The organism is Chryseobacterium caseinilyticum (genome assembly GCF_014837145.1).
Taxonomy (GTDB): Bacteria; Bacteroidota; Bacteroidia; order Flavobacteriales; family Weeksellaceae; genus Chryseobacterium; species Chryseobacterium caseinilyticum.
Window position 1 is genome coordinate 230,686 of record NZ_JACYFS010000004.1, and the last position, 115,343, is coordinate 346,028.

Sequence of the window (115,343 nt, forward strand, 5' to 3'; positions counted from 1 at the left end):
TGCCTTTGTTAAAAGAGGCTCAACATATACTCTTAAAGCTTTCGCTTTAGCTACAGTAGTGTTGATTCTCTTATGCTCAATTAGAGAACAAGCCATATTAGAAAGTAAAGCGCTTCTGTGTGAAGACGTTCTTCCTAAGTGATTGAATTTTTTACCGTGTCTCATTATTATTTAATTATCAGCGTCTAATTTATATTTTGCAACGTCAAAACCGAAGTTAAGACCTTTTGAATGCACCAATTCTTCTAGTTCTGTCAAAGATTTTTTACCAAAATTTCTGAATTTCATCAAATCAGACTTACTGTAAGAAACCAATTCTCCAAGAGTTTCTACTTCAGCTGCTTTCAGACAGTTTAGGGCTCTTACAGAAAGATCCATATCTGCTAATTTAGACTTAAGTAACTGTCTTGTGTGAAGCGTTTCTTCATCGTATTGGATAGATGCTTTCACAGCTTCAGTCTCCAGAGTGATTCTCTCATCAGAGAACAACATGAAGTGATAAATTAATATCTTAGAAGCTTCAGTTAAAGCATTCTGAGGGCTGATAGAGCCATCAGTTTCTATATCTAATACAAGTTTTTCGTAGTCTGTTTTTTGCTCTACACGGTAATTTTCAATACTATACTGTACTTTCTTGATAGGTGTAAAGATTGAATCAATAGCAATGGTACCGATTGGTGCATTGTTTGATTTGTTTTGCTCTGAAGGAACATAACCTCTACCTTTATCAACATTGATAGTAATTTCGAAAGAAACATCAGAATTAAGGTTACAGATTACCAATTCCGGGTTTAAAACCTCGAAACCAGTCATTGATTTACCTAAATCTCCTGCTGTAATAACCGTTTGCCCCGAAACTTTAGCAACTACCTGCTCATTAGCCTGGTTTTCTGCTGAAGCTTTCAATCTCACCTGTTTAAGGTTAAGAATAATTTCGGTAACATCTTCGATTACTCCCGGAATAGTTGAAAATTCGTGCTCTACACCTTCTATTTTGATAGATGAAATAGCGTATCCTTCCAGAGAAGAAAGCAACACTCTTCTCAAAGCATTACCGATTGTAAGCCCGAAACCTGGTTCTAAAGGACGAAATTCGAATTGACCTTTAAATTCATCAGAGTTAAGTAGGATTACTTTATCGGGTTTTATGAATTGTAAAATTGCCATATTGTTGGGTTGAGCAAAAATTTGATTAAAAAATTATTTAGAGTAAAGTTCGACGATAAGCTGTTCCTTGATGTCTTCCGGAATCTGGATTCTTTCAGGAGCAGTGATGAAGGTACCTTCTTTCTTCTCATCGTTGAATTGTAACCACTCGTAGTTTGATTTAGCTGCCAAAGCGTCAGCTACAACTTCAAGAGATTTAGATTTTTCTCTAATAGCGATTACATCACCAGCTTTCACCAAATAAGATGGAATGTTCAGGATTTCACCATTCACAGTTACGTGTCTGTGTGAAGTCAACTGTCTAGCTCCTGATCTTGTTTTAGCAAAACCTAATCTGTAAACAACGTTATCAAGTCTTGATTCGCAAAGCTGCAACAGAACTTCACCTGTAACACCTTTACTTCTGTGTGCTTTTTCGAAAAGGTTAGCAAACTGTCTTTCTAAAATACCGTAAGTATATTTAGCTTTTTGCTTTTCCATTAACTGAACAGCATATTCAGATTTCTTTGCTCCTCTTCTTTTGTTAGGACCGTGTTGTCCTGGCGGTTGGTTTTTTCTTTTCTCGAAGTTTTTATCATCTCCGTAGATTGCAGCACCAAACTTTCTAGCAATCTTAGTTTTAGGTCCAATATATCTTGCCATAATGGGTAAATTCTAAAAATTAAACTCTTCTTCTTTTTGGTGGTCTGCATCCGTTGTGTGGCATAGGCGTCACATCAACGATTTCGCTTACTTCAATTCCTGAATTGTGAATAGATCTGATAGCAGATTCTCTACCTGCACCAGGACCTTTCACAAACACCTTTACTCTTCTTAAACCAGCTTCGTGAGCTACAGCAGAGCAATTTTCAGCTGCCATTTGAGCAGCAAAAGGAGTATTCTTTTTAGAACCTCTGAAACCCATTTTACCGGCAGAAGCCCAAGAGATCACCTCTCCGTTTTTATTTGTTAAAGAAATGATGATGTTATTGAAAGACGCCTGAATGTGCGCTTCACCAATAGCCTCAACTTTTACTTTTCTTTTTTTAACTACTTTAGTTTGTTTTGCCATAATTCCTAACGATTATTTACTAGCTTTTTTCTTGTTAGCAACAGTTTTTCTCTTTCCTTTACGTGTTCTAGAGTTGTTTTTCGTTCTCTGGCCTCTTAAAGGTAATCCAAGTCTGTGACGTATTCCTCGTTGGCATCCTATGTCCATTAATCGCTTAATGTTCAATTGCACTTCAGATCTAAGCTCTCCCTCCACTTTGATGTTTTCTGAGATATAATTTCTGATTGCAGCCAATTCATCGTCATTCCATTCGTTGACTTTTTTGTCTTCGCTGATACCGGCGTTCTTAAGGATTTCGGAAGATGTACTTCTTCCAACTCCGTAGATGTAAGTTAAACCGATAACTCCTCTTTTGTTTTTTGGTAAATCAATACCTGAAATTCTCGCCATAATTTAATGTTAACCTTGTCTTTGTTTAAATTTTGGGTTTTTCTTGTTGATTACAAACAGTACACCTTTTCTGCGTACGATTTTGCAATCAGCACTTCTTTTTTTAATTGATGCTCTAACTTTCATTTTGAAAATTTTTGTTTTTCTTTATTTACCAAATGGAATCTGCGATCTCATTTGAAATATTTATACTTTAACAATAGCCAAACGGAATTGCATCCATTTGGCATTTGTTTAATATCTAAATGTAATTCTCCCTTTTGAAAGATCATAAGGAGACATTTCCAGTTTTACCTTATCACCAGGTAAGAGTTTAATATAGTGCATTCTCATCTTCCCTGAAATATGAGCAATAAGAATATGCCCGTTTTCCAGTTCTACACGAAACTGTGCATTGGATAGCGCTTCTGTAATCACACCGTCCTGTTCAATATGTTTTTGTTTTGCCATAAATTAATATCCGGTTGTTCTTGACAATTTAGACTGCATCAAGCCATCATAATGATGATTTAGCAGATAAATATTGATCTGTTGAACAGTATCTAATATTACTCCCACCATGATCAACAGCGATGTACCACCGAAAAACAGGGCAAAAGCGTCTGTCTGAACAAAGCTTCCATGCACAATTGCCGGAAGGACTGCAAAGATAGCTAAAAATATTGAACCGGGCAAAGTAATTTTTGATAATATATCATCCAAATAATCAGCAGTCTCTTTCCCTGGTCTTACCTTTGGTACCAAACCACCCTGTCTCTTCAGATCATCGGCCATTTGGTTTACCGGAATTGTGATTGCTGTATAGAAAAATGAAAAGATAATAATCAATAACGCAAACAATACATTGTACTGCCAGCTGAATACATTTTTAAAACCTGCAAGGAAAGTATTAGACTCGTCTACTTTTGTAAGCAAACCAGGTACAAACATCAATGCCTGAGCAAAGATAATCGGCATTACACCGGCTGCGTTTACTTTCAACGGAATCCACTGTCTTGCACCCTGCATTAGATTTTTATTTACACCTCCTCTTGCCTGAGCTCTGCTTACATACTGAATAGGAATTTTTCTTACAGCCACCGATAATACAACAGCTAAAAGAACCACTATCATCCAGAATAGAACTTCAACCATGATCATGATAGAACCTAAACCTCCTTTACCGTTCTGAACTGCGATTTCCTGTACGAATGCTTCCGGTAATCTTGAAAGGATTCCCACCATAATAAGGATAGAAATACCGTTCCCGATACCTTTGTCGGTGATCTTCTCACCCAACCACATTGCAAATACCGAACCGCCTACCAAGATTACAATACTTGGTAACCAGAACATAATTGAATTAGGATCTACGAAATACGCAGACTGGAACTGAGCGTAAGGTAAGAACAACTGAGTGATCGAAGTTAAATAAGAAGGCGCCTGTACAAGACAAACTCCGATAGTTAACCATCTGGTGATCTGATTCAGTGTGTTTCTGCCAGACTCTCCGTCTTTCTGTAGTTTCTGAAGATAAGGAATAGCCATCCCCATCAGCTGAACAATAATTGATGCAGAAATATAAGGCATGATACCTAACGCCATCACAGAAGCGTGGCTGAATGCCCCTCCTGTAAATGACGAAAGCAAGCCAAGGAGACCTGCTCCCTGCTTGTTTCCGCCTTGATTTTTATAATGCTCTAAGAGATCTCCCACTTCTGCAAGGTTGATCGCAGGTAAGGAGATGAAAGATGCGAATCTATACACAAGGATGATAAATAAAGTAAAGAGAATTTTTTCTCTTAACTCTTTTAAGCTCCAAATATTTTTGAGGGTCTGTATAAATTCTTTCATTAGTAATATTATAAGGTAATTGCTTTTCCTCCTGCTTTAGAGATCAACTCCTCAGCAGATTTAGTAAACTTATCAGCAGAGATTGAAACCGCTGATTTCAATTCTCCTCTACCCATAATTTTTACTAATTCGTTTTTAGTAATTAAACCGTTCTCAATCAATACTTCTCTCGTGATCTCTCCAGTGATAGATTTGTTCTCGATTAAAGTTTGGATAGTATCAAGGTTAATTCCTCTAAACTCTTTTCTGTTTACATTTTTGAAACCGAATTTCGGTAATCTTCTCTGCAAAGGCATCTGTCCACCTTCGAAACCGATTTTCTGAGAATAACCAGCTCTTGCTTTCTGACCTTTGTGACCTTTTGTAGAAGTACCTCCTTTACCGGTACCCTGACCTCTACCAATTCTTTTTGAATTGAAAGTAGATCCTGCAGCTGGTTTTATGTTGTTTAAATTCATTGTATTAAAATTTGATATTTGAAATTTGATATTTGAAATTTTACAATTTCAAGTGAAAATAAGAAATTTGAACAGAGATCTGCATCTCAAATTTCAAACTTCTAATTTCAAATCAATTTATTTTTGAACTTCAAGTAAGTGACTCACTGCAGCGATCATTCCTAAGATAGAAGGCGTAGCTTCGTGCTCTACAACTTGGTGAAGTTTCTTAAATCCTAATGCTTCAAGCGTTCTCTTTTGGGTTTTTGTTCTACCAATAGCGCTTCTTACTTGCTTTACTTTAATTGTTGCCATTGTTTATTTATTAACCGTTAAACACTTTAGTTAGAGAAACTCCTCTCATTCTTGCGATCTCTTCTGGTCTTCTGATGTCTAACAACGCTTTGAAAGTTGCCTTTACTACGTTGTGAGGGTTTGAAGACCCTTTAGATTTTGAAAGGATATCGTGAATACCAGCAGACTCCAATACCGCTCTTACCGCACCACCGGCGATAAGTCCTGTACCGTGAGAAGCAGGTCTCATGAAGATATCAGCACCACCGTATCTTGCAGAAGTCTGGTGAGGAATCGTATGGTTCATTACAGGAACTTTTACTAAGTTTTTCTTAGCATCTTCTACAGCCTTAGCGATAGCAGAAGCAACTTCCTTAGATTTTCCTAAACCAAAACCGATAGTTCCAGCTTCGTCACCTACTACAACAATTGCAGAAAATCCGAAAGCTCTACCTCCTTTGGTTACTTTTGTTACTCTATTTACAGCAACGAGACGATCTTTAAGTTCTAATCCTCCCGGTTTTACTCTTTCTATATTATCTAGTCCTAACATATTTCCGAAATTTAATGATTAGAATTTAAGTCCACCTTCTCTCGCACCGTCAGCAAGAGCTTTCACTCTACCGTGGTATACGAAACCGTTTCTATCAAATACAATATTTTCGATTCCTGCAGCGATTGCTTTAGCAGCGATAGCTTTACCTACTGCGGCAGAAATTTCACTTTTTGTTCCGGTAGCTGCACCCTTCTCTCTTGAAGAAGCTGATGCTAAAGTTTTACCGTCTTTATCGTCGATTAACTGAGCGTAAATTTCCTTATTACTCTTGTATACAGATAATCTTGGCAAATCAGCAGATCCAGAGATTTTTCCTCTTACTCTTCTTTTGATTCTTATTCTTTTTTCTAATTTACTTAGTGCCATTTTCTTAAAATTTATTAAGCAGATTTACCAGCTTTACGTCTAACAATTTCTCCTACGAATCTTACACCTTTTCCTTTGTACGGTTCAGGCTTTCTGAAAGATCTGATCTTTGCAGCAACCATTCCTAAAAGTTGGTTGTCGTGAGAAGTTAAAGTAATAATTGGGTTTTTACCTTTTTCAGTCAATGTATCGATGATTACTTCCTTTGGAACTTCTAAAACGATACCGTGAGAGAATCCTAAAGCTAACTCAAGTTTTTGACCTGCGTGTGAAGCTCTGTATCCTACCCCTACCAGTTCTAATTTTTTTGTGAAACCTTCTGTAGTTCCCAAAACCATGTTGTTGATCAACGCGCGGTACAAACCGTGCAATGCTCTGTGTTGTTTAGCGTCAGATGGTCTGCTTACAGTAAGCTGACCGTCGTTTTGCTCAATAGTAACTCCACCAGTAAGCTCCTGAGAAAGTTCTCCTTTTGGACCTTTTACAGTTACTACACCTTCTTTCTCAGTGATTGTAACTCCTGCTGGAACTGTTATAATTGCTTTACCAATTCTTGACATTTTCCTTTGATTAAAAATTAATAAACATAGCAGATTACCTCACCGCCTACTTTTTCTTCTCTAGCTTTCTTATCAGTCATTACTCCTTTAGAAGTAGAGATGATAGAAATACCCAAACCGTTTAGTACTCTTGGAAGTTCACCTGAACCTTTGTACTGTCTCAAACCTGGTCTTGAAGCTCTTTGAATGCTCTTGATTGCCGGTTTGCTGGTTTGCTTGTCGTACTTCAAAGCGATTTTGATCGTTCCCTGAACAGCGCTCTCCTCAAACTTGTAGTTTAAGATATAACCCTGATCAAATAAGATCTTAGTAATCTCCTTTTTGATTTTCGATGCAGGAATTTCCACCACTTTGTGGCCTGCGCTTTGTGCGTTCCTTACTCTAGTCAGGAAATCTGAAATTGGATCTGTTACCATTTCTTTGTTTTAAATTATTGGTTAATGACAGTCAGTATTGAAAAGACTTGAAGATTAAAGACTGTATGGCTCCGAAATTTCTTCGCCAAATCTCTTTACCCTCAGTATCTCAACAACTTAATTGTCACTTTGATTTTTTTAATTTCATTTTATTCTAATAAACATAGCCAAAACGAAGATTAGTCTCCCAGAGAAACAATAATTTCCCTGAGCGGGTGCAAAAGTACAAAAAAAAAATTAATACTATTTATTTTTTTCTCTGACTCTAAGCGACTTAATTCTGTGCTCTATTTATTAAAATACAGCTGACTTATAAAATATAGAAGTCAGCTGTAAAAATTTTTATTGCTTACCAACTAGCTTTCTTAACCCCTGGGATAAGACCGTTGTTTGCCATTTCTCTGAAAGTTACTCTGGAAATACCGAACGTTCTCATATATCCTCTTGGTCTGCCTGTCAGTTTACATCTGTTGTGTAATCTTACAGGAGAAGCATTTTTAGGCAATTTCTGAAGTCCTTCGTAATCACCAGCTTCTTTAAGAGCTTTTCTTTTCTCAGCGTATTTCGCTACAGTAGCTTCTCTTTTGCGCTCACGCGCTTTCATTGATTCTTTAGCCATTTCTTAGTTCTTTTTGAACGGTAAACCGAAGTGAGTTAATAATGCTTTAGCTTCTTTATCTGTTTTCGCTGTAGTAACGAAAGTGATGTCCATCCCCTGGATTTTTTTCACTTTGTCGATTACGATTTCAGGGAAAATGATTTGCTCAGTAATACCTAAGTTATAGTTTCCTCTACCATCGAAACCTTCAGCTTTGATACCAGAGAAATCTCTGATACGTGGTAAAGCAGAAGAAGTAAGTCTGTCTAAGAATTCGTACATTCTTGTAGCTCTAAGAGTAACCTTAGCACCTACAGGCATACCTTTTCTTAATTTGAAAGCAGCCTCATCTTTCTTAGAGATAGTACCAACAGCTTTCTGACCTGTGATGTTTGTAAGTTCTTCCACAGCATAATCGATGATTTTCTTATCTGCTGTAGCATCACCTAAACCTTGAGAGATAACAATTTTCTCTAATCTAGGTACCTGCATTACTGATTTGTAGCCAAATTCTTCCATCATTGCAGGAACAATTTTCTCTTTGTAAGCTACTATGGGTCTTGCTATATATTCCATGTGTTATTTAAAATTATAAAGTTTCACCCGTTTGCTTGTTGATTCTCACTTTCTTATCTCCGTCGATTTTGTAACCGATTTTGATAGCTTTACCGTCTTTACCAACTAAAGCTACGTTTGAGATATGAATTGAAGCTTCTTTTTCAGTAATTCCTCCTTGAGGATTAGAAGCTGAAGGCTTAACGTGTTTTTTAACGATGTTAAGACCTGCAACGATAACTCTAGGGTCTCTTCCTTCTTTTTTGATCACTTCAATAACTTCACCTGTTTTCCCTTTAAGATCTTTCTTTCCGGTAGTTACGATTACGTTATCTCCTCTTTTTATTTTTAACTTTGACATTTTTTTTAAAATTTTAAATATTAAAGTACTTCAGGAGCTAATGAAATGATTTTCATATATTCTTTGTCTCTCAACTCACGGGCAACGGGTCCGAAAACACGTGTACCTCTCATTTCTCCTGCTGCGTTTAGCAATACACAAGCGTTGTCGTCGAATTTGATGTATGAACCATCTTTTCTTCTTACTGCTTTTTTAGTTCTTACTACTACAGCTTTAGATACCTGACCTTTTTTAGCGTTTCCTGATGGTGTAGAATCTTTGATTGTAACAACGATTTTATCACCAACTGAAGCATATCTTCTTCTGGTTCCTCCCAGAACTCTGATAACGAGTACTTCTTTTGCACCTGTATTATCAGCAACTTTTAATCTTGATTCTGTTTGTAACATTATTACTTAGCTTTTTCAATGATTCTTACTAATCTCCATCTCTTGCTCTTGCTCAAAGGTCTTGTTTCAGAAATAAGAACTGTATCTCCTTCGTTGCATTCGTTGTTTTCGTCGTGTGCAGTATATTTTTTCGTTTTCAAAACGAATTTACCGTACATCGGGTGCTTTACTCTTGTAGTTTCGCTAACAACAATAGTTTTTTCCATTTTATTGCTGGAAACCACTCCGATTCTTTCTTTTCTTAAATTTCTATCCATTGTAAAAAGGATTATTGTTTGTTAGTTAACTCCGTGTTTAGTCTAGCGATTGTCTTTCTCAAATCTTTGATTTGAATCGGGTTTTCAATCGGGCTGATTGCGTGAGCCAATTTCAGTTTTGAATATTGAGCTTTTGCTTCAGTTAATTGATTTTGAATATCACCCGCGCTTAAATTTTTAATATCAGCTTTTTTCATTGTATACAAAGATTAAAGAGGTTTAACAAAATCGTTAGCAACGATAAATTTAGTAACGATAGGTAATTTCTGAGCTGCAAGTCTAAGAGCTTCCTTAGCGATATCGTAAGGTACACCTCCAACTTCGAACATGATTTTACCTGGTTTTACTACAGCTACCCAATATTCCACGGCACCTTTACCTTTACCCATACGTACTTCGGCTGGTTTTTTGGTAATTGGTTTATCCGGGAAGATTTTGATCCATAGTTGACCTTCTCTCTTCATATATCTTGTAGCAGCGATACGCGCAGCTTCAATCTGTCTTGCCGTGATCCAAGCGCCTTCTGTAGCTTTGATCCCGAAAGTTCCATAAGCAAGTTGATTACCTCTCTGAGCAATCCCCTTCATTTTCATCTTATGTACTCTACGGAACTTGGTTCTTTTTGGTTGTAACATAATTTCTAAATTTTAGATTTTAGATTTTAGATTTTAGATGTTTTTTATTTTAAAAAAGTAACGGTAATTTAAAATGCAAAATTTCTAATCTAAAATTTTAATTATTATTGTTATTGTTGTTGTTTCTTCTTGGTCTTCTGTTGTCTCTGTCTCCACCGTTTCCACGGTTTTCTCTTCTGTCTCCAGACTGACCTCCTTTTTTCTGTTGTCCCACTAGAGGAGAAAGTTCTCTTTTACCGTAAACTTCACCTTTCATGATCCAAACTTTCACACCTAATTTTCCGTACTGAGTCAATGCTTCACCGATGTGGTAATCGATATCTGCTCTGAAAGTAGACAATGGAATTCTTCCGTCTTTGAAAGATTCTGATCTTGCCATTTCAGCACCGTTCAATCTACCAGAGATCTGAACTTTGATACCTTCTGCACCCATTCTCATTGTACCTGCGATAGCCATCTTAACTGCTCTTCTGTAAGAGATTCTGTTTTCGATCTGCTTTGCAATGCTGTCTGCAACTAATACTGCATCAAGCTCAGGTCTTTTGATTTCGAAGATGTTGATCTGAATATCCTTTTTAGTCAATTTTTTCAACTCTTCTTTCAGTTTGTCAACCTCCTGTCCACCTTTCCCGATGATTAATCCCGGTCTGGCAGTAGTGATTGTAACTGTAACTAACTTTAATGTTCTTTCAATATAAATTCTTGAAATTCCACCTTTAGATAATCTAGCTTCAAGGTATCTTCTGATTTTGTAGTCTTCAGCGATTCTGTCTCCATAATTCTTTCCGCCAAACCAGTTAGAATCCCATCCTCTGATGATACCTAATCTGTTACCAATTGGATTTGTCTTCTGTCCCATACCTTGATTAATTTTCTTTTGTACCTAAGATTAGTGTAATGTGGTTTGATCTCTTTCTGATTCTGTACCCTCTACCTTGTGGAGCAGGTCTAAGTCTCTTCAATTGTCTTGCACTGTCTACAAAAATTTCTTTAACGATAAGGTTTGCCTCTTCAATATCAGCACCTTCGTTTTTAGACTGCCAGTTTGCCATTGCAGAAAGTAAAACTTTCTCCAATTTGTTTGACGCGTCCTTTTTAGAATATTTTAGAATGCTTAAAGCTTTTTCAACCTCTACTCCTCTGATGATATCAGCTACTAATCTCATTTTTCTTGGAGAAGAAGGGCAATCGTTGTGTAACGCTTTCGCTACATCCTGATTAGTTAATTTACGTGCTAATGCACTTTCTCTTTTTCTTGATCCCATGATTATCTGCTACCTTTGTTTTTGTTACCACCATGACCTCTGAAAGATCTTGTTGGAGAAAATTCGCCTAACTTGTGACCTACCATGTTTTCTGTAACATATACAGGGATAAATGCTTTCCCGTTGTGTACAGCAATAGTTTGCCCTACGAAGTCCGGAGAGATCATCGATGCTCTAGACCAAGTTTTGATAACTGTTTTCTTATTAGCTTCTATATTTGTCTGAACCTTCTTATCTAAAGTATGATGAATGAATGGTCCTTTTTTAAGTGATCTTGCCATAATTATTTACGTTTAGATATGATATGACGGTTAGACGCTTTGTTTTTCTTTCTGGTTTTGTAACCTTTAGCAGGCATACCGTTTCTAGATCTTGGGTGACCTCCTGAAGAACGACCTTCACCACCTCCCATTGGGTGATCTACAGGGTTCATTACAACCGGTCTTGTTCTTGGTCTTCTACCTAACCATCTGCTTCTACCAGCCTTACCTGATACAGTTAACTGATGATCTCCGTTTGAAACAGATCCAACCATTGCATAACATTCAGTAAGGATCATTCTTGATTCTCCTGAAGGCAATTTCACGATTGCATATTTACCGTCTCTTGAAGTTAATTGAGCTGAAGAACCAGCACTTCTTGCTAAGATTGCACCTTGACCAGGCTTCATCTCGATACAAGAAATCACAGTTCCCAAAGGAATGTTTTTCAGTTTCATTGCGTTACCGATGTTCGGTTCTACGCTTTCTCCTGAAATGATCTTCTGATCTACTTTGATCCCGTTTGGAGCGATGATGTATCTCTTCTCTCCGTCTGCATATTCCACCAAAGCGATGAAAGCAGTTCTGTTTGGATCGTACTCTACAGTTTTTACCGTTGCTTCAACATCATGCTTGTTTCTTTTGAAGTCGATAATTCTGTATTTCTTTTTGTGTCCACCTCCGGTGTAACGCATGGTCATTTTACCAGTTTGGTTACGTCCACCTGACTTACTAATACCAACTGTAAGAGATTTCTCCGGTTTGTTGGTAGTAATTTCCTCAAAATTGTTTACAACTCTGAATCTCTGTCCTGGGGTGATAGGTTTTAATTTTCTAACAGACATTACTATTATTTATAATTAATAATTAATTTACAGCGAAAATATCGATAACGTCACCTTCTACAAGCTTGATTACCGCTTTTTTCAATTTGTTTGTCTTTCCTACTTGAAGACCTTTCTTAGTGTATTTCGAAGAAACCTTCGGAGCATAAATCATTGTGTTAATGTCTGCTACTTTTACACCGTAAGCCGCTTCCACAGCTTTTTTTATCTGGATCTTATTAGCCTTTGGATTTACCAAGAAAGAATAAGTACCTCTTAAATCTGTAAGGTAATTAGCCTTTTCTGAGATAACTGGTTTAATAATTAGTGACATGATTTATTTCTTTAAATTTTCCTGGAATTTTTCTACTGCACCTTCTAAGAAAACGATCTCACCTGCATTGATAAGGTCATAAGAAGAAATTTCGTTGAATTTCATCACCTTAGTTTTAGGTAAGTTTCTTGAAGATAAATACACATTCTTGTTTGTATCAGGAAGAATGAATAAAGACTTCTTGTCGTTCAATGCCAAAGCATTTAATACTGTAACGAAATCTTTAGTTTTAGGAGCAGCAATGCTCAATCCTTCAACAATTCTGATGCTGTTGTCTCTCATTTTCTGAGAAAGAACAGATTTTTTAGCTAATCTCTTAAGAGCTTTGTTCAATTTGAATCTGTAGTCTCTTGGCTTAGGACCGAATACTCTACCTCCACCTCTGAAAGTAGGAGATTTAATATCACCGTATCTGGCAGAACCAGATCCTTTTTGCTTCTTAAGTTTCTTAGTAGAAGCGGTAATTTCGCTTCTTTCTTTTGATTTATGAGTACCTTGACGCTGTGCAGCAAGATATTGTTTTACTTCTAAGTAAACCGCGTGCTTATTTGGCTCAATTCCGAATACTGTTTCGTCTAGAGTTACTTTTTTTCCGGTTTCTTTTCCTGATGTATTTAATACTACTAGTTCCATTTTCTGATAATTACATAAGAATTTTTAGCTCCCGGAACAGCACCTTTTACTACTAAAAGATTTTGTTCTTGATCCACTTTTAATACCTGAAGGTTTTGTACAGTTACCTGCTTACCTCCCATTCTTCCAGCCATTCTCATCCCCTTGAATACTCTAGAAGGATCTGATCCAGCACCGATAGAACCTGGAGCTCTAAGTCTGTTGTGCTGACCGTGAGTTGCCTGCATTACACCTCCAAAGCCATGTCTTTTAACAACACCCTGGAAACCTTTACCTTTTGAAGTTCCTGTAACATCTACAAATTCACCTTCAGCGAATAAGTCTACCTTTACTTCATCTCCTACGCTTACAGTATCAACGAATTCTCTGTAGAATTCTACCAACTTAGCTTTAGGAGCAGAACCAGCCTTTTTAAAATGGCCGGCTAACGCTTTACCAACGTTCTTTTCACTCTTGTCATCGAAACCTAACTGAACAGATTTGTATCCGTCCTTTTCAATGGTTCTGACCTGTAAAACCGAGCAAGGACCAGCCTGAATAACGGTACACGGCATATTTTTGCCGTTTTCGTCAAACAGAGAAGTCATCCCGATTTTTTTTCCAATAATACCTGACATTATTTATATAATATGTTATAAAATTTTCTTGTATTTGCAATCATTTTTAGAGTTCTCAAATAATTTCCAAGTTTGAATTGGGCATATTCCTCCCCTAAAATGAGTGTGCAAATGTATGAATAAAATTTAATTTGACAAATATTTATTGTAAAATATTTTGATTTTTAATGATTTACGAATTTTAGACAAATCTTAAAAGAAAAGCAGGAACATCAATTATGTTTAATCCACTTCAGAACTGCCATAGAATAGAAAATAATCTTCCAACTTATTCGAAACACAAAGTAGTATTCCGTCCTAATTATATTTGTGATTTTCGATTACTTCTAAACAAAAAAAACACTTACCCGGGAACGAATAAGTGCTGCAATTTTCATCATTTGTATTAGTAGAATCTACATGCGTAAAAAATAAACGTGGTTATTAGTTCATTAATTTTAGCAGGATTAACATCTTTTATTAAATTAAATTTCGTAAAATTAAATTTTAAAAGAAAGATATTCTACTCCTTTAAGCTGTTCCCAAAATTATGTTAACTTTACTGGCAGGGCAAAACTATTGGGTGGACAAATGGGTGGACATTTAGTATAAATCTGATTTACAGAATATTACATACTTGAACTGTCAGTAATTGGTTTATATTAAAAACATCACTCAATATCAGAGAATGACTTTAGTTGATAAAATAAAGGTATGGTAAAACTTATGACTGTTTTGTTTTTCGTTTTTTCAGCAATTTTTGCCAGGGGCAGTTCAGCTGTGCGCCTCGACTATTCTCTTTCAGACAAAAAAGCAATAGAAAAAATTGCAGAAGACAAGTCAGCTTTTACAGACAAAAACACCAAAGAGTTTAAAATATATCTTAATTCAGCCATTTCCAATAACCGTTTTTCCAGTAGAAATACAGAAATTGTAGTAAGCAATGTTTTTTCTGCACTAAAATTTGCACATGAAAAGGACAAACTTAATGATACAAGCACTAACCTTTTTGAAAATGCATTGAAGATTTCCAAGGCCGAGAAAAGATCAGATCTTACGATTTGGGTTTCTCTCAACTATGCATTTTACTTTTATACTTACCGGAGATATGAGAAATGCTTTCCCTTATTTATGTACTGTATTGCAGCACTGGATGAAAATAATGATGAGCAAATTATTCAGATCAGCGAAACTTACAAAAAGATTGCCTATTTTCTTACTACTACAAATGATCACGACAAAGCTGAAGAATTTCTGAAAAAAGCGCTTCAATATGCAAAACCAGAGACAAATGATGTTGCCGGCATTCTCAATAATCTCGGATTTTGCAGCCTGGAAAAGAAAAACTACGCAGAAGCTGAATACTATTTCAAAAAAGCACTCTCCACCGCACAGAAAACAGCAGACCACGTGCGCTACGCCAAGGCACTGGGAAGTCTTGCCGACCTCGAATTGAAGAGGCAGAATTATGATAAAGCAATCGATCTACTTCAAAAGGATATTTCAATTTCTAAAAAACACGAGAGCGACCAAAATACGATGTTTGCCCTTAATTTATTGAGTAATGTCTATTTTGAAAAAGGCGATATCAAAAATGCGGAAAGGTATCTTGACGAAGCAAAGAAATATGCAACGTCAAAATCTCATTTCAGGAGTTTCGAATATCAGATTAATGAAACGATATTGAAAATCGCCAAAATGAAAGGTGACGATCAGCAGGAACTGATTGCAAGGAGAAGACTTGAAAAACTGAAAGATTCTCTGATGGATTTTGATGCGAAAGAAACTGTTTTGCGTGTCGGCTGGGAATCTCAGAAAAAACAGCTTCAGCTGAAACTTGCCAAAGACAAAGCTGAGCTTGAAAAAGAATCTTACTTAAAAATATCCGCCATCACCGTCGCGTGCATTCTTCTTATTCTGATGGTTTTCATCATCCGGTCTTACCGCCATAAAATGCGGAGTAAAAAAGGCGAGTACGACAAAAAAGTACTTACCCTGATGATTGACAAAATAAAATCTGAAAGCAAACTTAATAATACACATAAAACACTGCAATCTTATCAAACTTATCTTTCGGAAAAAAATAAACAGATTGAAGAACTTGAGAAGGAAATGCAAAAAGTGAAAAACTCATCCTTTTCAGAATTGGAAGAAAGATCCGGTGACCTGCAGAAACTTTTAGAATCCCATCTGATGACAGATGAAAACTGGAAAAACTTCAGAAATGCTTTCATCCAAAAATATCCTACGCATTATAAGGAGCTTACCAATCAGTTTCCCGACCTTACAGATTCGAACCTCAGAATTATTATTCTTACTAAATTAAATATGAATAACACCGAAATTTCACGCCTTCTCGGTGTAACGATTGATGCGGTGAAAAAGGCCAAGCACAGGCTGAGAAAGAAATACGAAAATGACCACGAAAGTCTTTTTGAGCAGATCTAAACTTCATTCATAAAAAAAACTCAAAGAAAATTCTTTGAGTCTGATTTTATCTTTGAGTATAAATGGATCTTAAAAAATCTCCATAGGAACTTTCAAGACCTACAATATCTCCCGATTTTAAATTGAGACCACCCACTCCCGATTCATCAGCTTTCACTTTTGAGGATGATGCCTGAAAATAATAAGAAGAACTTTGATCTTTCACCTGAAATTTCAATGTGGAACCTAATAATTTTTTAGTAGAGATCGTGTAGACTTCAGAAGCTATTACAGGAATTGTAAGGTATGACCTCGGCTCTAAAATATAATCTTTTCGGTTAACACTTATTTTTTGATCATTTTCCGAGGACGCAAAGATGTAGATTGACCCATCCTTTTTCGGAAGATTATCTTTATTGATGTAGTACAAATTTAATCTATAATGTGCCGCATCAAATTTTGAAGGAGATCCGTCGATGGTTTCGAAAGGTTGTAGCGAATAACTGTTAGCTCCGATTTCCTTTGCTTTTTTGTAGATGGCAGAAAAAACGGCAGCGTCATCATTAGAAAACCCACGAACTTCCACTTCACCTAAATATTCTGCCTGCTCTGTTTTTACAGGTAACAGGATCAAAAACTTGTCTTTATTGTCATTGATTTTTTCAACTTTGTTCAGAAGAACATTTTGTGAAAAAACTATTTGTGAAATCAGTACGAAAAGTATGATTTGAAATTTATTCATTTACTTAAAAATTAATTTTGAAGAATTGCAACTGCTTCCTGCAGGCTGTTTTCCCAATGCTTAGGTTCGATTTGATACACTTTTTCAATCTTATCTAAATTCATCGTACTTCTTTTTGGCCTTTTTGCCGGCGTTGGGTATTGCTCAGTTGTCAATGGGTTTAATTTTATTGAAGATCCTGAAAACTCAGCGATTTTTTTTGCAAACTCAAACCAAGTCGTTTCGGGATAATTTGAAAAATGGAAAATTCCATAAGTTTTTGGTTCGGTATCAATGATTTTTAAAATGGCTTCTGCCAAATCATTTGCGTTGGTAGGTTGCCCAAACTGATCACCGACAATTCCCAATTCATCTTTTTGCGAAAATAAGTTGAGCATCGTTTTTACAAAATTCTTGCTGAACTCTGAATATAACCAAGAAGTCCGAAGAATAACTGTTTTAGGATTGTTCTCTAAAGCCAGCTCCTCACCTTCTCTTTTAGATGCACCATAAACACCTATTGGACTTGTAAAATCCTCTTCAGAATAATCCAAATTCGTTTCGCCATCAAAAACATAATCCGTAGAAACGTGAATGAGTGTCGTTTTGTATTCTTTACAAACTTCTGCTAAATTCCCTACCGCGACCGCATTTACAGCGTAAGCTTTTTCTTCCTCCTGTTCAGCTAAATCTACTGCAGTGTATGCCGAAGCGTTGATGCAGAATTCAGGTTTATTATCATAGAAAAAATCGTCGATCTGATCTTTATCTGTAATATCTAAAGCTTTTGAGTCTGTAAAAATAAATTCATACTTACTTTCAAAATCGAAAGCGAGTTTTCTGATACAGCTTCCTAATTGTCCGTTTCCGCCAATGACTGCGATTTTTTTCATACTAAGAATTTTTTGCGTTTTGTGATCTTAAAAATTTTACTCTCGCCTGGAAATCTTTCTGCTCAAGATCAACAAAGAATTTACCGAATGTTTCGATGATTTCCGGAGGATGTGTTTCTGATCTTCTGGTTTTCATATTAAAATAAATCACCGTGACCCACATCACTGCGTGAATAGTTTTCTCATCAGGACTTTTCATCAGAATCTCAACTTTTGCCGTACGCTCATTGATTTCTATGGTTTTACTGCTGATCACCACCTGATGATTGTAACGGACTTCTCTGAGATAAGCAATTTCGTTCTGAACCGTAATCCATGTACAGCCTGTTTTTTTGGTGTATTCTTCATAGGTAAAGCCATAGTAAGTTTCTACATGATCTTCTCTGGCATTAAACATATAATCCAGATATTTCACGTTATTCAGATGACCTATCGGATCACAGTCGCTGAATCTGACTTTTACCGTTGTTGTGACTTCTTTTTCCATGGTACAAAAATAAAAAAACCACCTTTAATAAAGAATAAAGGTGGTGATTATTATTTGGAATTAAAATTATTTAATCGCCAATTCTTTTTTTACAGCATCTGTAATGTCTGCACCGTTTTTGTAAACCAATGAAGTAGAGTTACCGTCTAATACAAACTCGTAACCTCCAGCTTTAGATACTTTCTCGATCGCAGTGTTTAATTTTGCCTCGATTGGGTTGAAAGCTGCGTCCTGCTTAGCCTGAAGATCTTTCTGAGCTTTTTGCTGCATTCCAGTGATCTCGTCCTGAAGTTTCTTCATTTCGTCACCTCTCAATTTGTTTTCAGCTTCAGTTTTAGTCTGAGCTTCTTTCATATAAAGATCATACTTAGTCTGAGCTGCTTCCATTTTTTTCTTGATTTCAGCTTCTTTGGTATCTGCAAAAGCTTTAAGATCTGTATCCGCTTTCTTTTTTTCCGGCATTGCATTAAGCACTCCGAATACATCTAAAGTAGCAACTTTTTGCGCTTTAGCCATTCCGAAAGAGGCCATCATCAATATCGCTGCAAATAATACACTTAATTTTTTCATAATAGGTAAATAGATAATTTTTGTTTTTTCTTTGATTGCAAAAATAGTAAAAAGTTAATTACCGCAATCAGAATTTATTTTTTGCTCTTTTTTTCTTTGTCTGATCCTTTTAAAAGTATATCTAAAACTTTATCAGTGTAGTCATATCTCTTCTGCAGGAAAATAACATTGTTGTCTGTTTTATCAAGAACCATGCCCAGTCCGTTTTTTTCAGACATTCTCTGGATTGCCGCCCAGATCTGATCCTGAAAAGGTGTCATCAAATTGGCTCTCAACTTACTTATTTCACCAGTAGAACCAAATCTTAAACTTGTAGTGGTCTTAATATTTTTTTCTAAATCTAAAACTTCCTTTTCACGAAGTCTCAGCTGATCACCAATCAATAAAACTTTTTCGTTTTCAAAAGCTGATCTTTTCTTTTCATATTCAGACTGCTGACTTTGCAGTTCGTTCTGCCAGGTATCAATCTGGGAATTTAATCTTGCTTCAGCTTCTTTGTATTGAGGAAGCATACCCAAGATATATTCAGTATCTACAACACCTATTTTCTGAGCATTCACAAATGAAAATGCAGAAAAAACGAAAAGAAAAATAAAAGCTTTTAAAGTTTTCATAATTATAAAGATTGGTTCATTAAGAAGTGTGTTTTCCAACCTGCAGGCTCTGTTCCTAATACTGTTCTGTCGAAACCGTATGCGAAGTCAAAACCAATTAAACCAAAGGCTCCCATGTACACTCTTACCCCTACACCAACTGATCTTTTCAGCTGAAAAGGGTTGTAGCCCTGCCAAGAGTTCCAAACGTTACCACCTTCAGCAAAAGTCAATGCATAGATTTTCGCTGTCTGGCTCATTGAGATTGGATATCTTAACTCTAACGTAAATCTGTTGTAAATAGTACCTCCACCTGTCGGCGTAATATCATCTAATGTTCCACCATAAGTAGAAGCATTTTCATAACCTCTCAATGGAATAAGCTCTCTACCATCGAATCTACCTCCGAAAAGACCGGTTCCACCTACATAGAATCTTTCAAACGGCGGCGCTCCCAATGCTTTGTCGTATCCATCCATAAAGCCCATTTCTGCAGAAGATCTCAAGACAAGTTTGCCAAGAACTTCGTTGTAAACATCAGCTTTGAATTTAATTTTATAAAACTCCATCCACTTATACTTTTCCACAGGCGACATTGAAGAGTAATTCCTGTCTCTGAAAAGTGAATATGGCGGTGTAAATTTTCCAGACAATTCAATATTTGAACCCGTTGTTGGGAAAATCGGATCTATACCTGCCGAGTTTCTGCTTAACCCAACATTTACGCTTAAGTTATTTGCATTACCGTATAATTCTGTAGATGTACCGAATTCAAAAGGATAATTGCTGAAATTATACTTCTGGAACTGAAGACCTGTGTACAGTGAGAAATAATCATCCGGCCATCTTAGAAGTCTGTTTAGACCTACTGATGCCGAGAAAATATTTAATCTCTGATCCGGACCGTTGTATTGGCTGTAATTTACTCGCGAGTTATTTAAGCTTACAGAAAGTGCTGTTGGTTTTGTCCCGAACAACCATGGCTCTGTAAATGAAATACCGTAATTCTGGAAATACTGACCAGCCTGAGCCTGAATAGACAATGTTTGTCCATCACCCTGAGGTACCGGTCTGAAGTCTTTAAATTTAAGAAAATTTCTCAGTGAGAAGTTATTAAATGTAAGACCTAAAGTACCGATGAAACTGTTACCACCGTAACCGGCCTGAAGCTGAACCTGTGATGATCCTTTTTCAACCAATTTCCAGTTTAAGTCAACAGTATTGTCCTGTTGGTTTGGGTTGATATCCTGACCGATCTGTTGAGGATCGAAAAATGACATCCCCGCCAAATCGAAATACGTTCTTTTAATTTCAGATTTTTTGAAAAGCTCACCCGGTTTAGTTCTTAGCGAACGAAGAATAACATGATCATGCGTGGTTACGTTTCCTTCCCAAGTCACACGGTTCCAGGTAGCCTGCTCACCTTCAGTGATACGGATTTCAAGATTTACAGAATCTCCATTCACCGATTTTTCTACCGGAGTAACGGTTGAGAAAAGGTAACCGTTGTTCATGTAATTCGACTTGATATCAGAATCATCTTCTTTACCACCGTCTTCACCAACTTTTTTGTTGAAACCTACTGCATCGTAGATATCACCTTTTTTGTACCCAAGAATTCTCTGAAGATATTCTGTAGGATACACTGTATTTCCGGTAAAAGTAATATCACCGATATAATATTTTTTACCTTCCGTAAGTTTTACGTTGATTTCGTAATTATTTTTTTTATTTCTCCAAACAGAATCTGAAACGATTTTTGCATCTCTGTATCCCAAAGAGTTGTAGTAATTCACAAGACTTTGTTTGTCTTCCTGATACTTTTCTTCGATGAATTTAGACGATTTCAGAATACCTCCGATACCGAATCTTTTTTGTTTGGTTTCTTTGAATGCTTTTTTTCTAAGTTTAGCATCGGTAACGTTTTCGTTCCCTTCAAACTCGATGTGACTGATCTTAATTCTCTTGCCTTTGTCGATATTGATCGTCCAGTCTACCATATTCGGGTCGTTGGCATTCACTTTATCCTGAATGCTAATGCTTGCGTCTGCAAAACCTTTCTTCACATAATCTTTAGGAATATTGGTTTTAAGACTTGAAACAAGGTTCTGGGTAATCTTCGTTCCCGGCTTCAGATTGTTGTCTTTTGCCAGTTTTTCGTTCTTGGATTTACCAATCCCTTTTCCTGTAAATTTAACTTCTCCAAGCTCTTTAAGATCCTGAAGATAAAATTTTAAAACTACAGTTTGTCCTTCAATGCTCTCTACATACACCTCCACTTCAGAAAAAGACTGTGTGTCCCAAAGCTTTTTGATCCCATTACTGATCTTTTGCCCCGGAATGTCTACAATCTCTCCTTTTGACAGACCTGTAAATCTCAGAATCTGAGCAGGTGTGTATTTTTTTACCCCATCCACAACAATATCTTTAAGAGTATAAGCTCCCTGCTGATTATCTGCCAGTATGCTTGTGTTTACAGCGGTACTGTCCTGTGGTGTTACTTGTCCATAAAAATGTGCAGAAGCCGCAAACATAATGATGGGTAATAATCTAAACTTCATTTTATCGTAGTCTTTCTTTTCTAAAAAATTTACTGGATTTTGATTTGTTCTCCCGTGAGACCATATCTTCTTTCTTTGTTTTGATAATTTACAATACACTGAAAGAATACATCTTTTGTAAAATCTGGCCAGAGAATATCGAGGAACTGTAGCTCTGCATAAGCGATTTGCCAAAGCAGGAAGTTGCTGATGCGCACTTCACCACTTGTTCTGATCAACAAATCTACAGGAGGGATATTTTTTGTATATAAGTAATTTTCGAATAGTTGCTCGTTGATATCTTCAACTTCAATTTTTCCTTCTTTTACGTCGTTACCGATTTTCTTTACGGCATTCAGAATTTCTTCCTGAGAGCCATAGCTGATTGCTAAAATCAGATTGCCTTTGGTATTATCTTTGGTAAGATCTATTACATGCATCAATTGATCTCTAACCAAAGAAGACAGCTTGTCTACATTACCAATAACGTGCAAACGCAGACCTTTGGTAAAAATCTCCTCAGCTTCCAAAAGCAGCGTTTCGGTAAGAAGATTCATCAGGGTACTGACTTCCTCTTCAGGACGGTTCCAGTTTTCTGATGAGAACGTGTACAGCGTGAGGTAAGGAATATGAACTTCATTACATGCGTTAATTGCATTTCTTACAGCATCGATGGCATTTTTATGGCCAAATGTTCTTTCTTCACCCCGGGATTTTGCCCATCTGCCGTTACCATCCATGATGATTGCAACGTGCTGTGGTAATTTTTCGGGGTCTATTTTATCTTTAATCAACGACATAATAATTAATCACAATAACAAGGAGGTCTTCCGAATGAGTAGGTAAGACCAAGGCTGAAGGTATTCAACCAATCTCTTGATTCACCGTCACCTACATTTCTGGTTCTGATGAATTCTGCTTCTCTTTCTTTGGAAACAATAAAATAATTCCCTGTCTCAAGCAATGATCCTCCTGTAGAAGGGCTCAAAATTTCTGCATTATAGCTTGAGTTCACATCTGTTCTGAGAACCTTACTGTGATCTAACTGATCTGTTACAGCAAGTCTGAAAGTTGCTTCTGCAAAAACTGCCCATCCGTGGTTGAATTTATATTTCAAACCAACACCAAACGGTACAATAGGTGCTATTTTTTTTCCTAAGGAATAATCTACGGTAGTTACAAAATCAAGCTCATCAATCGGCGCCTGAGCCACTCCGTTGGCATCTCTTCTGTAATCGTGTCTCACAGTGGCTTTAGGAGCATCAAACATAATCCCTCCGAAACCGGCAAAAACATATGGACTCAACATACTCATCTGCTCGTTGTTTACAGGGAAAAGGTTGTATTCAAAAAGCAAACTTGCTTCGTAGATATCATTCTTCCCAAAAGAATTACGGTTTCTTCTGTATTCTTCTTTTGCAGCCTTATCGCTGAACTGTACCTGGTTGTAACCAACGTCTAATCTTACAGTCTGATAAGGATTAAAATTAAATCTGTATAATAAACCACCATAAAAAGGAAATCCCCATTCAGAGGCTCTGTCTAAATCCAGAGGTTTTTGCAGGATATAATTTGTTTTGCCGATATCGCCAACAAGATTACTCATCCCCAATCGAATTCCCAATTCGTTTCTTTGAGCTTTCACTGATACCATTACGCTAAAAATGGCAAGGAAGCTAAACAATAATTTTTTATTCATAAAAGAATACGGATTTATGGTTATTTTAAAATTTAATTTTTGCAAATATAAAACATTTTTATATTAATGATAATCTTAATGATTAGTTAAAAATAAACAAAAAAACATAATTAATATGTAACTAAACGGCAAAATGTTAAAAATATTCTTTTTATGCTATTTTGCACACGTTTTTAGAAATTTTGAAGGCTCTTTATTTTTTTTATAAAATCATTAAAATATCAAAATTTTCGTGAACCTTTTTTTTCTGAAAAACTGAAAGAAGGTTCAATTTAAAAAAATAAAACCCTCAAAAAAGAGGGTCTTACTCTATTTTTTGTTGAAAAAATCACGCAGTTTATTTCTTACCCTGATTAACAGTGGCTCTTTGTAGTTTTTGTCTTCATCAAAATAGCCGTAACCATAGCCATAACCGTAGCCGTAACCATAGCCATAACCCTGCTTGGTATTGTAATCGTTGTAGACAATTCCCAAATGCTTGATCTCGTTATCGTGGTATTTTTCTGTAATCATTTTGAGCATATATTTCTCTGTATACTCATGTCTCACTACATAAAGATTGGCATCAGAATGCTTCATCAGTTCAAATGAATCAGCTACCAAACCTACAGGAGGAGAATCAATAACAATGAAATCATACATGGTGCGAAGTTCCTCAATAAACTGGATGTTTTTTTCGCTCATCAAAAGTTCAGAAGGATTCGGAGGTATAGGTCCGGAAGTTGCGACATCCAGATTCGGAATTCTTGTTTTGTTGATGATTTTTTCAATTCCCACTTCACCAGTCAGGTAATTTGAGATACCAAATTTATTATCAATATTAAAATCATTGAAAATTTTCGGCTTTCTAAGATCCATTCCTAACAAGATCGTTTTTTTGTCACTCAGTCCCAATACTGAAGAAAGGTTAATTGATACATAAGTCTTACCTTCTCCACCAACAGATGATGTTATAAGAATAACTTTGCTTTTGTCATTTTCGCCAGAGAGGAATCGCATATTCGCTCTGATTCCCCTAAAAGATTCTGACACTGAAGATTTTGGTTGCTCCAGAACAGTAAGCATCGTATCTCCGTTGCCATTGTTCCCAATAACACCCAAAAGTGGAATTTTGGTAACACTCAGAAGCTCTTTTATATTTCTGATCTTCGTATCTAAAAATGCTCCGACACCAATGAAAAATAATGGCAGTAACAACAGCCCTCCCATAATCATCGATTTGGTTCCTTTTACGTTTGGTCCGATTGGTCCTTGTCCAAGATTTTTTGCAGGGTCAATTACTGAAATATCCGATTTATTGGTGGCAAGTCTCAGCTGGCTTTCATTCTGTCTTGACAGAATACTGTTGTACGTAGCTTCAATCATATTGTATCCACGTTCAGCATCCAAATATCTTCTCTGCTTTTCTGGGTAAGTGTCTAGATCCATATTGGCAGTGCCGATCTGCTGGTCAATTTTTGATATCTCAGAGGTGTAAACTGTATGATAATTTCTCAGAGCACCGTTAGAATTTACTCTGGCCTCACTGATGAGTCTGTTGATCTCCTTCATAGGCTCTGAGTTGGGAGTATAAATTGCCGACATCTCCCTTCTTTTAGCATACAAAGCTTTCATTTCTGCCACAGATGCCTGGAAGAGACCATCTTCAAAACCTGCAGCGGAAGTACTGATCATTTTCTCAAAATTCTGTCCGTCAACACTGTTTCTAATGGTGTTGAGTGAGCTGAGTTTGCTTAAAAGATCGGCTTTTTTGGTTTCAAGTTCTTTTATTCTTTCTAAAGATTTTTCATCTCTGTTTTTGATATCATACAATTTTTCTGAAGTTTTCAGGTAGTTCATTACCTGAGCACTAGAATCTAACTTTTTTCTGATGGATTTTAGATTGTCTTCAAGATATTCTTTTGTATTTTCATCAAGAATATTTTTATCTGCAAATCGTTTCTTCTGAAGTTCAGCAACAGATTTATTCAGGAAATTAACGGTACTGTTCAGATTATATCCTGTTTTGGTAATAATCATAATGGTATTGATTTCCTTGTCAAAATCCACAGCCATGGTACCGATAATGCCGTTCACAGCATCATTTACGGTGGAAAGTTCTACAATTATATTATCAAGTTTTATCGACAGCGTTTTTGGGTTAGGCACCAATCTGAATCTGAGATTTGGTGTTGTATACCATTCATTTATTTTTACTGTTTTATTATCTGGTCTTGTGTATCCATCTACGTAATGATAGCCTTCATATTCATAATTATAAAGATTTGTAGATTCTCCTTCTTCAGGAAGCTGAACTTCGTAAGCTCCGTTACTTTTAGGAATAATTGTAATGGGATAATTTACCTGTTGAAGATGTTTTCTGTCTATTTCCACAAATACCGGCGAATCTTCCTTATCGAGGTAAGTCGCTTTAATAACACCTTTGGTTTTATAATTTACAAACAGTCCCAGCTCTTTCACCAAAAACTCATTGTGAGTACGTGAAAGTAACATTTTCTTTAAATAAATTCCATCCTGATTTCCGCCCTGTCCCCAAATGAAGTTGATGGATTGATTGGGCGTAAAATAACTTGCTGTATTATTTGAAACACTTAAAGAAAGATTTGATGCAAAAATATTCTGCGCATAGTATTTCCCGTAAACATAGGCAATTCCATAACCCATCATCAGCATCAGCACAAACCAATACCAGTTTCTGATTACTCTTCTTATGAAATGCTCAATATCAAAAATCGCAAATGAACCAGTCTTTTCTTTAGGCTGAATCTTATCTGTCTTATTTTCTCTTTCCGGAATCATACTATAGATTTTTGATAAGTAAATAAACTGATAAAGCCGTAGTAAACACAGAAACCCCGCTTATGATTGTCTGTACAGGATCTTTCCCGAATCCGTTAAGACTTCTTCCTCTTGTAGTTAGGAAAATTTCATCACCATTCTGTACATAATAATAAGGCGAATTCATTACATCTTCCCTTGTAAGATCTATTTTTGCTCTTTTAATTCCTTCAGGATACTTTCTGTGAATAACAATATTTTTTCTGTCGATTGTTCTGTTCAAACCTCCGTTGATTGAGATTGCTTCCGATAAAGTAAGTGTATTTTTCATTACGACTTTTTCACCTGTCATTCCGGTAGTTTCCACATCACCTAAAACGTAATAAGTAATTCCGGCAGTATTCAGACGAACCTCAGATTTGCCTTCCTGGAAATTTTCGTTCACTTTCTCCTGAATATCTTTAGAAATATCCTCCACAGTTCTACCTTCTGCTTTCACAAAACCAATTCCGAAAATATTTATATCTCCGTTGGAATCAACTTTCAGTCCGGTGAAATAAATCATAGCGTTTCCACCAGTACCGGAACCTCCGGCCACAGTGATATTGTTTACTGTAGAACCCGGTGCATACATTGTGCTGTAAAACTGAGCAGCATCACCTTTCGGTGTAGTTACAATATCCAGTTTTAAAATATCATTTTTAGTAACTCTGTATACAGGAATATTATATGGAATAAGCCCTTCTTCATTGATTACCAGACTTTCGCTGGGCTGCATATATTTTACATCTTTCGGTGCAATACAAGATGACAAAAAGAATGGCAACAATATTAACAGGTAATAATTCAAATTTTTCATTACTGAATAAAAATTAATTTGCAAAAATAGAAATTTAAAGTTAAGGTTGTGTTTTTAGTTTTTGAACCTTTGTGACGATGTCCGGAAGGTAAGCGCCCAAAAACCCAAGAGACAAAACAACAATCAGCAGAAGATTCACATCAATATGTCTCAGAAAGTACGCGACAATAATGATCATAAGATAATAACACATGATATAAAAGCTCGATCTTCGGTGAGTAAGATTCATCCTGATCAGTTTATGATGAATATGATTCTTATCTGCCTCAAACGGTGATTTTTTATTGATACATCTGATGATGATGACATTAAGCGTATCTACAATAGGTAATATCAAAATCGCTACAGCAATTGCCGGCGCAGATTTCAAATGATAGCGGGGCATATTGGGGATTTCCTTGTCTATAAAGATATCAATAAAACAAACCGCTGTAAACGCCAGTAAAAATCCTAAAAGCATTGAACCCGTATCGCCCATAAATATCTTGGTAGAGCGGTAATGCGAGAGATTATAATACAAAAACGCCAAAACAGACCCTATAATACATACCGACAGAATTACCAACGGATAATTATATTCCCCTAAACGGTAATAACTGATCCCGAAAAGTGCACTGCACAGCAGAGAATACCCTCCCGCCAAACCATCTATTCCGTCAATTAAATTGAAAGCATTGATTAAAATAATAAAGGTGACAACTGTAAAAATAACGCTGATAAAATAATTAAGCTCGTAAACGCCAAAAATCCCAAACAGACTTCTGATACGTACATCTGAGCCCATCACCAATACAACGGAGACCAAAATCTGAGCAATCAGTTTTTTGTAAGCTCTCATCACCATAATATCATCCATCACACCAACGTAAAGAAGAATGATCAACGATGCAAAAAGAAATTTGTAGAGATCAAAAATTTCGTGGGCAAAAATAGAAGCACAAATTCCTATTGAATAGAAAATAGCAATTCCGCCAAGATTGGGTATTTTTCTCAAATGTGAGCTTCTTTGTCCTGGCTCATCCATGAGATTTTTTCTGCGTGAAATTTTAATGATTGTAGGAACCGAAAAATAGGTAATGACAAATGAAAACACTAATGCCAAGCCTACTTTCAGATAAAAAAAGGGAAGTCCTGTTTGCAATAAGAATAATTCAAAATTCCTCATTCCGGTTGTGTACAGCTTTCAGATCAGCAGAAAATTTTTACATTATTTTTTTTAAAACTCCGTAAAAACCGCTAAAATAAAGCAGATAATAAATTTTTTTTTTCAACGGCAAAGATAACAGATAATTTCTATCAAAACGATTGTAAATCAATATATCTTTAAATTTAACATTCCTTTCCTGCATGAAAATACTGAGTTTATTACTCATATTTTTAAATGCATAATCGTCTTTCACAAAGGCGAGATAGGCTAAAAAAGTGTAAACGCCTTCAAGAATCTGAAAGTTTTTAAGCTCACTTCTCTTAGATGAATATTTAGATAATTGAAAAGCATCTTCAACATCCAGCACGGCATGTAGAATATCGAGCCCTTTTTCGGTATGTGTTTTTGAAATGGAATTGCTGCGTTCCAGATAATGATAATGATAATTCTGAGTCTGTGCCAGCGTTTTACATTGCAGTAAAAGTTGCGGGATAAGCTGAATATCTTCGAAATGAACTCCTTTTTTAAATCTTTTATTCTGAAAAAGTTCTTTTTTAAACAATTTATTACAAGCAAAATAACTCAGATCTGAAAAGACTGAAAAGTTGCTTTCCAGATCAATTTTTTCAGGCATATTCGGAATTTGAGTCAGTTTTTGGGTAATATTTCCGAATTCATCCACTTTCTGAATATTACAGATCACCATTTCTGCATCATGTTTTTCAGCAAGATTCAACATTTCCTCAAACATGGTTTCAGAAACATAGTCATCACTGTCTACGAAACCGATATAATCTCCGGAAGCACGGTCGATTCCAAAGTTTCTGGCATCGCTTAATCCTCCGTTTTCTTTAGTAAAAGCTTTTATTTTTGAAGGGAATTCAACAGAAAAGCGATCAATAATCAGCTGTGAACCATCGGTGCTTCCGTCGTTGACTACGACAATTTCAATATCCTGCAAAGTTTGGTTCACCAAAGACGTGAGGCATTTTTCCAGATATAATTCCACATTATAAACCGGAACAATTACCGAAACTCTGTTTGTTTTTGAATGATTTGTCATTATTAAATTTCTCTACCGATATTTCGCAGCTACGCAGCTTAAATGTTCAATTATAATGTCAATTGTTCTACCGACATCCCGCGACTTCGTCGCTTCGCATTAAGCTTTAAACTCTTGTAAACCTCGCATTCAACCAGCCTTTCTTAGCATCATCAAAATCTTTTCTCGAGCAGGGAATACAGTTTTCAATATTTTCATCATCACCAAAATACCATAAACTGCTGAAAGTATCGCGTTTAAACGCATACTGTCTGTCGTTGATCAAAACATAGAAAAGTTCGTACTGTCTTTCTTTAGGATGAGATTTCTGGATGTTGATTCCTTCAATTAAATACCAGATCATTTGCGCTAAAAGCTGATGGTTTAAATGATTTTCAGTATAAATATTATAGTTGAAAATGCCGACAGATTTTAAATTTTCGCTTAAGCCAATTTCTTTCATGTAGGCACAGATTTCTCTTCTGTTTAAACCGTTGACCTGTGGATTAACAGAGAATGCATCACTGAAACTTTCCACCGCATCACAATTAACCGTTACCAAATCTGCTTTTCTGAAAAAAGGTTCAGTTTTCTCAGTAGAATTCATCATTTCTGCCAAACGGACGATATCAAACTCCACTTCTTTAATAAGTTTTACAGAATCATTTTCATTGAGATGCTTCTGATATCCCAGATGATGGTAATTTTTAATCGAGAAGTTTTTAGATCCGAAAATTTTGCCTAAAAATGTATGTTCGTTAATCTCCTCAGCCTGCTTTAAGGAAATTATATTGCTGATCTGAGTATAATTAATATTCTGCTGATGAAAATTCAATCCTGAAAATAAGGAAAAAGCAAAGTCATTTGAACCACCAATAATCACCGGAATTGCTCTTTTCTGATGACAAGCTGATAAAACTTCCTGCAGAATATAATGAGAATCTTCCACAGATTTTCCCGAAACCAAATCACCCAAATCCACAACCGGAATATCAAAATCAAGTTGAGAAAGTTGGTAAAATTCCTTTCTGACAGCCGTAAAATCCTGCACTTCTGCTTCACCGCCCGCACCACGATAATCTGAAACAAAAAGCAAAACAATACTGTCTTCTTTTATTTCTTTGGTAATTCTGCTTCCAATCTGCCAGTTTTCTGTTCTGAAATTGCGTGGCGAAATGATAAAATCTTCAAAATTCATGCTTCAAGCTCCTTTAATAGCCTCAAAAATATTAAAATAAAATGATTTTTACGATTAAAAAACCATCAACAAAACTTCGTTGATGGTTCTACAGTAATAAATATTAAGAATTAAGTATGATAAAAATTAATGTTTCAATATCTCAAAAACAAAAGTGGTAGATGTTTCAAATTTCCCGCCTTGAGTAGCACCGAAAAGAAATTGTGGCCTTTCACCTTTTTTATCCATCAAAATCATCGGCCTTTCCAGTCTTCCGAATCTTTTGAGATGTTTCGGTGGTTCGGGTTCGGCAACGTACTTTTTTAAATCCAAATAAGCAATTTCAGGTTTTGTCCATTTAATACCATCTTTTGTGGTCAAATGCAAACCATATTCATGATTATAAAATCCCATATCTCTCGCCACCATGTGGAATTTGCCTTTCTGTTTCCATATAAAAGCATCTTCCAGCTGTGCATTATTGGGCATCGCAGAAAAATCAATCACCGGATTTTCTAAGACTTTCACATAAGGACCTTCAGGCTTTAGGGCTTTAGCCAAGCCATATTTCCGGTTTCCGCGGACGGTTCCTTTTTGGGTTTCATATTCTTTGGTGTTCCAGGATTTGTAAAACAGCCAGTATTTTCCGTCGCCTCCTTCTACAAAAGCCGGATTGGTAGTGCAATGATCATCCCATTCGCCTTCTTTTCCTGGTAAAAGCAATGGCTGGTCAGGTCTTGTCCATTCTCCGTCAAGACTTTTTGAGGTTGCCAAGCCTATTCTTTTCGTATTTGTTTTCCCGTTGGAATTCCCCATGAAAAACAAATAATACCGGTCATCGACTTTTTTAATTAGAGGATTATGACAGGTGGTCGCATCCCAGAAACCCTTCCCTCTCGGACTTAAAATCACTTCCTTATGTTCAAACTTTTCAAATGGAGAACTGGCTTCTGCCCTGCAGATTTCTGAACCGTTGAGCCAGCCGCCCATGCCTTTTTCTTTCTTCCATCGGGAGTAAAAAAGATGTACTTTTCCATCTTCACCCCAGATCGGAGACGAGCACCAAATGTAATAACCCTCGAGCTCGAGTGATCTGCCAATGGGTTTTAAATTAAAATAAGGTTTATCTTCAGAACGAAGCAAATCTGTAAATGACGAACCAAAAAACACAGCAGCCACACCTAAGCATGAAAGCTGTATAAATTCTTTACGTGAAAAGTTTTTCGGATCTTTCATATCATCAAATCTCTGCATTGCCAAATTACTCTGATTGGTTTGTCGGAGCATCCTGCACTTTAGGGGTGTTTGACATGATTAATTTTGAATAGTTTTGTTTAAGTTTAATATTTATAAATTAGTAATATGAAAACTGTAACAAAATCAATTGCTATAAGTCTTGTTTCTCTATTTACTTTAGCATTTTTTTTAATTGTCGGATTAGTTTTTTATGAAAGAAACTATTCAGCAAAATTTAAGAATACCTCTTTAAATATTACTCAAGATATATTTATAAAAACTTGGGGCAGACCCGATAAAATCAAGTATTGTAAAGATTGTAACGACAATCTGGTTTTATTTTATTACACACCGCTTACCTACTACGCCTTTAACTTTGATAAAAAAACGAAATTGCTAATCAATAAATATCAGGATTAAATACAGTTCATTCAACTTTTAAAGACTTACCTTCTCATCTGCGTCAAAGAATAAAAAAACCGCTCCACAGAATACATAGAAAGCTGACCGGCAGGACCATTCAGATTATATTCAAAACCATGCGTTCCCCAAGGAATTGTGAGCAAATAATTTTTTACATGATGTTTATCCAATTCTTTTTTCAGCATTTCACTTTGAATATGCCAAACGTGCGCATCTAGACAGCCGTGAGCAAGCAAAGTAGGCGTTGTATTGGCATTGACATGAAAAATTGGTGATTCGGCAATATATTTTTCAGGGACTTCTTCGGGTGTTCCTCCTAAAAAATCTCTCTGCACTTCTCTGGAATCCATGATCAAAGGATTATCCGGATTTTTATAGCTCCACGGCATATCGATGGCTCCATAAAATGCAGCAACCCCTTTTACGCCACTTTCATTTCCTGTGTAAGCCATCGTCAGAACAATGGATGCGCCTGCAGATCTTCCCATCAGAACAATGTTGGAGGTGTCAATTTTCAGTTCTTCAGCGTGTTGGCGAATCCATTTAAAAGCAGAATGCAAATCTTCCTGCTGAGCCGGACTTGGGAATTTCGGAGCCAACCGGTAATTAATCGTTGCTACCTGATAACCTGCATTGGCAAAATAATTATTGGCAGCTGCGATCTCACTGTTGTCTCCACGCTTCCACGAGCCGCCATGAACGACAATTAAACACGGTCGCACACCAGAAATTGCGGAAGGCGTGAAATTTAAAGTCAGATCAACACCATCGGTCTTTGCATAATGATAGGTTTTAAAAGGAATATCTTTCGCCCCGTTTCCTGTAAACATTTGTAAAAAGCTGTAGGGTTTTTTTTGATGAAAACCTTTCATATCTGCATCTTTTACACCAAATGATTGTTCAATATCTTCACTTAGATGACTTCCAACATTATAAGCCCGCACAATTGGCGAACTGAGTATCAAAAAAGTAATTCCGCCTAAAATAAGCGACAGTTTTCTGAATCTTTTGGAATACCAGCTCCAAACCAGCAATGCCAATGCAGCCATCATAAAAACCCATGGAAATTCGGGCACGGCAATACCGACATACCAAGTACTTTGGCTTGGTACCGGAAAAAAATTCACTAAAGAAAGGATGAATAGAATGATAATAAGGATGAGACGGATCATAGTTATGGTTTGGAATTACATACGATTTAAGTGGAAGAGCAGTTTTATACTGAATGGTAAAAGATTTAATAAAAATCTAAAAAACATCAATTTAAATAAAATTACATCAAAATGGGTAGGAGCAGGTAATGTTGATTATTAATAGAAGATTCTACATTATTGTCAACTTCCTAATCTCTCCGCTGGTGCGCACAAGATGCAAGTAACAAAAAAGCACAGACCAAAAATCTGTGCTTTTTCTTATGCCCAACCTTGTCAAGGTTATGAATCTTGACAAGGTTTAAATTTTAGTTACTTCTTCGCTGCCGGCTTCTTCACCGCAGGTTTCTTAGCAGCAGTCGTTGCCTTTTTCGCAGGAGCTTTCTTCGCTGCAGGTTTTTTCTTTTCTGCGAAAGCTTTAGGATCCTGAGCGGTAATCCATTTTTTAACCTCATCGATGGAGATTTCTTTCAGGTCGTCTGCCTCGTATTTGGTGTCGTCTTTTTTCTTTGGAATTTTGTAGATATTTTTTCCGTGTTTTACAATCGGGCCCCATCTCGCATTTTCAATGGAGATCTTTTCTGCTTCCCAATGCTGGATATAACGGTTGGCTTCTTTTTCCAACTTTGCTTCCACCAATTCGTTGATGTCGCTTTGAGAAAGATTTTCGAAATTATATCTCTTCGGAACATTGATGAAAATACTTTGGTATTTGATGAAAGGACCAAACCTTCCCGTTCCTTTTGTGATCGGCTCGCCTTTATAAGATGCAATCGGCGCATCTGCAAGTTTCTTTTCAGCAATAATCTCTTCTGCACGGGTCTGATCAATCGACAGCGGATCTTCTCCTTTCGGAATGCTGATGTACGTTTCGCCCCACTTCACATATGGTCCGAATCTTCCGACACCAATTGTAACGGTTTGTCCTTCGAATTCATTAAGATCGAAAGGAAGTTTAAACAGTTCCAATGCATCTTCCAGAGTGATGGTAGCGATGTTTTGTCCTGACAGAAGTGATGCAAAAACCGGTTTTTCTTCATCGTCCTGCTCCCCGATCTGAATCATAGGGCCGAATCTTCCGATTCTTGTCGTTACATTCTTGCCAGTTTTTGGATCTACACCCAAGAGACGTTCTCCGTTGGCACGGTCTGCATTTTCTTCAACATCTTCAATCCTCGGATGGAATTTTGAGTAGAAATCAGTCATCATTTCTTTCCATTTCTGACCGCCATGTGCGATTTCGTCGAAACTTTCTTCTACTCTTGCGGTAAATCCGAAGTCTAGAATTTCGCTGAAATTATCAGTAAGGAAGTCGTTTACCACTTCACCGATGTCTGTAGGAACGAATTTATTTTTGTCGCCCCCGAATTTTTCGTCGAGAACTTCTTTTTTGATTTTGTCTTTTACCAGAGACATTTTCACGATCTCACGGGTCTGAGGTTCGATCTCTCTTTTGTCAACATATTCACGGTTCTGAATCGTCTGAATCGTTGGTGCATAAGTAGACGGACGGCCGATTCCCAGTTCTTCAAGCTTTCTTACCAAACCGGCTTCAGTGTATCTCGCACTCGGTCTTGTGAATTTTTCTGTTGCGGTAATTTTTTTATAGTCTAAAACTTCGCCTACAGTAACTTTAGGCAATAGTTTTTCGTTGTTTTCTTCGTCGTCATCTTCTGTTTTTACGATACCGTAAGCTCTCAGGAAACCATCAAATATGATCACTTCTCCCTGTGCTTCGAAATGCTGGGGAAGTTTTGCGTTACCAATTTCGATCACGGTTTTCTCAATTTTAGCATTAGCCATTTGAGAAGCCAGTGTTCTTCTGTAAATTAACTGATATAATTTATTCAGCTGAACGTCACCAATCGTTTTTACAGAGAAATCTGTCGGGCGGATAGCTTCGTGAGCTTCCTGTGCAGAAGATGATTTGGTGGTATAGTTTCTTGGCGAAGAATATTCTTTGCCGTATTCTGATAAAATCTGAGTTTTTGCACCTTCAATGGCTTCCTGAGAAAGGTTGACAGAGTCTGTTCTCATGTAGGTAATATGACCTTCTTCATACAGTCTTTGCGCAAGACGCATGGTGTTGGTAACATTGTATCCCAATCTTGAAGATGCTTCCTGCTGAAGTGTTGAAGTGGTAAATGGCGCAGATGCAGAGCGGCTTCCAGGTTTTGTTTCAACGTTCAGAACTTTAAATTCAACTGTTTTTGCGAGTTCTAAAAACTTTTCTGCCTCTTCTTCTCTGTCGAAATCTTTTTTAAGCTTTGCAGCGATTTCCTGAGAGGTTTTATTTAAAAAGATTCCATCCAGTTTAAAGCTTGCTTTCGGAGTGAATGCGCGGATTTCTTTTTCTCTTTCCACTACCAGACGTACGGCTACCGATTGCACTCTTCCGGCAGACAATCCCGGTTTTACTTTTTTCCAAAGTACGGGAGACATTTCAAAACCAACGATTCTGTCGAGAACTCTTCTGGCCTGCTGAGCATTCACAAGATTCTGATTAATATCTCTCGGATTTTCGATTGCTTTAAGGATCGCATTTTTTGTAATCTCGTGGAAAACAATTCTCTTTCTGTTGTCTGGTTTCAGTTTTAATTCTTCAGCCAAATGCCATGCGATAGCTTCTCCTTCACGGTCTTCATCGGAAGCGAGCCAGACCATATCGGCTTTCTTCACAGCAGACTTCAGTTCTGTCACCAATTTCTTTTTGTCGGCAGAAACTTCGTAATCCGGACTGAATGTGGCCAAGTCTATTCCCATCCCTTTTTTAGGCAGATCACGGATATGTCCGAAGCTGGACTTCACCTCATAATCGCTACCTAAATATTTTTGAATAGTTTTTGCTTTAGCCGGAGACTCGACGATTACTAAATTTTTCGACATTCCTGAAATTTTTGCAAAAGTAAGCCTTTTTTTATTAAAGCAGATTTACAGCATTTTATTTAACAGTTCCACAGGCGTAATAAAGACTCTGTACAGCAAACCTTCCCATGTAAAACCCTTACCCGACATCTCAACTCTATACAGTAATGAAAAAAGGATAAAAAGAAGAATGATTCCATTTTTTAAATTTAAACCAAAACCTTTTGAAACCTCATCAGAATTGCGTTTGGGAAGATTTAAAGAAAAAAGAACGATCAGAAAAATCATGTGAATATAGAGCCATCTTCCCCAGTCGATTGCGAGATAAAACAGGGGCAAAGAGAAGAGAAATGCAGAAATTAATAAAATAGACAGAAACTTTCGTGTCTTTTGAAACTTTAAATAAATTCCGACATGTACTGCACTTATAAGGAAGCTGATCAGGTATAATCTGTAGTCATCGAAATGCTCTTCTATGTATTTCCGCTCATCAAAATTCCAGAAAAATATTCCTTTGGTTAAAATTACACCACGGTCTTTCAAAATTTCAAGAGACTGACCGTCGTTGATTTCTTTTCCGAGGAGAAGTATTAGTACTGCAGGAACGAGAGTTACGAGAATGTACTTAATGTATTTTTGAGTTTCAAATTTTCCACTTTTTAAATATAAGCCAATTAAAAAATAGGGAACAAAAAAGAGTGTGATCTCATGGAAAAACATGGCAGTCAGCAATCCTAAACAGATCAGATATTCCTTAAATCTGCTGAGTTTGTCCTGATCTAAAAGATTGATAAAAACAGCAAACAGGAAAAAGACTATAAATTCTTTTTTTCCGACATAGTCAACGCAATTAAAAATCCCGATAAAACCTAAGGACGACAGCAAAAGCGAGAGATACAGTAAGTCCGGCTGTTTTCTCTGAATAATTTTAAAATAAGTATAAAAAAATCCACAAATAATGATGACTTGGAAAAAGTAAACTGCAAGATTTAATTTTAAAGCTGTAAAATCCTGAATAAGAAAAAAGAAGCTTCCGGAAAGCCCTCTTCTTTTAAAACCGCCATCCTGATAATTGATGAGCCAGTCGCCAAGAATATACCCGTCGGAATTGCGGTTGTGTATAAAAGTAAAAACCAGCGCAAAGACTGCGGTTGCCAGAATCAATAAATTGATGAGCAATCTTACGGTAAAAATTTCTGCGGCTTTTTTCAAATATGTGGTTTTTGCAAAATAAAAGAACCGAAACCGTTTTGAATTTGCCCGTTCTTAAATTTGATTGTCAAAAATAGGAATTAAAGCGTATTCAAAAAACAATTTCGGTTCTGTTTTATGATGATTTAATTTAAAATTGAGCAAAATTATTACCCCAACCCTAAAGGACGTTTTTTTGCTCAATTTTAAAGAATTTTTTCACCCAATACGATTTGGGAAAGAAAAATTCTTGTTATATAAACTAAAACTTCTACTTCTTCATAATTTTTACTACAACTTCTGCGTCATTGATTCTTACCAGATAAAAACCCTGTGTTAAATCTGAAACATTGGTCTGATTATTCTCAAATTTACCTTTTCTCACCATTTGCCCTGAAGCATTGTAGATTTGGTAGTAATAATCTTTTCTCACATCAGCCTTGATATAAAGAATATCCTGCACAGGATTTGGAAACAGAGAAATTTGATTTTTAACCTCTTTTTCTTCGATTTGTTTCTGAGTGAAAACGTTGGTAGCCTTGAAAGCACCTGCCTGCGTCACAGGAATTGCAGGAATTGGCCCCGCCTGATCTCCTGATGCGTTGGTATTGACTTTCACACAACGGCAGTTCATTCCAAAATAAGGATCATTATTATCATGGAAAGCAATCATTCTGTTGGCACTTGAAGCAGCATCAAACAGAATATTGACAGGTCTGCCGATATAGTTTGAATTTAATGCTCCCGTCCAGACTCCCGGATACTGATAATTGTTAACATTAAAAGTTCCTGTCGCCGTTTGATTTGCCGCGACACTTCTGAAACCTCTCGATCCTGAATTCGGGAAATTACCGACATTGTAGGCAGGATTGTTGTAAATATAACCGATTGTTGTAGTTGTACTGTTTCTCACTCTTGTTCCCAGATAATCAGTAAGCACACTGTAACTTGTAGCTACTTTTTTGTCTTTTTTGTACCATGGCGAAATTCCAAAATCTCTGTTGGTGATAATTGCTGTGCCTGTTAAATCAGGGATTCTCCAACCTTCCGGACACGGATCGTAAACGGATTTTTCACCACCTCTTCCCCAGCGGTCTGCTGCTAAATTGGGCTCATCTGAGATCCAGTCTGACCCGTTTGTATAATTCGGAACAGCAGAATTGTAAGGTGCAAAAGTACTTGGAATCATGTACACCAATGGATTTCTTACAGAATAAGATAAAATTTTAGCTAATTTTTCCGGAACAGTATCCTGAGTAACGACATTCGCGTTGCTTGCGTTTGAATAAGTGTTGTAAGGAACGATATAATTTCCTGAAAGATTATTGTAGTTCGCATAGCTAAGCGCTGTGTAGGAAACGGTTCCGTTAGCAGCAACATTCCCCAGATAAATGCTGTAAGAAGCTCTGTTGTCAGCATGCTGGAACGGAGGAATGGGATCTTTTCTTCCCCACTGATACTGCATTCCGGTGGAAGCTCTGATTTGCGCAAGCTCAGTAGCGTTAGGCGTAAGCGGATTTGCCACGACAGGGAAAGCATCGGTAGCCCCAAGGTTTCTGTCCATAAACTCGGTTTTCAGAATATCGCCTTTTTGGACGTAGTTGATGTAATTCGGCGCATTGGAATTTGGCGTTTCCGTAGCATAAGTGAAAGAAGAAATCGCACTGTCAGTCACCCAAATATGCCATGACCAATACACTGGACTGGCAATACTTCCGTTGTGAAGCGTAATCACGGCATTTCCACTCTGGTTCGGATTGATATTAACCTGAATTTTTGTATTCGAAAGATCTGCTATACTTGACGGAGACGGATTTGAAAGCGCGACAGAACCAATCAGTGCTGTGTTGGTGGACCAGAGAACATTCGCTTTTAAACTGTTAAAACTTGCTGAATTCAGTATTGTCTTGTTATTCAACAACTGGCTTTGTACTGAAAACGCTTTAGATACAGGAATTTCAACCAAAGTTGAAGTGGTGTTTTTTACAATCTGATAAGTATTTGGATTTTTTAGACCTTCCATATAATCTGTCGGCTCATCATAATATTCCGTAGGATAATTGTAGTTATGAACAATATATCCCGGATCCTGAATGCATCTGCATGCGTTGGCATCAGAGGTTTTAGCGGTTGATGTCGGCATATACCAGTATCTTCCTTTCACGGTTGCATCGCCCGGATTGGGTGTGTCTGACTGATATTTATCCGGAACCATAAACAAAGCTCTCGCAGAAACCGCTGGTGTAGCATCGGAAAGTCTTGTCATGGTTGCCGTCCACAAACCTACCTGATGCTGATCGGTGTACTGACCTTGTTGTGAATTAATCGCCAACTGGCCAGTTCCCGGGAAAGTTCCCATATTAAAACCACCCACCGAAGTCATGTCAAAACCTACATTCGGATATACTTTAAAACCGGTCATAAATGCAGGAACTCCCGCATCCGATGGCTTTATAATATGATTTCCCGCACTTTCGAATGCTGTTTTACCTAAATTGGTACGAACGCCAAATGGGGAAAAATCTATTCTAACATCATCAACGTAGGTTGGAGATGCCAGATTGGCAACCAGCATCGATGGCAAACGCCATCCATTCGGGCAAGGATCGAAAGGAGATTTTCTTCTGTACGGCTGAGCCGCGTCGTCTGCATTGTAATTTGTGCTTACATTTCCTTCTGCATTGTCGGACCAAAGATTTAATTTCGGTAAATCCTGACCCAAAATATCTGAAGATGCACCGAACCAATTGTACATCAGGTTGGCATTGTTATTATAATACGCCGGCCCGGAAAGATCATCTTTATAAACATAAATTGGGCTTAAGGGATTATTGATCGAAAGCGCCATATTATTTTCCACAGTTGCTGTAGAAACAGGTGTGAAAAGTCTTAAATTATCAAAATTGATTGCATTGGTAAAGTTTTTCGCTCCTCTGTGACGCACTCTTCCGATGCTTCCTGAAACCTCATAAAAATCATCACCTTTTAAAACCAGTGGCGGAATAGGATCTTTTCTACCCCACTGATACAAAAGTCCACCGCTTCTGTTCCACTCTCCGGCGGTGTTTGATGATGAGATCGCACCTAGATTTCTGTCCATCCATTTCCATTCTCCTGCAGGGATTACTTCAGGGGCTCCGGTGGCAGTTTCTCTTTTAACATTATCAAAACTACGGTAAGTGGAACCGTCTGTAGGATCATCTGTCACCCAGATATGCCATGACCAGGCAATTTTACCATCTACTTTAAAGGCAATAACTGCATTTCCTTTTTTACCTTTATTTACAGGAACAACTATTTTTCCTTCTTCCTTGGTTCCAGACAAACGAAGTCTTGCACCACCGCTTGTTTTAATCAAACCATGATTGTCTTCCCAAAGCAATTCTGCTGTTGTCTTACCATCGTAATTGAAACTGTCTTTGTTGAGATATTTGTAGAAGGTCCACACTGCGTATGCTTTTTTCACAGGAATATAGATTCCGTCGTTCGTGGTGGAAGGATCGAAAATATAACTGTTTGGAGCTAAAAGCCATGGGTAGGTGTAGGCCCTGGCCGCATTCACATCGGGATCCATGGGGATTTTTGATGCGTTGACAAAATTATTTGCCGGCTGATCACTTTTTGCAAAATCCTGCTGCGCATACGTGTTGCAAAAACTTAATAGTACAAAACCTGCTGAGGTAAAGCTCTGAAAAATAGATTTTTGTTTCATAATAATACTTAGATACAAATTTTAGTCTTTAGTTTTAAAGTTTCAATTGATTATATCAAAATAAGTTATAATAATCGTTTATGAGTAAACACATAAACACAAATAACATTTATAACTGATGATAATTCAACGATGGCAAAAATATGTATTTAAATTCACAATTTGGAAAACTGAGAATTAATTTTTCATTATGAATCAAATATTTTTTTGAAACACGGAAGATTTATGGTAACAAATAGTTGTTATACAGCTCAATTGTGAAGTTTCCGTTAATAATATTTTTAAAGCTGGAGAATACAACAAAGTTGAAAATGAAAAGTGAAATGATAAAAGTGTAAATCAATCTCTTGGTCGCATCGCTTACCACATACATGGTATTAATAATGATGATATAGGAAAAACCAATAAATGCTCCCGCAAGACGCGACGAGAAAATAGGATTGTTTCTGAATATAAAATACGCGCAAATACCAATTACCGCATAGTTTCTGTGATACTCATAGTAAGGAAACTTTTCTTTCATCTCATTATCAAAAAAGAACAGAAAGAATGTGAGAACCGCCATCATTCCCTCAGGAACACCGATACCTCCGTTCAGACGGGTAACAGACTCATCGACGTAACCATTAAAACCTTCCACAAGCATATTGTCTGAAGCTACACCTTCCAGAAAACTTCCGAAAATACGGTAGACTTCAAACGGAGACAGAAAGATGGAAATAATAATTGAACCCAGCATCACTGCTTTATTAATCGGAATTCTTGCCACCCAGTACATTGGGAGAAAAACATAACATACATTGTGAATACCTGCACCCAAATAAATAAACAGCAGATACATAAAAAGCTGTCTGGACTTTATAAACCGTATTGAATAATATACTATAAATGACCCTAAACACTGTCGGATCTGTCCACTTTCCCCGATAAAAAACCCAGGTATAAAAATGAAGAGGATAAATGTGAAGGGATAAAATGTATTTTCTTCTATGTACTCAATCTTAAAATATATGGTTATTGCGGCAATAACAAGCGTCAACATATAAAAAGGCGCATTAAAAACATTCAGCAACACCTTGTTAATCAGAACAAAAATCCATTCAAGTTCAAACGGATTGGGTGGATCGAGATATAATGCTTTAAAAATAATACTCACATAATCGATCTGATCCGAAAATGCATAAATCCCCACATAACTTCCATAATCAGGCCCAACATACTTCCTCAGCCCTGCAATTAAAATCAGAAAAATCCCGAGATACCAGAGGTATTTTTTTTCAACCCTGCGGCCAAAAACTTCCTGCGCACTGAAAACCAACAGCACAACAAAAACAATCAGGTAGTAAGGGTGAAATAAACTCATTTAAGCTTTATGAAATTTATGTTTTGGGAAGAAATCACCAGTACTCCCAGCAAAAGAGGAAGCCAAAGTCTTGTTTCCCAAAACAGCCCGACAAAAGTAATCATTCCAAGATAAGGAACAGACAGGATGATAAAATTTTTGAAAGTATTCCGCTCTGCAACTCCGCAAAGTTGATAAATAAAGTATAAAACAACAGTACCGAAAACTAATCCTGCAAGATTAAACGGACTGCTGAAATTCTGAACGAGATAAAATCCCTCTGCAACCGCACCTTCCTGAGGGATGATCATTCTGAGCCCGATATAAGGAATTACAAAAGCTAAAATTACAGCGGTGATCTCTTTGTAAAAAGCAAAATTTTTAATACTGAACTTTCTGTAATCAAAAAATAAAGCCGCGAAAAACGCGATATTCAAACAGGCTGTTTCCCGTACAAATGTCGATATAAAGATAATTCCGACAAGAATAAATAAATCTCTACTCTGTCTCGATTTTGAATACTTTAAACTGAAAAAAATCCCTGCCAGGAAAAAGAATACAGCGATGGAATCACAGTTTGTCGGCACATACTGCACGATGACCATCAGAAATACACCCAAAAGATGAAGCAACTTTCTTAATCTCGGATCCGAGGCAAAAAGGTTGGGTTCAAACTTTAAAATTTTATTTAAAACCACAGACGAACCCAGAAAAAAAACAAGATTGATCAGAAAAATACTGTGGTAAAAAACCGTTCCGTTTTTTGCGATAAACGGTTTTAAAGAAATCAGATTTGAATTGATAAAATCTGTCAGAAAAGTTGTGATATGAACGGTAAGAAAATTAGGAATCACACGGTAAGCATACACCGACGAAAACATAAAATCTGGAGCTCTCTCCATCGTTTTCAGTTTTACGTACGACGATTCGAAACCGTAATATGCCATGAAAAACAGCAAAAAAGGAAGTATTGCTGTAAAGAGGACCGAACTTATTTTTTCATCGTTGTTTTGCAACATACGCCGCCGAATGTAATGTTTTTGCTTCTGCTGACCGCTCGAGCGTTGCAAAAGTAGAATATTTTACTGATTATCAGCAAAACTTCGCCTATAAAGTTTTGACCTTAAGCCTAAAAAATTAAATTTGCAACTTGATTTAACTGGGCAATGCATCGCTTTTTCATCCAATTATATTATCTGATTTCCAAAAACCGGATTGTTTCCATCGCTGTGGCTTTGGGAATTCTCATTGTCTGTGGATTTTTTGCTTCGAAAATAAATTTTGAAGAAGACATCAATCAGATTATTCCTAAAAATGAAAAATCGGATTTGACAGCTAAAGTTCTGAAGCAGCTCAACTTTTCAGACAAGATTATCGTCATTATCGAAAAAAAATCGAAGGACGAAAATTTTCAGCTTTCTGAAACAGCGGATGCTTTTTTAAATAAAATTGAACCTCTCCAAAAATATATCGGTTCGGTTCAGGGAAAAGTCAATGATAATGAAATCTCCGAAACTTTCGATTTTGTCAATCAGAATTTACCTTTGTTTTTAGATGAAAATGATTATTCTGAAATTGAAAGAAAAATCAATAAAGACAGCATTGCAAAACAGGTTGAGAACAATTATGTCTCTTTGGTTTCGCCTACAAGTCTTGTGACAAAAGAATTCATAAAAAAAGATCCTTTGGGAATCACTTTTCTCGGCATCAAAAAACTGAATGCTTTAAATATCAGCAAAGATTTTAAACTCGAAGATAACTACATCGTTTCAAAAGATGGCAAAAACCTACTTCTTTTCATCGATCCTAAAAACAAGAGCAACGACACCAAAAACAACGAAGTTTTCGTCGACAGTTTGAATAAAATTAAAGACGACATCAACAAAAATTTTAAAGGAAAAACCGAAATCAGCTACTTTGGATCGCCGGTAATTGCGGTTGCCAATGCACAGCAGATTAAAAAAGATATCCAGAATACGGTGATTATTTCAATGACAGTTCTGCTGATCTTGCTGATTTATTATTTCAGGAATTTCTTCACGCCACTCATCGTTTTTCTGCCGACCGTTTTTGCGGTTTTTATTTCACTGATGATTCTGTATTTCATTAAAGATAAAATCTCGGCGATTTCACTCAGCGTCGGAGCAATTCTGATTGGAATTACAATTGATTACGCCCTTCATATTCTCACACATTACAAGCACAACAATAATATTGAAGAGCTTTATAAAGAAATTACGCAACCAATCATTCTTAGTAGCGCAACAACAGCGGTTTCATTTTTATGTCTGGTTTTTGTGCGTTCTGAAGCATTGAGAGATCTCGGACTTTTTGCTGCGATTACGGTTTTTCTGTCTTCATTTGCGGCTCTAATCATTGTTCCGCAACTGTATCATCCGAAAGAAAAATCAGGAAAAGAAAGCACCAATTTCATCGATAAAATTGGAAATTACCCTTACGAGAAAAACAAACCTCTGATTATCGGATGTTCTGTTATGATTATTGCCTGTCTTTTCGGGTTTCGTCATGTTGGTTTTAATGAAAATATAGGTGATTTAAATTACATTCCTAAAGATTTAAAAATCAGCGAAGCCAAGCTTGAAAAACTGTCTGACATCACTTCAAAATCGATTTACACGATATCGTACGGCAATTCTGAAAGCGAAGCGTTAGCGAGAAATTCAAGATTGAGCAACTTTTTGGAAAAGGAAAAGCAGGAAGGAAAAATTTTAAGTTATAATTCGATTGGAAATGTTGTTTTGTCTGAAAAAGATCAGCAAAAAAAGGTAGATCAGTGGAACAGATTCTGGAATCAGGATAAAAAAAATCAGACGATTTCTGAATTGGTTAAAAACGGAAATGAATTTGGCTTTAATGCTTCTGCCTTTGATCAGTTTAATGAAAATTTAAATAAAACCTATTCCAGTTTAAGTTTAAAAGATTACCAAAAAATAAAGGCACTTCAAATCTCAGAGTTTCTGAGCAATGAGAACGGATTTTTCACGGTTTCGAATGTGGTAAAAGTGGATGAAACCAAAAGAGATGCATTCATCAAAGACGTTGAAAAAAGCCACGAATCTTTGGCAATCGACCGTCAGCAAATGAATGAGAACTTTTTAGGTTTATTGAAAAGAGATTTCAATACTTTGATTAATTATTCACTTCTGGCAATTATTTTGACCATCATTGTTTTCTTCAGAAATTTTGAACTGTCTTTACTGACGATGTTTCCGATTGTTTTAACGGGAGTTGTAACTGCCGGAATCCTCTACTTTTTAGGTTTAGAATTAAATATTTTCAGTACGGTTGTCTGCACTTTGGTTTTTGGCGTTGGCGATGATTTCAGTATTTTCCTGACGAAAGCGATGCAGAAAGAGCATACGACTGGGAAAAATGAACTTCCGACCTATCGGATTTCTATTATTTTGGCGGTTTTCACTACGATTTTATCCATCGGATCTTTGATTTTTGCCAAGCATCCGGCATTGCATTCATTAGCCTTGGTCGCTCTGATTGGAATGTTTTCTGTCATCGTCATCACCTCCACATTATATCCGTTCTGGTTCAGGTTTTTAATTATCAACAGAGCTAAAAAAGGCTTGTCGCCAATTACTTTGAGACTGTTTTTAAACTCAGTCATCTCTTTTATTTACTATGGTTTAGGCGGATTGATTTTCTCTGCCAACGGAAGTATTTTCGTGAAAAGATCGAAAGGAAAAACTTTGGAATTCATTAAATTAGTTTTAGCAAAATTTCTTGTTTCTGTTTTATACACCAATCCTTTTGTCAGAAAAAAAATCATTAGAAATCCTGATGAAAACTTCTCTGAGCCTGCCGTAATCATCGCCAATCACACTTCATTTCTCGATACACTGGTTATGGGAATGGTCAGCCACAAAATTGTTTATCTTGTGAACGACTGGGTGTATAATTCTCCGGTTTTTGGGAAAATTGTGCGGGCTTTAGGCTTCTATCCTGTTTCTCAGGGCATTGAAAACGGCATGGAGCAATTGAGAGAAAAGATTGCGCAGGGATATTCGCTGGTTGTATTTCCTGAATCTGAACGTTCATACAATAACGATGTCAAAAGATTTCACAAAGGTGCTTTTTACATTGCGGAACAGTTTAATTTGGATATCGTTCCGATTTACATTCACGGAAATTCTGAAGTACAGCCGAAAGGAGATTTTATTATTTTTGACGGAAGCATTACGGTAAAAGTAGGCGACAGAATCCGTAAAGAAGATTTGAGTTCTGGAAAAGATTATTCTGAGAGAACGAAAAAAATCAATGCGTATTTCAGAAATGAATTTGCGAAACTGAGAAATGAGCTTGAGGATGAGAATTATTTTAAAAAGAAATTACTTTTAAGCTTTTTATATAAAGAAAATGAAGTTGTAAAACCTGTAAAGGAAGATTTCGATAAAAACAAATCGGTCTATTTTGAACTGAACAAACACATTCCGAGGGACGCTACTGTTTTTCACATTGCTGATGATTTCGGGCAGAAAGATGCATTACTCACACTTCAGCAAGCCGGACGCAGAATTTTCAGTTTAATCAGTGATTCAGAAAAAAGAGCTGTAGCAAAAAACAGTTATCTTGTTCACAAAAGAAAATTGAATTACATTGATAATCAGACACAAATCAACAAAAATATTGATGTACTTTTAATTTCTGACGAAAAATATCATCTTACTGATATCAAAGATTTTCCGGAGACCATTATTCTGCTGAATATTAAAAATCAGACTTTTGAAAACGCAAATTATAAACAATTGTTTAATTCAGAAGCAATAAAAATTTTTAGGCACGAATAATAAATCTGAAAATCTTATTTTTGTAAACCATAAAATAGATTAATGCAAAAAAATATACTTGTCTTATATTACACTCAGACCGGACAGCTGGAAGATATTGTAAAAAATATTGCCCAACCCTTTGAAGATAAAAAAGACGAATATAAAGTAACTTACTACAACATTCAGCTTAAAAAAGATTTTCCTTTTCCGTGGCCGTCTGATGTTTTTTTCAACACCTTTCCGGAATCTTATCTTCAGATTCCAAGTGAAATTCTGCCACCGCCTGAGGAGGTTTTAAATACAAAATTTGATCTGATTCTTTTTGGCTATCAGGTTTGGTATTTAACGCCGTCTATTCCGGTAATATCATTTTTAAAAAGTGGATTTGCAGAAAATATCCTGAAAGGCACGCCAGTTGTTACCATCTCCGGAACCCGAAATATGTGGATGCTTTCTCAGGAAAAACTGAAGGTTTATCTGAAAAATTTAGACGCAAAATTAGTCGGAAACATTGCATTAGTCGACCGGAGAGATAATTATACAAGTGTTTTAACGATCCTTCGCTGGATGACCACCGGACAGAAAGAAAAATCCGGAGTCCTTCCTGCGGCAGGCGTTTCAGACGAAGAAATAAACGGAGCCGGGAAATACGGGAAGATTATTGAAAAGCATTTCCGCAACAGCGATTTCGTAAATCTGCAGCCCGAACTGGTAAAAAACGGAGCAGTAGAAATCAGAGCTTTCCTTGTGAGAGTTGAAAAGGTGGGGAACAAAATTTTCACGGTGTGGTCTAACCTTATCATGAAGAAAAAAGAAAAACGCCCGATGCTGATCAAGTTTTTTAAAGTATATTTAATGGCTGCAATCTGGATCATTTCACCCATTGTTTTGATTTTTCATATCTTGCTTGCACCTATTTTGTGGAACAAAAGACAAAAACAGAAAAAATATTTACAAGGAATTAATTTAAAATAGAAATGTACGACGTATTCATAACAAAAGCTTCAACATACTTGCCAAATGAGCCGGTTTCTAATGATGAAATGGAAAGCTATCTTGGCTTAGTCAACAATACTCCTTCTAAGGCGAGAGCTTTAATTCTGAGGAATAATAAAATTACAACCAGATACTATGCTTTAGACAAAAACGGAAAACCTACACATACCAATGCGCAAATTACTGCAAATGCTGTGGAGGGACTTTTTGACGAACATTTCAAGAAAGAAGACATGGAGCTTCTTTCATGCGGAACCACTTCAGCAGACCAGATTCAGCCTTCACACGCTTCTATGGTTCATGGTGAACTGAATATCGGTAAATCGGTTGAAATCAACACCTCTACGGGACTGTGTAATTCCGGAATGAATGCGTTCAACTACGCCTTTCTGAATGTTAAAGCCGGGGTGAAGAATAACGCCATCTGTGTAGGTTCAGAAAGATTTTCTGCATGGATGACAGCCGATAAGTTCAATCACGAAGCGGAAAACCTTAAACTTTTGGAGGAAAAACCTATTGTTGCTTTCAAAAGAGAATTTCTGAGATGGATGCTTTCGGACGGAGCCGGAGCTTTTCTGCTTGAAAACAAACCGAGAGAAAACGAAATTTCTTTAAAAGTAGAATGGATGGATTTCTATTCTTACGCGCACGAAATTGAAGCTTGTATGTATTCAGGATGCGAAAAGCAGGAAGACGGAAGCCTGAAATCATGGGCAGAATATCCTGCTGAAGAATGGCTGAATCAATCTATTTTTGCATTAAAACAGGATACAAAACTTTTAGATAAATATATTTTAGTAAAAGGAGCAGAAAGTTTAAGAGCATCTTTTACCAAACACGATCTTGACCCTGATTCTATCGATCATGTATTAGCACACATTTCTTCAGGTTACTTCAAAGAAGGATTAAAAGAAGAATTTGCCAATGTAGGACTTGATTTCCCTTGGGAAAAATGGTTTTACAATCTTTCTGAAGTTGGAAATATTGGTGCAGGATCTATCTTTATTGCTGTTGAGCAGCTGATGAATTCCGGTAAACTGAAAAAAGGAGAAAGAATCATGCTCTGCATCCCTGAAAGCGGAAGATTTGCTTATTCTTGTGCTTTATTAACGGTTTGCTAATGGGAATTTCTGTACCAACCAACGACAAAAATTTTGTTGAAAGTTTAATTCCGCAAAAATTTCCTTTTGTGATGGTGAGTGGAATTTCAGAATATTCAGACGAGAATCTGGTTTCAGGATTTGAAATTAAAGAAGACAATATTTTCGTTCACGAAGGTGTTTTCCAGGCTTCAGGATTAATCGAACATCAGGCTCAAAGCGTTGCTCTTCATACAGGATATAAATTTTATCTTCTCGGAAAAGAAGCACCTACAGGCTATATCGGAGCCATCAAAACATTTGAAGCTGAAACTTTACCGAAATTGGGTGACCATTTGGTTTCTGAAGTAAAGATTATCAATGAAATGATGGGCGTAACGTTGGTGGAAATCATTACTAAAATCAACGGTCAGATCATTGCAAAATCTGAGATGAAAACCGTAGTAAAATAGGTGTAAAGAGTCAGAGAAAAAGTAAAAAGAGACAGATGATCAGTCTGCTTTGTTTTAAAGAAGTTTTTAAAAAACTCGTAATATCCTAGGAATTGCAAAGATTTAAATTAGCACAATACAAACCTAACGGGCTTTTGAAACCTATTAGGTTTTAAACATAAAAAAATGGAGTTAAAGGAAGACAACCTCATCAACATTCATCATTTTCTGCCTCATCGCGCACCTATGCTGATGGCAGATTATATTCTGAAGCTTACTCCGGACAAGGTTGTGACTTCTTTTGATATCAAATCTGACAACATTTTTGTTCACAACAACCATTTTGTGGAAGCTGGACTGATCGAGCATTCTGCACAAACCTCCTCTTCAATTCTCGGACAGAGTTTTTTTAAAGGTCCGGATGTAGAAACGAAGGTGATCGGTTTCATTACTAATATCAAAAAAATTGAAATTTTTGATTTGCCTGAGGTTGGCGACACCATTATTTCCAAAGCAACCCTGATTTCACAATATGAAAACATCTGTCAGATTTTCTGTGAGACTTTTTTGGGTGAAAAGCTGTTGATCCGTACGGAGATCAGCTTGTTTATTCAGGAGTTGAAATCATAAAACATTTATTATAAAAAACAGAAGCCAACCTGATAGTTGGCTTCTGTTTTTCGTGATGTACTGTTACTTGGAAAGTTCCCGCAGTCTTTCAAGTAGTTTAGCAATAGCTTCATTATTTTTACTGTACAATGTGAGACTTTTCTTGGTTGGCGATGGCTGATAAATTCTTACCCTCATATTATCCAACTCTATGTTTGCATCTTTGAAACTGTACGTCTCTGTAAAACTTTTGTCTTCAAATGACATTGTAACATCCCCATTATCAGCAATACTTACATTTTTAAATGTGTATGATGGTGGATCATAGAGTCCTCTCAACGCATAGCTTCCCTCAAGATTTTTATTTAATGCGTCTTCGATTTTTTTTAATTCCGCATTTTGTGCAAAAGTGAATGTACACAATAATAGTAATAAAGCAGTTAGATAAGTTTTCATAGTTATTTATTTAAAATTCTAAGTCAAAAATACCAACTCATTCTAAATTCTGCAATCACACAAAAGGGTTATATTCTGTGTAATTTATTATTGATTTATCTTAAAATTAATCGTGATATATATTCTGATGATTCAATCTAATTAAAAGTTTTCTGCTTCTAAGACGTACTTTTTCCCACAAATCATCCTTTAAATGATAGGTGTAAAACAACTGTCTACGATCAATCTCGTCAATTACTTTTTTAAGCTCAAAAAACAAAGTCTTAATATCCTGATTTTTCAAATATTTTTCAATTAAAAATTCAGAATCTTCAAACTCTAAAAGAAGTTCTTCAGCATTATCATATTTCTCATCTTTAAACAAATTATGAATGTATTTTTCCTGGTCGGAAGCGTCCTGAGACAGGATTTTAAGTGACTGTATAAGTAAATTATCATTCATCAGTTATTAAATAAAATTCAAATTAAATAAAAAAAGTGAGACATTTCTGCCTCACTTCAAACAATTTATATTAATGAAAAATTAATATCCAAAGATTTCTTCCAGGGTAACTTCTTTGAACTCACCCATTTTGTTGATCGATTCCATATTCAGGTTTTCTTTTTTCCCGATGATGGCGGTGTTGTACTTCAACGGTTTAATTTCTTTGTTATAGAAACTTGTCAGTTGAGGCAACGTCAGATTTTGAATTTCAGTATAGTAATCTTTTCTGATATCGTAATCTACGCCAAGTTTTTTCAGTGCCAATTGGTTGTAGAAAATATTGGTTCTGTTGATTCTGTTTGATGCAATCTGCTTCAACGCTGAACCTTTAGAATTCTCAAACTGCGCCGGGATCTGAGGGAAATCTGCCATCAAATCATTCATTGCGTTTACTGCAAGAGGTAATTTGTTTGCCTGAGTTCCGATGTAGTTGGTCACATAGTTAGGATGATCTTTTTCAGAAGCCGTTCCATAAGAAACATAAGCAGAATAAGCTAAAGACTTACTCTCTCTGATTTCCTGGAAAACGATAGAAGACAGTCCGCGCCCGAAGTACTCATTAAATACATTTGATTTTCCGAAGTCTGCAAGGTTCACGTTACTGCCTTTTGCCACTTTCGCCATTTCCATTTGTACCATATCATAAGCTGTGAAATATACTTTGCCTTCGGTTGCCGGCTCTGCATATACCTTAGCTTTCGCAGGCTGCAGTTTGGTGTCTGCAATAAATGGTTTTACTGCTTTTTCAAGACCTTTCTGATCTTCTCCGTACAAGAAAACTTCGTAAGGATATTGGTTCAAAGTCTTGATTTTAGACATCAGATCGTTAACGTTGATGCTTTCCAGACGTTGTTTTGAGATAATATCAGTCATTCTGGAATCCTTTCCATACTTAGCATAATTGGAAAGTGCTGCCATAATTCTTGCTTTATCTTTTTTGGCCACTTCTCTGGATTCTAAGATTGTTTTTACCGTCTGATCATAAATTGCTTTGTCAGCTTTTACGTTGGTCATCCAGTGGTTCAACAGTTCTACTCCTTTCTTCATATTGCTTTCCAGTCCGCTCAGATAGATGATCGTCTGGTCATTTGAAGTTCTGAAACCGTTGGAGATTCCTAATTGATAGAATTCTTCTTTTAACTGTTCAGGAGTATATTTATCGGTTCCTAAATATTGTAAAACGCTTACGCCAAGGCTCAGTTCTTTATCATTATCTGTCCCGAAAGGAAAAATATAGTTGACCTGAGCTACTTTGTTGTATTTGTTTTCAACGAAACTTATTTTCTTGTCTTTGATCTGCGAAGTGGCGATAGCCGTTTTGTAATCAATAAACTGAGGTTTGATGTCTCCCGCTTTTGTTGCCAACAGATCTTTAAGGAAAGGCGACTGTGCTTCTCTGTTCAGTTTAATCGGTGTGATGGCAGGGTTCTGTACGCGAACCAATTTATCATTCACTCCTTTTTCTTTATAAACGACTACATAATTGTCTTTGAAAAACTCGTTGGCAAATTTTACAATATCTGCTTTGGTAATTTTTTCATAATCATTGATCTCGTCTAATTCCTGCTGCCAGGTTCTTTCGTTGATGTAAGCATTGTAAAGCGTCGTTGCCAAGCCGTCGGCAGTTTCCCAGCCTTTCATACGCTGTACTTTCATATCGTTGACGATGGCTTTCAGCATCCAATCCGGGAACTGCCCTTTTTTAACTAAATCTAACTGCCCAAGCAATAATTTTTTAGCCTCATCAAAGCTTTGCCCATCTTTCGGTACAACATACATTGTAAATGCACCATAAGTTTTGTAAGGTGATTCGTATGCTCCTGCGCTCAGCACTTTCTGTTTTTGGCTGATGTTTAGATCGATCAAACCAGCATCACCGCTGTTGCTCAGAATTTCAGCAACCATGCTTGCCATTCTTGCATCTTTGGTTCCATATGAATCAGATCTCCAGGCCATGGTCATTCTTGGCGCAGAAGGACTTTTTACAGTTCTGCTTACCACCTGTGTCATTGGCTCCTCAGAAACCATTTTCTTCATCGGAAGTTCCTTGTATTTGAAAGCTCCGAAGTATTGGTCAACTAATTTTATCGTTTTGTCGAAATCTAAATCTCCTACCAAAACTACCGCCATATTGTTAGGCACATAATACGTATCAAAATACTTATGAATAGCCACCATTGAAGGACTTTTCAAATGCTCTGACGTACCGATTGTCGTTTGCTGACCGTTCGGATGCTTAGGGAAAAGCGCCTCCATTAAAGTATAATTTACCAAACGGCTGTCGTTATCCTGAGCTCTGTTGAATTCCTCATAAACCGCTTCCAGTTCTGTATGGAAAAGTCTTAAAACCAATTCTGAGAAACGTTCTTTTTCAACTTTAAGCCACTTCTCCAACTCATTAGCCGGAATATTATTTTTGTAAACCGTTTCATCTAACCAGGTGTGAGCATTAGTTCCCGTTGCTCCCAAAGAAGAAATCGCTTTGTCATATTCATTGGCAATCGCAAATTTTGATGCTTCCTGAGAAACATCATCGATTTTCTTATAGAGTGCTTTTTTCTTTTCAGGATCTTTTTCTGCTTTATGCTGTTCGTAAAGGTCAGAAATCTGCTGCAGCAAAACCTTTTCCTTTGCCCAGTCCTGAGTTCCCAGGTGAGAAGTTCCTTTGAAAACCATGTGCTCAAGGTAGTGAGCCAATCCTGTATTATCGCCAGGATCGTTATTGGAACCTGTTCTTACCGGAACATAAGTCTGGATTCTCGGAGCATCGTCGTTTTTTGCGAGATAAACTTTTAATCCGTTTTTTAAAGTATAGACTCTCACTCCCGCCTGATCATTTTTCACAGTTTCGTACGTATAACCCTGACTGTCAGTCACTGTCTGCGTATCAAATTTCTGCGCCATTGCGTTGATCATGAAAAAGAATGAAAGAGAAATAAAAACTTTCTTCATAGTTGAATTTATTAAATCATTTTAATTGGTAAAATTAGTCCAAAAATTAAAGTTTTTGTTACAGTCTTTAATTTATATACATAAATAACGACAAACAGAAACAATCTTTATAAAATCCAGGACATTATGATCTGGACATTCCATTATCTTATGTCCTGCATTTTTATTATTTTAGCACATCGAAAAATCAGTACAACAGATGCTTGAAATATCATCTGAATTTAACATTAATCTTCCCGGATGAAAAAACAAGACATTCCACAAGACGAAAGTAATTTGCAGTCAGCAAATATGACCGAAATGTTATATGTGACTGATGAAAATAACAATTATACCACCGCGCAAAGCATCGGTTGGGAAGCCAAAAAAGCGGCTCTCGATGAATCTATGCAGCTCATCAATGAAAGAATTGAAGAAGCAAAACAAAACGTTGCGAATAATGTAGCAAGCCCAATCGTCTATTTTATGGAACTTAATAAAATGGATTTGCAGGTTCTTGCAGCATACGTCGGAAAGTGGCAATGGACAGTCAAACGACACGCAAAACCTAATATATTTAAAAAACTCAGCGATTCAACTTTGAAAAAATACGCCGACACGTTCGGAATTTCAGTAGATGAATTAAAAAACTTCAATGGTAAATAAACCTTTTAGGTTTCAAAAACTATAAGGTTTAATAAAATCCAGACTTATAATGAAGATCAATTTCGAACACCACCAGACAGCCCACTGCGAAAACGGTGTTGCCTCCAATCTATTACTCAACAAAGGATTAAAACTCAGCGAACCCATGATTTTCGGAATCGGTTCCGGATTGTTTTTCGTGTATCTTCCTTTTCTAAAAGTGAATTTTGCGCCGGGTTTCAGTTACCGTCCAATGCCGGGAGCTATCTTCAGTAAAGCGGCAAAAAGATTAGGAATTAAAATCAAGAGAATTAAGTTTTCAAATCCTAAGGAAGCTCAGGCTGCTTTGGAGAAGAATTTAGAACAAAATATACCGACAGGTTTGCAGGTAGGCGTTTTCAACCTTACTTACTTTCCAGAAGAATATAAATTTCACTTCAACGCCCACAACTTAGTTGTTTACGGAAAAGAAGACGGAAAATTCCTCATCAGCGATCCTGTGATGGATTTCGCAACAACGCTGACCGAAGCTGAACTTGAAAAAGTTCGTTATGCCAAAGGTGCACTCGCTCCAAAAGGTCATATGTATTTCCCGACACACATCCCTGAGAATGTTCATCTGGAAGAAGCTATCAAAAAAGGGATAAAGGACACCTGCAAAAATATGTTGGCTCCAGTTCCGATTATCGGAGTTAAAGCAATGCGTTGGGTGGCGAAAAGCATCCCGAAATGGGCTGAGAAAAAAGGCACGAAAGTAACCAACCATTATCTTGGACAACTCATCAGAATGCAGGAGGAAATCGGAACCGGCGGTGGCGGATTCAGGTTTATTTACGGTGCTTTTTTACAGGAGGCCTCAGTGATTCTTAAAAATGACGAGTTGAAAGAATTATCTAAAGAAATTACCGCAATCGGCGACCTGTGGAGAGACTTTGCCGTGGATATTGCAAGGGTTTACAAAAACAGAAACTCGAAAAGCGATATTTATAATCAGCTTTCAAAATCGATGTTGCATATTGCCGATTTGGAGGAAGCGTTTTATAAGAAATTGAGAAAAGCGATTTAACCGTCAGCAAATTAATTTATCTAAATTTGTATTAAATTACAATGACGTATGACGACATTCAGTTTCAAAATAGACTCTCGCGAGAGTAAAAAAATCAAAGCTATTTTAAAAGCATTGGGCGTGACTGATTTGAAAATCAAAGAAGAAGAAATTCCTTCTAAGAAGTTTACTGAAAAAGTTGAACGAGCCAGAAAGGACTATTCTGAGGGAAAAACGGTTGCTGTAAATACAAAAAACATATGGGAAGGTATCGAATAGTCCGCACCAAAGAAGCGGAAAAAGACCTTGCTAAAATTTTAAAATCCGGTAATAAATCTGATATTAAAAAGGTGGAAATATTCTTTAATGAAATTGAAGACCATCCCAGAACCGGCACAGGTGTACCTGAACAGTTAAAATACTTTGAAGGAGAAGTCTGGAGCAGACGCATCAATAAAAAAGACCGATTTGTTTATGAAATTTACGAAGAAGATAAAAATGTAATTGTAGTAAGTTCTCTGGGACATTACAATGACGATTAAGTCATCTTTTCGTTAGTTTTCATTCATAAATCCTCAAAAACAAACAATGTCAAACCCCATCATCGAAATAAAAAACCTCTATAAGAAATACAAAAATTCGGAAGATTTTTCGGTTAATGATATCTCTTTGAACATCGATAAAAACGAAATCTATGGAATTCTCGGTCCCAACGGAGCGGGGAAAACCACATTGATTTCTATGCTTTCAGGTTTGATTAAACCAACGTCAGGAAGTTTTACCATCAACGGTTTGTCGCCTAAAAAAGACAATTCGAAAATCAAACAAATCATCGGCGTAGTTCCACAGGAATATGCGCTCTACCCGACTTTAACAGCTAAAGAAAATCTTTTGTTCTTCGGAAGTCTGTATGGTTTGAAAAACGATTATCTTCACAAAGCGATCGATGAAGCTTTAGAATTGATGGGCTTAACGAAATTTGCCAATAAAAAAGTCGACCAGTTTTCAGGGGGAATGAAACGCCGTTGCAATCTGATTGCAGGAACGCTTCACAACCCCAAAGTTCTTTTTCTGGACGAGCCGACTGTTGGCGTTGATGTTCAATCCAAAAAAGCGATTATCGATTATCTTTTAGATTTAAATAAAAAAGGAACGTGCATTATTTACACCTCGCATCACTTATCTGAAGCCGAGGAATTCTGTACAAAAATCGCCATCATCGACCACGGCAAAATCCACGCGACTGGAACTCCTGAAGAATTGGTGGAAAGAGTTTCCAATGCTGAAAACCTGGAGGATGTTTTCATTTCATTAACCGGAAAAGAATTGAGAGATGTTGTATAAATTGTGGAGAAGTTTCATCAAGGAAATTCAGTTGTTGAAGCGAGATTCGGGCGGGATTGTAATCATCTTTCTGATGCCGTTGTTGTTGATTATTACGATTACTCTAATTCAGGATTCGACATTCAAAAATCTGGAAGGTTCAAAAATTCCGATTATTTTCATCGATAACGATAAATCTGAAGTTTCGAAAGTCATCAAAAAAGAACTGGAAACCAGCAAAACATTTGAACTCGTCACCGATTACAACGAAAAATCAGCTGAAAAAGCTGTTTTCACGGGAGATTATCAGATGGCCATCGTCATTCCAAAAAATCTGACAAAAGATTTAAATTCAAATATCGATTCTAAAGTTCAGACTGTTGTAAGTTCGTTTGGCCTGGAAACCGATTCTACTTCGACAAAAGCTGTAGCTTCAAAGGCAAAAGACATTCATCTCTATTTCGACCCCGCCACCAACGCAGGTTTCAAAAATTCTGTGATGAATGCCATCAACAAAATGGTTTTCGAAATTGAGAATAAAAAAATCTACAAAGCCTTCCAGGACCAACTCGGAACAACGGAAGACCTTGAAAATAAAAGTTTGATTACCTTCAAAGAAATCACACCAAACAAAGACAACGAAGAAGTAATGCCAAATTCCGTGCAACACAATGTTCCTGCGTGGGCGCTGTTTGCGATTTTCTTTATTGTGGTGCCGTTGTCGATTAACTTAGTCAAAGAAAAAAGTCAGGGAACGAGCGTGAGAGTTCGCGTGAGCCCGACGCCGTATTACATTCATATTTTAGGAAAAACATTCACCTATCTCATCATTTGCGTCATCCAGTTTTTGCTGATGGTTGCAGTGGGAATCTGGCTTTTCCCGCTGATGGATTTGCCTCAGTTTGATGTTTCAGGAAAAATGTTTCACCTTCTCATAGTCACTCTTTTTGCAGGATTGGCAGCGATTGGATTTGGAGTTTTGATTGGAACCGTTTCCGACACTCAGGAACAGTCAGCGCCGTTTGGAGCGACTTCTGTAGTAGTCTTGGCAGCAATTGGCGGAATCTGGGTTCCGGTTTTCCTGATGCCCGAATTTATGCAGAAAATTGCGCAGTTTTCCCCGATGAATTGGGGACTGAATGCCTATTATGATATTATTTTAAGAAACAGCGGCATTGGCGAAATTGCCAAAGAACTGATTTTCTTATTTTTATTTTATATTGCGATGGTCAGCATTTCTTTATTGTATGAGAGGAAACAAAATAGTGTTTGATTCAACACTGTAAAGATTTTTAGGAGCCGGGAACCTGCTGTCCACTATATCTTTTTTGTCATTGCGAACGAAGTGAAGTAATCTATAGAGCTTGTCAGCAATCGCAATGACAAAAAAGGATGCCGTTCCCATCAGGGCTAAGGATTTTGGGGGAAATTCACGTTTTGTCAACCCTAACCAAAAGTCAAAACATATTAAAAGGGTAATTAAAAATGAAGCATATTTTCATCATAATATTAGGTTTCGCAATAATTCAATGTTCGACCAGCAAAAAAGTAATTTCCTCTGGAAACGAAAAATTGGAATTTAAACTTGATACTTTATCTTTATTTGATAAAAGTAGAAACCGAAAAATTCCAATTGCGATTTATCAACCAAGTGACGAAAAGAAAGCGAATAAAATTCCAATTATTTTCAGTCACGGTTACGGAGAAAATAATGGTAGCGATTATTTGCAAGCTTATACCTATTTAACAGAGTTTTTAGCTTCACAAGGTTATTTTGTTGTCAGCATTCAACACGAGTTGAAAACTGACGAACTTTTGGCAATGACTGGTAAACTACAAGAAACCCGAAGGCCAAATTGGGAAAGAGGTTCTCAAAACATATTGTATGTCTTACAAAAAATCAAGCAAGATTATCCTCAATTAAAATATGATGAGCTCTCATTGATTGGACATTCGAATGGTGGAGATATGACAGTGTTATTTGCTCACAAATATCCAAACCTTATCAGTAAAATAATTTCAATGGACAATAGACGAATGGAATTGCCAAGAACTTTTAAACCAAAAATATTTACTTTGCGCTCCAAAGACTATCCAGCAGACGAAAATGTTTTGCCAACCAACGAAATATGATATAACCGTTCAGTTTACTGACATAAACCATAGCAGTATGGACAATGATGCTAACGGAACTGAAAGAGATTATTTAAGAAGAAAAATTTCAGAATATTTAAAAAAATAATTTTTTAAATATAATTAATGAAAAAAGCTGAAACAAAAATGCAGTCTAAAAATTTAACCTGTACCGAAGAAGTACGCGTCCGGTTCAACGAGACAGACCCGCTGGGAATCGTCTGGCACGGGCATTACATTGTGTATTTTGAGGACGGAAGAGAAGCTTTCGGAAGACAGCACGGTTTAACCTACCTCGACATTCAGAAAGCCGGATTTGTAACGCCGATTGTGAAAAGTACGTGCGAGCATTTTCTTCCCTTGAAATATGGAGAAACATTCAACATTGTAACGACTTTCATCAATTCTGTTTCGGCAAAACTAATTTATAAATACGAGATTTTTAATCAGCAGAATCTATTGGTTTGCAGTGGAGAAACCATTCAGGTTTTTCTGGATTCTGAAAATAATTTATGCCTGTACAATCCCGAGTTTTTTCAGGCTTGGAAAGATAAAATGGGATTATAGTCGGCTTTTGGCTTTTCAAAAAAGATTCAAAAATTTTAGTAATTAATGAACAAAGAAATTTACATTACAGATTATAACTGCGTCACGCCTTTAGGTTTTGATGTGGAAGCAAACTGGAACGCACTTTTGGAAGGAAAATCCGGCGTGGCTTTGCATAAAATTATCGATAATCACGAAGCTTTCTTTGTTTCTAAAATTGATTCTGAGAAACTAGAAGAGAAATTTAATAAACACTTCGACAATCAGAATTTCACAAGACTTGAAAAAATGTTTTTGCTCAGTCTGAAACCTTTGATAGAAAGACATTCGATTTCAGATGACACTGCTTTTATTCTTTCAACAACAAAAGGAAATATCAGTTTATTAAAAAAAGAAAACACTTTGCCGGAAGGTGTTTATCTTTCAAAATTAGCTCAAAAACTGGCAGTTTTTTTTGGATTTAAAACCAAACCGATTGTCGTTTCCAATGCTTGTGTTTCTGGTGTGATGGCGATTTCTGTGGCAAAAAATATGATTCAGGCAGAAAAATACAAAGACGCTTTTGTCGTTGCGGGTGATGAGATCTCTGAGTTTGTAATTTCTGGTTTCAATTCTTTTCAGGCGATTGGAAGCGAACCCTGCAAACCTTACGACAAAAACCGAAATGGAATTAATCTGGGCGAAGCAACTGCAAGTGTTTACATCACTTCAGAATTAAATCAGAAAGAAAAATTTAAGTTTAAAATTCTGGGCGACTCAGGCATTAACGATGCCAACCACATTTCCGGACCATCAAGAACCGGCGACGGATTGTTTGCCAGCGTACAAAATGCGATGAAAGAGGCGAAAGTTTCTTCAGACCAAATCGATTTTATTTCCGCTCACGGAACGGCAACCCTTTACAACGACGAAATGGAAGCCATCGCCTTCAACAGAATGAATTTGCAAAATGTTCCTCTTAACAGTATGAAAGGATATTACGGACATTGTCTGGGCGCATCAGGTTTATTGGAAAGCATTATTTCTATGGAATCGGCTCTGAAAAACACTTTAATTCCATCCAAAAATTTTGAAGAAATGGGCGTTTCTCAGGATTTGAATATTATAACAGAAAATCAGTCGGCAGAAATTAAATATATTTTGAAAACGGCTTCTGGTTTTGGTGGATGTAATGCGGCCATTGTTTTGGAGAAATGTTAAAACTATAATGATGAAGAAAACAGACATCTGCACCATAGAAAACTCAAAAATAATCCTCAATGACCAAATTATTTTTGAATCCGAAACCGAAAATTTCTCAGACTTTGCAAAAGAAGCTTACAAAACTTTAGAACTGAATTATCCTAAATTTCATAAAATGGATAATCTCAGCAAACTCGCTTTTCTTGCATCCGAAATGATTCTGAAAAACGATGACCACAGCAATACCGCATTGGTTTTTGCCAACAAATCCTCAAGCCTTGACACCGATTTTAAATATCAGGAAAGCATTAATTCTCAGGACAATTATTTCCCGAGTCCTGCAGTTTTTGTGTACACTTTACCTAATATTTGCGTCGGCGAAATCAGCATCAAACATAAAATGCAGACCGAAAATGCTTTTTTCGTCTTGGATAAATTTGATAAAGAATTTTTGAATTCATACGCGGCACAGATTCTGCAATCAGGGAAAGCTGAAAAAGTCTTGTGTGGCTGGGTCGAACTATATCAGGAAAGTTATAAAGCTTTTGTATATTTGCTGAGTTTGTAAAAAAAATTAGATTATTGAATACTTGGTAGTTTATCAAACAAATCTAAGTTTAAAGTAGTCGAATCTGACCACTTTAGAATGGAAGTAATTTGCCGAATTTATCACTTCAAATTTTTGAATTTTTCGTGAAATAATTAAAGTATGAATAGAGATTCTAAAATTTTATTGAAAAATAATTTAGTTAATTTTATCAAATTTTTTTTTGAAGTTGATATAAATCTATTTACAAAATTTTTGATTGAAGTTGACGAAAGCGAAAAAATAGATTGGTCAAAGCAACCATCAGGATTAATGCTTACTTTTTTAAGCGTAACAAATAATAAGAATAACAAATTAGAAATAGAATTAATAATTGAACTTTTAACAACTGATAGAAATGAAATCCCTATATGGATTAAGGTTATAGAAGTTGAAAAAGCTAAAATTTACAAATTAATAATTTGTAAAAGATTTAGAAAGAAAAAAGTTGTTGAAGAATGGCATAGAAACTCAGATTTTTATCCATTTATAATATAATTACAAACAGTATCAATTATTATTTAATACTGATAAATTAAAAATAAATTATGAGCGATTTAAAATTAGAATTAAAAAACAAAATCATAGAAGTTCTTAATCTTGAGGACGTTGCAGTAGAAGAAATCAAAGATACAGACCCACTTTTCGGTGGAGGTCTTGGTTTGGATTCTATCGACGCTTTGGAATTAATCGTACTTCTCGACAAAGACTACGGAATCAAATTGTCTGACCCGAAAAAAGGAAAAGAAATCTTCCAGTCTATCGAAGTGATGGCAAAATACATCGAAGAAAACAGAACAAAATAATTCAATCTAACAATGTATCAATCTAGCAATGTACCAATATTGTTACACTGTTAAATTGATGCATTGGTACATTATAAAAGGATGAGTCAAAAAATTGCCATTACAGGGATGGGCATCATTTCCTCCATTGGTAACAATGTCGGGGAAAATTTTATTTCGTTGACGACCGGTAAACACGGCATTTCAGACATCGAACTGTTTGAAACACGCCACGCCGGAAGCATCAAAACCGGCGAGATAAAATTGTCTAATGAAGAACTTGTGCAGAAACTTCAGTTGGATGAAGATAACAATGTTACAAGAACCGCTTTGTTGGGAATGGTGGCAGCAAAAGAAGCGGTAGAAAGCGCCGGAATTTCAGACATTAACGAATATAAAACCGGACTCATTTCCTCCACCAGCGTGGGCGGAATGGACATCACCGAAAAGTATTTCTACATCTACGAAGATTTCCCTGAAAAGCAAAAATATATCGACGCTCACGATGCCGGAAATTCATCTTTGGCAATTGCAGAATTGTTAGGTCTGAAAGGAATGGTTTCTACCATCAGCACGGCCTGTTCGTCTGCAGCAAATGCAATTATGATGGGCGCAAAACTCATCAAAAATGGCGTTCTTGACCGAGTGATTGTCGGCGGAACAGATTCACTTTCGAAGTTTACTTTGAATGGTTTTAATACGCTGATGATTCTCACAGATTCTTACAACACGCCTTTCGACAACGACAGAAAAGGTCTGAACTTGGGTGAAGCAGCCGCTTTCCTTGTTTTGGAATCTGATGAAGTTGTCAAAAAAGAAAATAAAAAAGTCCTCGCTTATCTTTCCGGTTATGGAAATGCCAACGATGCGCATCACCAGACCGCTTCTTCGGAAAACGGACAAGGTGCTTTTTTAGCAATGGAAAAAGCTTTGAAAGTTTCAGGTTTAGATAAAGAAAACATCGATTACATCAACGTTCACGGTACCGCAACTCCGAATAATGATTTGTCTGAAGGCATTGCAATGATTCGGATTTTTGGTAAGAATCAGGTTCCGGAATTCAGCTCTACGAAAGCATTTACCGGTCATACGTTGGCGGCGGCGGCGGGAATTGAAGCCGTTTATTCGATTTTGGCAATGCAGAACAATGTGATTTTTCCAAATTTAAATTTCAAAACAAAAATGGAAGAATTTGATTTGACGCCGGTTACCGAACTGAAAGAAAAAAATATCAACCACGTACTATCCAACTCATTTGGATTTGGCGGAAACTGTTCAACTTTAATTTTTTCTAAATAATGAGTGCGGTTTACATCAACAGTGTCGCCTGCATCTCGGTTCAGGACACTTTAAACGAAAATTTTTTCGACACTTTAAAACCTGAAAATTCAGTTCAGATTTTAAAAGCCATCGAGCCCAATTATAAAGAATTCATTCCGCCAGCGATGAGCCGGAGAATGTCTAAAATAGTAAAAATGAGCTCCGTAGCTTCTACAAAAGCGTTACAGGAAGCAGGAATTGAAAAACCCGATTCCATCATAGTTGGAACCGGAATGGGCTGTTCTCAGGATTCTGAAAAGTTCCTGAAAAATGTTTTGGAAAACAATGAAGAATTTCTGACGCCAACTTTTTTCATCCAATCTACACACAACACAGTTTCCGGGCAAATTGCTCTGGGATTGCAATGTCACGGCTATAATTTCACGTACGTCAACAGTTCATCTTCACTCGAATTTTCAATGCTGGATGCTAAACTTCAGATTTTGGATGGTGAGGCAGAAAATGTTTTAGTAGGTTCAACGGACGAACAAACGGAAAGAACGATGGAGCTCTATAAATTGAGTAATTCCATTAAAAAAGAAGAAAATCTTCCGGTTGATTATTTAAATTCAACGACGGAAGGTGTGATTTGGGGCGAAGGCTCAAGCTTTTTTGTTTTAGGAAAAGACAAAACTGAAGCTTCTTATGCACAATTAAAAGATATTCAAATTGTTAACTCATTAGAACTTAATGAAATTCAACCATTCATTGAAGATTTTTTAATTAAGAATAATTTGAAAAATGAAGAGATTGATGCTGTTATTTTAGGTTTCAGCGGAGATTCAGAATCGGATGTTTATTACAAAAATGCATCGGAATTATTTCCAAATTCTTTATTACTTTATTACAAGCATTTGAGTGGAGAATTCAATACTGCTAGTGGTTTTTCAACTTTTATGGCTTGTCAGATTTTAAAAAATCAGCAGATTCCCGCGGTGATGAAGATTAATGAAGTTGAAAAAGAAAGCATCAAAAATATTCTTCTCTACAATCATTTGGGAGGAATTGACCACAGTTTGGTTTTGCTGGAGAAAGCATAAAAAAACAACAGATAAAACTGTTCAAATAAAAAACACAAAAACAAAGGTGAAATGTCACACAGAATTTACATTTACAATGCATCAAACCCATCGGATGCCAGTGAAAGTGATGTAATGATGGTAGAATGGGGCTATGACGTCCCTCTGCTTCTTCAAAGTCTCTTCACGGATGAAGGTTTTGTTGCAGGAAATATTTACAATAACCACACAGAGCCTGATAATTTCGGGCTTTATTTTGATGCCCAAGCTGGTATTGAAAATTTTAAAAAGCTCTATCAGTTTTTAGAAAATTCAAATCTAATTGATGATTTCGAAAAATTTTCGGAGGCCAAAGAGAATTTATTCAATTATCTTGACAAGCTGAAGCAACCCTATTTTCATATCGATGCATGGGATGTTTTCAATATGAGCGATGTTTCGCATGAGGAACAGGCACAGCAGCTTTTAAAAGATATTCAACAGAATAATAACGTTTTTCATCAGGCTATCGAAGCTAATGATGCGACTTTGCTGGATGTAAAGCAATTTACCCGTGAATCAACTTTAGGATTTAGCAGTTTCAGGGAACTTTTGAATTATGTGGACTACGATTATGGTTGGGAACATATCTGGCAGGAAAATATCGAGCTTAATCAAGTGGAAATTTTCGAAGAAAATGAACTTTGGGGACTTAAAGATGAAAATGGAAATGTACTAATTCAGCCGATTTATAACGAATTTTATGCGTATGATTACTATTCAGACCTTGCCGTTGTTGTGAAAAACGAAAAGTATGGCTATGTAGATAAGCGAGGTGAAGAGATTACTCCCTTAATTTTTGATGATGCGTACGATTTCGAAATTTCTACAACAGCCATTGTAAAGACGGGCGAAAAATTTGGACTGATAAATTTGAAAGGTAAAGTTGTTCTCGAGCCTTTGTATGAAGAAATGATTTTTTTGGAAAATGACGGCAACAACGAAATTTTCACTGCAAAACTCAACGACAAATACGGCCTGATTACATCTAACGGCGAAGTGAAAATTGATTTTATATCCGACAATCCGTTTGAATCTAAAACGAGTTATTTCATCACAAAAGTAAATGGGCAAAAGGCGCACAAAATCTTCACCAGAAATTTTGTCTACGTTGGGGATTATCCAGAAAATGCACTTGAAGGATTGAGCCATAATCACATTTTGGTAAAGCCTCACAAAAACCAGCAGAAACACAAAATATTTGATGCTAAAGGAAATCTTTTGGTGGATGACTTTGATAAAATCGTTAGAACAGACTATCTTCCCGAAGCTTTGGTCATCCTTAAGAACAAAAAGAAAGCTCTTTTACATCTCGCAACAGGTGACTTGCGTTTAGATTTTGAATATGACCAGATTTCGGAGATGGTAATCCTGAGCAATAGTTTGGACTCAGATAAAATCCTTAAGGTAGAAAAAGATGGTTTGCTTGGTGTAATAGATTCTGGTGTTCCAGATGGATGGATTGTTGAAATGGGAAATTATAATGACGCCCTGTTTTTATCTAAAAATATTTATGCTTTACGAAGAGGCGATTTCTGGGCTCTAAAATATTTGAATGAAGATGAGCCATTAACTTTTGAATATGATTTAATTTGCAGAAAGCCTTTATATGATAGCGTTGCATACGCATTTTATGGCAATGATGTTTATGTTGTAAAAGAAGATGGTTTGGAGTTTGCAAATGCTTACGAGGTTTTGGAGGATGTTAAAGACGATTATTCAATATACTATTTTGATGCATTTGCAAAAAGGAAATTGTCTGAATACGTGAAAAGAGAAATTGGCGAACAGCCAGATTAACTGATAATTTAAAAATGAAGCACTACCCATTTATCATCTTCTATCTTTTCCTGAATGCCGTCGTTTACGCATTTCAGGGAACGATTTGGGTTTATATCTTCTGTTTCATCCTATTCTCTGCAATCGTAATCTATGGTTCGTTTGACATTCAGTTGGGATATTTTGTTAACAGTTTTACTCATAAACGAACAAAAATCAAAGAAGTTGCTTTGACTTTCGATGACGGACCGACAGAATTCACTCCGAAATTTTTAGATATTTTAAAAGAAAATAACGTCAAAGCCACCTTTTTCTGCATCGGAAAACAGATTGAAAAATATCCTGAAACTTTCCAGAGAATTATTGCGGAAGGTCATACAATTGGAAATCACACTTTTTCACATTCCAATAATACCGGATTTTTATCGACTTCAAAAATGATTGAGGAAATTGAAAAATGCGATGAAGTGATGTTGAAAATTGGCAGTTTTAAAACCGATTTGTACCGTCCACCTTTCGGCGTAACCAATCCGAATATCGCAAAAGCCATTAAGAAAACAAATAAAAAAAGCATCGGCTGGAATGTCCGTTCACTGGACACGGTGATTACGGATGAGAAGAAAATTTTAAAGAAAGTAAAAAGAAATTTACAAAAAGGAAGCATTATCCTGCTTCACGACACTTCTGAGAAAACGTACAATGTTTTGGTTGAATTATTGTTATTTTTGGAGCGTGAAAAATATTCAACTTTCACCATTGATTCAATCATTAAATCAGAAAAATAAATGTTTAAAAATATAGCTTTCTTCGCCTTTTTATTACTTTCAGGTTTTGTTTTTGCCCAAACTACAGCAATGACGAGTGCCGAATCCAAAGCATTTGTGACAAAAATTTCTGCCGAAACGAAGGAAATTAAAACTTTACAAAGCGATTTCGTTCAGACAAAAAAAATGGATTTTTTAGATAAAAACATTGTCACACAAGGGAAAATGTCTTTAAAATCACCAAATACACTGAGCTGGAAATACACAAAACCTTATCAGTACAGCATTATCTTTAAGGAAAACAAAATTTTCATCAACGACCAAGGGAAAAAATCTTCGGTTGATGCAAAGAGCAAAACTTTTGAAAAAATAAATAAACTGATTGTAGGAAGCTCAAACGGAAAAATGTTCAGCGACCCTGAATTTTCTGTGGTTTATATGAAAAATTCAAGTTCAAATATCGCGAAATTCACCCCGAAATCTGCGCAGTTGCTGAAATACATTAAGCAAATCGAACTTCATTTTCCTAAAAATCAGTCGACGGTTTCGCAGGTGAATATGACTGAGGCTTCAGGAGATACAACGAATATTGTTTTTAAAAACACCAAAATCAATGCGCCGATTCCTGCTTCTGAGTTTTCTTTATAGTTCATTTTTGTTGCTGATCTTTTCGTGCAGAACGTATCATCTTGCAGATGCAAAACCAATTGAAAATTCCGAAAAAGTAGTTGAAAATCTGTACTTTTCTTCAAACGAAGATTATGTTTACAAATGCCAAATGGAAGTTTACGGCAACGACATCAGTGGAATTCTTATCATTAAAAAAATCTCCGAAACCACGCACAGAGTTGTGATGACCTCAGATTTTGGCAATAAAATGATTGATTTTGAAATCTCTGAAAATGACTTCAAACTAAATTATGTCTTGGCAGATTTAGACAAAAAAATGGTAATCAATTTTCTAAAAAATGATTTTCAGGAATTATTAAGACAAAAATATCCTGTTGCCGAAAGTTTTAAAAATGACAACTCAAATATTTTCAGATCAGAATTAAACACGAAAAATTATTACCTGTATTTTAACAAAGAAAATTCTCTTCTCACGCAAATTGTTTATACTAAGAACAGAAAGGAAAAGATCAATTTTAGTTTTGAAGCTAAAAAACCTACTTTTGCAGAGGCGATTCATCTTGAACACAAAGATTTTAAGATCAATATCAAACTATTTCAAATAACCGAAACAGAATAAAATGCAGACCATACTTACAGATTTTTACACTCTCGAAAGCTCTGAAAAATTAGAAAACGGAAGTTTTTCAGCAAATATTACACTGAATAAAGATCACAATATTTTTAACGGTCACTTTCCCGGAAATCCCGTTACACCAGGCGTTTGTATGATGCAGATCGTAAAAGAGCTTACAGAAGAATTTACAGGAAAAAAATTATTCCTGAAATCTGCATCCAACGTGAAATTTATGGCCATTATCAATCCTTTTGAGACGCCGGATCTTACAATGCAGCTTGACATCAAGGAAATTGAAAACGAAGTGAAGGTAAAAAATACAACTGCTTTTGGCGAGACTATTGCATTAAAACTGTCTGTTAATTATACTAAAATTTAAGATATGAAATCGCTTATCCGGCGATTCAAATGACATTTAAACACAAAATTCCACATGAAACTTTTACTTTCTTTTATAACAGTACTGTTTTTATTTTTCCAGAGCGGTGATTTGGATGCCCTGAGAAATGCGTATTCAAAAGCCAATTCTTCAAACGAAGGCGCAAAAAACTTCATCGATTTAGCAGATAAAAGTTCATCTTCAGATGCATTAACGAAAGGCTACAAAGCTGCGGCAGAAATCCTGGAAGCTAAGGTGACGACCGAGAAAAACAAAAGAAAATCTTTCGTGAAATCCGGCGCTACGGAATTAGAAAGTGTGATAAAATCTAATCCAAATAACGTCGAATTGCGGTTAATCAGAATGAGTGTTCAGGAGAACATTCCAAAAATCGTGGGCTATTCAAAGAATTTAAAAGAAGATAAAGCATACATTCTAAGCAACTATTCAAAGCAGAATACTGCGCTGAAAACGTATATCAAAAAGTTCGCGATGCAGTCTAAAACGATGACCGCAACAGAAAAAAATTCATTGAAATAGATGACACTTTCTGAAGTACAGAATGCAATTGACGACAGGAAAATCTGCGTTTTAATTCCGACTTACAACAACGAAAAAACGCTGAGAAGAGTTATTGACGGCGTTTTGGAATATACTCAAAACATCATCGTTGTCAACGACGGTTCTACCGATTCCACTTCAGAAATTCTAAAAACATACCCTCAGATTACCGTTCTCCATCTTCCCCAAAATAAAGGCAAAGGAAACGGACTGAAAATTGGTTTCAGAAAAGCAAAAGATCTCGGTTTTCATCACGCCATCACGATTGATTCAGATGGGCAGCATTACCCAAACGATATTCCCGTTTTTGTGGAAGCTTTGCTTGCGGAAAACGAAGACGTTCTGCTTATAGGCAACCGGAACATGTCGCAGGACGGCATTCCCAAAAAAAGCAGTTTCGGAAACCGTTTTTCCAACTTCTGGTTTTGGTTTGAGACCGGCATTAAGCTGGAAGACACGCAATCTGGCTACCGTTTGTATCCTTTACACAAAATTCCGAAGAAATATTTCACTCCAAAATTTGAGTTCGAAATCGAAATCATTGTCCGAACGGCCTGGCGTCATGTTCCAGTAAAAAACGTTCCGATTAAAGTGCTTTATGACCCTGCAGAAAGGGTTTCACACTTCAGACCCTTCAAAGATTTCACGCGGATCAGTATTCTGAACACGGTGTTGGTCACCATCACGCTGTTTTACATTATTCCAAGAAATTTCATCCGTAATTTCAGAAAAAAAAGTTTTAAAAGATTTATTAAAGAAGACGTTTTGGAAAGCAACGGCAGCAACCGCACCAAGGCTTTTTCAATCGCTCTGGGCGTTTTTGTGGGCTTCTCACCATTCTGGGGATTTCACACTTTGCTGGTCATTTCCCTTTCCGTGCTTTTTAAACTCAATAAAGTTCTCGCATTCATCGCATCCAATGTTAGTTTGCCACCGTTTATTCCGTTTATTATTGTTGCTTCCCTGTTTTTGGGTTCGTCTTTCGTTGCGGGAGAAAGTGATATTTTCAATCAGGAATGGAATTTCGAACTGGTAAAAAATCACTTTTTACAGTATATCATCGGAAGCATGATTTTAGCAATTTCCATGTCAGCTATTTCGTGGATTGCCACGTTTCTGTTCTTAAATAAGGTCAGTCCAGAGAATAATTAAAATAATTTGGGCAGCTGTATCCGCCTTCCACTCCCAATCTTTTTTGCTTCACTTTTTTGCTAATTGAAATATACCACAAGCAAAAAAGGATTTCCGTTCAAGTCGGGCTGCAAAGACGTTTTGTCTTTTTTTTTAATATTTTGAACAACCAAAACTCAATAAAATATTTCAGTTTTATATCAATTTTTCTTCCCGTGCTCTTCCATCTAACACAGCCACGAAGTGGATAAAACCTTTAGAAACGAAGAATAAATGAATAGAACCACGAATTTTTAAATTTAAATAGCTCTTGGTGAAATCGAGCAACCGAATTAGGCGAAGACAATCCAAGGATTACAAATAAGACAACAACAGAACCACGAAGTGGTTCAATTTGAATAGCCGTGGGTGAAACCCATGGATGAAAACAACACAGAAAATGAACCACGAAGTGGTTCAACTAATCATTTCAATCTCCTCACCGTTTTCCTCAAAAATTCCTCAACATTCTCTCTGTCCGGAACCGTTGTGATCTCCTTCGTCAATGCTTTTTCAAATTCAGTTTTCGCTTTTGAATATTCTTTCTGTTTAAAATAATATTTCCCGGCCTGATAATAAACCAGCCAAAAATCAGGATTCAAAGACTGATAATTCGGAATAAAATCATCCGTTAAAACGACATCATCACCATCAATTGCATGCTGAACTTCACCGTTGGCAAACTTAAATTCTTCATAATCCTTAAATTCTTTAGACTCAATAAACGGATCTTTGGCAATATTCAATTCTGTTTTGGCAAAGTCGCCATCTTTCAATCTTTGATCAGAGAAAATCTCATTTAAATCATAACATACAAATTCCCCCAACTGATACGGACTGGAAGACACCCAAACCAATCTTTTCTCAGGCGAAAAAATCACAGCATGATGCGCCAGAAGCTGATTAATGGCTTTCTCATTTCCATAACCAATACTCTTGTCTTGTAAACCGGATTTGTCCCTTAAAATCGAAGCCATTGTCTCAGGATTAAGCTTTTTATTTGTCTGTAAAAGCTCATGAAGCTTTTCAAAACGGTATTCTGAATGGCTTTCTACAATATGTTTTTGATTTCTTTCATCATTTTTATAAGCATCAGACTGAAAATGATTAGTACAAAAAACCTTACTGGAATTCGCCATATCATAAACACCGAAATTCTTAGGTGAAACTTCAATAATGACTGCTTTTTTATCATTTGCACTTCCAACTAAGATAGATTCGGACACAAAAACCTTTCGTTTCTTGGCAATCGCAATCGCCTCTTCTATATTTTTAGCATACTGTAAAATCTCTCTAGTCACCAAAGAAATCGGTGTTTTTGCCGTCATGGGAATTTTAGATTTTCCTGCGTTGATCGTCACCGTAATTCCTTCCTTATTCATTCCGGAAACCACGCCAATCATCCCGGGCCAACTTACACTCATGTACGGAATTCCAATTTCCGGTTCTACAAATTCGATGAGTTTATTTTTAGCAAAATCATCACCGACATAGAAATCGAAGTTTCTTCCAATCAGCAAATCACCGTCTTCGGTCTTTTCATTCCAAACCGCAAGCGAAGTACAGCCAACGACCATCAAATCCTGCATGGCGTGGCCGATGTCGTGCGCACCATGCAGATACATTGCTCTACTGAATTTTGGTGCGATATAATCATATCTGTCTGATGAATATTGGGATAATCCGTACAATTCTGCCTGAAAATCATCTCTCACATTGAGATACATTTTTCGGTTATACCATTTCAGGAAACCGCGCAAAAGATTCTGTTTGAGTTTCGACGGAACAAAAGTTTCCACTTTCGAAAAGAAAATCTCTTCCTGCTTCTGCATAAGATTTTGCGTTAAAGCACCATTGTTATAGCCCAACTGTAAAGGATTTCCTTTGATATACAATTCCCAAAGCTGCAGTTTGTTTTTGGTCAAATAATTTTGATGAAATGAAAAAGTAGAATCGTTGATTTTCTCCACTTTTGGGATTTCCAACCCATATTGTTTAATTTCAGGAACATGTTTTACAGACTTTCTCGTTGCGCAGGAAATCAGATTTAAAACCAAAAAAATAAAAACCAAATACTTACTTTTCATCGGTTAGATTTAAAATTTTAGACAATCGTTCATCGATCAAATCCTTTCCCAAGATCTCAGCACAGGTGTTGAATGCGCCAATGGTACAGCCTAAAATTCCGTGCATGTTCACAGATTGTCCTGTCAGGAAAAGATTATCAATTTTAGTTCTTGGCGAAACCATTGTTTTCAATGGATTTTCAGAACTTTTGATGTAGCCGTACATATTTCCCTCAAAACTTCCGATATAATCGCGGTATGACAATGGAGAAGATGTGTAAATATTTTTAATCGCAGTTCTGAGATTGGGAATCTTCTTTTCCAAAGCCTGAATCATTTTTTCAGCTTTTTCACGTTTAAATTTTTCATACAGTTTAGCTCTTTCCTGTTGGTTGGCTATCGTATTGAACGTATTTTCCCATTCTTTCACCTCTGCAAAATCCATGTAGGAGATTGCCGTTAGGCTTTCTGCAAACTCTGGATGATGCTTTGAAGGCGTTGAAGAAAGCATATACGTTTCCGGCCAGTTTTCTTTTTTATATTGAAAAGCTTTCCAAACTAAATCTTTAGATGAAAAGTGATATACATTGTAATTGAAATTGGAAATAGTATTCGGTTTTAAAACAAGATACACACTGAAACATGATGAAACCGGCTCCCAACTTAAGATTCTGTTCAGAAAAGATTTTTTCAGTCTACTTTCTCCAATCAATCTTATGACAGAACGAATCTCAATATTTGATATAAACTGAGTGGCAGAATATTCTTTTCCCGCTGTTGTTTTTACGGATGTCAAAGTATTGTTTTCATTAAAGATAAATTCAGAAACCTCAGAATGTTTGTGAACTTCCGCTCCGTATTCCCGTAATTTTTTGATCAGCAGTTTTGAAATCTGGCTTCCGCCTTTTACGCATTTATAAGCACTTTGAATATAGGAATTGACCGTCAGCGCATGAACGTAAAATGGCGTATCCTCAGAATCTCCGGCATACAGAAAGTTGGAGCCGAGCAATACTGCCTGAAGTTTTTCATTGGAAGTGATTGACTCAATGAATCTTTTAGTGTTGAGATGCAAAATCTCTTCGTTGTAATTGTTTTGTCCGACCACATTGTATCGTGGAAAATAATTGCATACCCTCTGAATTTCCTCGCAATAATTCTCCAGATTTTCTTTCTCCTCAGGAAAATATTTTGAAAGCTGTTGTACAAAATTATCGTAACCCTGTGCATGTGGATATTCGATTTCATCACCTCCAAAAGTGATTTTATCGTAACCGTTTTCATCCATTTTCTGGAGTTGGAGGTCATCGATAATTTCTAAATACGAAAAAAATTGATGAAGGTTTTGCCCTTTTGATAAACCACCCAAATAGTGAACGCCGGTATCGAAAATGAGTTTATCCCTTGAAAACGTCTGAAGATTTCCGCCATATTGGTTGTTTTTTTCGAGCACGCAGACTTTTAAGCCTTCTTTCGCTAAAATAAGCGCCGAAACAAGACCGCCGAGACCGCTGCCGATGACCAATATGTCGTAGTTTTTTTTCAAATTTTGATTATTGTTTTTAACCGCAAAAGGTACAAAAGTTTATCAAACTTGTTAGAATAAAATGTGCTTATTTAATCGCTAAGCACGCTCATATTTTCTCTAAATCTGCCTGCATATTTCCGTTCGGAAGGACTTTCTACTCAGCAAAGTCATAGAATTTAACTGTTTATGATCAAACCTCATAGGTTTTGGAAACCTATGAGGTTTCAGGCGGTAAGTTTCAAAAACAACTCCTCAGAAACAAGATGCATTACACTTGCCTCTTTTAACTTTTTACTTGGCTCTTTTAAACACCGAATTGCCCGCAGCCCGACTTGAGTGGAGCTCTTTTTGTAAGCCTTGGGAAAGCTATGGCACAAAAAAGCGGGAACGGAAGGCGGAAAAGCTGCCCAAATAAAAGTTAGCAATTCGATATCAAATAAGAAATCAATCTACATCATCCCAGAAATCGAAGTAATTGAACCACTGCAATGGATATTTTTTGATCATCGATTCGAGATTTTGGGTGTAGGAGTTGAGAAGTCCCTGAGCATCGCGTTTTTTGACCTGCTGAGCCACTCTTGCATATAAATGGTAATGGAGATTTTTTTCTTTCATCACATATACATAAACCACGGGAACGCCCAAACGTGAGGCAATGAGAAACGGACCGGCCGGAAATTTTGCACTTTTTCCGAGTAAGTCTGCTTCAAGAAATTTTGAACCTTCAAAATAACGGTCGCCGGTAAAGCAAATGAGTTCGTTTTTTGACAATGCTTCGTTGATGTCGAAAATATGCGACATATCATCTTTAACATAGATAAATTTGATGTTGCTTTGCTTTATAGAAACGCTTTCGAGGTATTCTTTAATAACCGTAACTTCCTGATCGGTGGTGACTAAATTGATCTGACATTCAAAATCGATGTCGGCAAAAAAATGTTCGGCAATCTCGAAATTCCCGATGTGGGCACTGATGAGAACGCCGCCTTTTTTTTCGGCTAAAAGGTTTCTGAGGTTTTCAATTCCGTCGAATTCGTAGGTGTATTTTTCACGTAAGCCTGCTGAAATTGCGGTTTTGTCAATTAAGGTCTGACCGAATGTGAAGTAACTTTTATAAACTGAAATTTTTGATTTCCAAGAGCTGAAACTGAGGCGTTTTTTGAAGTAATATGAAATGTAAAGATTACTCTTTTTTTCGAACAGAAAATAGTACGAAGCCACAAAATAAAGCACAAAATATGAACTGCGGATTCCTATGTTTCTAATGCACCAGACGAAGATTCTGTATCCTAAGATGGTGCCTTTAGACTTGCCTTTCCACTTGTTCATAATACTAATTTAACAATGTAGCAGTGTAACAATGTAACAATACCTTACAAATTGGTAAACTGATACATTGGTAGATTATTACATTATTTTTATTGCTACATTTTTAAGGAGATTTTATTTTCGATTACCGAGTAGAAATCGTTGAAAGTGATAATGTCTTTGAAATCGGCTTCACCTAATTTCACACCAAAATTAGATTCGATGACCACCACCAAATCGATATAATCTAAACTGTCTAAACCCAAAGTTTTCTTGAAATGGGCATCATTGCTGATCTCATCGCCATCTACCTCAAACTCATTGATTAAAAAATCATTAGCAATGGCAACAATTTTTTCTCTTTCCATGTTTTTTTATTCAAATTTTTTAACGATCAATGCGGAATTGGTTCCCCCAAACCCGAAAGAATTCGACAAAAATACGTCAATTTTTTGATTTTTAGTTTCGGAGATTAAATTTATCCTTTTTGCATCTTCGTCAGGATTTTCCAGATTGATATTCGGAGCCACAAAACCGTTCTGCATCATCAGGATGGAGTAAATCACTTCACTCGCGCCTGCCATCCAGCATTCGTGCCCCGTCATCGATTTGGTCGAACTTACAGGAACTTCACTTCCGAAAATTTCGTGAATTGCTTTTGCTTCGTTGGAGTCGCCGATAGGTGTAGAAGTCGCATGGGCATTGATATAGTCGATATCTTTTACTTCCAGACCTGACTGTTTTAAAGCACGGTTCATAGCCAAAGCGGGACCGTCGATATTTGGGGTAGAAATATGTCCGCCGTTTGAAGAAAAGCCGTAACCAACAATTTCTGCGATGATGTTGGCACCTCTTTTTTGAGCTGATTCTAGACTTTCCACAATCAAAGAAGCTGCTCCGCCACTTGGAATTAAGCCATCTCTGTCTGAATCAAAAGGTCTTGAAGCTTTGGTTGGTTCATCTTCTCTCACTGAAAAAACGCCCAAACCATCGAAGCTCGCCATTGAATATTTATTGGTTTCCTGAGCACCGCCACAAACGATGATGTCCTGAAAACCGTTTTTGATCATCATATACGCCAATCCCAAAGAATGAGAACCGCTTGCACAGGCCGCGCTGATGGTTAAATTGATTCCTCTTAATTTAAAAATAGTAGAAAGGTTCATCGTCACGGTAGAGTTCATCGATTTGAAGATTGCTCCCGAACCCATCAAAGTGGTATCTTTTTTCTCTCTTGCGATGTCGATCGATTCTACGACGGCTTTAGAAACGCTGTCGTTTCCGTATAAAATTCCGACTTCGTTCTGGTCTAAAAAATCCTGATTGATATTCGCCTGTTGTAAAGCATCAAGTGTTGCAATGTAGGCATACTCGCTTTCTTCGCCCATGCTTACGCGCTGGCGTCGGTTGAGATGATTTTTAAGATCGGGCTTGGGAACCACGCCGCTAAGACCTGATCTGAAACCAAACTCCTTTCTCTCATCGACTAAAACAATTCCGGATTTACCTTGATACAGGGATTCTTTCACTTCTTCCAAAGAAGTTCCGATGCAAGAATAAATTCCCATTCCGGTAATGACTACCCTATTTTCCATTCTACAAATTCAAGATTTAAAATTCAAAATTTAAAATTGCAACTGTAAATTTTATGAATAAATTCCTCCGTTAATATTAATAATTTCTCCTGTGATGTATGAAGATTTTTTTGAGGCTAAAAACGCGACCAAATCTGCCACCTCTTCTGCTTCGCCGAAACGGTTGGCTGGTATCATCGCTTTCAGTTCATCTTCATTGAAATCCTGCGTCATATCGGTTTTAATGAAACCTGGCGCGACTGCATTTACTGTGATATTTCTTTTCGCAACTTCCTGAGCCAACGCTTTTGTAACACCAACCAAAGCGCCTTTGGCGGCTGAGTAATTGGTTTGTCCGGCCGTTCCTTTCACTCCGGATACGGAAACCATATTGATGATTCTGCCGTATTTGTTTCTCAATAATTTCTGAATGAAGAAATTAGTCACGTTGTAAAAACCATTTAAACTCGTGTTAATCACCGAGTTCCAGTCTTCACTTGGCATCCACATGAATAATCCGTCTCTTGTGATTCCAGCGTTGTTGATGATAACCTCAACGATAGATTTTGGATTATTTTCCTGCCATTCATTTAAAACTTTTTGAGTTTCTTCGGCATTTCCTACATCGAATTTAAGAATTTCTCCTGTAGAACCCAACTCTTCAACTTTGGCTAAAGTTTCCTTTGCTGCAACTTCATTGGAAGTGTAGTTGATAAGAATATGATAATTTTTTTCTTCTGCCAGTTTTATACAGATTGCTCTGCCGATACCCCGGGAACCACCTGTTATGATTGTACATTTCATGTATATGTCTTAGTTTGTGAATAATTTACAATAGGTTTTCGCCTATTTTTATTAAATCGCCCCTTTGGAAATTTAGAAATGTTATCTGTAATTTTTTTCCGTGGGTTTTATTTGATATTGAACCCCTTCAGGGTTCTGGTTTTATTACCGATTTCGTTTCCATAGGTTGCACCTATGGTTATTGATGTTGAACCCTTTCAGTGTTCTGATTCGTTAACGATTAGTTCCATAGGTTTCAGCTACGGCTATTGATATTGAAAACTTCGGGTTCGCAGTTTGCAATATTTAATTTGTGCGGACAGTCTCTATTTTTTAAGATAGTCTTTTACCTTTTGCAAATATGGATACATCACCATATCATCTGAAAATGCAGGAATCAATTGTCTGATATCATCGTAAAGTTCTTTCGTTTTCGATGAAACTTTATCCTGATAGCCACAATATTCAATTGCCTGAACAACTGTAATCGCTTCGATTGCCAACACTTCAAAAGCGTTTTCAATCACCTTTCTGCAAATCACCGCAGCATTTGTCCCCATGCTTACAATATCCTGATTATCATTATTATTAGGTATGCTGTGAACGTACATTGGGTTCGATAACATCTGGCTTTCCGCCGTTGTTGAAGTCGCCGTGAACTGAACGCCCTGCATCCCAAAATTGAAACCTAATTTACCCAAATTTACAAAAGGAGGCAAGATTTCGTTGATTTTTGAATTTAAAAGGTAATTCAGCTGTCTTTCTGCCAACATCGTCAGTTTTGTAACAACGATTTTAAGCTTATCCATTTCTAGAGAAATGTAATCTCCGTGGAAGTTTCCGCCGTGGTAAACGTGTTGGTCTGCTACGTTGATGATCGGGTTGTCGTTTGCGGAGTTAATTTCGTGTTCTAAAACTTTCTCTGTAAATTCCAGTGTATCTAAAACAGGTCCAAGAATTTGCGGAATACATCTCAAAGAATAATATTCCTGCACTTTTTCTTTGAAAACTTTTTCCTGCTCTTCAAAATGAGTGTATAAGTGGTCAGCTCTTTTTCTGATCAATTTGCTGTCAGACAAATGAGCACGCATTTTTTCTGCAATTTTCTGCTGTCCGGCATGAAGTTTCGTTCCATTCAATACCTCTGAAAAATGATCATCATATGCCTGAACAATTTCATTAATCGCACAGGATAATTTTAATGAAATTTCAGTTAACTGATTGGCTTTGTAAGCATTAACAATACCAATTCCAGACATCACGGAAGTTCCGTTCATTAAAGCTAAACCTTCGCGAATTTCAACCTGAATCGGCTCTAAACCTTCTGTTTCTAAAACCTCTTTGGTTGATTTTCTTTCGCCTTTATAAAAAACTTCGCCTTCACCGATTAATACTAAAGCTAAATGCGCCAGCTGAACCAAATCACCGCTTGCTCCTACTCCGCCATGTTCAAAAATCAACGGCGTAACATCTCTGTTTATTAATTCTTTAAGTAAATTAACAACAGATTCGTGAACACCAGAATTCCCTAATGATAAAGTGTTTAATCTTGCCAACATACAGGCTTTCACCTCATCTGCGGGAAGCGGATTCCCGATACCTGAAGAGTGACTTCTGATTAAATTATACTGTAACAGATGCGTATCTTCATCGCTGATTTTGAATTGTGCCATTGGCCCAAAACCGGTATTCACACCATAAATTACTTTATTTTTTGAAAATTCTTTAAGAAAAGAAAAACTTTCATTCACCCTCTGGAGAAGTGTTTGATCTAATTCTATGCTTTCGTTTTCAATTATAATTCTCTGAAAATCTCTCAGTTCTAAAAAGTTATTTATTTTCATCAATTAAAAGTAATAGATATAATTTTGTAAAATATAATTAATTGTCACTAATTTTGCGCAAAGATAAAAGTTTTATTAAACAAATGGACAAAGAAATTGTTGATGTTTTAGTAATTGGAGCTGGGCCTTCCGGATGCGTATCTTCTGCTTATCTGAAGAAGAATAACATCAATGTGAAGGTGGTCGAAAAGACAAAATTTCCGCGACTTGTGGTGGGTGAAAGCCTTATTCCGCGGGTGATGGATCATTTTGACGAGGCCGGATTGTTTCCTGCACTCGACAAAATGGGCTTCGAAAAAAAACTCGGCGCACGTTTTATGCGTGGCAATGAAGTCTGCATCTTTGATTTCAGTAACAAATTCGGGGAAGGCTGGGACTGGACCTGGCAGGTTCCGAGAGCTGATTTCGACAATACTTTAGCTCAGGAAGTCATCAATAAAGGAGTTGATCTTGAATTTGAAACAGAAGTGATTGGGATCGAATTTAACGGAAACGATTCTATTACCACCGTCAAAAACAAAGACGGAAAAACGAAAGAAATCCATGCAAAATTTGTGATCGATTCCAGCGGTTACGGAAGAGTTTTACCAAGACTTTTAGATTTAGAAAAACCTTCAAAACTATCTCCGCACTCAGCGATTTTTGCTCATGTGGAAGACATCAACAGAGAAGAAGGCGAAGAAGGAACTTTAATTTCTTTTGATATTATTGAAACGGAAGTCTGGCTTTGGGTAATTCCTTTTTCAAACGGAAATACGAGTGTCGGAATTGTCGGGCCCACTGAGTATATTGACAGATTATCTAAAAACGGCGATGCTGCGGAGGCTTTGAGAAAAGCAATTTCTCTGTCGGATTATTATGTAAAACGTTTCGGAGATGTGGAATTTTTATTTGAACCAAAACATCTGAAAGATTATTCATGTTCGGTAAAAAAACTCTACGGAGACGGATTTGCTTTGACGGGTAATGCTTCAGAATTTTTAGATCCTGTTTTCTCATCCGGAATGGCATTCGCTACCGAAGGTGGAATGACGGCGGCAAAATTGGCAATCCGACAATTAAACGGTGAAAAAGTCGACTGGCAGACAGAATTTGCGGATTATATTTTATACGGCGTCAACGTTTTTACAACATACGTGAAAGAATGGTATACCGGAAATCTTCAGGAATTATTTTTCCACCAACCTGAAAACCCTGATGTGAAAAGGAAAATCTGTGCAGTCCTCGCCGGATATGTTTGGAATAAGAAAAATACTTTTGTGAGGATACATGACACAGCGGTTGTCAACTTAGCCAATTTCATTAAAACAGAAAAAGAAAAAGCATAAAAAACGGTCTGAAAATTTTCAGACCGTTTTTTTATTTTAAAGCTTTCTTCAGTTCTTTCCCGAACTCTTTTCCCGTTTTTTCGTAGGCTGCTGAAATTCTTCCGTATTCCATTCCATAATCGACTTTGCTACCAGTACCTTCAATTTTATCTGTTTTTAATGTTGCTAAAACATTTGAAGGATTTGCTGTTTCAACAATTGTGATTTCTGCAGACAATTTTCCGGGTTGCGTGACGAAACCTTGCCATCCGGCATACATCCATTTTGGATGAATGATTAATGTGTATTTTGTTTCAACATTTTGGGCAAATTTAATCTTCTTTGATTTATTTAATCCTTCAATAAATTTTTCCGTCCAAATAGTTTCTACATGCTGTTCCCAAGTATCAATCCAGGTTTTCCATGCAGCTTCGCCTTTTTTGGCTACCGTTTCTTTATGTCTTCTGTCCAGATATTCAGTTTCTGTAAAATTTTCAGCCTGAAAAAGTGGACTCCCGTAATTACGTTCAACATTCACTTCGTTCTGACCTTTCAGAAAACTCAGGTTTCCTGATTCGATCGTTAATTTATCTTGAGCGAGAATTGTCGTGCTCACTGCAACGAAGAGAAAGAAAAATATTTTTTTCATAGTTTAAAATTAAGACTGCAAATATAGTATCAGAAAAGAAAATTCACTTTAACCAAACGATACTATTTCCAACTTATTTGAATAACATTTAAAATTTATCTTAAATCTAAAAATGTAATTGGCTTTCGGCTGTTAGGATTAAAAACCGTTTTAGACAAGACATCAAAATCAACTATTTCAATTTTTGGGCTTACTCTTAATTTTGCTCTGAAATGATCACGAACTTCGCCTTCAAAACTTTCGTCTTCTCTTTCTGTGCTGAGTTTAATGATAATTTCATCTAAACCAATTTCATTCGACTGAATTACAATCTGGTAACACAAAATTCCGTCAAAATCATTCAGAATATCATTCATTGCAGGCGGATACAAAGTTGTACCTTTATATTTAATCATCTGCTGTTTTCTGCCAACAACCGGACCGAGTCTCATCGTATTTCTGCCACATTCACAAGGTTCATAATGCGCTTTAACTAAATCTCCCGTTTTAAATCTTAACAGAGGCAAAGCTTCGACGCCTAAAGTAGTAATCGTCAGTTCGCCGCTTTCACCCTCTTTCACAGGATTTTCTTCTTCATCAAGAATTTCTGTTATAATCAATTCAGGATGCTGATGTCCGCCAATCTGAAATTCACATTCTGTAAAAGCGGTGCTCATTTCTGTAGATGCATAAGTGGAAAATAATTTAATATTCCACTTCTCTTTAATCTTCTGCGAAAGAATATTATCTGAAAAACCCTGATTTTTAATGCTTTCACCAATGCAGACCGCACCGGTAACGCTTGAATTTTTATAATCCATCCCGTGTTTTTCAGCGTAGTCAATCATTTTTAAAAGAAATGATGGAACTGTAATTAAATATTTTGGCATATATCTGAAAATCGAATCCCATTGCAGTTCCGGAATTCCGGGTCCCATTCTGATGACACTTGCTCCCATTTTCCGTAATCCTAAAAGATAGGCAAGACCAGCGATAAATCTTTTGTCAATGGTGGTGATCATCTGCACCACGTCACCTTTCTGAATTCCTGCGCAGGCAAGGGATATCGCTTCGTTGTAAGCAATTCTTTCCATATCATTTTCAGAAAGACCGAAAGTTACGGGATCACCCAACGTTCCTGAAGTTGTGCTGTAATCAACGATCTGACTTTGGGAAACACAGAAAAAATCATCATTATTCTGCTGAATATCATTCTTCGAAGTCGTCGGGATTTTCTGCAAATCTTCCAAAGTCTGAATATCAGAAATCTGAATATCATTTTCTTTGAACAGCTTCTGGTAAAATGGTGAATGCGCTTCAAGATATCGTAAAAGCTCCTGAAGTTTTTCTTCCTGAAATTTTTTGATGTCCTGAATGCTTGATTTCTCGATGAGAGGGAAGAGTTCCAATAGTTTAAATTTAGATGACAAATTTATTTAATTTAAAATTAAAAGTTGGATGGAAGTTTGTTCTCACAGATCGCACAGATTTTCACAGATTTTCATTTCGGAAATTTAATCTCAAAAATCTCCGTAATCCGCAAAATCTTCGAGAGTAAAAATAAGTTTTGGCTAAAGCCAATACGATTCGACGATATTGAAAGCGGGCTAAAGCCCGCTCCTATTGATATGCTAACAAGATGTTTAAATCATTACGTGCGAAAATTCACATTTAACCATTCACAATTCACTGCTTTCACCCTCACAATTTTCGCAAACTTTTCAATAACCCCAATCAAAATAAAACATATATTATAAACCGACAAAAATCACTAAATTTGCCAACTTGATTAATCAACGAAATTGAGAAATTACAATGAGCCAATTTAAAGAATATAAAAACCTCAACCTGATAGACGTAGCCGAGAATGTTGCGGAATTCTGGAAAGCCAATAAAACCTTTGAAAAAAGTGTTGAAACCCGTGAAGGAAATCCTGAATTTGTGTTTTACGAAGGTCCGCCTTCAGCGAACGGAATGCCCGGAATTCACCACGTGATGGCAAGAGCGTTGAAAGATATTTTCTGTCGTTATCAGACTCAGAATGGGAAGCAGGTTTTCCGTAAGGCTGGTTGGGACACGCACGGACTTCCAGTAGAATTAGGAGTTGAAAAAGAACTCGGAATCACAAAAGAAGATATTGGCAAAAAAATTTCGATTGAAGATTACAATCAAGCCTGTCGTGAAGCAGTAATGCGTTACACGGATGTCTGGAATCACCTGACCGAAAAAATCGGTTATTGGGTAGATTTGGAAGATCCGTACATCACGTACAAATCAAAATACATGGAAACCGTTTGGTGGTTGTTAAAGCAATTGTACAGCAAAGATTTGTTGTATAAAGGCTACACGATCCAGCCTTACTCTCCAAAAGCAGGTACCGGACTTTCTTCTCACGAAGTAAACCAGCCGGGAGCTTACCGCGACGTTACCGATACGACGATTGTTGCACAGTTCAAGACACTTCCGGAAACATTACCTTCATTTTTACAGGGTTTTGGAGATGTACATTTCTTAGCCTGGACGACAACGCCTTGGACCTTACCTTCAAACACTGCGTTGACAGTAGGACCGAAGATCGATTATGTTTTAGTAAAAACATTTAATCAATATACTTTTGAGCCGATCAATATTGTTTTGGCTAAAGCTCTAACCGGAAAACAGTTCGGTAAAAAATTCGTTGAGGGAACTGACGAAGATTTCGCCAATTACACTTCATCAAGCAAAACCATCCCTTTCCAAATTCTTGGAGAATTCAAAGGTGCTGATTTGGTTGGAATTAAATATGAGCAATTATTGCCGTATACTCTACCTTATCAAAACCCAGAAAATGCGTTCAGAGTAATTTCGGGAGACTTTGTTACTACTGAAGACGGTACAGGAATCGTTCACACGGCGCCAACTTTTGGTGCTGATGATGCGAAAGTTGCGAAAGAAGCAACGCCTGAAGTTCCGCCAATGTTGGTATTAAATGAATTCGGAAATCCGGTTCCGTTGGTTGATTTGCAGGGGAAATTTACTTCGCAAATGGGAGATTTTGCAGGTAAATATGTGAAAAACGAATATTACGATGCGGGAACAGCACCAGAAAAATCTGTTGATGTAGAAATAGCTATCCGTTTAAAAGAAGAAAACAAAGCTTTTAAAGTTGAAAAATATGTTCACAGTTATCCACACAGCTGGAGAACTGATGAGCCGCTTTTATATTATCCGTTAGATTCATGGTTTGTGAAAATGACGGCGGTAAAAGACCGTTTGGTAGATTTAAACAAAGAAATCAACTGGAAACCAAAAGCTACAGGAGAAGGACGTTTCGGAAATTGGCTTGAAAATGTCAACGACTGGAATCTTTCCCGTTCAAGATACTGGGGAATTCCGTTGCCGATCTGGAGAACAGATCCTTCCACAGGCTCAGCACAGGAAGAAATCATCATTGGTTCTGTTGAAGAATTGTACAACGAAATCGAGAAATCTATCGCAGCTGGATTCATGACAGAAAATCCGTTCAAAGGATTTGAAATCGGAAATATGTCTGAAGAAAACTATTCTTTGGTTGATCTTCACAAAAACATCGTTGACAAGATTGTTTTGGTTTCAGAATCAGGAAAAGCGATGAACCGTGAGAGCGACCTGATCGACGTTTGGTTTGACTCAGGTTCTATGCCTTACGCTCAGTTGCATTATCCGTTTGAGAATAAAGAATTAATTGACAACAATAAAGCATTTCCAGCAGATTTTATCGCAGAAGGTGTTGATCAGACCCGTGGATGGTTTTATACACTTCACGCAATCGGAACGGCAGTTTTTGACTCGGTTGCTTATAAAAATGTGATGAGTAACGGACTTGTTTTGGATAAAAACGGTCTGAAAATGTCAAAATCTAAAGGAAATGCGGTTGATCCGTTCGAGACTTTAGCGGTCTACGGACCGGATGCAACGCGTTGGTACATGGTTTCGAATGCCAACCCTTGGGAAAACCTAAAATTTGATATCGAAGGAATTGACGAAGTAAGAAGAAAATTCTTCGGAACGCTTTACAATACCTATTCATTCTTCACTTTATATGCAAATGTCGACGGCTTTAAATATTCCGAAAAAGATATTGAAAACCGTCCGGAAATCGACCGTTGGATTTTATCTGAATTAAATCTTTTGATTAAAGAAGTAAAAGCTTTCTACGAAGATTACGAGCCGACAAGAGTGGCAAGATCCATCAGCAATTTTGTGAATGATAACTTAAGTAACTGGTACGTAAGACTGTGCAGAAGACGTTTCTGGAAAGGAGATTATTCTGATGACAAAATCTCTGCTTACCAGACTTTATATACCTGTCTTGAAACTGTTGCCAAATTATCTGCACCAATCGCTCCGTTCTTTATGGATCAGCTGTATCAGGATTTAAACGCAGCTACCGGAAAAGAAACATTTGAATCAGTTCACCTGACAGATTTCCCTGTTGCTGATGAAAGTTTAATCGATCAGGATTTGGTTGAAAAGACGCATTTAGCACAGAATATTACGAGTATGGTTTTCTCTCTGAGAAAGAAGGAAAACATAAAAGTACGTCAGCCTTTACAGAAAGTTTTGATTCCTGTTTTGGATAAGAAAACTGAAGAGCAGATTTTAGCGGTTTCAGAATTAATTAAGCAGGAAGTTAATGTTAAAGAATTACAGTTAATCAATGCTGAAGAAGCATCTCATTTAATTGTAAAACAGATCAAACCGAACTTCAAAACTTTGGGTTCAAGACTTGGAAAAGACATGAAAGCAGTTGGTAATGAGATTTCTAATTTTACACCAGAGCAAATTTCATCTTTAGAAAAAGAAGGAAAAATTGAAATCCAGGGATATGAAATCACAACTGCTGATGTAGAAATTTCAACGAAAGATATTCCGGGATGGACAGTAACTTCTGATGGAAAAACCACTGTGGCATTAGATTTGACATTGACAGAAGAATTAAAATCTGAAGGTGTTGCAAGGGAACTGATCAACAGAATCCAGAACATCAGAAAAGAAAAAGATTTTGATCTTACAGACAGAATTAGAATTTCTGTTGAAGAAAGTTCGATATTTATCAGTGACATACGCAAAAATGAAGCTTATATTTCAGATGAAGTATTGTCGGATAAACTAGAAGTTGTATCTTCACTCTCAAATTTTAACGAAATCGAAATAGATGACGTTAAATTTAAGATAAATGTTGAAAAAATTTAACGTTTAGTTATTGTTTTTCAAATTCCATTTCATAATTTTATTAAAAAAGAAAAAGAACCATGTCAGACGAAAGAGTACGTTACAGCGATGCTGATTTACAGGAATTTAAGGCAATCATCAAAGATAAAATAGAGAAGGCTGAGAATGATTTAAAACTGATCAGAGAAAGTTTCATCAACGACCAGAATAATGGAACTGATGACACATCTCCTACTTTCAAGGCTTTTGAAGAAGGAGCAGAAACTCTGAGCAAAGAGCAGAACTCAATTTTAGCAGGAAGACAGGAGAAGTTTGTCCGTGACCTGAAGAATGCTCTTATAAGAATTGAAAACAAAACTTATGGTGTTTGCAGAGTAACAGGAAAACTGATTCCTAAGCCGAGACTTTTGGCTGTTCCGCACGCGACATTGAGCATTGAAGCTAAAAATATGCAGAAATAATATTTTTTATCTTATTTTTGTAAATAATTAATTGGGTTTATATGATGTTTTTAAAACATTATGTAAACCTATTTTTTAGTTATATCTATGAGTGAATATTTGATTTTAGGAATCATCCTTGTGGCAGCTTTATGGTTTTTTAACCGCGATCGGATCAAAAACAGATTCTATCCGGATAAGCCTAAAAATCTGACCATAGATCAGCAATTCAACTCAGATAAAAGAGATAGGGAAAAAGAAATCGACCGACTTCTCAGCAAAATGGGAAAGAATGGCATCAACGACCTGTCCGCAAAAGACAGAAAACGGTTAGACGAACTGTCGAAGCATTAATATTAAAACATAAACGTTGTAAAAGCTTTGATTTAAGCTGAAACCTCAACGCAAATAAAGTAAAATGGAAGCACTAATTGTACACCCAAAAAACCAGATGGAGCTGAATGCGCTGAAAAGCGTAATGAAAGACATGGGAATCCGATACGAAAAATTTCACACCAGAGGTGCAAAAACTCAGAATTTTGAGCCGAGAATCACCGTACCGAAAAAGGAAAAGCCTGCAAGAAATTTTAAAGATAAACCCAAGACTGACCAATAATGAAGAAGATAGCACTTATCACTTTTCTTATATTGTTGATTGATCAGGCATCAAAAATTTACATTAAAACCAACTTCAATCTTAACGACAGTGTTGCCGTTTTTCCGGGATTTAAATTAACCTTTGTTGAAAATCCGGGAATGGCTTATGGTTTTCATTTTGGCGGAATGCTCGGGAAATATTTTCTGGTAATCGTCCGCGTTTTCCTGATTGGCGGAATGATTTATCTGTTTAGCAAATGGCTTAAAAGAGGTGAATCAAACTATCTGATCATCCCAATGTCCATGATTTTTGCCGGTGCCATCGGAAACTTAATTGACGGTATGTTTTACGGATTAATTTTCGACAGCGGAATGGTTTACGACGAAAACATCAAACAATGGATTGGTTACGCAGGAGTTTCGAAACTCGTTCCTTTTGGTCAGGGCTACTCTACTTTTATGAAAGGTTGTGTGGTCGATATGCTACACTTCCCGTTGGTAGACTGGCATGTTCCTGAAAGCTGGCCTTTAATTGGCGGAAGACACCTTGAATTCTTTAAATATATTTTTAATGTTGCAGATTCTGCTATTACTGTTGGTGGTGCACTTTTAATAATTTTCAGAAAAAAAGCGTTCCCGAACGGGCTTGAGTTTTAAAATAATTCATACTTTTATGAAACCTACAAAAGGTTCAAACTGTATGAAAAAAATGATAAAAAATACAATCAAAATATTCCTGCTGCTTTTTGTAGTGGGAATTGTTTTTGTCATCTGGTCCAACTTTACCATTAAAGATCAGACGGAAAATTTCGTCACTTCAGATTTGTCAAAACTTCCATCCGAGAAAACCGGACTTCTTCTTGGAACCAGCAAAACACTTTCGAACGGAAATCCCAATGCATACTTTTTCAACAGAATAAAAGCTGCTGCAGACTTATATAAATCCGGGAAGGTTCAAAACATTATTGTAAGCGGAGATAATTCTAAGAAAGATTATAATGAACCGGAAGAGATGAAAAACGAACTCATCAAAGCCGGAGTTCCTGCAGAAAGAATCTTTGAGGATTTTGCCGGTTTCAGAACTTTGGATTCTGTACTGAGAGCGAAAGAAATTTTCGGACAGAGTTCTTACATCATCATTTCTCAGAAATTTCATAATGAAAGAGCTGTTTATTTAGGACGAAAAAACGGAATTAAAGCATTCGGCTACAACGCTGAAGACGTGAATAGATATGCCGGTTTTAAAACCAATGCACGAGAAAAACTGGCGCGGGCAAAAGTGTTCTGGGATTTTATGTTTGGGGTGGAACCGAAGTTTGGTGGAGAGAAAATTCTGATACCTTAGTTTTATAAATTTAATGTAGAACTGAAAAAATGGGCGTATTCACCTATCATTTAGTAAAAACAAACTACTTATCTGCACTGAAAATTCTTTTGTTTCCACCAAAACCAAAGCAGATTTCGGGGTTGATTCATGCAGAAATAATGACAGCGATGACGCTTGGCTCTCCTATTCTTTCACCTTCACGAATGCTGATCCGGCAGATCGCCGTTTTTGCTCAATGGGAAAATGAAAGTGATATTGAAAATTTTTTAACTGAAAATGAATTAGGAAAAATCCTTGCGAAAGGTTGGCATACGAGGCTAACTTTTATGCGAAAATGGGGCAAGTTTAATAAGTTTGAAATTCCGGACGAAACTTTAGAATTTGAAAATCCCGATTCACCAGTCGTAGCCGTTACAATAGCAAGAATGAAATTTCTGGAAATTCCAAGATTTATCCGCTGGGGAAGGCCGGTTGAGAAATTGGTTCGCGACCATCCCGCAACAACTCTTTCTTTAGCTTCCATAAAATTTCCAAACACCGTTTCCACTTTTTCAATTTGGAATACACAGAAAGAAATGACCGATATGGTTCACGGACACAGCAAAGTTCCAAAACCTGAAAGGCATGCCAATGCGATGAAAGAAAGAGACCGGAAAGATTTTCATTTCGAATTTACAACCCTTCGCTTCAAACCGATCTCCGAATTTGGTGAATGGAACGGACGGTGCAATATTATTCCCAATTTAAAAACGGTTAAATGAGATTTGCTTATCCGATGCAGAAATTCCAGGATTGGGTAACTCAGCAATGGGTGATCTTGCGTGGAAAGAAAATTAACCCCGAAGATTTTCTGTGGCTGATAGGTCCGTTTGGAAATCTCGATGCAATTGGTAAAGATTATATCCATCAGTTTGCGGAAAAGCAAAACTTAATTATTCAAAAAGACTCAGAATCAAAAGGCATTATTCCCTCAATGCAGAAACTGAATTTGTCTGAAACTGAGTTCGAAAATCTATCTGAAAGTGTCATTCAATTCTATGAAAACACAGACGGTCACCATTTACAATTTTCTGTACAGTGGAATCCTTTTTTCAAATTTTTCGGGATTTTACTTAATAAACTGTTCAGCAACAGAATCAATCAGCTGAATATTCCGACGAAAAATATTGATGACTCTGAAACTTTAAAAAGCGAGATCATCAATCTTGCCGATCCTGTAACCAATGAAGTCAAATACACATTTTGGTTCCGTTCGATTCAATCTACCGGACAGGTCATTTATTCCGGCGTTTATGGAATCAGCACTTTGCCTTCCGGAAAAACCTGTGTGAAAGCTGTTTTTCCTTTACCGAATGGGAACGCAACAGTGTTAATGATTCCCAGTGTTGGAGAAAATGGTGAATTGATCTTAGATTCTTCAGGGGAAAAATTTGGAGACGCCGGGTTTTATTTTTTACTGAAAGACTCTAAGGGAGAATACTGGTCGAAGTTTATTAAATCATTTCGAGACCGCCTGATTATTGGTTCAGAAAATGATATTATCTCAGCCGAACAAACTTTGATGCTTTGGAATTTGAAGGTTCTTACTTTCAAATATAAAATCCAGCAGAAAATTAATCAGCAGAATTCCAGTTGAACAAAGAATATTTGACATAACTAATTTAATGTTTGTTAAGCCGTTTTCTGAAGAATAGATTCTAAATTTTACCTATTTTTGCACAAACAATTTAAAATTAAATGTCAAGAATTCTTACCGGCATACAGGCCACCGGAACGCCGCACCTTGGAAACCTTTTGGGTGCAATTATTCCTGCAATTGAGCTTTCAAAGCAGGCAGGAAACGAATCATTTTTATTTATTGCGAATCTTCATTCGCTAACGCAGATTAAAGACGCAAAAGAATTAAAAAACAACACCTACGAAATTGCTGCAGCTTGGCTTGCCTGCGGACTGGATACTGAAAAAACATTCTTTTACAGACAGAGCGATATCCCTGAAACCTGTGAACTTTCCTGGCATTTATCATGTTTTTTTCCTTATCAGAGATTGACTTTAGCACATTCGTTTAAAGATAAAGCAGACCGTTTGCAGGACGTTAATGCAGGTCTGTTTACTTATCCGATTCTGATGGCTGCAGATATTTTACTGTATGACGCAGAAATCGTTCCTGTAGGAAAAGATCAGCTTCAGCATTTGGAGATTGCCCGTGATGTGGCTTCAAGATTTAATAATCAGATGGGTGAAGTTTTGGTTTTGCCTCAGGCTGAACTGCAGGAAGATACCAAATACGTTCCCGGTGTAGATGGACACAAAATGTCAAAATCGAGAGGAAACATTATCAATATTTTCTTACCTGAAAAAGGACTGAAAAAACAGGTGATGAGTATCGAAAGTGATTCAAAAACACTGGAAGAACCGAAAGATCCTTCGACTGATAAGACTTTTGCAATTTACGAACTGATTGCAACTCCTGAACAGACTGAAGAACTGAGAGCGAAATATTTAGCCGGAAATTTCGGTTACGGTCATGCTAAAAAAGAGCTTTTGGACTTAATTCTGGTTAGATTTGAAAAAGAGAGAGAATTGTTTTCTTACTACATGAACAATCTTGATGAGTTGGAAGCAAAACTTCAGGAAGGAGCTGTGAAAACGAGAGCAATTGCTACTGAAACCATTAGAAGAGTAAGAGAAAGTTTGGGAATTTAATTCAAGCAATTTCTATAGAGATACAATTTCGGCGACACCTCGATGTCGCCGAATTTTTTTTATAAATAATCCTTTATCTGCAGAAGATGTTTAATTACTTTTAAATTTTCCTGCTGTGGATTTTCATTTAAAACATCGAAGAAAATGCAGTCTATCCCAAACTGTTGCGATCCGATAATATCTGCGATCCAGTCATCACCAATCAGAATACTTTCTTCTTTTGCAGCTTTGGCTAAACCTAAAGAATACTCAAAAATCTCTGGATTTGGTTTTCTAACTCCCACAGAATCTGCGCTGGTAATGGTTTGAAAATAATGATCAATTCCTGAGAGAATACATTTTCTTTCCGTCACTTCCTGAAAGCCGTTTGAAATAATGTGAAGCGTGTAATTTTTAGCTTTTAAATATTCCAAGATGACATCAGCACTTTCTACCAGATGATTGTAGTTGAGAATCTTATCTAAAAAGTGTTCTTCAAAATACATTGACAATTCCAGGTCATCAATTCCGAAATGGTTGAAAGTATCATAAAATCTATGTTTTCTGAGATACTCTTTATTAATTTCACCGTCTCTAATCTGTTCCCAAAGTCTTTCGTTGACCTGATGATAAACAGAATGAAACGCTTCAAAATCAATGTCATATTTTAAAGCAATTTCTTCCTTTTCAAAAAGATCTTTAATGGTAAGATAGGCGTTTTTGCGGTGATCCCAAAGCGTATTGTCGAGGTCAAAAAAAATGTGCTGAATTTTCATACAGCACAAATTTACTAATTTTTAATTTTTTGAAAGATGAAAGTGCGAATCCTTCACTTTAATAACTTCAAGATTTTTTGAGAAACTAAGCAAAAAATCAATAGTTTGCTTTTTTGGTTTCAAACTTTTGGATTTTAAAGAATCGTTATTTTTCATAGGCGAAAATTATTATTTCTTTAAAAACGAAAATTGTTCCAAATTATTATCTTGTGAGAATAATATTCTTTTCTTCCATTATTTTTCTGAGATTAATCAATGCATAACGCACTCTTCCAAGCGTTGTGTTGATGCTCATGTTGGTATGCTCAGCAATTTCTTTGAAGCTTAAACCATCAAAAAACCTCAGTTTAATCACTTCCTGCTGATTTTCAGGCAGAAACTGTAGCATTTTAATCAAATCTTCCTGAATCTGAAGACTTACCAACTGGTCTTCAATATTTTCTGAAGGCTCTCTGATCAAATCAAATATTGAAAATTCGTCATTGTCAAAAGTAGTTTCAGAAACTTTCACATTCTTTGATTTTGCACGAAAATGATCAATAATTAAATTCTGAGCGATTCTTTTTGCCCAGAGAATGAACTTGCCTTCTTCATTATAACGTCCTTCTTTCAGCATCACGATGATTTTCATGAAGGTATCCTGAAAAATATCATTGGCAAGATCTTCATCATTAATCTTGTAAAGAATAAATGTGAAAAGATCACGCTGATGTCTGTAGATAAGGGTAGATAAGGCTTCTTCGTTTCCGGTCTGATATAGGGTAATCAGGTTGCTATCTGTAGGTTTCATAACTTTTCTCTTCTCTATAATTGTTATTTTGCAGATACCTTACACCAGAAAAATCTGGCTTATTTTTAGGGTTGCATGCAATTTTCAGAGTAAAGTCTTTTCTATAGCTTTGAATTATGCTGTAAATATAAATAAATTTTTAATAAATGTTAAACTTTTAACAATTAACATTAAAAAAAATTAAATATAATTACTTAAACATATCATAAATAGCCACTGTTGGGATATTTAATGTGAAATTAATATTTAAACCTTTCATTTCTTTACCGTTCAGCCTTGCATCTGCAACAGTAAATGCGTAGCCTCCGGTAAGGTCAACAATTCCGAACAAACTGAAACCAACCTTGGGAGCAACATATTTATTTGTGCCTTCAGCTCCTAAAATGAAGTAGTAAGAATGGTAAAAATCTACATCTTTCTGAAAGTTTAAAAGTACATCTGCCTGCAGTTTGGGCATAATTGCAAATTTAGAATTGGCTGATCCCATCAGTGCTGAAGCACCCAATCTGTAAATCACATCATCATTTTTTAGAAACATCAGCTTCCCTCCTACTTCACCAAAACTTTGATTTTGATAGACATATCCTACGTTGATCATTTTATGAACCGTGTACTGTGCCTGAGCAAAAATGCCAGTCATGAAAATAAAAAAGACAGTGATTGCAGATCGCATATTCATTATAAAATATTTAGATGTAAAAATAAAAAAAACTGCTTTAGCATTTTCATGTTAAAGCAGTTTCTATACCGAAAAGAAGATTTATAAACCGAAAGCTGATTTAATCTCCTCTACTTTGTCTAATTTTTCCCATGTGAAGAATTCCAGACCTTCAAGTGTAAGTTCATTTTTATGACCTTTGTTGAAAGTTTTATCAGCAACATAATGCTCTCTTCCCATGTGACCGTAAGAAGCAGTTTCCTGATAGATAGGGTTTCTCAGCTTCAGATTCTGCTCGATTGCGTAAGGTCTAAGGTCAAATACTGTAGACACCTTTTTAGCAATTTCACCGTCAGTCAAATTTACTTTTGATGTACCATAAGTTGTGATAAAAAGACCACAAGGTTCAGCAACACCGATTGCGTACGAAACCTGTACCAAAACCTCATCTGCAACACCTGCAGCTACCAAGTTTTTAGCGATATGTCTTGTAGCATAAGCAGCACTTCTGTCTACTTTTGAAGGATCTTTTCCTGAGAATGCACCACCACCGTGAGCACCTTTTCCACCGTAAGTATCAACGATGATTTTTCTTCCTGTCAAACCTGTATCTCCGTGAGGACCACCGATTACGAATTTTCCTGTTGGGTTGATGTGATATTTAATCTGCTCGTTGAATAAAGCTTTGATTTCCTCAGTCTGTAAAGCAACAACTCTTGGGATCAGAATATTTTTGATGTCTTCTCTGATTTTGTTCAGCATCTCTTCTTCAGCTCCGAAATCATCGTGTTGAGTAGAAACTACGATAGAATCTATTCTTACCGGCTTGTGATCGTCAGAATATTCAATGGTTACCTGAGATTTAGCATCAGGACGAAGGTATTTAATTTCAGAATCCTCTCTTCTTAGAGCAGAAAGTTCTTTTAGAATCGTGTGAGCTAAATCTAAAGCCAAAGGCATATAGTTCGCGGTTTCATTGGTAGCATAACCAAACATCATTCCCTGGTCACCAGCTCCCTGTGCATTTGCTTTTCCTTCAAAAGACTCATCATTTACCGCTCTGTCAACACCTTGGTTGATATCCGGCGACTGCTCATGGATTGCAGAAATAACTCCACAAGAATCTCCGTTGAACATGTATTCACCTTTTGTATAACCAATTCCGTTGATCACCTCTCTTGCGATAGTCTGTACATCAAGATAAGCATCAGATTTTACTTCTCCAGCCAAAACAACCTGTCCTGTTGTCACCAAAGTCTCACACGCAACCTTAGAGGTTTTGTCGTAAGCTAAAAAGTTGTCGATTAACGCGTCGGAAATCTGGTCTGCGATTTTGTCCGGATGGCCTTCTGAAACTGATTCAGATGTAAATAAATAAGACATATTATTCTTTTGTTTTTTAATTTAAAATTAAGAGGATAAAAAATGAATAATTGCCGGAAATAGCTTAAATAGAATACTGTTTTAGCATATTTTTAGAGAGGTTGCAATCAGGTCAAATTTTTCCTCGTTATCAAACGTCTGCAAATGTAAGCACTATTTTTTTAATACTCAAAACTTTTGACTTTGAAAATAAATGAAAAAAATCAGACTTTCATCTGATTTCTAATTCTATTGCGGTTTAATACTCACATAATCTTTAGGATTTTCGTAGTAATTAAGTTTATCTTTCAGTGATTTTTTAATTGAATTTCCCAACTCATCAATAATTTTTTGTTTGAAAGTCGGTTTGTAATAAATAATACTGATTTCACGGTAAGGGAAAGGTTTTTTGAACTTAAACACCTTCGTTTTCTGATCTTCAGACAGCTGATTCAATGCCAGCTCAGGCAAAATACTGATTCCTCCTACTTTGTCAACCATGTGCACCAAGGTCTGAATATTCGAAGCCAGGAAATCTAAATTCTTAGGCTTTAAAGTATTTTCCTTTAAATGACAGATGTTTTCAAACTGATTTCTCAGACAGTTTCCCTCCTCCAAAAGCCAAACTTTTTCAGTATTCATTTCTTCGGGAACGATGAATGTATTTTTCTTATTGGCTTCAGTATCTGAACTGTAAATCATCAGTTCTTCATTGAAGAGAAAATCTTTGTAAAATTCATTGGCATTATCATAAGGTGTAGAAATAATTCCTGCATCCAGTTCGCCAGATTTCAAAGCTTTAATGATGTTTTCGGTAGTCATTTCCTTTACATTCATCTGAATTTTAGGATTTTCCTGAAGAAAATGGAAAATTTCAGTCGGCAGAATGAACGAGGAAACGGTAGGAATAATTCCTAAATTTATCGTACCTCCTAAAATATTATTTAATAAATTAGCCTTGTTTTTAAGCTCATTTACACCTTCAATAATGACTTTGGCTTGGTCTATAATTTGCAGTCCAACGTCGGTTGTTCGGATCGGATGCGTGGTTCTGTCGAAAATTTTCACATCCAGCTCATCCTCAAACTTCTGAATCATGGCGCTTAAGGTCGGTTGGGTAATAAAGCAGGCCTGCGCAGCTTTACCAAAATGTTTGTACTTATCTACTGCGATAAGATATTCCAATTGCTGAATGTTCATTCGATTAATATTATCTATTACAAAGATATGACGTTTTTGGTTTAGTAAATTAAAAATTCATCTAAATTTGAATTTGAAAAATGAAATAATAACTACAAATCATAAATAAATGGATACCAAAAAGTTAACCACAGGAAACGGAGCCCCTTATTTTGAGCATCAGGACTCGCAGACTGTAGGAGCGAGAGGACCTGTTTTACTTCAGGATTTTATACTTCAGGAAAACCTTGCCCACTTCGTTAGAGAAAGAATTCCTGAAAGAATTGTACATGCCAAAGGCAGTGGTGCTTACGGGAAATTTACTGTGACACACGACATTTCAAAATATACCAAAGCGAAACTTTTTTCTCAGGTAGGAAACTCATGTAAAATGTTTGCCCGGTTTTCCACCGTGGGTGGCGAAAAAGGTAGTGCCGATACAGCAAGAGATCCAAGAGGTTTTGCCTTAAAATTTTATACTGAAGACGGAAACTGGGATTTGGTTGGAAACAACACGCCTGTATTTTTCATCAAAGACGCTAAAAAATTTCCGGACTTTATTCACACTCAAAAAAGAGTTCCTAAAACCAATCTTAAAAGTGCCACAATGATGTGGGATTTCTGGAGTCTAAACCCTGAATCTCTGCATCAGGTTCTTATTCTGATGTCAGACCGCGGAACACCTTACGGTTTCAGACATATGCACGGTTTCGGATCGCATACTTTTTCGATGATTAATGCAAATAATGAGAGAACCTGGGTAAAATTTCATCTTTTAACAAAACAGGGTATTAAAAATTTCTCTAATGAAGAAGCTGTAAAAATGGCAGGTGAAAATCCTGATTTTGCACAAGAAGACCTTTGCAACGCTATTGACAACGGAGATTTCCCAAAATGGACAATGTACATTCAAACCATGACGGAAGCTCAGGCCAACGAATTCCGCTGGAATCCTTTTGACATTACCAAAGTTTGGTCACATGACGATTTTCCTTTAATCGAAGTTGGGGAAATGGAACTGAACGAAATTCCGGTAAATTATTTTGCCCACGTTGAGCAGTCGACCTTTTCGCCGAGCAATCTGGTGAACGGCATCAGTTTCTCACCTGACAAAATGCTTCAGGGAAGACTATTCTCTTATCCCGATGCACACAGATACCGCGTTGGTGTAAACGCACATCATCTTGAAGTCAACCGCTGTCCTTTCGCAGTGAACAATTATCAGCGCGACGGATTTATGGCAGATTCAAGCCATTATCAGGATAAACCGAATTATCATCCCAACAGTTTTGATGACATCCAGCCGGATTCAGCTTATAAAAACTTTGAGTATGAACTGGACAGCAATCATGTAGCCAACTACAACCGCAACGAAAATGACGATGATCACTATACTCAGCCAGGACTTCTTTACACCAAAGCAATGAAGCAGGAAGACCGCGATAGGCTTGTTCACAACATTATCGAAAGTATGAAAGGTATTGACGGTCCTAAAAAAGACGAGATCATCAACCGACAGCTTTGTCACTTTTTCAGAGCCAATATCGAGCTCGGAATGAAGGTGGCTTCAGGCTTGCAAATCAGCATTGACGGCAACATGATGAATCACAATAAATAGTTTACGTTTCAAAATAAACTGTTAAAAGTGGAAAAAAATTACATTTTTCCACTTTTTTATTAAAAAAATTTATAATTTGCGTATTGCTAAATGATTAGAGTTAAAATGAAGTTCGAAAATATTATTGTAGAGAAAGAAGATAAAATTTCGGTAATTACGATCAACAGACCAACGAGTCTTAACGCACTGAATGCCAAAACAATTCGTGAACTGAGTGAGGCCTTTGAAAGCCTTGATAAAGATGAAGAAGTACGCGTAGTTATCATCACAGGAAGTGGCGAAAAGTCTTTCGTAGCAGGAGCAGACATTAAAGAATTCACAGATTTTGGACAAAAAGAGGCAGAAGAACTGGCAAGAAATGGTCATACTTCTCTTTTCAACAAAATAGAAAATCTTTCAAAGCCTGTAATTGCTGCAGTAAATGGTTTTGCATTAGGCGGTGGCCTGGAACTTGCAATGGCATGCCACATCAGATACGCATCAGAAAATGCAAAACTCGGACTGCCGGAGGTTACTTTGGGTTTAATTCCCGGTTACGGAGGCACACAGAGACTTCCGAAATTAGTGGGAAAAGGTTTGGCCAATGAAATGATCTTTTCAGCAAAGATGATCCCTGCAACAAGGGCAAAAGAAATAGGTCTTGTGAATGAGGTCTATCCTGTAGAAGAATTATTAACTAAAACGAAAGAACTTGCAACAACGATTGCCAACAACTCGCCAATGGCGATTGCAAAAGCAATAAGCGCTGTAAATCTTTCAGATACAGAGAGAGGATTTGATACCGAAATTCAATATTTCGGAGAAGTTTTTGAGTTGGATGACAAAAAAGAAGGAGTAGCTGCCTTTCTTGAGAAAAGAAAACCCAACTTTTAAACTTAGAATTACTTAATTTATTTCAAGAAACGATGCAGATGTACAGTAAGTTTGATAAAGCTTATCTAAAAATGGCTCAGGAATGGGCAAAACTTTCTTACTGTGAGAGAAAACAGGTAGGAGCAATAATTGTAAAAGACAGAATGATCATCTCTGATGGCTACAACGGTACGCCGTCCGGATTTGAAAACTGCTGTGAGGATGAGAACGGAAAAACACACTGGTATGTTTTGCATGCCGAAGCCAATGCCATCCTTAAGCTCGCGGGGTCTACACAATCAGCAAAAGGTTCTACACTTTATCTTACACTTTCGCCTTGTAAAGAATGCAGCAAGCTTATTTTACAGGCAGGAATAGAGAAACTGGTGTACATCAACGCATACTCAGATGATGAGGGAATTGCGTTTTTAAAAAATCATAATATTGAAATAATACAGGTAAGTGAGGATGATTTAAATTAAAAAAAAAAAAAAACAATTAAAAAACACACAAATGACTTGGGAAGAAAAAATTAAGGATTTTGAAATATTTCTTCGTTTTGAAAGAAATTTTTCAGAAAACACGCTCGACGCCTACGTGCGCGACATTAAAAAATTAAAAGATTATTCTGAAGAATCTTTGGAAAATACAGGCCCTGACAGAATCACCTATGAGAATCTGCAGGAATATATTTTCAGACTCAGCAAGCAGAAATTCAGTGAGAGATCACAGGCAAGATGGATTTCGTCTATCAAAGCTTTTTTCAGATATTTACTGGAAGATGAAGTAAGAGAAGACAATCCTTCTGCGTTACTGGAAGGTCCAAAACTGGGACTTTATCTGCCCGACACCTTAAGCCTTACAGACATCAACAAAATTATCGATGCTATAGAAATTTCGTCCAAAACAGGGAAAAGAAATCACTGCATTATTGAAGTATTGTACGGATGCGGACTACGTGTCTCTGAGCTGATTGATATTAAAATTTCGAATATTAATTTTAAGGAAAACTACATTAAAATAAATGGCAAAGGTGACAAAACGAGATTCGTTCCCCTGGCTCATTACACCGCAGATCTGATCAAAGATTATATCTACGAAGTACGATCTGAATATAAGGTAGCTAAAAAACATGAAGATACCCTATTTCTGAACAGTCGCGGCACTTCAATGTCAAGAGTGATCGTGTTCCTTATTATTAAAGAACTTACTGATAAGGCCGGAGTGAGCAAGAAAATTTCACCGCACACCTTCAGACATTCTTTTGCAACACATTTGCTTCAGAATGGAGCCGATCTCAGGTTTATCCAAGAAATGCTGGGTCATTCAAGCATTACATCAACCGAAGTTTACACTCATCTCAAAAATGAAGAATTACGCGATGTGATTTTGAATTATCATCCGAGAAATGCTAATATTGCACAATGAAAAATCTAACTTTCTGCCCAAACTGTGGCAATCAAACACTTCTATGGGATCAGGAAAAAAAATGGAGCTGCACACAATGCAGCTTCGTTCTTTACAATAATGTAGCAGGTGCAGTTGCCGTGGTTATTCGCTGTGGTGATGAGATATTTCTGACAAGAAGAAATCAGGATCCTAAAAAAGGAAAACTTGATATGGCGGGTGGATTTACTGACCCAAAAGAATCTGCAGAAAACACGTGTAAAAGAGAATTGTATGAGGAACTGAAACTCAATATTGATGTTTCAAACCTAAAGTATCTGGCGAGTCTTCCAAACGTTTATCAGTACAAAGAAATTGATTACAACACGATTGATCTTTTCTTTGAATACAATGTAGCAGAAAAGTTTGAAGTCGACCTGGAAATCTCTGAAATTTCTGATACTGTGTGGATTCCTTTAAATGAAATCAATCCCGATGATATTGCTTTTGATTCTCAGAAAAAATTCCTTGAAACGTATATCAGAAACTTTTAATTAAAACTTACCGGCTTTTAAAACAGACTCAAAATAATCGGTGAGTATTTTTTGCTGTGCCGCTGTGAGATTGGCTTCATCATGATAAACACTGTATCCCGGAAGGGGCATGGTTTTGTTTTGAATAGTCTGAACCGATTTTTCCAACATACTTTTTTTCAAATCAGCATTGTATGATTTCCAGACTGAAAAATTGAGATGTCTTCTGCCGTCGTTTACATGCGATTTTATTGACCATGAAATAGGTGCAATCTGAGCATATTTCGGATAAACGGTTTCGTCGGAATGGCAGTCGTAGCAGGCATTTTTAATCAATACAGCAACTTCAGCAGGAGTATTTTCAGTGGTTACAAAATTGAGCTTTTGATCGACTGGTTTATTAACTTTATCGACAGGAATAAACTGAATCAAAGCAAAACCTACCAAAACCCAGAAGAAAACTTTTTTGGCTGTTTTCATTATCTTCTGTTCTGAAGATTCATATTGTTGTCACTCCGCATCGTTCCTCCGGATTGCAAAGGATTTACCGGATTATTTTGCTGCTCTTTTTCAACAGGTGCTGCCGGTTTTATTGCTTCAAGATCCAGTGTTTTTGTGTCTTTCAAATCCCAGTTTTCAATAGAATCCCACAACGGGCGCGAAAGAGCCAGTTTGTAGTAAACAAAAGCATCTTCTGCAAAAGTTTCGTTACTGAAATCGGCAGGATCCCAGAATTTGTTTTCATTGTTGTCTACCAGAATTCTTACGATATATTCTGCGGGTTTTACGATGTCAAACTTAACCTCAGTGCCGGAAGTGTATTTCTGATAAATTACTTTTTCTCCCGAATCCATCAGCTGAATCCAGTATTTTGTTGCGGGAGCATTGGTAAGTTTAAAGGTCAGACTTCCGTAATTTTCTACTTTATCTGCTTCAAAATCAAATCTTTTTGAATCTGCATTTTTTTCATAATAGGATAAAACGGTCGTCTTGGGAACGGTGAGTGAATATTTTTTACCTTCTTTAAAATCAGACTTAATCAGAATTTCGTACGGGTTGGTTTCAGAGATTCTGGCCGTGAAATTTTGTGAAATACTATCCGTTTTCAAAGTCCATTTTTCTGGCTGAATTTTATCAATAATGTAATTGGATGTAATTTTAAAATCGGTCTTCGGAGCCAGAAGATTACCGCCAATCCCGTTTTCTACAGACATTTTATTTTTCGTGTTGTACTTATAAAACAGCGATGCATTAAAGAGTGAATCTTTGATAACTCCCGCATCGTAAGTAAACTTCAGATTTTCTGTAGTGCCCTGACCGATTTCATTTTTCACGGCATCAAACCAGATTTTAAGCGTATCAGATTTAGGTTTATGAGTAACTTTAAAATCCTTCATTTTCTCATTCAGCGGATTTACCTTTACAGAATCGGGGTTGCCTTCAAATGTCATCAGAATTCCGCCGGGCATTTCTTTCATTTCAAGATATTTCACAGGCTTTTTGGAAGGATACATTCTTAAATTTAAACCTGAAATAGACTTATCTATAATCACTTCTTCTTTCTGAAAAGCAATTTTTTCTTTACCGGGATCGTAAACCGAATTGGTATTTTCGTCCTCAAAAGCGATAATTTTATACTTTCCGGGAGACAGATAATTCAGTTCGTAATAGCCGTCGTCGTCTACTCTTGAGATGTAGTAAGGCTTTTCACGATAATTGATGGTATCTGAAATTTTATATAAGCCGACTACATTTTTGTTTTCTGAAGATGCTGTTTTTCTGATCGCCATCCCGTCTTTTACCACACCGGAAATGTAGAGATCATCAAGCTTTTCACCGGTTGAGAAGGCGAAATTGTAGTATCTCAGAATATTGGATTCATTATTATCCGCAATGGAATTTCCAAAGTTAAAATTATAAGTGGTATTGGCCTGCAAGGTATCTGTCCACTGAATTAACAGCGACGTATTGGCAATATTGGAAGGCAGAATTCTTTTGATGCTTTTGATGGGCGGAGAAATAATCAGATTTTTATTGATGTCTTTCAGCGTAATGTATTCGTCAAAATCTATTCTTAATTCCTTAATATTTCTTGAAACATTAATTCTTGTACTGTCAATATTCGAACCGATTACGTTTGGGGCTATCGTATCCTTTGAGCCACCAATTGGCGAACCCACCCTTGCGCATGAGTGCAGAAGAAACAGAACCGTTAAAAATAAAAAAATTCTTTTCATGAATATATTTGCGCAAAAATACTCATTATTCTCCAAAAACTTCAGTTCCTGTTTTCAGAGAGTCCTGATTTTCATTCATTATGTGATGCAGCTTATCTTTTTGTGGCGGAAAATCTTCGAAAAGACCGGCCAAAGCCAAAGCCGTGTACACTCTCCCCGAATATTTATTTCCAATGGCAACTATGGTCACTTTTGATTTCAGCAGATGGGCAAAAACCGAGTTGGTTCCGTGCCACCAGCCATTGTGGTAGGTGAGTTTTTCACCATTGTCAAAAATTTTCATTCTGAAACCTAAACCGTAATTGTTCTGTCCGGCCTTTTCATTGCTGTAAGGTTCAAAAATCATACTTTTCAATTCAGGCTTCAAAAAATCTTTCGAAAACATGGCTTTTGAAAAATTATAAAGATCTCTCGGTGTTGTGTAGACATTTTTGTCCCCGTAAATTAGATCCAGACGGTCCAGAGGATAAAGTCTGTTTCCGCCAAAATAAAAGGACTGTGAAGCGGTAGGAATATTCTTCTCTTCAAAAATATAGGAATGATCCATTTTCAAAGGGGCGAAAACCATTTCTTTCATCGCTTTCGGGAAAGGCGTATTGGTTGCTTTTTCAATCAGCAAAGCGAGAAGGGCGTAGTTGGTATTGCAGTACATGAAGCCGGTGTCGGTATCTCTTGCCAATTCGGGTTTGTACTTAATCAGCATGTTGAGCACATCCTGATTGTTGATGTAATTTTTTGAAAGTTCTGCCGGTGCAGGTTTTATTTTATCGATGAAATATTCGTATTTCGGAAGACCGCTTCTCTGATCCAATAAGGTTTGTATGGTCACGTTCGGATAGGGAAATCCTGGAAAATGGTCCGTTAAATGATCTGTCAGTTTCAGTTTTCCGGCTTCAATCAGTTTAAGCACAGCCATTGCTGTCATTGTTTTTGAAACAGAAGCCACGTGAAGCGGAGTATCTTTACTGATCGGGTTTTGATTTCCCTCCCTTGCAAAGCCTCTGTAACCTTCGAAAAGAATTTCGTCTCCCTTGGCTACCAGAATTCCACCACTCAGATTGCCTCTGTCCCAGACCTTGTCATAATACCCTTTGATGTATTGAATAGTGGCGTCTTTTCCTGAAAGGTAGGAATCTTCTTTGCTGAAAACCTCATCTAAATTAACATTGCTGAAATTGGGAAGATTGGAAGTGTAAGCCTGCGCCTCATCGTGTTTTTCGGATTTATTTTTACATGAAATACTCAAGAGAAAGACGGTTACCGCCAGTACCAGTTTAAACTTCTTCATAGCCAATTAAAAAATGAACGGCAATTTAATAAAACCTAAAAGAATGACTGAATGCGTTATGTAAATTATGAATTATTTAACATAATTGAAAAGAAAATCCGCTTCGGTTGGGAAGCGGATTTGTCATTTTGGCAGAGTGTTTTAGTAAGCTATCGAGATACACTCGAGATACCCTTTGTATACCCTAACCTATTTTTCAATTTTATAAAGTCTGCGACTTTTCTGACAGATTGGCAGGAGCATCTGAAGCTGTTATGGTAATTTTATCTCCATTCAGATCAGAGTTTTGAACCGTAGCTGTGTATACCCATTCTACACCATTGTTTGTTGCATTACCTTCTTCTACCAGTGAACCATCTGCGTTTTCTATTTTCACTTTTACCTCTTCCACTCCGAAATCGTCTGTTGCCATAATTTTGATCACGTCACCTACATTTCCTGAATAACCTGAAAGATCTATAATTTCAATATCCGGAGCGTTGAGAAGGTCTGCAACAGCAACATTATATGTGCTCATCCCTTTTGAGTTATCAGACATTGCTTCATAAATTTCTTTTTTAGCAGGATCATTCAATACTGACTTTGCATACAGCACTGCTTTCTGGAATTTCTGTCTGTAGGTTTTCTGATTTTCGGTAAGTTCACCTGTTCTTTCTTTAGGAGCTTTAGAAACAATTGTTTTTCCGTTTCTTTGGCTGAACACCAAAAGATCTCCCACTTTCCCACTCAATCCGTGGGTTACGATGTTGTTTTTACTTTGTGCCATTGTGTGTTTTTTTAATTGTTAATGGTAATTCAAATCTAAAAATAATTTTCATTATAAATCACTATCTGTAGTAAAATATTTTATTTTTCATGATTTTTTCGGTTTAAAGATTAATGTCCTGTAATAGTATTGTTATCCAAGAACTGTATGGCTTTTAAAGACCGACTATACGAAGGGATTTATGCGGGAGCGAAAGGTTAACATCAATTCTCATAAGAGATATTAATGATTTGAATTATCTCATAATTATTTATCAAATATTTGTGATAAACTTAATTAATTTCATTATTTTTAGCTTCTAAACCCAAAAAACTATTAATATGGATATTAAATTTTACTTTAGACTTCTTTTTCTACTTTTACCATTTTCAATATTTTCACAAACCTACACCTACCAATGGGCAAAACATGGCGGTGGGAGCAACGGCTCCGGATCTGCCGGACTTTTTTCTGAAATAGAAGACGAAATGATCAGGGATATTGCTGTTGATTCAGAAAACAATCATTATTATCTTTCCTCTCTTTTTGATGGAACACCGGTTTTAGAAGGACAGGCTTTAACCCACTATGCCAACAGGGATTTAGTTATTTTTTCCACAGATTGTAGTGGAAATATCCGCTGGACAAGAACTATCGGAGGATCACAGAATGGAGAATATGCATGGAAACTGAAAGTGGATAACAATGGTGGTCTATATGTTATGGCTAATGTCACCAATGTTGCCAGGACAGTTTCGACAACCAATACTTTGCCCATTCGTTTTGATGATAATAATTTGATGCCTTTCGTAACCGCTCCTGCAGATCCCTCCTCCACAGTGACAGATCCTGCACTCAAAACTGCATTTCTCTTAAAGTACAATACTTCTAATGGAAATTTGGTGTGGCAGAAACCCCTACAGGGAGATGTTTCAAATGTTACAAGAATGTCGGATAATGGTTTATGGTGTCTAGACAACGCCAATAATATTCACGCAATCATCGGATTCCGCGCGGGCACCCATCTTAATGGCCAGATTACCGTGCCATCGTCTTACACTAACGATTTTCAATATTATCTGGTAAAATTCTCTTACAGCAACGGCGACATGGTAATTTCTCCCAATCCAATCCTGCTTCCTGTGACCGGAAGTTTAAGAGCAGAGATAGGAGGCGGTAAAATCCAGATGCTTTACGATGAGGCCCTGAACAGATATTACATTGCCGGAAGCAGAAGTTCCAGTGTTTCCTCTTATCTTGATTTTTCGTATAATAATATACCATTTACGAAAGACGGTTTCATGCTGGCTATTAACGGAAGTACGGGGTCTGAGCTTTGGCGAAAAGAAATCAATTCAACCTATGCATTTCCTGATGATAAAATATACAGTTTAATTAAGGACGAAAATTCAAATCTTTATATTTCAGGAAGATTTTTTAGTCTTTCCACTGCACCGGTAACGTTTGGCGACTATACCTTTCCGACAGGTAATTCATCAACACCATTTGTGATGAAACTTAATTCTTCCGGTTCGGTACAATGGTCAAAGATTCCTGACGGGCTGTCACCTAACAATACAGCCGGATATAGATTTATGAGGGGGCCAATAGTCCTTAACGGTAACGAAATTGCTTTTGCCAAAGGAAGCCGTTCTGATATTTGGGGAAGCTATGCGATGAACAGGCCGGCGGGTGACCTTGCTGATCCTATGTTAATAAGACTGAACAAAGATTCCGGAGCTGTTATTGGTGCCAGTGAAATACAGAGTAATTTTGGCTATCAGGATGAATTTACGGCAGTCTCTGTTGATAATGACGGAAATTATGTTTTAGGGGGATTTTATCATAATCAGCTCTTTACAGATCCTTCAGATAATATCAACACGATTTTAAACCCATTCACTACAGGAAAATCACAGTTTTTTATTGCCAAGCTTGCGAAATCTGTCTGCAGCAATTTGTCTGTAGAGGAAACTGCTGTGGACGCAGGATTACAGTTTTACCCAAATCCAGTTCAGGATCTTCTAACTATTAAAAGCAAAAATAAACTTGAAAGCTACGAAGTATATTCTTCTGCGGGGCAAACCGTTTTAAGAGGAAGTCTCGGGAATAACAATGCACAAATTAATATGAGTGCTTTGACAGCTGGTGTTTATTATGTAAAAGTGAAAACAGAGAAGGCTGTGGTGACGGAGAAGGTGGTGAAGAAGTAGTTACGAGCGTGACGCTCTTATCAGCAGTGGAATTGATAACATTGTAGTTTTTAGAATATTTGGCTTTTAAAGACTGACCACACGAAAGGATTCGTGCGGCAGCGGAGGGAACTCATTTATTAACTTTTCTTTTGGTTTGCCACTTAAGAAAGATGACCCTACAAGTTTAACAAGGACTAGAGGTGCTGTAGAAGATATTGGCATACATTGTTCTGTGCTATTTGACATAAATCGCGATACAACTTTAGGTCATGAACTATTACACGGTTTAGGTTTGTATCATACGCACTTAGAGAAAACTAAATCACCTGATGGCACAATAATTTATAATTATCCGATAAAGGACCCATTAAAAAAGTATACATTCTATCACCCTCATTATGATACTTTATCATCTGAATTTCAAAAGATGAAGGTAACAGATAATATTATGAGTTACAATCCAAAAAAACAAACTACGTGGCAATGGCAAAAAAAAATAGTTTACAAACATTTATCACAAGAATAACTTTTATAGTTATTATGATAAACAGTTTATCGTGCATTGCACAGAAACAAAAGACGAATTACACAAAATCTAAAAAGATGAAAACATTTGACATACAAAAATTTGAAGGGAAAAAAGATAAGAAAAATGAGTTTTCCTTTACTGAAAAAGATTCGGTTGTAAAACAAATCAGAGAAGGAGATTTATATAGAGAATATAAAACTCCAATTGCGAAAAAAAGATTTGAAAAAGTATATACATTTGATGAATATGGAAACCAAATTGGAGAAGCAACCTATTTATTAGGTGTACTCGTGGGCAAAGTTTTAGGCTACGATAGAGAAGGTAATATAATCAGAGAAAGAGACTTTACCCGTCCTAATTTCAAGTTTACTGTAGAACAATTAGCAGAAAAAATGCTGAAAGATTATGGGATAGATATGTATAATGCTGAGAATGTTAGATTGACAGATAGTATTCGTTTGGATAAAGTTGATGGTCATTCAATTGTAGAATGGTGGGTCATAGTTGAAACTCGAGAAAATAATACTTATACTTTTAAAACCTATCGTATCAGTGGAACAACAGGTGAGCTGATCTCAATTGAAGATGGAATCTTTGGTGATAATAAAGGCTCAGTGTAAAAAAGCTGAATATTAACGAAAAGACGAAGACATGGGAGGAGATTTCCTCGCTGCCGCACGAATCCTTTCGTGTGGCTTTTCTTAAAAAAAACAATTTCTAAAATTACAATCTTATTATCCTCACCACGAAAAGTACCCCGACTTCAAGCAAGATTTTCACAAAAGATATTAAAACCTGTTTGCAATCACAAACGGAAGAATGACTAGAAAATCAATTAAAAAATTCAGCCAAAATCTTATCTACAATCACCTGCGCCAGTTTTTCCTTGCTTTGATGCGTCCATCCTGCAATGTGTGGTGTGACAATAGCTTTTTCAGAGTTTAAAAGGTAATTTAAATCCTCATTTTCTGTCACGCTGAGCGACGTCGAAGCATCCAGGTTTTCAAAAGAGGCCTTTTCGTATTCCAAAACATCGAGGCAGGCGCCTTTCACTTTTCCTGATTTTAAAGCTTCAACTAAATATTTCGTTTCAACATTCTTCCCTCTGGCGGTATTGACGAAATAAAAACTGTTTCGCATTTCTGAAATGAAGTTTTCATCAATTAAATAATGTGTTTCGTCATTTAAAGGAATGTGAAGACTCAACACTTCAGCTCTTTCTTTTAGTTCTTCCAGACTGACCTGAGTGGCAAATTCGTCTGAAAGATTTGGAAGAATGTCATGAAAGATCACCCTGCATCCAAACCCTGAAAGTCTTTTGGCAGTGGCCTTACCCATGTTTCCGTATCCGATCAGTCCGACGGTTTTTCCCAGCAGTTCGTCGCCACGGTTTTCTTCACGCAGCCAGATTCCGTTTTTCACTTCACTGGAGGCAATGAACAGGCGGTTCGTTAAAATGAGAAGCATCCCAACGACATGTTCTGCTACAGAATCTCTGTTTCCTTCGGGTGAATTGATGAGTTTTATACCTAATTTTTCAGCAACGGGAATATCAATATTTTCCATTCCAGCTCCTACTCTGGCGATAAATTTCAGATTTTTGCCATGCTCCAGAAAGTTTTTATCCAAAGGAATTCTGCTGCGGATAATGACACCGTCGTAGTTTTGAATTTTAGCACAGACCTCATCGTACGGCGAGGTAAAATCTTCTTCAAGAATACAGTTTTTGGCTAAAAGCTGTTCGGTGATTAAAGGGTGGTTTTTGTCTAAAAGTAATATTCTCATCATCTCAGATTACATTTAAAAATAAACGGAAGAAAATTCTTCCGTTGTTATTTATACATCAATTTCTCCTGCGAATAATTTTTTCAGTTCTACAGAATCTGTTGGTTTCATTCTGCCCGAGAGAATCAGTGAGAGCTCTTTTCTTCTTAAAGCGGCAGCGTGTCTTTCTATTTCGATATCGGTTTCAGGTTCCATGTCTGGAATTGGGATGGGTCTGTTGAATTCATCCACAGCTACAAATGTGTAAATTCCTTTGTTGGTCTGGATTTTTTTATGATTAATCGGATCATCCAACCAAACGTCCACATAAATTTCCATTGAAGTAGAGAACGCTCGGGAAACTTTTGATTCCATTACCACGATTCCACCTTCAGGGATTGGGTGATCGAATGATACGTGATTTACAGATGCCGTTACCACTCTCCTCTCGCAGTGTCTTGTTGCAGAGATGGATGCACATCTGTCCATTCTTGCGAGTAACTCACCACCGAAAAGGTTTCTCAGTTGGTTGGTGTCGTTAGGAAGAACGATATTCGTCATTACCGTAAGAGATTCTGACGCTTTTTTTATTTTTGCCATTTAGATTTTCTTTTTTTAGGATACCATTTTCTTGGTGTATGTTTGCGGATGGAGTCCTTTTTCAGGGAATCGGTTTTTAAAGAATCTGCTTTGAAAGCTGCTCTTTTAAGAGAATCAGCGATTTTAATCTGAGCAGAATCCAGTTGTACGGGAACCGTTTTCTCGATACGCTTCGTTTTGGTCTGTGCGGAGAGACTGTCGAAAGATTGATTGCCAAACAGCAGTTCTTTCTGGGCAATTCCAAGATAGATCAAGCCCGCAACCGGGATTGCGGCAAGGAAAATCCACAAAATAGATTTGCTGAATTTATAATCTTTCTCTTTTGTGCTGGCTTCAATTAATTTTTCACCGTCGCTGATATCTGAGAAACGGATTTCCTCCAAACCGTAAAAATCCGGATGATCTGAAGCTAATCTCTTGCCGAAAAAAGCAAGTCCGTTGTCCCCCTGATCAATTCTCCCGATGTTCTGAATCTCCAAAGTGTGATCTGCCTGAAGTTTTTTCTTCCAGAAATCGGTCTGAATCTGGAGTTCATTTTTGGCAGCCTCAAAAGCAATTCCTTTTTGGGAAGCGATGTTGCTGATGAGGTCATCAGACTCTGCCAGATAATCTACTTTAAAAGCAATCTGGCTGGATGGCGGAAGAATGCTGCCGTTTTCAGGATCGAGCTTTGCCTTCGAATTTTCGAGGTAAAACACACCAAATCCTGCTACGGTAACGCTTCCGTGCCTCTTCAGATATTCTAAAATGTATGCTGAAATATTCATTTGGCGACAAATTTATGACTTTTTCGTGACTTTTTTGAGTTTTAAATCAAATGAAAAAGACCGCCGAAGCGGTCTCTGAAATTAATTCTAAATTACTTAGAAACTATAAAAAATGATTTGGTGTGTTTTACTGAATTTTCCAGCTGATTCCGAACATAAAGTTGATTCCGGCCTGTGAAAAGTATACCGGACCGTTGTAAACATAGCCATTGTTGACATATTTCTGATCCAGAATATTGTTGATTAAAAGCTTCAGAGCCACTTCCTGTTTTTTGATCTTAAGATCGTACTGCGCGTTGAAATCGGTCAGCAGATAATCGTTAAGCTGTAAATCCTGAGTTTGGGTATTGTCTAAATATTGCTTTCCGACATACTGATTGGTCAGCATAAACTGAAAATTCTTTACCGGACTGTACTTCAATGTTAAATTGGCAATTAAGTTCGGAGAAAAAGAAATTTCGGTGTCTCCCAGATTCTGAACACCTGTTTCGTCCTCAATTCTGAAATCTAAATTCTGATTTTGGCTGGCACTTACGTTTGCTGAAATTTCAAACTTTTTTGAAACTTTTGCCAGAGCTCCAACTTCAATCCCACGTCTGTAACTTTTACCGGAATTGGTTCTGATAAATTCACCGATATTGCTGATCTGCCCGTTTAAAACCAACTGATTCAGGTAATACATATAATAAAGATTGGCTGTAAAAGCCACTTTCCCAAACTGCTTTTCAAATCCTGCTTCGAAGTCGTGGAGTTTTTCAGATTTCACATCGTTATCTGAAATTAAATCATCACGGTTCGGTTCGCGCTGTGCATGGGCATAGGAAACAAAAACTTTTCCGCCACCGATTTTATAATTTACACCGGCTTTAGGATTGAAAAACAGCCAGTTTTTATTTAAATCAGCACCTTCAAAATCCCCTTCCTGAAGAATTTTTGTATCGTAATCGATATTTCTGATCTGAAGATCTCCAAAGAATTCAAAATTGTTTACCGTTACCAAAGCTTTTGCAAAACCTGCCACTTCATTCTTCACCGAACGGTTTCGGTAGTATTCAGATTCTACAATCTGCGGATTGAAAACATCAGTTACATTTCCATAATGTCTTCCATAGTATTGGTTTCCGACAACGCCAAAATTCAGATCTAAATTTTCAAATTTTCCGTACAATGTAGAAACGACTCCGTAGAAATCATTATTCAGCCATTTTTTTCTGATGAAATCTGAATATTCTTCACCATTGATATCGGGAAGATTGTATCTCGCAAAAGGATCGCCCTGTTTGTAGTTTTCGTAGTAACCACGGCCTTTTGTGTAGTGAAGAGTCGTCTCAAGACTCCAATTTTCATTTAAACCCTGTTCCCAAAGTAACTGATAGTGATTTTGTCGGTAATTATCGGTTTCGTTATCATAAAACCCTACGATATTTTCCCAGTTGGCGTCATATATTGCACCTGAAAAATTATATCTTGGATTGGTTTCCCAGGTTTTTCTGTCTACCCCGTTCCATGCCTGATAGGTTTTTTCTTTTCCACCAAAAGTCATCAGACGCAGCTTCGTCATTCCTTCTTCAAACAATGCTGTGAAATTATACGAATGCAGATCAGAAGAAGCACGGTCGATAAAACCATCGGAATGGATATGAGAATATCTACCCATCAAAGAAAGACGGTCTTTCCAGAACTTCCCTGAACCTATTTCCGCTGAATATTTGTAGGTATTAAATGAACCATAACTGTCGTCGGTTTTAAAATAAAACTTTTCTTCAGGTTCTTTAGAAATAATGTTAATGCTTGCTCCAAAAGCCGAAACTCCATTATTTGAGGTTCCCACACCACGCTGAATCACAACCTGCGATGCCGAACTCGTCAGATCCGGAACATTGACAAAAAAAGTTCCCTGACTTTCGGAATCATTAAACGGAACTCCGTTCATCATCACGTTAATTCCTCTTCCGGCAACACCACGAATCCTGAAACCCGTGTATCCAACGCCATTTCCGGCATCTGAGGTAGAAATAACTGAAGTCTGGTTTTTGAGCAACATCGGAAGATCCTGCCCTAGATTTTTGCTGTCGAGATCTCTCTGCACACTGATAATTTCTTTTGCAACAGGAAGTCGCCTGGTAAAGCTCACAGCTTCGATCTCTCTCACAGCAACAGTGTCTGCAGTCTGAGCATTCAGAAAATTGGCGGCTACGGTAAGCCCTAAAAAAATAAATCCTTTCATTCTTATAAATTTTTAAAATTTAAATGAATAAAAGGGGCGATTATGAATAAGTAATGAGTGATTGGTAATAAGTAATATTTAATGATTGCTCATTACCTATTATTCATTGCTCATTTTTAAGTTCCCTAAACAGCATTACCTGTTCCAGGTTCATTGGGTATAATCTCAGCTCCGGTTGGGGCACCCCTTAAATTTCATCGGCAAAAGTAATACTTTTTTAGATAATCTTTAAAATTATTTTTACTTGTAAGATTTGTTGTGAATATCGATGTAGTAATAGTTGACATCGTCTTTGGTGACTTCAAACATTTTGCCCAGTTTCCAGCTGTAGTTTCTTTTAATATCTCTGTATTCAAAAGGGATTACAATTTGGTTTTTAGTATCAATAATTCCGAATTTATCGTTGCTGGCAGCGATAATCATAGGGTTTGCCACGTCATTGGTTTCCATTACAAAAAGAAAATCGTAGGAAGGATAAATTGTGAACTGCTTCTTATCAGCAGGATTTACAAACCTTCCGTCTTCTATCAAACCGTACTTTCCATTCAGGCGGTAGGCGTGGAAACGTGCTTTTTTATATTCAGCCTTGCAGACGCCTAAATCGGCAGGTTTATAGGTATAGACAATTTTTCCGGACATATTAATACGGTAGGAAACTCCACCTTTATCGACTGTTGCATAGTTTTTTGAACCAAATTTTTTCACCTTTTCGTTTGGTGAATACAAGAGATTGCAGTCCTCACCGAAGAACAGGGCAATATGGTATTCAGGCTGAATAATGAATTTCCCGTTCTGGTTTACATACCCAAATTTTCCGTCTTTTTTCTGAGGAATAAGTACAGGAACCTCCTCATCAAGAACAATTACATCTTTAGGCAAAACATCATCAGAAACAGAACTGCGGACTGCTGTTTTTTTAACCGGAACCTTTGATAACGGTTTGGTTTTTAAAACTTTAGATTGAGAATTAAAGAGTAAACTCAAGAGAGTAAATGCCATTAAGGTCATCTTAGAGGGAATTTTAGGAGTCATCATGTTTAGTTTTTATCCTTCAAAAATACTAAAATAGAATTTATAAAATGTATATTTATAAAGAATCTAAATAGCGATGCTTTAATAAAATATTTAAAATTCGTAAATTTGACAGCATTTTTAAATGTTTGATAATTTTTAATAAAACATTTTACAGAAAGCCTTTCGAGCACTTCGCATGATTAGAGCTTACCAAAACGCTTGTTTTATAAAATTGAAGATGATTCTTTTCTGTCAATTTAATTTAAAATTTTATCTCACATTACAACTGACTGATTTTTAGCTGAATCACACAGTTTCAAAAAATTCAAAAGAAATATTTGCAGTTTCAAAAACTGTAAACATCTAAAATAAAGATTGAAAAGACTTCTAGAATTATGAATATTTATCAGGATTACATCCAGGAAATCGAGGAAAGAAAAACACAGGGGCTTCACCCAAAACCAATTGACGGCGCAGATTTACTGAGCGCAATTATTGAGCAGATCAAAGATACAGCAAACGAATACAGAGCTGATTCTCTTAAATTTTTCATCTACAACACTTTGCCTGGTACAACAAGTG

Annotated in this window: 121 protein-coding genes (2 of these 121 only partly in view); 47 read left to right on the plus strand and 74 right to left on the minus strand. The window is 36.7% G+C overall.

Annotated elements, in window-relative coordinates; genetic code table 11:
- The 28 genes from rplQ to rplC all read right to left on the minus strand — a co-directional run.
- Positions 1-165 carry the beginning of a 50S ribosomal protein L17 gene (gene rplQ / locus IC610_RS13930; RefSeq protein ID WP_056076000.1) on the minus strand. 354 nt of this gene lie to the left of the window's left edge, so the window shows 165 of its 519 coding nt (coding positions 1-165); its start codon is at positions 163-165; the stop codon falls past the left edge of the window.
- A 6-nt stretch (positions 166-171) separates the two neighbouring features.
- Positions 172-1,167 (minus strand): DNA-directed RNA polymerase subunit alpha, encoded by a 996-nt coding sequence (locus IC610_RS13935; protein ID WP_056075998.1) that lies wholly within the window; start codon positions 1,165-1,167, stop codon positions 172-174.
- A 33-nt stretch (positions 1,168-1,200) separates the two neighbouring features.
- A complete protein-coding gene (gene rpsD, locus IC610_RS13940; RefSeq protein ID WP_056075995.1) occupies positions 1,201-1,809 on the minus strand; it encodes a 30S ribosomal protein S4 in 609 nt (202 codons plus the stop codon).
- A gap of 19 nt (positions 1,810-1,828) precedes the next feature.
- The gene (gene rpsK / locus IC610_RS13945; protein ID WP_034694697.1) at positions 1,829-2,218 is read right to left on the minus strand and encodes a 30S ribosomal protein S11; all 390 of its coding nucleotides are present in this window, start codon (positions 2,216-2,218) and stop codon (positions 1,829-1,831) included.
- 12 nt (positions 2,219-2,230) lie between these two features.
- Positions 2,231-2,608: a 30S ribosomal protein S13 gene (gene rpsM, locus IC610_RS13950; RefSeq protein ID WP_056026795.1), complete on the minus strand. Its 378-nt coding sequence runs from the start codon at positions 2,606-2,608 to the stop codon at positions 2,231-2,233.
- 9 nt (positions 2,609-2,617) lie between these two features.
- On the minus strand, positions 2,618-2,734 hold the full coding sequence (rpmJ, locus tag IC610_RS13955; protein ID WP_007839480.1) for a 50S ribosomal protein L36: 117 nt from the start codon (positions 2,732-2,734) through the stop codon (positions 2,618-2,620).
- Positions 2,735-2,842: 108 nt separating this feature from the next.
- Positions 2,843-3,058, minus strand: a complete 216-nt coding sequence (gene infA / locus IC610_RS13960; protein WP_027381317.1) for a translation initiation factor IF-1 — start codon at positions 3,056-3,058, stop codon at positions 2,843-2,845.
- Positions 3,059-3,061: 3 nt separating this feature from the next.
- Complete coding sequence (secY, locus tag IC610_RS13965; protein WP_191737414.1) at positions 3,062-4,441, minus strand: preprotein translocase subunit SecY; 1,380 nt, start codon at positions 4,439-4,441, stop codon at positions 3,062-3,064.
- Positions 4,442-4,449: 8 nt separating this feature from the next.
- Positions 4,450-4,899, minus strand: a complete 450-nt coding sequence (gene rplO, locus IC610_RS13970; protein WP_056075989.1) for a 50S ribosomal protein L15 — start codon at positions 4,897-4,899, stop codon at positions 4,450-4,452.
- Positions 4,900-5,016: 117 nt separating this feature from the next.
- A complete protein-coding gene (rpmD, locus tag IC610_RS13975) occupies positions 5,017-5,193 on the minus strand; it encodes a 50S ribosomal protein L30 (protein WP_007839493.1) in 177 nt (58 codons plus the stop codon).
- Positions 5,194-5,203: 10 nt separating this feature from the next.
- Entirely contained in the window at positions 5,204-5,725 is a 522-nt protein-coding gene (gene rpsE / locus IC610_RS13980) for a 30S ribosomal protein S5 (RefSeq protein WP_056075986.1), read from the minus strand.
- An 18-nt stretch (positions 5,726-5,743) separates the two neighbouring features.
- Positions 5,744-6,094: a 50S ribosomal protein L18 gene (gene rplR, locus IC610_RS13985; RefSeq protein ID WP_056075982.1), complete on the minus strand. Its 351-nt coding sequence runs from the start codon at positions 6,092-6,094 to the stop codon at positions 5,744-5,746.
- 14 nt (positions 6,095-6,108) lie between these two features.
- Entirely contained in the window at positions 6,109-6,654 is a 546-nt protein-coding gene (gene rplF / locus IC610_RS13990) for a 50S ribosomal protein L6 (protein WP_191737415.1), read from the minus strand.
- A gap of 17 nt (positions 6,655-6,671) precedes the next feature.
- Positions 6,672-7,070, minus strand: a complete 399-nt coding sequence (gene rpsH / locus IC610_RS13995) for a 30S ribosomal protein S8 (RefSeq protein ID WP_056026813.1) — start codon at positions 7,068-7,070, stop codon at positions 6,672-6,674.
- Positions 7,071-7,419: 349 nt separating this feature from the next.
- On the minus strand, positions 7,420-7,689 hold the full coding sequence (gene rpsN, locus IC610_RS14000; RefSeq protein ID WP_047442254.1) for a 30S ribosomal protein S14: 270 nt from the start codon (positions 7,687-7,689) through the stop codon (positions 7,420-7,422).
- 3 nt (positions 7,690-7,692) lie between these two features.
- Entirely contained in the window at positions 7,693-8,244 is a 552-nt protein-coding gene (gene rplE, locus IC610_RS14005) for a 50S ribosomal protein L5 (protein ID WP_056026816.1), read from the minus strand.
- A gap of 13 nt (positions 8,245-8,257) precedes the next feature.
- Positions 8,258-8,584 (minus strand): 50S ribosomal protein L24, encoded by a 327-nt coding sequence (gene rplX, locus IC610_RS14010; RefSeq protein ID WP_056075978.1) that lies wholly within the window; start codon positions 8,582-8,584, stop codon positions 8,258-8,260.
- Positions 8,585-8,604: 20 nt separating this feature from the next.
- Positions 8,605-8,973: a 50S ribosomal protein L14 gene (rplN, locus tag IC610_RS14015; protein ID WP_002983226.1), complete on the minus strand. Its 369-nt coding sequence runs from the start codon at positions 8,971-8,973 to the stop codon at positions 8,605-8,607.
- Between the two features lie 2 nt (positions 8,974-8,975).
- Positions 8,976-9,230, minus strand: coding sequence for a 30S ribosomal protein S17 (gene rpsQ, locus IC610_RS14020; RefSeq protein ID WP_034678021.1), 255 nt, complete (start codon positions 9,228-9,230; stop codon positions 8,976-8,978).
- Between the two features lie 11 nt (positions 9,231-9,241).
- Positions 9,242-9,427: a 50S ribosomal protein L29 gene (gene rpmC / locus IC610_RS14025; protein WP_056075976.1), complete on the minus strand. Its 186-nt coding sequence runs from the start codon at positions 9,425-9,427 to the stop codon at positions 9,242-9,244.
- Positions 9,428-9,439: 12 nt separating this feature from the next.
- The gene (gene rplP, locus IC610_RS14030) at positions 9,440-9,865 is read right to left on the minus strand and encodes a 50S ribosomal protein L16 (RefSeq protein ID WP_056075973.1); all 426 of its coding nucleotides are present in this window, start codon (positions 9,863-9,865) and stop codon (positions 9,440-9,442) included.
- 97 nt (positions 9,866-9,962) lie between these two features.
- The gene (gene rpsC, locus IC610_RS14035) at positions 9,963-10,724 is read right to left on the minus strand and encodes a 30S ribosomal protein S3 (RefSeq protein WP_056075970.1); all 762 of its coding nucleotides are present in this window, start codon (positions 10,722-10,724) and stop codon (positions 9,963-9,965) included.
- 7 nt (positions 10,725-10,731) lie between these two features.
- Positions 10,732-11,130, minus strand: a complete 399-nt coding sequence (rplV, locus tag IC610_RS14040; RefSeq protein WP_056075966.1) for a 50S ribosomal protein L22 — start codon at positions 11,128-11,130, stop codon at positions 10,732-10,734.
- Between the two features lie 2 nt (positions 11,131-11,132).
- Positions 11,133-11,411 carry a 30S ribosomal protein S19 gene (gene rpsS, locus IC610_RS14045; protein ID WP_056075962.1) on the minus strand — a complete coding sequence of 93 codons (279 nt, stop codon included), beginning with the start codon at positions 11,409-11,411 and terminating at the stop codon, positions 11,133-11,135.
- 2 nt (positions 11,412-11,413) lie between these two features.
- Positions 11,414-12,235 carry a 50S ribosomal protein L2 gene (rplB, locus tag IC610_RS14050; protein ID WP_056075959.1) on the minus strand — a complete coding sequence of 274 codons (822 nt, stop codon included), beginning with the start codon at positions 12,233-12,235 and terminating at the stop codon, positions 11,414-11,416.
- Positions 12,236-12,257: 22 nt separating this feature from the next.
- Positions 12,258-12,548 carry a 50S ribosomal protein L23 gene (rplW, locus tag IC610_RS14055; protein WP_056026836.1) on the minus strand — a complete coding sequence of 97 codons (291 nt, stop codon included), beginning with the start codon at positions 12,546-12,548 and terminating at the stop codon, positions 12,258-12,260.
- 3 nt (positions 12,549-12,551) lie between these two features.
- Complete coding sequence (gene rplD / locus IC610_RS14060) at positions 12,552-13,181, minus strand: 50S ribosomal protein L4 (RefSeq protein WP_191737416.1); 630 nt, start codon at positions 13,179-13,181, stop codon at positions 12,552-12,554.
- A complete protein-coding gene (gene rplC / locus IC610_RS14065; RefSeq protein WP_056075952.1) occupies positions 13,172-13,798 on the minus strand; it encodes a 50S ribosomal protein L3 in 627 nt (208 codons plus the stop codon). The genes rplD and rplC overlap by 10 nt, the downstream gene beginning before the upstream one ends.
- A gap of 693 nt (positions 13,799-14,491) precedes the next feature.
- Between rplC and IC610_RS14070 the strand changes: the two genes are divergently transcribed.
- Complete coding sequence (locus IC610_RS14070; RefSeq protein ID WP_191737417.1) at positions 14,492-16,225, plus strand: tetratricopeptide repeat protein; 1,734 nt, start codon at positions 14,492-14,494, stop codon at positions 16,223-16,225.
- Between the two features lie 46 nt (positions 16,226-16,271).
- Here IC610_RS14070 and IC610_RS14075 read toward each other — a convergent pair whose 3' ends face one another.
- The 14 genes from IC610_RS14075 to IC610_RS14140 form a co-directional block, all read right to left on the minus strand.
- Complete coding sequence (locus IC610_RS14075) at positions 16,272-16,946, minus strand: hypothetical protein (protein WP_191737418.1); 675 nt, start codon at positions 16,944-16,946, stop codon at positions 16,272-16,274.
- An 11-nt stretch (positions 16,947-16,957) separates the two neighbouring features.
- Positions 16,958-17,818 carry a dTDP-4-dehydrorhamnose reductase gene (gene rfbD, locus IC610_RS14080; protein WP_191737419.1) on the minus strand — a complete coding sequence of 287 codons (861 nt, stop codon included), beginning with the start codon at positions 17,816-17,818 and terminating at the stop codon, positions 16,958-16,960.
- A 1-nt stretch (position 17,819) separates the two neighbouring features.
- On the minus strand, positions 17,820-18,305 hold the full coding sequence (locus IC610_RS14085) for an acyl-CoA thioesterase (RefSeq protein ID WP_191737420.1): 486 nt from the start codon (positions 18,303-18,305) through the stop codon (positions 17,820-17,822).
- Between the two features lie 66 nt (positions 18,306-18,371).
- Positions 18,372-18,875, minus strand: a complete 504-nt coding sequence (locus IC610_RS14090; protein WP_191737421.1) for an OmpH family outer membrane protein — start codon at positions 18,873-18,875, stop codon at positions 18,372-18,374.
- A gap of 74 nt (positions 18,876-18,949) precedes the next feature.
- Entirely contained in the window at positions 18,950-19,489 is a 540-nt protein-coding gene (locus IC610_RS14095) for an OmpH family outer membrane protein (RefSeq protein WP_191737422.1), read from the minus strand.
- A gap of 2 nt (positions 19,490-19,491) precedes the next feature.
- On the minus strand, positions 19,492-22,029 hold the full coding sequence (locus IC610_RS14100) for a BamA/OMP85 family outer membrane protein (protein WP_191737423.1): 2,538 nt from the start codon (positions 22,027-22,029) through the stop codon (positions 19,492-19,494).
- Positions 22,030-22,058: 29 nt separating this feature from the next.
- Positions 22,059-22,808: a polyprenyl diphosphate synthase gene (gene uppS, locus IC610_RS14105; RefSeq protein ID WP_191737424.1), complete on the minus strand. Its 750-nt coding sequence runs from the start codon at positions 22,806-22,808 to the stop codon at positions 22,059-22,061.
- 5 nt (positions 22,809-22,813) lie between these two features.
- Positions 22,814-23,707 (minus strand): DUF6089 family protein, encoded by an 894-nt coding sequence (locus IC610_RS14110; protein WP_191737425.1) that lies wholly within the window; start codon positions 23,705-23,707, stop codon positions 22,814-22,816.
- Between the two features lie 309 nt (positions 23,708-24,016).
- On the minus strand, positions 24,017-26,506 hold the full coding sequence (locus IC610_RS14115) for an exopolysaccharide transport family protein (protein ID WP_191737426.1): 2,490 nt from the start codon (positions 26,504-26,506) through the stop codon (positions 24,017-24,019).
- A gap of 1 nt (position 26,507) precedes the next feature.
- Positions 26,508-27,344 (minus strand): polysaccharide biosynthesis/export family protein, encoded by an 837-nt coding sequence (locus IC610_RS14120; protein ID WP_191737427.1) that lies wholly within the window; start codon positions 27,342-27,344, stop codon positions 26,508-26,510.
- 40 nt (positions 27,345-27,384) lie between these two features.
- A complete protein-coding gene (locus IC610_RS14125) occupies positions 27,385-28,509 on the minus strand; it encodes a glycosyltransferase family 4 protein (protein WP_056075916.1) in 1,125 nt (374 codons plus the stop codon).
- A gap of 37 nt (positions 28,510-28,546) precedes the next feature.
- Positions 28,547-29,554, minus strand: a complete 1,008-nt coding sequence (locus tag IC610_RS14130; RefSeq protein ID WP_191737428.1) for a glycosyltransferase — start codon at positions 29,552-29,554, stop codon at positions 28,547-28,549.
- Between the two features lie 106 nt (positions 29,555-29,660).
- A complete protein-coding gene (locus IC610_RS14135; RefSeq protein WP_191737429.1) occupies positions 29,661-30,731 on the minus strand; it encodes a formimidoylglutamase in 1,071 nt (356 codons plus the stop codon).
- 126 nt (positions 30,732-30,857) lie between these two features.
- Complete coding sequence (locus tag IC610_RS14140) at positions 30,858-31,997, minus strand: glycoside hydrolase family protein (RefSeq protein WP_228462932.1); 1,140 nt, start codon at positions 31,995-31,997, stop codon at positions 30,858-30,860.
- A gap of 75 nt (positions 31,998-32,072) precedes the next feature.
- Here IC610_RS14140 and IC610_RS14145 point away from each other — a divergent pair, with 75 nt between their 5' ends.
- Entirely contained in the window at positions 32,073-32,366 is a 294-nt protein-coding gene (locus tag IC610_RS14145; RefSeq protein WP_056075906.1) for a hypothetical protein, read from the plus strand.
- A gap of 26 nt (positions 32,367-32,392) precedes the next feature.
- Here IC610_RS14145 and IC610_RS14150 read toward each other — a convergent pair whose 3' ends face one another.
- The 6 genes from IC610_RS14150 to IC610_RS14175 all read right to left on the minus strand — a co-directional run bounded on the left by IC610_RS14150 (position 32,393) and on the right by IC610_RS14175 (position 43,649).
- The gene (locus IC610_RS14150) at positions 32,393-33,541 is read right to left on the minus strand and encodes an alpha/beta hydrolase (protein ID WP_191737430.1); all 1,149 of its coding nucleotides are present in this window, start codon (positions 33,539-33,541) and stop codon (positions 32,393-32,395) included.
- Positions 33,542-33,832: 291 nt separating this feature from the next.
- A complete protein-coding gene (gene topA / locus IC610_RS14155) occupies positions 33,833-36,406 on the minus strand; it encodes a type I DNA topoisomerase (protein WP_191737431.1) in 2,574 nt (857 codons plus the stop codon).
- Positions 36,407-36,451: 45 nt separating this feature from the next.
- Positions 36,452-37,597: a hypothetical protein gene (locus IC610_RS14160; protein ID WP_191737432.1), complete on the minus strand. Its 1,146-nt coding sequence runs from the start codon at positions 37,595-37,597 to the stop codon at positions 36,452-36,454.
- Between the two features lie 250 nt (positions 37,598-37,847).
- Entirely contained in the window at positions 37,848-41,288 is a 3,441-nt protein-coding gene (locus tag IC610_RS14165) for a T9SS type A sorting domain-containing protein (protein ID WP_191737433.1), read from the minus strand.
- 223 nt (positions 41,289-41,511) lie between these two features.
- Positions 41,512-42,651, minus strand: coding sequence for an EpsG family protein (locus tag IC610_RS14170; RefSeq protein WP_191737434.1), 1,140 nt, complete (start codon positions 42,649-42,651; stop codon positions 41,512-41,514).
- A complete protein-coding gene (locus tag IC610_RS14175; protein WP_191737435.1) occupies positions 42,648-43,649 on the minus strand; it encodes a glycosyltransferase family 39 protein in 1,002 nt (333 codons plus the stop codon). The genes IC610_RS14170 and IC610_RS14175 overlap by 4 nt, the downstream gene beginning before the upstream one ends.
- A 147-nt stretch (positions 43,650-43,796) precedes the next feature.
- Between IC610_RS14175 and IC610_RS14180 the strand changes: the two genes are divergently transcribed.
- The 5 genes from IC610_RS14180 to IC610_RS14200 all read left to right on the plus strand — a co-directional run bounded on the left by IC610_RS14180 (position 43,797) and on the right by IC610_RS14200 (position 50,589).
- Positions 43,797-47,450 (plus strand): MMPL family transporter, encoded by a 3,654-nt coding sequence (locus IC610_RS14180; protein WP_191737436.1) that lies wholly within the window; start codon positions 43,797-43,799, stop codon positions 47,448-47,450.
- Between the two features lie 42 nt (positions 47,451-47,492).
- On the plus strand, positions 47,493-48,407 hold the full coding sequence (locus tag IC610_RS14185; RefSeq protein ID WP_191737437.1) for a dialkylrecorsinol condensing enzyme DarA: 915 nt from the start codon (positions 47,493-47,495) through the stop codon (positions 48,405-48,407).
- A gap of 2 nt (positions 48,408-48,409) precedes the next feature.
- On the plus strand, positions 48,410-49,549 hold the full coding sequence (locus tag IC610_RS14190) for a beta-ketoacyl-ACP synthase III (RefSeq protein WP_056075875.1): 1,140 nt from the start codon (positions 48,410-48,412) through the stop codon (positions 49,547-49,549).
- Positions 49,549-49,980 carry a hypothetical protein gene (locus IC610_RS14195; RefSeq protein ID WP_191737438.1) on the plus strand — a complete coding sequence of 144 codons (432 nt, stop codon included), beginning with the start codon at positions 49,549-49,551 and terminating at the stop codon, positions 49,978-49,980. Before IC610_RS14190 ends, IC610_RS14195 begins: the two co-directional genes overlap by 1 nt.
- 165 nt (positions 49,981-50,145) lie before the next feature.
- Entirely contained in the window at positions 50,146-50,589 is a 444-nt protein-coding gene (locus tag IC610_RS14200) for an ABC transporter permease (RefSeq protein ID WP_191737439.1), read from the plus strand.
- 63 nt (positions 50,590-50,652) lie between these two features.
- Here the strand turns inward: IC610_RS14200 and IC610_RS14205 are convergent, their stop codons facing one another.
- The 3 genes from IC610_RS14205 to IC610_RS14215 form a co-directional block, all read right to left on the minus strand.
- A complete protein-coding gene (locus IC610_RS14205) occupies positions 50,653-51,024 on the minus strand; it encodes a hypothetical protein (RefSeq protein WP_191737440.1) in 372 nt (123 codons plus the stop codon).
- Positions 51,025-51,130: 106 nt separating this feature from the next.
- Positions 51,131-51,466: a hypothetical protein gene (locus IC610_RS14210; protein WP_191737441.1), complete on the minus strand. Its 336-nt coding sequence runs from the start codon at positions 51,464-51,466 to the stop codon at positions 51,131-51,133.
- A gap of 81 nt (positions 51,467-51,547) precedes the next feature.
- Positions 51,548-54,460, minus strand: coding sequence for a M16 family metallopeptidase (locus IC610_RS14215; RefSeq protein ID WP_191737442.1), 2,913 nt, complete (start codon positions 54,458-54,460; stop codon positions 51,548-51,550).
- A 240-nt stretch (positions 54,461-54,700) separates the two neighbouring features.
- On the opposite strand from IC610_RS14215, the gene IC610_RS14220 reads away from it, so the two are divergent.
- The 21 genes from IC610_RS14220 to IC610_RS14320 all read left to right on the plus strand — a co-directional run bounded on the left by IC610_RS14220 (position 54,701) and on the right by IC610_RS14320 (position 70,943).
- Complete coding sequence (locus IC610_RS14220) at positions 54,701-55,105, plus strand: hypothetical protein (RefSeq protein ID WP_191737443.1); 405 nt, start codon at positions 54,701-54,703, stop codon at positions 55,103-55,105.
- A 49-nt stretch (positions 55,106-55,154) separates the two neighbouring features.
- Positions 55,155-56,150, plus strand: a complete 996-nt coding sequence (locus IC610_RS14225) for a BtrH N-terminal domain-containing protein (RefSeq protein ID WP_191737444.1) — start codon at positions 55,155-55,157, stop codon at positions 56,148-56,150.
- Between the two features lie 48 nt (positions 56,151-56,198).
- Positions 56,199-56,408: a DUF2683 family protein gene (locus tag IC610_RS14230; RefSeq protein ID WP_191737445.1), complete on the plus strand. Its 210-nt coding sequence runs from the start codon at positions 56,199-56,201 to the stop codon at positions 56,406-56,408.
- Complete coding sequence (locus IC610_RS14235; protein WP_191737446.1) at positions 56,390-56,671, plus strand: Txe/YoeB family addiction module toxin; 282 nt, start codon at positions 56,390-56,392, stop codon at positions 56,669-56,671. The genes IC610_RS14230 and IC610_RS14235 overlap by 19 nt, the downstream gene beginning before the upstream one ends.
- Positions 56,672-56,717: 46 nt before the next feature.
- The gene (locus tag IC610_RS14240; protein WP_191737447.1) at positions 56,718-57,473 is read left to right on the plus strand and encodes an ABC transporter ATP-binding protein; all 756 of its coding nucleotides are present in this window, start codon (positions 56,718-56,720) and stop codon (positions 57,471-57,473) included.
- Positions 57,463-58,725, plus strand: a complete 1,263-nt coding sequence (locus tag IC610_RS14245) for an ABC transporter permease (protein WP_191737448.1) — start codon at positions 57,463-57,465, stop codon at positions 58,723-58,725. Before IC610_RS14240 ends, IC610_RS14245 begins: the two co-directional genes overlap by 11 nt.
- Before the next feature lie 212 nt (positions 58,726-58,937).
- A complete protein-coding gene (locus tag IC610_RS14250; protein ID WP_228462933.1) occupies positions 58,938-59,585 on the plus strand; it encodes an alpha/beta hydrolase in 648 nt (215 codons plus the stop codon).
- Positions 59,586-59,711: 126 nt separating this feature from the next.
- Positions 59,712-60,152: an acyl-CoA thioesterase gene (locus IC610_RS14255; protein WP_394368297.1), complete on the plus strand. Its 441-nt coding sequence runs from the start codon at positions 59,712-59,714 to the stop codon at positions 60,150-60,152.
- Between the two features lie 45 nt (positions 60,153-60,197).
- Positions 60,198-61,331, plus strand: a complete 1,134-nt coding sequence (locus tag IC610_RS14260) for a beta-ketoacyl synthase N-terminal-like domain-containing protein (RefSeq protein WP_191737449.1) — start codon at positions 60,198-60,200, stop codon at positions 61,329-61,331.
- A 7-nt stretch (positions 61,332-61,338) separates the two neighbouring features.
- Positions 61,339-61,881 carry a 3-oxoacyl-ACP synthase gene (locus IC610_RS14265; protein ID WP_191737450.1) on the plus strand — a complete coding sequence of 181 codons (543 nt, stop codon included), beginning with the start codon at positions 61,339-61,341 and terminating at the stop codon, positions 61,879-61,881.
- A 141-nt stretch (positions 61,882-62,022) separates the two neighbouring features.
- Positions 62,023-62,397 carry a hypothetical protein gene (locus IC610_RS14270; protein WP_191737451.1) on the plus strand — a complete coding sequence of 125 codons (375 nt, stop codon included), beginning with the start codon at positions 62,023-62,025 and terminating at the stop codon, positions 62,395-62,397.
- A gap of 50 nt (positions 62,398-62,447) precedes the next feature.
- Entirely contained in the window at positions 62,448-62,705 is a 258-nt protein-coding gene (locus tag IC610_RS14275; protein WP_191737452.1) for a phosphopantetheine-binding protein, read from the plus strand.
- 81 nt (positions 62,706-62,786) lie between these two features.
- The gene (locus IC610_RS14280; RefSeq protein ID WP_191737453.1) at positions 62,787-63,983 is read left to right on the plus strand and encodes a beta-ketoacyl-[acyl-carrier-protein] synthase family protein; all 1,197 of its coding nucleotides are present in this window, start codon (positions 62,787-62,789) and stop codon (positions 63,981-63,983) included.
- A complete protein-coding gene (locus tag IC610_RS14285; protein WP_191737454.1) occupies positions 63,983-65,044 on the plus strand; it encodes a beta-ketoacyl synthase N-terminal-like domain-containing protein in 1,062 nt (353 codons plus the stop codon). Before IC610_RS14280 ends, IC610_RS14285 begins: the two co-directional genes overlap by 1 nt.
- 51 nt (positions 65,045-65,095) lie before the next feature.
- On the plus strand, positions 65,096-66,862 hold the full coding sequence (locus IC610_RS14290; RefSeq protein WP_191737455.1) for a WG repeat-containing protein: 1,767 nt from the start codon (positions 65,096-65,098) through the stop codon (positions 66,860-66,862).
- A gap of 14 nt (positions 66,863-66,876) precedes the next feature.
- Complete coding sequence (locus tag IC610_RS14295) at positions 66,877-67,626, plus strand: polysaccharide deacetylase family protein (RefSeq protein ID WP_191737456.1); 750 nt, start codon at positions 66,877-66,879, stop codon at positions 67,624-67,626.
- Positions 67,627-68,253, plus strand: a complete 627-nt coding sequence (locus tag IC610_RS14300) for a LolA family protein (protein WP_191737457.1) — start codon at positions 67,627-67,629, stop codon at positions 68,251-68,253. It abuts the gene before it with no gap.
- Complete coding sequence (locus IC610_RS14305; protein WP_191737458.1) at positions 68,219-68,854, plus strand: hypothetical protein; 636 nt, start codon at positions 68,219-68,221, stop codon at positions 68,852-68,854. Before IC610_RS14300 ends, IC610_RS14305 begins: the two co-directional genes overlap by 35 nt.
- A gap of 1 nt (position 68,855) precedes the next feature.
- The gene (locus IC610_RS14310) at positions 68,856-69,230 is read left to right on the plus strand and encodes a 3-hydroxyacyl-ACP dehydratase (protein ID WP_191737459.1); all 375 of its coding nucleotides are present in this window, start codon (positions 68,856-68,858) and stop codon (positions 69,228-69,230) included.
- Between the two features lie 54 nt (positions 69,231-69,284).
- Positions 69,285-69,770 carry a hypothetical protein gene (locus IC610_RS14315; RefSeq protein WP_191737460.1) on the plus strand — a complete coding sequence of 162 codons (486 nt, stop codon included), beginning with the start codon at positions 69,285-69,287 and terminating at the stop codon, positions 69,768-69,770.
- Positions 69,771-70,943 carry a DUF2062 domain-containing protein gene (locus IC610_RS14320; protein ID WP_191737461.1) on the plus strand — a complete coding sequence of 391 codons (1,173 nt, stop codon included), beginning with the start codon at positions 69,771-69,773 and terminating at the stop codon, positions 70,941-70,943.
- A 443-nt stretch (positions 70,944-71,386) separates the two neighbouring features.
- On the opposite strand, the gene IC610_RS14325 is transcribed toward IC610_RS14320, so the two are convergent.
- The 7 genes from IC610_RS14325 to IC610_RS14355 form a co-directional block, all read right to left on the minus strand.
- Positions 71,387-73,048 (minus strand): C45 family autoproteolytic acyltransferase/hydolase, encoded by a 1,662-nt coding sequence (locus tag IC610_RS14325; RefSeq protein WP_191737462.1) that lies wholly within the window; start codon positions 73,046-73,048, stop codon positions 71,387-71,389.
- Positions 73,038-74,573: a phytoene desaturase family protein gene (locus IC610_RS14330; protein WP_191737463.1), complete on the minus strand. Its 1,536-nt coding sequence runs from the start codon at positions 74,571-74,573 to the stop codon at positions 73,038-73,040. Before IC610_RS14330 ends, IC610_RS14325 begins: the two co-directional genes overlap by 11 nt.
- A gap of 426 nt (positions 74,574-74,999) precedes the next feature.
- Positions 75,000-75,884: an LpxL/LpxP family acyltransferase gene (locus tag IC610_RS14335; protein WP_191737464.1), complete on the minus strand. Its 885-nt coding sequence runs from the start codon at positions 75,882-75,884 to the stop codon at positions 75,000-75,002.
- Positions 75,885-75,979: 95 nt separating this feature from the next.
- Positions 75,980-76,231, minus strand: coding sequence for an acyl carrier protein (locus IC610_RS14340; RefSeq protein WP_191737465.1), 252 nt, complete (start codon positions 76,229-76,231; stop codon positions 75,980-75,982).
- Positions 76,232-76,237: 6 nt separating this feature from the next.
- Positions 76,238-77,458 (minus strand): beta-ketoacyl-[acyl-carrier-protein] synthase family protein, encoded by a 1,221-nt coding sequence (locus tag IC610_RS14345; RefSeq protein WP_191737466.1) that lies wholly within the window; start codon positions 77,456-77,458, stop codon positions 76,238-76,240.
- A gap of 51 nt (positions 77,459-77,509) precedes the next feature.
- Complete coding sequence (gene fabG / locus IC610_RS14350) at positions 77,510-78,241, minus strand: 3-oxoacyl-ACP reductase FabG (protein ID WP_191737467.1); 732 nt, start codon at positions 78,239-78,241, stop codon at positions 77,510-77,512.
- Between the two features lie 305 nt (positions 78,242-78,546).
- Positions 78,547-80,064, minus strand: a complete 1,518-nt coding sequence (locus IC610_RS14355; protein WP_191737468.1) for an HAL/PAL/TAL family ammonia-lyase — start codon at positions 80,062-80,064, stop codon at positions 78,547-78,549.
- 83 nt (positions 80,065-80,147) lie between these two features.
- On the opposite strand from IC610_RS14355, the gene IC610_RS14360 reads away from it, so the two are divergent.
- Positions 80,148-81,392, plus strand: coding sequence for an NAD(P)/FAD-dependent oxidoreductase (locus tag IC610_RS14360; protein WP_191737469.1), 1,245 nt, complete (start codon positions 80,148-80,150; stop codon positions 81,390-81,392).
- Positions 81,393-81,423: 31 nt separating this feature from the next.
- On the opposite strand, the gene IC610_RS14365 is transcribed toward IC610_RS14360, so the two are convergent.
- Both IC610_RS14365 and IC610_RS14370 read right to left on the minus strand, forming a co-directional pair.
- A complete protein-coding gene (locus IC610_RS14365) occupies positions 81,424-82,020 on the minus strand; it encodes a hypothetical protein (RefSeq protein ID WP_191737470.1) in 597 nt (198 codons plus the stop codon).
- Between the two features lie 95 nt (positions 82,021-82,115).
- Positions 82,116-83,408, minus strand: coding sequence for a phenylacetate--CoA ligase family protein (locus IC610_RS14370; RefSeq protein ID WP_191737471.1), 1,293 nt, complete (start codon positions 83,406-83,408; stop codon positions 82,116-82,118).
- 406 nt (positions 83,409-83,814) lie between these two features.
- Here IC610_RS14370 and ileS point away from each other — a divergent pair, with 406 nt between their 5' ends.
- The 9 genes from ileS (at position 83,815) to trpS (ending at position 92,262) form a co-directional block, all read left to right on the plus strand.
- On the plus strand, positions 83,815-87,213 hold the full coding sequence (gene ileS, locus IC610_RS14375) for an isoleucine--tRNA ligase (protein WP_191737472.1): 3,399 nt from the start codon (positions 83,815-83,817) through the stop codon (positions 87,211-87,213).
- Positions 87,214-87,272: 59 nt separating this feature from the next.
- The gene (locus tag IC610_RS14380; protein ID WP_056027007.1) at positions 87,273-87,653 is read left to right on the plus strand and encodes a TraR/DksA family transcriptional regulator; all 381 of its coding nucleotides are present in this window, start codon (positions 87,273-87,275) and stop codon (positions 87,651-87,653) included.
- 87 nt (positions 87,654-87,740) lie between these two features.
- Positions 87,741-87,986 (plus strand): DUF6576 domain-containing protein, encoded by a 246-nt coding sequence (locus IC610_RS14385; RefSeq protein ID WP_056075767.1) that lies wholly within the window; start codon positions 87,741-87,743, stop codon positions 87,984-87,986.
- 64 nt (positions 87,987-88,050) lie between these two features.
- The gene (locus IC610_RS14390; protein WP_191737473.1) at positions 88,051-88,248 is read left to right on the plus strand and encodes a DUF2683 family protein; all 198 of its coding nucleotides are present in this window, start codon (positions 88,051-88,053) and stop codon (positions 88,246-88,248) included.
- Positions 88,248-88,886, plus strand: a complete 639-nt coding sequence (locus IC610_RS14395) for a lipoprotein signal peptidase (protein WP_191737474.1) — start codon at positions 88,248-88,250, stop codon at positions 88,884-88,886. The genes IC610_RS14390 and IC610_RS14395 overlap by 1 nt, the downstream gene beginning before the upstream one ends.
- 43 nt (positions 88,887-88,929) lie before the next feature.
- Positions 88,930-89,574, plus strand: coding sequence for a SanA/YdcF family protein (locus tag IC610_RS14400; RefSeq protein WP_191737542.1), 645 nt, complete (start codon positions 88,930-88,932; stop codon positions 89,572-89,574).
- A 29-nt stretch (positions 89,575-89,603) separates the two neighbouring features.
- Entirely contained in the window at positions 89,604-90,317 is a 714-nt protein-coding gene (locus IC610_RS14405; protein ID WP_191737475.1) for a hypothetical protein, read from the plus strand.
- A complete protein-coding gene (locus IC610_RS14410; RefSeq protein ID WP_191737476.1) occupies positions 90,314-91,192 on the plus strand; it encodes a hypothetical protein in 879 nt (292 codons plus the stop codon). The genes IC610_RS14405 and IC610_RS14410 overlap by 4 nt, the downstream gene beginning before the upstream one ends.
- A gap of 101 nt (positions 91,193-91,293) precedes the next feature.
- Positions 91,294-92,262 carry a tryptophan--tRNA ligase gene (trpS, locus tag IC610_RS14415; RefSeq protein WP_191737477.1) on the plus strand — a complete coding sequence of 323 codons (969 nt, stop codon included), beginning with the start codon at positions 91,294-91,296 and terminating at the stop codon, positions 92,260-92,262.
- A 59-nt stretch (positions 92,263-92,321) separates the two neighbouring features.
- On the opposite strand, the gene IC610_RS14420 is transcribed toward trpS, so the two are convergent.
- The 5 genes from IC610_RS14420 to IC610_RS14440 all read right to left on the minus strand — a co-directional run bounded on the left by IC610_RS14420 (position 92,322) and on the right by IC610_RS14440 (position 97,027).
- Complete coding sequence (locus IC610_RS14420; RefSeq protein WP_191737478.1) at positions 92,322-93,017, minus strand: YjjG family noncanonical pyrimidine nucleotidase; 696 nt, start codon at positions 93,015-93,017, stop codon at positions 92,322-92,324.
- 202 nt (positions 93,018-93,219) lie between these two features.
- Positions 93,220-93,807, minus strand: a complete 588-nt coding sequence (locus tag IC610_RS14425) for an RNA polymerase sigma factor (RefSeq protein WP_056075740.1) — start codon at positions 93,805-93,807, stop codon at positions 93,220-93,222.
- Between the two features lie 190 nt (positions 93,808-93,997).
- Complete coding sequence (locus tag IC610_RS14430; protein WP_191737479.1) at positions 93,998-94,486, minus strand: hypothetical protein; 489 nt, start codon at positions 94,484-94,486, stop codon at positions 93,998-94,000.
- Between the two features lie 81 nt (positions 94,487-94,567).
- Positions 94,568-95,848, minus strand: coding sequence for a methionine adenosyltransferase (metK, locus tag IC610_RS14435; protein ID WP_191737480.1), 1,281 nt, complete (start codon positions 95,846-95,848; stop codon positions 94,568-94,570).
- 228 nt (positions 95,849-96,076) lie between these two features.
- Positions 96,077-97,027, minus strand: coding sequence for a LysR substrate-binding domain-containing protein (locus tag IC610_RS14440; protein ID WP_056075732.1), 951 nt, complete (start codon positions 97,025-97,027; stop codon positions 96,077-96,079).
- A 109-nt stretch (positions 97,028-97,136) separates the two neighbouring features.
- Here IC610_RS14440 and IC610_RS14445 point away from each other — a divergent pair, with 109 nt between their 5' ends.
- From IC610_RS14445 to IC610_RS14465, 5 genes are all read left to right on the plus strand, one after another.
- On the plus strand, positions 97,137-98,624 hold the full coding sequence (locus tag IC610_RS14445) for a catalase (RefSeq protein WP_191737481.1): 1,488 nt from the start codon (positions 97,137-97,139) through the stop codon (positions 98,622-98,624).
- 105 nt (positions 98,625-98,729) lie between these two features.
- Positions 98,730-99,497 carry an enoyl-CoA hydratase-related protein gene (locus tag IC610_RS14450; protein ID WP_191737482.1) on the plus strand — a complete coding sequence of 256 codons (768 nt, stop codon included), beginning with the start codon at positions 98,730-98,732 and terminating at the stop codon, positions 99,495-99,497.
- Between the two features lie 32 nt (positions 99,498-99,529).
- Positions 99,530-99,958: a deoxycytidylate deaminase gene (locus IC610_RS14455; RefSeq protein WP_191737483.1), complete on the plus strand. Its 429-nt coding sequence runs from the start codon at positions 99,530-99,532 to the stop codon at positions 99,956-99,958.
- Positions 99,959-99,989: 31 nt separating this feature from the next.
- Complete coding sequence (gene xerD / locus IC610_RS14460; RefSeq protein WP_056075721.1) at positions 99,990-100,904, plus strand: site-specific tyrosine recombinase XerD; 915 nt, start codon at positions 99,990-99,992, stop codon at positions 100,902-100,904.
- Complete coding sequence (locus tag IC610_RS14465) at positions 100,901-101,416, plus strand: NUDIX hydrolase (RefSeq protein WP_191737484.1); 516 nt, start codon at positions 100,901-100,903, stop codon at positions 101,414-101,416. The genes xerD and IC610_RS14465 overlap by 4 nt, the downstream gene beginning before the upstream one ends.
- Here IC610_RS14465 and IC610_RS14470 read toward each other — a convergent pair whose 3' ends face one another.
- From IC610_RS14470 to IC610_RS14485, 4 genes are all read right to left on the minus strand, one after another.
- Positions 101,417-101,875: a heme-binding domain-containing protein gene (locus IC610_RS14470; RefSeq protein ID WP_191737485.1), complete on the minus strand. Its 459-nt coding sequence runs from the start codon at positions 101,873-101,875 to the stop codon at positions 101,417-101,419. It lies immediately after the preceding gene.
- Entirely contained in the window at positions 101,875-103,632 is a 1,758-nt protein-coding gene (locus IC610_RS14475; protein WP_191737486.1) for an Ig-like domain-containing protein, read from the minus strand. Before IC610_RS14475 ends, IC610_RS14470 begins: the two co-directional genes overlap by 1 nt.
- Before the next feature lie 25 nt (positions 103,633-103,657).
- Positions 103,658-104,920 (minus strand): serine hydrolase domain-containing protein, encoded by a 1,263-nt coding sequence (locus IC610_RS14480; RefSeq protein WP_191737487.1) that lies wholly within the window; start codon positions 104,918-104,920, stop codon positions 103,658-103,660.
- Between the two features lie 202 nt (positions 104,921-105,122).
- Positions 105,123-105,686 (minus strand): hypothetical protein, encoded by a 564-nt coding sequence (locus IC610_RS14485; protein WP_191737488.1) that lies wholly within the window; start codon positions 105,684-105,686, stop codon positions 105,123-105,125.
- 320 nt (positions 105,687-106,006) lie between these two features.
- Here IC610_RS14485 and IC610_RS14490 point away from each other — a divergent pair, with 320 nt between their 5' ends.
- The 3 genes from IC610_RS14490 to IC610_RS14500 all read left to right on the plus strand — a co-directional run bounded on the left by IC610_RS14490 (position 106,007) and on the right by IC610_RS14500 (position 109,009).
- Positions 106,007-107,878 (plus strand): T9SS type A sorting domain-containing protein, encoded by a 1,872-nt coding sequence (locus tag IC610_RS14490; protein ID WP_191737489.1) that lies wholly within the window; start codon positions 106,007-106,009, stop codon positions 107,876-107,878.
- 136 nt (positions 107,879-108,014) lie between these two features.
- Positions 108,015-108,386, plus strand: coding sequence for a hypothetical protein (locus IC610_RS14495; protein ID WP_191737490.1), 372 nt, complete (start codon positions 108,015-108,017; stop codon positions 108,384-108,386).
- Between the two features lie 77 nt (positions 108,387-108,463).
- Positions 108,464-109,009 carry a hypothetical protein gene (locus IC610_RS14500; protein WP_191737491.1) on the plus strand — a complete coding sequence of 182 codons (546 nt, stop codon included), beginning with the start codon at positions 108,464-108,466 and terminating at the stop codon, positions 109,007-109,009.
- Positions 109,010-109,220: 211 nt separating this feature from the next.
- Here the strand turns inward: IC610_RS14500 and IC610_RS14505 are convergent, their stop codons facing one another.
- The 5 genes from IC610_RS14505 to IC610_RS14525 all read right to left on the minus strand — a co-directional run bounded on the left by IC610_RS14505 (position 109,221) and on the right by IC610_RS14525 (position 114,746).
- Complete coding sequence (locus IC610_RS14505) at positions 109,221-110,174, minus strand: 2-hydroxyacid dehydrogenase (RefSeq protein WP_191737543.1); 954 nt, start codon at positions 110,172-110,174, stop codon at positions 109,221-109,223.
- Positions 110,175-110,225: 51 nt separating this feature from the next.
- A complete protein-coding gene (locus tag IC610_RS14510; protein ID WP_056075697.1) occupies positions 110,226-110,753 on the minus strand; it encodes an acyl-CoA thioesterase in 528 nt (175 codons plus the stop codon).
- Entirely contained in the window at positions 110,741-111,520 is a 780-nt protein-coding gene (locus IC610_RS14515) for an HU domain-containing protein (RefSeq protein ID WP_191737492.1), read from the minus strand. Before IC610_RS14515 ends, IC610_RS14510 begins: the two co-directional genes overlap by 13 nt.
- 127 nt (positions 111,521-111,647) lie before the next feature.
- Positions 111,648-113,747, minus strand: a complete 2,100-nt coding sequence (locus IC610_RS14520; RefSeq protein ID WP_191737493.1) for a TonB-dependent receptor — start codon at positions 113,745-113,747, stop codon at positions 111,648-111,650.
- A 240-nt stretch (positions 113,748-113,987) separates the two neighbouring features.
- Positions 113,988-114,746 carry a WG repeat-containing protein gene (locus IC610_RS14525; protein WP_191737494.1) on the minus strand — a complete coding sequence of 253 codons (759 nt, stop codon included), beginning with the start codon at positions 114,744-114,746 and terminating at the stop codon, positions 113,988-113,990.
- 410 nt (positions 114,747-115,156) lie between these two features.
- Here IC610_RS14525 and IC610_RS14530 point away from each other — a divergent pair, with 410 nt between their 5' ends.
- Positions 115,157-115,343, plus strand: the 5' portion of a protein-coding gene (locus IC610_RS14530) for a bifunctional aconitate hydratase 2/2-methylisocitrate dehydratase (protein WP_191737495.1). The gene runs 2,594 nt beyond the window's last position; 187 of the gene's 2,781 nt are visible here — the first part of the coding sequence; it begins with the start codon at positions 115,157-115,159; its stop codon lies beyond the right edge, outside the window.

Bases quoted from the DNA above. Each gene is read 5' to 3' on its own strand.
- IC610_RS14465 (WP_191737484.1), top strand. From the start codon at position 100,901: ATGAAAAATCTAACTTTCTGCCCAAACTGTGGCAATCAAACACTTCTA.
- rplF (WP_191737415.1), bottom strand. From the start codon at position 6,654: ATGTCAAGAATTGGTAAAGCAATTATAACAGTTCCAGCAGGAGTTACA.
- IC610_RS14320 (WP_191737461.1), top strand. From the start codon at position 69,771: ATGACACTTTCTGAAGTACAGAATGCAATTGACGACAGGAAAATCTGC.
- IC610_RS14395 (WP_191737474.1), top strand. From the start codon at position 88,248: ATGAAGAAGATAGCACTTATCACTTTTCTTATATTGTTGATTGATCAG.
- IC610_RS14090 (WP_191737421.1), bottom strand. From the start codon at position 18,875: ATGAAAAAATTAAGTGTATTATTTGCAGCGATATTGATGATGGCCTCT.
- IC610_RS14360 (WP_191737469.1), top strand. From the start codon at position 80,148: ATGGACAAAGAAATTGTTGATGTTTTAGTAATTGGAGCTGGGCCTTCC.
- infA (WP_027381317.1), bottom strand. From the start codon at position 3,058: ATGGCAAAACAAAAACATATTGAACAGGACGGTGTGATTACAGAAGCG.
- rplN (WP_002983226.1), bottom strand. From the start codon at position 8,973: ATGTTACAAACAGAATCAAGATTAAAAGTTGCTGATAATACAGGTGCA.
- IC610_RS14100 (WP_191737423.1), bottom strand. From the start codon at position 22,029: ATGAAGTTTAGATTATTACCCATCATTATGTTTGCGGCTTCTGCACAT.
- IC610_RS14455 (WP_191737483.1), top strand. From the start codon at position 99,530: ATGCAGATGTACAGTAAGTTTGATAAAGCTTATCTAAAAATGGCTCAG.
- rfbD (WP_191737419.1), bottom strand. From the start codon at position 17,818: ATGAAAAAAATCGCAGTCATTGGCGGAAACGGACAATTAGGAAGCTGT.
- IC610_RS14430 (WP_191737479.1), bottom strand. From the start codon at position 94,486: ATGAATATGCGATCTGCAATCACTGTCTTTTTTATTTTCATGACTGGC.
- IC610_RS14140 (WP_228462932.1), bottom strand. From the start codon at position 31,997: ATGCTCCGACAAACCAATCAGAGTAATTTGGCAATGCAGAGATTTGAT.
- IC610_RS14250 (WP_228462933.1), top strand. From the start codon at position 58,938: ATGAAGCATATTTTCATCATAATATTAGGTTTCGCAATAATTCAATGT.
- IC610_RS14115 (WP_191737426.1), bottom strand. From the start codon at position 26,506: ATGATTCCGGAAAGAGAAAATAAGACAGATAAGATTCAGCCTAAAGAA.
- IC610_RS14445 (WP_191737481.1), top strand. From the start codon at position 97,137: ATGGATACCAAAAAGTTAACCACAGGAAACGGAGCCCCTTATTTTGAG.
- IC610_RS14300 (WP_191737457.1), top strand. From the start codon at position 67,627: ATGTTTAAAAATATAGCTTTCTTCGCCTTTTTATTACTTTCAGGTTTT.
- IC610_RS14070 (WP_191737417.1), top strand. From the start codon at position 14,492: ATGGTAAAACTTATGACTGTTTTGTTTTTCGTTTTTTCAGCAATTTTT.
- IC610_RS13935 (WP_056075998.1), bottom strand. From the start codon at position 1,167: ATGGCAATTTTACAATTCATAAAACCCGATAAAGTAATCCTACTTAAC.
- rplD (WP_191737416.1), bottom strand. From the start codon at position 13,181: ATGGAACTAGTAGTATTAAATACATCAGGAAAAGAAACCGGAAAAAAA.
- IC610_RS14515 (WP_191737492.1), bottom strand. From the start codon at position 111,520: ATGAATATTTCAGCATACATTTTAGAATATCTGAAGAGGCACGGAAGC.
- rpsH (WP_056026813.1), bottom strand. From the start codon at position 7,070: ATGGTAACAGATCCAATTTCAGATTTCCTGACTAGAGTAAGGAACGCA.
- IC610_RS14075 (WP_191737418.1), bottom strand. From the start codon at position 16,946: ATGAATAAATTTCAAATCATACTTTTCGTACTGATTTCACAAATAGTT.
- IC610_RS14450 (WP_191737482.1), top strand. From the start codon at position 98,730: ATGAAGTTCGAAAATATTATTGTAGAGAAAGAAGATAAAATTTCGGTA.
- trpS (WP_191737477.1), top strand. From the start codon at position 91,294: ATGTCAAGAATTCTTACCGGCATACAGGCCACCGGAACGCCGCACCTT.
- rplO (WP_056075989.1), bottom strand. From the start codon at position 4,899: ATGAATTTAAACAACATAAAACCAGCTGCAGGATCTACTTTCAATTCA.
- IC610_RS14345 (WP_191737466.1), bottom strand. From the start codon at position 77,458: ATGGAAAATAGGGTAGTCATTACCGGAATGGGAATTTATTCTTGCATC.
- IC610_RS14315 (WP_191737460.1), top strand. From the start codon at position 69,285: ATGAAACTTTTACTTTCTTTTATAACAGTACTGTTTTTATTTTTCCAG.
- rplE (WP_056026816.1), bottom strand. From the start codon at position 8,244: ATGGAATATATAGCAAGACCCATAGTAGCTTACAAAGAGAAAATTGTT.
- IC610_RS14150 (WP_191737430.1), bottom strand. From the start codon at position 33,541: ATGATCCGTCTCATCCTTATTATCATTCTATTCATCCTTTCTTTAGTG.
- IC610_RS14125 (WP_056075916.1), bottom strand. From the start codon at position 28,509: ATGAGGAATTTTGAATTATTCTTATTGCAAACAGGACTTCCCTTTTTT.
- IC610_RS14130 (WP_191737428.1), bottom strand. From the start codon at position 29,554: ATGACAAATCATTCAAAAACAAACAGAGTTTCGGTAATTGTTCCGGTT.
- IC610_RS14085 (WP_191737420.1), bottom strand. From the start codon at position 18,305: ATGGAAAAAGAAGTCACAACAACGGTAAAAGTCAGATTCAGCGACTGT.
- rplP (WP_056075973.1), bottom strand. From the start codon at position 9,865: ATGTTACAACCAAAAAGAACCAAGTTCCGTAGAGTACATAAGATGAAA.
- rplW (WP_056026836.1), bottom strand. From the start codon at position 12,548: ATGTCACTAATTATTAAACCAGTTATCTCAGAAAAGGCTAATTACCTT.
- IC610_RS14335 (WP_191737464.1), bottom strand. From the start codon at position 75,884: ATGAACAAGTGGAAAGGCAAGTCTAAAGGCACCATCTTAGGATACAGA.
- IC610_RS14180 (WP_191737436.1), top strand. From the start codon at position 43,797: ATGCATCGCTTTTTCATCCAATTATATTATCTGATTTCCAAAAACCGG.
- IC610_RS14145 (WP_056075906.1), top strand. From the start codon at position 32,073: ATGAAAACTGTAACAAAATCAATTGCTATAAGTCTTGTTTCTCTATTT.
- IC610_RS14205 (WP_191737440.1), bottom strand. From the start codon at position 51,024: ATGAAAACTTATCTAACTGCTTTATTACTATTATTGTGTACATTCACT.
- IC610_RS14385 (WP_056075767.1), top strand. From the start codon at position 87,741: ATGAGTGAATATTTGATTTTAGGAATCATCCTTGTGGCAGCTTTATGG.
- IC610_RS14475 (WP_191737486.1), bottom strand. From the start codon at position 103,632: ATGAAAAGAATTTTTTTATTTTTAACGGTTCTGTTTCTTCTGCACTCA.
- IC610_RS14175 (WP_191737435.1), bottom strand. From the start codon at position 43,649: ATGTTGCAAAACAACGATGAAAAAATAAGTTCGGTCCTCTTTACAGCA.
- IC610_RS14420 (WP_191737478.1), bottom strand. From the start codon at position 93,017: ATGAAAATTCAGCACATTTTTTTTGACCTCGACAATACGCTTTGGGAT.
- IC610_RS14425 (WP_056075740.1), bottom strand. From the start codon at position 93,807: ATGAAACCTACAGATAGCAACCTGATTACCCTATATCAGACCGGAAAC.
- IC610_RS14220 (WP_191737443.1), top strand. From the start codon at position 54,701: ATGAAAAAACAAGACATTCCACAAGACGAAAGTAATTTGCAGTCAGCA.
- IC610_RS14470 (WP_191737485.1), bottom strand. From the start codon at position 101,875: ATGAAAACAGCCAAAAAAGTTTTCTTCTGGGTTTTGGTAGGTTTTGCT.
- IC610_RS14505 (WP_191737543.1), bottom strand. From the start codon at position 110,174: ATGAGAATATTACTTTTAGACAAAAACCACCCTTTAATCACCGAACAG.
- rpsE (WP_056075986.1), bottom strand. From the start codon at position 5,725: ATGTTAGGACTAGATAATATAGAAAGAGTAAAACCGGGAGGATTAGAA.
- IC610_RS14440 (WP_056075732.1), bottom strand. From the start codon at position 97,027: ATGAACATTCAGCAATTGGAATATCTTATCGCAGTAGATAAGTACAAA.
- IC610_RS14095 (WP_191737422.1), bottom strand. From the start codon at position 19,489: ATGAAAACTTTAAAAGCTTTTATTTTTCTTTTCGTTTTTTCTGCATTT.
- ileS (WP_191737472.1), top strand. From the start codon at position 83,815: ATGAGCCAATTTAAAGAATATAAAAACCTCAACCTGATAGACGTAGCC.
- IC610_RS14490 (WP_191737489.1), top strand. From the start codon at position 106,007: ATGGATATTAAATTTTACTTTAGACTTCTTTTTCTACTTTTACCATTT.
- IC610_RS14110 (WP_191737425.1), bottom strand. From the start codon at position 23,707: ATGAATAAAAAATTATTGTTTAGCTTCCTTGCCATTTTTAGCGTAATG.
- IC610_RS14340 (WP_191737465.1), bottom strand. From the start codon at position 76,231: ATGGAAAGAGAAAAAATTGTTGCCATTGCTAATGATTTTTTAATCAAT.
- IC610_RS14310 (WP_191737459.1), top strand. From the start codon at position 68,856: ATGCAGACCATACTTACAGATTTTTACACTCTCGAAAGCTCTGAAAAA.
- IC610_RS14500 (WP_191737491.1), top strand. From the start codon at position 108,464: ATGAAAACATTTGACATACAAAAATTTGAAGGGAAAAAAGATAAGAAA.
- IC610_RS14365 (WP_191737470.1), bottom strand. From the start codon at position 82,020: ATGAAAAAAATATTTTTCTTTCTCTTCGTTGCAGTGAGCACGACAATT.
- rpmD (WP_007839493.1), bottom strand. From the start codon at position 5,193: ATGGCAACAATTAAAGTAAAGCAAGTAAGAAGCGCTATTGGTAGAACA.
- rpmJ (WP_007839480.1), bottom strand. From the start codon at position 2,734: ATGAAAGTTAGAGCATCAATTAAAAAAAGAAGTGCTGATTGCAAAATC.
- IC610_RS14240 (WP_191737447.1), top strand. From the start codon at position 56,718: ATGTCAAACCCCATCATCGAAATAAAAAACCTCTATAAGAAATACAAA.
- rpsM (WP_056026795.1), bottom strand. From the start codon at position 2,608: ATGGCGAGAATTTCAGGTATTGATTTACCAAAAAACAAAAGAGGAGTT.
- IC610_RS14170 (WP_191737434.1), bottom strand. From the start codon at position 42,651: ATGAGTTTATTTCACCCTTACTACCTGATTGTTTTTGTTGTGCTGTTG.
- IC610_RS14400 (WP_191737542.1), top strand. From the start codon at position 88,930: ATGAAAAAAATGATAAAAAATACAATCAAAATATTCCTGCTGCTTTTT.
- IC610_RS14390 (WP_191737473.1), top strand. From the start codon at position 88,051: ATGGAAGCACTAATTGTACACCCAAAAAACCAGATGGAGCTGAATGCG.
- IC610_RS14275 (WP_191737452.1), top strand. From the start codon at position 62,448: ATGAGCGATTTAAAATTAGAATTAAAAAACAAAATCATAGAAGTTCTT.
- IC610_RS14280 (WP_191737453.1), top strand. From the start codon at position 62,787: ATGAGTCAAAAAATTGCCATTACAGGGATGGGCATCATTTCCTCCATT.
- metK (WP_191737480.1), bottom strand. From the start codon at position 95,848: ATGTCTTATTTATTTACATCTGAATCAGTTTCAGAAGGCCATCCGGAC.
- IC610_RS14305 (WP_191737458.1), top strand. From the start codon at position 68,219: ATGCGCCGATTCCTGCTTCTGAGTTTTCTTTATAGTTCATTTTTGTTG.
- IC610_RS14485 (WP_191737488.1), bottom strand. From the start codon at position 105,686: ATGGCACAAAGTAAAAACAACATCGTAACCCACGGATTGAGTGGGAAA.
- rpsC (WP_056075970.1), bottom strand. From the start codon at position 10,724: ATGGGACAGAAGACAAATCCAATTGGTAACAGATTAGGTATCATCAGA.
- IC610_RS14265 (WP_191737450.1), top strand. From the start codon at position 61,339: ATGATGAAGAAAACAGACATCTGCACCATAGAAAACTCAAAAATAATC.
- xerD (WP_056075721.1), top strand. From the start codon at position 99,990: ATGACTTGGGAAGAAAAAATTAAGGATTTTGAAATATTTCTTCGTTTT.
- IC610_RS14255 (WP_394368297.1), top strand. From the start codon at position 59,712: ATGAAAAAAGCTGAAACAAAAATGCAGTCTAAAAATTTAACCTGTACC.
- topA (WP_191737431.1), bottom strand. From the start codon at position 36,406: ATGTCGAAAAATTTAGTAATCGTCGAGTCTCCGGCTAAAGCAAAAACT.
- rplV (WP_056075966.1), bottom strand. From the start codon at position 11,130: ATGGGATCAAGAAAAAGAGAAAGTGCATTAGCACGTAAATTAACTAAT.
- rplR (WP_056075982.1), bottom strand. From the start codon at position 6,094: ATGGCACTAAGTAAATTAGAAAAAAGAATAAGAATCAAAAGAAGAGTA.
- IC610_RS14230 (WP_191737445.1), top strand. From the start codon at position 56,199: ATGACGACATTCAGTTTCAAAATAGACTCTCGCGAGAGTAAAAAAATC.
- IC610_RS14225 (WP_191737444.1), top strand. From the start codon at position 55,155: ATGAAGATCAATTTCGAACACCACCAGACAGCCCACTGCGAAAACGGT.
- IC610_RS14195 (WP_191737438.1), top strand. From the start codon at position 49,549: ATGGGAATTTCTGTACCAACCAACGACAAAAATTTTGTTGAAAGTTTA.
- uppS (WP_191737424.1), bottom strand. From the start codon at position 22,808: ATGTCGTTGATTAAAGATAAAATAGACCCCGAAAAATTACCACAGCAC.
- IC610_RS14245 (WP_191737448.1), top strand. From the start codon at position 57,463: ATGTTGTATAAATTGTGGAGAAGTTTCATCAAGGAAATTCAGTTGTTG.
- IC610_RS14380 (WP_056027007.1), top strand. From the start codon at position 87,273: ATGTCAGACGAAAGAGTACGTTACAGCGATGCTGATTTACAGGAATTT.
- IC610_RS14480 (WP_191737487.1), bottom strand. From the start codon at position 104,920: ATGAAGAAGTTTAAACTGGTACTGGCGGTAACCGTCTTTCTCTTGAGT.
- IC610_RS14285 (WP_191737454.1), top strand. From the start codon at position 63,983: ATGAGTGCGGTTTACATCAACAGTGTCGCCTGCATCTCGGTTCAGGAC.
- rpsD (WP_056075995.1), bottom strand. From the start codon at position 1,809: ATGGCAAGATATATTGGACCTAAAACTAAGATTGCTAGAAAGTTTGGT.
- IC610_RS14210 (WP_191737441.1), bottom strand. From the start codon at position 51,466: ATGAATGATAATTTACTTATACAGTCACTTAAAATCCTGTCTCAGGAC.
- IC610_RS14135 (WP_191737429.1), bottom strand. From the start codon at position 30,731: ATGAATTTTGAAGATTTTATCATTTCGCCACGCAATTTCAGAACAGAA.
- IC610_RS14270 (WP_191737451.1), top strand. From the start codon at position 62,023: ATGAATAGAGATTCTAAAATTTTATTGAAAAATAATTTAGTTAATTTT.
- rplX (WP_056075978.1), bottom strand. From the start codon at position 8,584: ATGTCAAAGTTAAAAATAAAAAGAGGAGATAACGTAATCGTAACTACC.
- rpsQ (WP_034678021.1), bottom strand. From the start codon at position 9,230: ATGGATAGAAATTTAAGAAAAGAAAGAATCGGAGTGGTTTCCAGCAAT.
- IC610_RS14510 (WP_056075697.1), bottom strand. From the start codon at position 110,753: ATGGCAAAAATAAAAAAAGCGTCAGAATCTCTTACGGTAATGACGAAT.
- IC610_RS14410 (WP_191737476.1), top strand. From the start codon at position 90,314: ATGAGATTTGCTTATCCGATGCAGAAATTCCAGGATTGGGTAACTCAG.
- IC610_RS14190 (WP_056075875.1), top strand. From the start codon at position 48,410: ATGTACGACGTATTCATAACAAAAGCTTCAACATACTTGCCAAATGAG.
- IC610_RS14120 (WP_191737427.1), bottom strand. From the start codon at position 27,344: ATGAAAAATTTGAATTATTACCTGTTAATATTGTTGCCATTCTTTTTG.
- IC610_RS14215 (WP_191737442.1), bottom strand. From the start codon at position 54,460: ATGAAGAAAGTTTTTATTTCTCTTTCATTCTTTTTCATGATCAACGCA.
- IC610_RS14520 (WP_191737493.1), bottom strand. From the start codon at position 113,747: ATGAAAGGATTTATTTTTTTAGGGCTTACCGTAGCCGCCAATTTTCTG.
- IC610_RS14200 (WP_191737439.1), top strand. From the start codon at position 50,146: ATGGAGTTAAAGGAAGACAACCTCATCAACATTCATCATTTTCTGCCT.
- IC610_RS14295 (WP_191737456.1), top strand. From the start codon at position 66,877: ATGAAGCACTACCCATTTATCATCTTCTATCTTTTCCTGAATGCCGTC.
- IC610_RS14165 (WP_191737433.1), bottom strand. From the start codon at position 41,288: ATGAAACAAAAATCTATTTTTCAGAGCTTTACCTCAGCAGGTTTTGTA.
- IC610_RS14405 (WP_191737475.1), top strand. From the start codon at position 89,604: ATGGGCGTATTCACCTATCATTTAGTAAAAACAAACTACTTATCTGCA.
- IC610_RS14235 (WP_191737446.1), top strand. From the start codon at position 56,390: ATGGGAAGGTATCGAATAGTCCGCACCAAAGAAGCGGAAAAAGACCTT.
- IC610_RS14290 (WP_191737455.1), top strand. From the start codon at position 65,096: ATGTCACACAGAATTTACATTTACAATGCATCAAACCCATCGGATGCC.
- rpmC (WP_056075976.1), bottom strand. From the start codon at position 9,427: ATGAAAAAAGCTGATATTAAAAATTTAAGCGCGGGTGATATTCAAAAT.
- rpsS (WP_056075962.1), bottom strand. From the start codon at position 11,411: ATGGCAAGATCACTTAAAAAAGGACCATTCATTCATCATACTTTAGAT.
- rplB (WP_056075959.1), bottom strand. From the start codon at position 12,235: ATGTCTGTTAGAAAATTAAAACCTATCACCCCAGGACAGAGATTCAGA.
- IC610_RS14525 (WP_191737494.1), bottom strand. From the start codon at position 114,746: ATGGCATTTACTCTCTTGAGTTTACTCTTTAATTCTCAATCTAAAGTT.
- fabG (WP_191737467.1), bottom strand. From the start codon at position 78,241: ATGAAATGTACAATCATAACAGGTGGTTCCCGGGGTATCGGCAGAGCA.
- rpsN (WP_047442254.1), bottom strand. From the start codon at position 7,689: ATGGCTAAAGAATCAATGAAAGCGCGTGAGCGCAAAAGAGAAGCTACT.
- IC610_RS14185 (WP_191737437.1), top strand. From the start codon at position 47,493: ATGCAAAAAAATATACTTGTCTTATATTACACTCAGACCGGACAGCTG.
- IC610_RS14355 (WP_191737468.1), bottom strand. From the start codon at position 80,064: ATGAAAATAAATAACTTTTTAGAACTGAGAGATTTTCAGAGAATTATA.
- secY (WP_191737414.1), bottom strand. From the start codon at position 4,441: ATGAAAGAATTTATACAGACCCTCAAAAATATTTGGAGCTTAAAAGAG.
- rpsK (WP_034694697.1), bottom strand. From the start codon at position 2,218: ATGGCAAAACAAACTAAAGTAGTTAAAAAAAGAAAAGTAAAAGTTGAG.
- IC610_RS14325 (WP_191737462.1), bottom strand. From the start codon at position 73,048: ATGAAAAGTAAGTATTTGGTTTTTATTTTTTTGGTTTTAAATCTGATT.
- IC610_RS14260 (WP_191737449.1), top strand. From the start codon at position 60,198: ATGAACAAAGAAATTTACATTACAGATTATAACTGCGTCACGCCTTTA.
- rplC (WP_056075952.1), bottom strand. From the start codon at position 13,798: ATGTCAGGTATTATTGGAAAAAAAATCGGGATGACTTCTCTGTTTGAC.